Source organism: Noviherbaspirillum suwonense, assembly GCF_900182955.1.
Classification (GTDB): Bacteria; Pseudomonadota; Gammaproteobacteria; order Burkholderiales; family Burkholderiaceae_D; genus Noviherbaspirillum_A; species Noviherbaspirillum_A suwonense.
The window spans coordinates 57,150-172,492 of record NZ_FXUL01000013.1 but is presented as its reverse complement, the minus strand read 5'-3'; the positions used below and the strand labels follow the sequence as shown (position 1 = coordinate 172,492).

Sequence of the window (115,343 nt, the reverse complement as noted above, 5' to 3'; positions counted from 1 at the left end):
ATTGCCGGCATTGTTGAAGCCGAAGTCGCGCGCCGGCGGCAGCAGGATGTCGAGCACCCGGTCTTCCGCCGCCTCTTCGGCGCGGGTCATCATCTTGCGCTTTTCATGTTCGCGCGTCTGCTTGATGCCGATGTCGATCAGGTCGCGAATGATGGTGTCGACGTCGCGCCCGACATAGCCGACCTCGGTGAACTTGGTCGCCTCGACCTTGATGAAGGGCGCGTCGGCCAGCTTGGCCAGGCGGCGCGCGATCTCGGTCTTGCCGACGCCGGTCGGTCCGATCATCAGGATGTTCTTGGGCGTAATCTCGTGGCGCAGCGGCTCCTGCACCTGCTGGCGCCGCCAACGGTTGCGCAGCGCAATGGCCACCGCGCGCTTGGCGCGGCCCTGGCCGACCACGTGTTTGTCGAGTTCGGAGACGATCTCCGGAGGCGTCATATTCATGTTGTTTCCCGGTGTGAGTGCGTCTTGAACGCTTAATCCAGCGTTTCGATGATGTGCGACAGATTCGTGTAGATGCACAGCTCGCCGGCAATGGTCAGCGAGCGCTTGACGATCTCTTCCGGCGACAGGTCGGTGTTTTCCTGCAGCGCCTTGGCGGCCGACTGCGCATAGACCCCGCCGGAGCCGATCGCGCCGATGCCGTCGGTCGGCTCCAGCACGTCGCCGTTGCCGGTGATGATCAGCGTCGTCTCGCGGTCGGCGACCAGCAGCATGGCTTCGAGCCGGCGCAGCATGCGGTCGGTGCGCCAGTCCTTGGCCAGTTCCACCGACGAGCGCATCAGGTTGCCCTGGTGCTTGTCGAGCTTGGACTCGAAGCGTTCCAGCAGCGTGAACGCGTCCGCGGTGCCGCCGGCGAAGCCTGCCAGCACCTTGCCCTGGTGCAGCTTGCGGACCTTGCGCGCGGTGCCCTTGACGACGATATTACCCAGCGTGACCTGGCCGTCTCCGCCCAGCGCCACGATGTTGCCGCGGCGCACGGACAGGATGGTGGTTCCGTGAAATTGTTCCATGCTTGCCTCTGAATTGAAACGGCCGGCCGCATCGCAACCCCTGGCGGCGCCGGTCCGAAAAAGAAAAATGGGGTCGGGCAGATTAATTACAAGTCAGGCAATGGCCGTGCGGCATGCGCCTGGTGCTGGCTCAGTGCCGGCGCGGGACGATGCGTGCGATGTCGGCCAGGCCGATCATCGAGAATAAGGCGACGATCAGCCGGCTTACGTCGTGCATCTCGATGGTCTTTCCGCTGCGCGCCAGCGGCGCCAGGCCCATCATCAGCTGGCCGGCGGCGCTGAAGTCCACCCGGTCCAGCCGCGAGCAGTCCAGCACCAGCGGGTCGTGCAGCAGGGCATGGCCGTCGATGGCTGCCAGCAACTGCTCGGTCCGGTTGTCAACGACGGCCGGCATCAGGAACGCACTGCCGCTGGCGGCGCTTTCCGGCTCCCCCGGCTGCGCGCCGCTGCGGTGCACCGGCGCGACGAAGGGCGGCGGCGACACTTCGAACGTGATGCAGTAGTCGATGCTGGTTTCCTCGAACTCGTGCTCGCGGTTCTGCAGGCGCAGGATTTCCAGCAGCAGCAGCCAGGGCGCCTCGGTCTCGTCGCGCCGGCCGATTTCGATGATGGCGCGGATGCGGGCGGCCAGGTCGTTGGCGCCGGTGATCGAGACATCGTGATTCTGCAGTTTTTTCAGAAGCCGCAGCAGCAGGCCGCAGCCGACCGGCGCGACCTCGGTGACGCGGCCGAATTCGAGGCGCAGCGCCTGGTGCTCGTCGGCGATCTTCTGCACCCGTTCCACCAGCTTGATGATGCCGGCGTCGAGCTTGCCGGCGAACGCGACCGACGGCAGCGTGCGGCCGCCGGCGGCGACGGCCGCGGTCTTGCGCCAGGCCGGCGGCGAGGTTTCGAAACGGCGGGCGTAATCGATCGAAAGATGCTCGAAATCGGTCTGCCTGGCGGTTGCCTGGTACAGGTCGAACAACATCAGCCAGGCTTCCGCGCCGCCGTCGGCACTATTGGCATTGTCGGCAATGGCCATGCGCAGCATCTGCTCGGCCACCGCGTCCTGCTCGTTGGCAAACAGGATGGCCGCTTCCTCCAGCACCGGCGCCGCCTGCGACGCATTGACTTCGAGGCCGGCGCCGCGCAGGTCGGCGCCGAGCAGCATGTCGGTGGAATTGGCGAGGTCGGGCAGCGCGTTCCCGGGCTGGCCGGGCTCCGGCGCCGCCTGGCTGTTGCCGGTCAGGAGGTGCGTGGGGACGAATTCGGACGACATCTCGGACTCGATGGCGTCGATCTTCCTGGCGGTGTCGGTGGCGCGGTGGTTGCGCTGGCGCTGCTGCTCGGTGTCGGGAGGCGGGGAGGCGGGCGAACGGGGACGCGGCGCCTGCTTGTCGCCCGGCGGGTTTTGCGCATCCTTTTTTCCGAACAGGCCGAAGAGTCCCACGTTGTGCCGCCGCCTTTGCTGGATTTGACAGGCGCGGCGGGAAGGCTGGCTCCGGGCCGGCCTGCCGCGCGCGTTGAACGGCAAGCATACCATGCAGCGTATCGGCGCCTGCCGCCGGCGCGGGGCGGGTTTGCGCAGGGACGAATCCTGCCCGCGCTGCCCGCCCTGCGATCTCCGCCGGCCGCCGCTACCCGTGCCCGCTCAGATCCAGGATTCCCGCACCAGCGGATCGTCCTGGCTGCTGCGCTCCATGCGCATCAGGCCGGGCGGAAGCTTGGAGCGGACCTCGTTGAGGGTGGCGCCCACGACGTATTCGCCGGTGTCGACGTAGCTGCGATACAGGCGCGCCACGTACTGGTTGGGAAAGGAAGGCGGTTCTTCGAAGACGATCCAGATGGACGTGTCGTCGTCGTCGCCGCTGGATGACGGCTGGCTCATGCTGTTCCCCCGGTCAGGTTGGCTGCGGCCTCGCTGGGCTGCACATAGCTTGCAAGGAAGGTCTTGTTCTCGTGGCCGTCGCCGAAGGTGATGGTCACCATGTCGCCGGCGATGGCGATGACTTCGCCCTCGTCATGGCGCGGCACCCGGACCCTGCTGCCCACGGCGAACAGGGGCGCCGGCTGCGCGATGGCCGGCGCGGCCGCGGGCACGGCTTCCACCGGCGCCGGGAAGCTGTCTTCCAGCGTCACGGTGCGCAGGCAGCTGTCGCAGGCGCCGCAGGCGCTGGGCGTTTCCTCGGCTTCGTTGAAATACTGCAGCAGCAGCTTCCACCGGCAATAGCCGCTCTGCGCATAGGAAACCATCTGCTCCAGCGCTTCCCGGTCGCGCTCGGCCTTGTCCGCATAGGCGCCGGCGAGCCGGTCGAAGGTGGTGGCGTCGGCAGCCTTGCGGCCGCCGCGGATGCGCAGCTGCTTGTCCTGGGCCAGCAGGCCGTCGTCCTTGAGCAGCTTCAGCGCAACCCGGATCCGCTGCGCCGACATCGTCGGCAGCGCGGCGCACAGGTCGGCGAACGGCGTCGGCCCGCGGTCGGCCAGCGTGGCGGCCGCGGCGTAGACATGGCGCACGTCGTCGCCGTCCGGGTAATCGCGCGCCAGGAAAAACTGCTGCACCCGCTTGTCCTTGAACTGGAACAGCAGGATGCAGTTGGCTGTCTCGCCGTCGCGCCCGGCGCGGCCGGACTCCTGGTAATACGCCTCCAGGTTGGCGGGCATCTGGAAATGGATGATGAAGCGGATGTCGGCCTTGTCGATGCCCATGCCGAATGCATTGGTGGCGACCATCAGCCGCGCCTCGCCTTCCATGAAGCGGTCCTGGTTGTGCTGGCGTTCCCTGGCGCCGAGCCGGCCGTGGTACAGGGTGACGCTTTCCCCCTGTTCCGTCAGCGCCGCATGCAGCTGCTCCACCGCGGCCACGGTGGCCGCATACACGATGCCCGAGCCCTGGTGCCGCGCGGCCAGCGCCAGCATCTGGTCGAGCTTCTCGCGGTCGCTGGTGACCTGGACCACGCTGTACTGGAGGTTGGTCCGGTAGATGCCGGTGTTGATGATGCGCGGCCGCGACAGGCCGAGCTGCTTGACGATGTCGGCGATCGCATCGTCGGTCGCGGTGGCCGTCAGCGCCAGCACCGGCGGCTTGCCGAGCGCGCGGATGGCGCCGGCAAGGTCGAGATAGGCTGGCCGGAAGTCATGGCCCCACTGCGACACGCAGTGCGCCTCGTCGACCACGAACAGCGCGGTCTTCTGGGTCTGCAGCAGCTCGATGAATTCGCGCTGGGCCAGCCGTTCGGGCGTGGCGAAGACGATGCGGCAGCGGGCATTCGCAATCGCCTCCAGCGCCGAGGCTTCCTCGTCGCGCTTGAGCGAACTGTTGACCTGCACCGCGGGGATGGCCATCTCTTCCAGCTTGGTCAGCTGGTCCCGCATCAGCGAGATCAGCGGCGAGACGACCAGCACCAGGCCGGGCAGCTTCATGGCCGGAAGCTGGTAGCACAGCGACTTTCCGGCGCCCGTGGGCATCAGCGCAAACGTGTCCGCGCCCGACAGCACGCTGTCGATCACATCGCGCTGGCCGGGGCGGAGGCGGCGTATGCCGAAGGTATTGCGGAGCAGGGAATCGAAAGCGTCGGTAGCGCGGCGACGCGGCTTGCCGGTGGCGGCGGAGGAGCCTGGACGGGAGCTTGCAATGCGTGCATTCATCTGGTCGACGACCTATTATGGTTGGACGGACCGTCTTATTGTGCTCAGGTTGGCGCTCCCGGCCGTTGCGTGAAATCACTGGCATATTGAATATTGCCGGATCGGATACATATGCCAGCTTTAACCGGTTAAGGGTGCGTCATGGCTGCTGCAATGAAAATCGATTTCGTGTCCGACATCTCTTGTCCATGGTGTGCGGTGGGCCTCAATTCCCTGGAGCTGGCGCTGACCGAAGTGCGCGGCGAAATCAGCGCCGACCTGCATTTCCAGCCCTTCGAACTCAACCCGCAGATGCCTGTGGAAGGCCAGGACATCGACGAGCACATCTCGCAGAAATACGGCGCCACGCCCGAGCAGATGGCCTCGAACCGCGAGCACATACGGCAGCGCGGCGAGGAAGTCGGCTTCACGTTCGGCGCGGGCAAGCGCAGCCGCATCTACAACACCTTCGACGCCCACCGCCTGCTGCACTGGGCCGAGGAGGAGGGCAGCCAGCGCGAACTCAAGCATGCGCTGTTCGAGGCCTATTTCACGCGGGGCGAGAACCCCAGCGACCATGGGGTGCTGATGGACGTGGCGGAATCGGTCGGGCTGGACCGCAGCCGCGCCGCCGCGATCCTGGGTTCGGACGAGTATGCCGACCAGGTGCGCGAACGCGAGCGGATGTACCTCGACGCCGGCATCCACTCGGTGCCCGCGGTGATCATCAACGACCGCCACCTGATTTCCGGCGGCCAGCCGGCGCACGTGTTCGCGCAGGCGCTCCGGCAGATCGCCGCCGGCGAGTGAAAACCCGTCCCGGGCCTTAAAACGCCATGAAAAACCGCAGGGTGTAATAAGCGCCAGCGCATTACGCCATTGGTTGCGAACGGGCGACGGCAGTTGATTGGCGAATGGTGTGGTGCGCTGCGCTTATTACATCCTACGGATTGGCGACCGGCACCGCGTCGTCGACGCTGATGGAGCCGTCCGGCCGGGTGTAGGTGCCGACCAGGCAGCCGCTGGCGAACGCATGGCTGCGCACTGCTTCAAGCACTTCCTCGCGGCCCGGCGTTTCGCTGAAGCCGGGGTCGGCGTCCAGCGCGAAAAGCTGGAACACATAGCGATGGACCCCATGGCCCGGCGGCGGGTCGGGCGGAAGCCAGGCTGCCTGCAGGTAGGAATTGCGGCCGGCGTGGTAACCCGCGCCGTCGTTGCCGCCGCCCTTCAGCGCGCCTTCCGGCAGCGCGCCATCCTGCGGCAACAGGTCGACCACGATTGCATGCACCAGCGGATGCGGCGTCGGGGCATCCGCATCCTCGACGATCAGCAGCAGCGCCGCGGCCTGCGGCGGCACGCCGCTCCAGTCGAGCGGCGGCGAGATGCCGTCGCCGTCGGCCGTGTACAGCGCCGGCATCGGCGCATGGTCGGCGAAGGACAGGCTGCCGAGCTTCAGGGACGCGGTCCCGTGGCCCAGGCCGACCTGGTTGAAGACGACCTGGTCGAGGCCGGCGCGCTGGTTGCGCAGCGCGTGGCCAACCGCGTCGGGCAGTTTTTCGAGCATGTGCTTACTCCGCTTGATATGGTTGTCGGTATAGGCATGGCGGGGCGCAACGGCGCCCCGTGGCCCATCCGGGCCAGCGCCGGATCAGGCGCCCTTGATGAAGGCCACCAGGTCGCGGCTGAGCTCTTCGTGATGGGTCACAAACAGGCCGTGCGGCGCGCCTTCGTAGACCTTGTACTGCGCGCCCGGCATCATCTTGGCGGTGCGCGCGCCGCTGACCTTGATCGGCACGGTGTTGTCGGCGTCGCCATGCACGATCAGCGCCGGCACCGTGATCGACTTCAGGTCTTCCCGGAAATCGGTGCCGGCGAATGCGCGCACGCAGTCCACCGTAGCCTTGGGCGACGCGGTGAACGCGAGGCTGCGGGTCCATTCGAGCGTCGCGTCGCTGACCGGGTGGCGCAGCAGGCCGACATTGAAGAACTGCTTGCCGAAGGTGGTCAGGAAGTCCGGGCGGTCCTTTTTCAGGCCGTCTATCATCCCGGCGAACACGCCTTCGTCGACGCCGTCCGGGTTGTCGGCGGTTTTCTGGAGGAAGGGCGTGACAGCGCTGATGAAGGCGACCTTCTTGACCCGCGCGCCGCCATGCCGGGACATGTAGCGCGCCACCTCGCCGCCGCCCATCGAGAAGCCGACCAGCACCACGTCTTCCAGGTCCAGCGCGTCGAGCAGCGCCTTGAGGTCGTCGGCAAAGGTGTCGTAGTCATAGCCTTCCCACGGCTTGGACGAAGCGCCGAAGCCGCGCCTGTCATAGGCGATGACGCGCAGCCCGTGTGCCGGCAGGGCCAGCAGCTGGTGCTCCCACATCGCGTGATCCAGCGGCCAGCCATGGATCAGCACAACGGGCTGTCCCTTGCCGATGTCCTGGAAAAAAAGCTGAACGGGCTGGTTTTCATCCCCCCTGCCAACGTCGATCGTACTCATGCGCTACACTCCTGCGCGACAACGCGCTGATGTTTTCTGTTACGAAATAGAGCCGCGCGAAGGGCCGAAGTTCACCGGCCGATTTGACTGCACACAATTGCACGTTCACTATCTTTCGCCGGCATCGGGTCTGTTTGCACAACGCACAGGATTTCCTAAAAACTCATTTATCCACCACCATGCAATTAAAACGCCTTTTCCATCCCGCTCTTCAGTCACTGGCGCTCACAGTGCCGCTGGCCCTGATTCCCGCCTCTGCGCATGCCGGCGCCTGGTCCACCGTCCAGGACTGGGGCAATGAAGCGGTCGACGGCTTCAGGCTGATCCGGGACCAGGGCACACCCGAACTCTACCTGTCCGGCTATGCGCGGCACGGCCGCAGCACCTATACGAAGGAACGGCTGGACGAGCTGAACGAAAAGGCATGGGGCCTGGGCGGCGGCTGGCGGCTGCGCAATGCGCGTGGCAACGACGATATCGTCTATGCGCTGGGCATCTCCGACTCGCATTTCAAGCCGCAGCTGATGGTGGGCTATGCGCACGAGTGGATCTACCCGATGGGCGGAAGCGGCCTGGAGCTGGGCCTCGGCTACACCGCGATCCTGATGAGCCGGCGGGACTACTTTGGCGGATTTCCGTTTCCGGTCGCGTTGCCGCTGGCGTCGATCGGCAGCCGGGACATCAAGCTGCGCGCCTCGTACGTGCCTCGGCTGTCGCAGCACAAGGGCAACGGAGACGTGCTGCTGCTGTTCGTCAGCATGGGGATTTAAGCAGCCGGCAAGTCCGCGTCACAGCCTGCCGGGCGCAACGGCCGGAACGCATTGCTTGTGTTGCCGATCGCCGAAAAGGGCGGCATACCGGCATGGCGTCCATGCACCGCCGTTCGCCGCATCCTGCGCAATAATGCATGCCCATTGCCGCAGACGCATCAGCGCTGGCCGTAATACACCGGCGGCGCCGGCGAGAGATTCCTGGCCTGGCGTTTCAGGTCGCCGAAACCGTTCAGCTGTTCGGCAGTCGATTTTCTGTGCAAGCCCCCGCCGCTCTCCCTGTTCATTGCCCCCACCGCCTCCTTCAGCTGCGCGGCGAACGCCTGCTTCTGCTCCGGCGAGCGAAAGCATCCGCCGCTCTTGACCACCAGCGTAACGGTGTCGCCGCCGTCCGTCGCCACCTCGCAGCCGGCATGGGAATACCAGCATGGCAACAGGAGCAGGAGGGCGGCTGCGGGGCGATACATCGTGTCATGCTCCATGGAATCGGACGCCATCTGAGAGGACGGGCGTAACCGGGCACAGAATTTTAAGACACAATCTTTCTCTTGGGAAAGTTTTTGAATGGACAAGCAGAATTGGGTGGGATTTGTAGGCGACTGACAACAGGCTGGCGGGGGGGCAGCCGGAATTTGTTACATGACGGCGCCGAGCAGCATCGGCAGGTCGCTGAAGTGGTAACGGTTCTTGCCGGCGCGCTTGGCGTCGTACAAAGCCTTGTCCGCGTGGGAAATCAGCGCTTCGACATCCTGGCCATCGCCGGGGTAGAACGCGATGCCGATGCTGGCGCTGACCTTGACCGCCAGCTCGTCGATGTCGAATGGCGAGGACAGGAAGCGCAGCACCTTGGACGCCGGCCGGATCACGTCGTCGACATGCGCGATGTCGGACAGCACGGCGATGAATTCATCGCCGCCGATGCGGGCAACCGTGTCTTCCTTGCGGATCGCGCGCAGCAGCCGGTCTGACACCATCTTCAGCAGCTCGTCGCCGGCATGGTGGCCGTGCGTGTCGTTGACCGCCTTGAATCCGTCGAGGTCCAGGTACATCACCGCCATCATGTTGTGGCCGCGGCTGGCATGCTGCATGGCCTTTTCGATACGATCGACCAGCAGCCGGCGGTTCGGCAAGCCGGTCAGCGCATCGTGCAGGGCCATTTCCTTTTGCATGCGCCCCTGCTCGGCCACGGTCTTGTACAGCAGGCGCACCTCGAGCATGTTGCGCACCCGCATCTGGAACTCGGTCATGTCGTACGGCTTGGTCAGGAAATCCCGGGCGCCTGCTTCCAGCGCGGCAATCTTGAAGCCGCGGTCACCGGTAATCGCCAGTACTGGCAGGTAAGAATCCTTCTCGACCTCGCGCAGCCGCGCCATGACTTCCAGGCCGTTGATGCCCGGCATGTGCATGTCGAGCAGGATCAGGTCGTAGGCATTCTTGATGTGCAGATCCAGCACTTCATTGGAGTCCGAGCACGAGGAAATCTGGCTGTAGCCCGCCATCTTGAGGATTTCGATCTGCATGAATAAATTATCCTCGCAGTCGTCCACGACAAGAATTTTCGCCTGATGGATTTCTTCTGAAGGGATCATGCTGTCTTCTTTACGAAAGTAAATAATCGTGATGACGGGAAAGCCAGAATTTTGTCTCCTTTGTGCACGCCGGGACGGTGCGTTAGCCCGCATATAAATGCAAGCGGATCAATAGGACTTATTTCCGTAGAAAAAGTTCTGGGTTTCTTTTTATCACCATTGATGACAATCAACGCCGGGTGGCAGCCCCGCTCGGCCACGGGAAATAGTTGCCATTCGCTGCCTGCCGGTTCGCCGCGCGGCGGGCTTCCATCATTTCGGCAATCACCTGTTCCCGGGACTTTGTGCCGACGAATTCGACGATGGGCACCTCGCTGCTGCCCACCTGGCGCGGCGCTTGCGCGGTCAGCGTCTCGGACTGCCGACGCGGCGTGCGGCGCACCCGCTTCGCCGGCGCTGCCGCCTGCGCCTGTGTTGCCGCGCCGGCCTGAGCGGCCACGCCTGCCAGGCCGGCCGCGCCGACAGCCGCGCCCGCACCCGCCAGCGCCGCGTCCTCGCCGATGCCGCTGCTCTGCGGTGTCGACGGAGAAGGCGCCGGCTCGATTGCCGGCTCGGGCGTACTGCCGGCAGGCAGCGCGGCTGGGCCCGCATCGACCGCATTGACGACCCTGCCGGTCGTCGGCGTGGCCGGCGCGGCCGACGGCAGGCTGGTCATCGTCGTTGCGGGACGCCCGGGGACGCCGGCATCGGCATGGGTCCTGGACGGCAGCCAGCCCAGCATGGCGGCCACCGCGGTCAGGCTGGCGACGATCACGGCGCCGGCCGCGCACAGCACCAGCGGATGTGCGCTGGCATGGGCGGGGGTCGCCGCGGCATGGCGGCTGGGCAAGGTGGGCAGTGCAGGCAGCGGCGCGGGCGCGGCGTCGTCCGATGCGCTGACCAGGGTGAACACCGGTGCGGCGACCGGCTGCCGTTCCGGCTGCGGCGCGGGGATGGGCGCCTCCGCCTGCGCCTGCCCGCCCTGCAGCGGCAGCGCGCCGATCAGCGCGGCGGGACTGGAAAACACCCGGTTGGCGACGTCGCCGAGTTCGGTATTCGCATCGTCCTCGCCGATGGCAGTCCAGACCGGGACCGGCATGCGGCTGACCTGCCCGGGAATCAGGCCGTTCGACTCCGCAATGCCCAGCGCTTCCGGCCGGCCTTCGAGCAGCAGCACGATGTCATAGGGATCGGTCGCGTGGCGCTGGCGGATCTGCTCGAATGCGCTGATCAGGCTGACGCTGGCCGCGCCATTGAATCCCGCGGCGAAATGGTCGCAGTTGAGCGACCGCGGCCCGCGCTGCGCCAGCCGCTGCCGCAGCAGCGCCAGCCCCGGCGCATCGTCGGGCGCAATGACGGCAAGCCGCTGCAATTGCGTCGGCATCGGCATTGCGCGGTTGGCATACCAGTTGTCCAGGGTTCCGGTATCCAGATTCTCCATGGTTATCCTCTTGTTCGTAGTTCGCGCGGTCTGGAAACCGGCTGTTTGCGTATTTTCCAGCAATTCATGCAGGTGGATCGCATACCGGTCCGGTAAATTTCCTGCAGGCGGTCAAGTCATGCCCATTGTAGAAGCACCATATCGCCAAAGTTTGTTGCCAGTCAGTACTTTTACACAAAAAACAACTATTTCGAAGTTGAAACGTTGTCATTACAGAAATTAATTTTGCGCGGGATCGTGCGCCGGCGTCATGAGCCGATCAGTATCCTCCTACAGCCGTAAGGGAAAGCGTCCTATACAAGGGATGGCCGGGGCTACCTATGCTGACTTGGCGTCTGAGGGGAAGTTCTTGCCCTTTCAGTTCCACCCCGAACCATGACTGGAGATCGAAATGTTTGCTCATAACAAGCGTTTGCAATATACCGTCCGGGTTAGTGAGACCAATCCTGGCCTGGCGAACCTGATGCTGGAACAGTTCGGCGGGCCGCAAGGCGAACTCGCTGCTGCGATGCGTTATTTCACCCAGGCCGTCAGCGAGGACGATCCAGGGCGCAAGGACATGCTGTTCGACATAGCAACGGAAGAGCTGAGCCACCTGGAAGTCATCGGCACCATCGTCGCCATGCTGAACAAGGGCGCCAAGGGCCGGCTGGCCGAAGGCGTGGAGTCGGAAGCCGATATCTATCGCTCGATTACCGGCGCCGGCAATGACAGCCACCTGACCCAGGTGCTGTATGGCGGCGGTCCGCCGCTCGTCAATTCGGCCGGCGTGCCATGGACGGCTGCCTATATCGACACGATAGGCGAACCGACGGCCGACCTGCGTTCGAATATCGCTGCCGAAGCGCGCGCCAAGATCGTCTATGAACGATTGATCAACCTGACCGACGACCCGGGCGTCAAGGAAGCGCTGGGATTCCTGATGACACGCGAGATCGCGCACCAGAAGTCCTTTGAAAAGGCGCTGTACGCGATCGAACCGAACTTCCCACCGGGCAAACTGCCGGGCGACAGCCGCTTCACCAATGTGTATTTCAACATGTCGCATGGCGAGCCCGAGAAACGCGGTTCCTGGAACCAGGGCGAACAATGGCAGTTCGTCTCCGACCGCGAACAGCAAATGGCGGTGGACGGCGGAAGCGGCCTGGGCAGCGTGCAGTTGAGCACGCCGGAAGCGGCAATGGTCGAAAAAATGGCGATGCGCACGATGTCCGACCCGAGTAGCGATCCTGTCACCGGCGCCGAACTGAACCCCGGCAAGCAGGGCGGCAGCGGCACCGTGGCCGACGGCGCAGCGACACCGAAGCCGGGCTCCTGATGCCGTATCGCCTGACGCCGGCCGCTGCTGCATGACGCCGCCGCCGCCGGTCGACAGCGCCACCGTAGGCCCGGGTCTGCCTCCGATGCAGGCAGACCCGGGCCGGCTTGCGCCCGGACGCTGGCTGCGCCGGCTGCTCGGCTTCATGGGCCCGGGCTACCTGATCGCGGTCGGTTACATGGACCCCGGCAACTGGGCCACCGACCTGGCGGCCGGCTCCGGCTTCGGATACTCGCTGCTGTGGGTCATCATGCTGTCGAACCTGATGGCCATCCTGCTGCAGGTGCTGGCGATACGGCTGGGCGTGGCGACCGGCATGCACCTGGCGCAGGCCTGCCGCGCCAACTCGTCGCGGCCGTCCGCGCTGCTCCAGTGGATCGCCTGCGAGATCGCCATCTGCGCCTGCGACCTGGCCGAAGTGATCGGCAGCGCCATCGCGCTGAACCTGCTGTTCCATATACCGCTGCCGTGGGGCGTGGCCCTGACCGCGCTCGACGTGCTGCTGGTGTTCTGGCTGCAGGGACGCGGCATGCGCTACCTGGAAGCGATGATCATTGCGCTGCTGACGCTGATCTTCTGCTGCTTCGCCATCACCCTGTTCATGGCCAGCCCCGACTGGCTCGAGGTTGCCGGCGGCATGGTGCCGGCGCCGCAGGCGCTGGCCAACCCGGAGATGCTGTACCTGGCCATCGGCATCATCGGCGCGACCGTGATGCCGCATAACCTCTACCTGCATTCCTCGATCGTCCAGCATCGCAAGGCCGCGCCCGGCGACGCCGGCAAGCGCGAAGCCATCAAGTTCGCCACCGCCGACATCATCATCGCGCTGTTCCTCGCCTTTCTCGTCAACGCGGCCATCCTGATCGTCTCCAGCGCGGTATTCCACGAGGGCGGCGAGCGGCAGGTGGCCGAGATCCAGGACGCGCACCGGCTGCTGTCGCCGATGCTGGGAAGCGCCATCGCCAGCACCCTGTTCGCGCTGGCGCTGCTGGCCTCGGGCCAGAGTTCGACCATCACGGCCACGATGGCCGGGCAGATCGTGTTGGAAGGTTTCCTGCAGTGGAAGATGAAGCCGTGGCTGCGGCGCATGGTGACCCGCACCGCGGCCATCGTGCCGGCGCTGCTGGTGGCCGGCCTCTACGGCGAGTCCGGCGTGGCCCGCCTGCTGGTGCTGAGCCAGGTGATCCTCAGCCTGCAGCTGCCGTTCGCCATCGTGCCGCTGATACGCTATACCAGCCAGCGCAGCCAGATGGGCGCGTTCGTCAACCCGCGCTGGATGACGCTCGCCGCGTCCCTGATCGCCTGCCTGATCATCGCGCTCAATCTCACCATGCTGTTCAATCTCGGCCGCAGCCTGCTGGCTTCCTGAGGCTGCGCCGGCCCCGGCTTTCCGGTTTGGCGCAACGCAATCCGGTTCGCAGGCGGTGGCCCGGACAAATCCCGGTTGGCGTAAAGTTTTGCCAATGTTGTGGTTATCCACACTTGTTCGGCATGCGCTAAATGGTCACAATTGCGCCCTTACTTAAACGCAAGTTTTTCCGACGGCCCAAGCGCTGAACGAATCCTCCTTCCTCGGATGCAAACCTCATGACCCGCAAACCGTTTTACCGTTCCCTCTATGTCCAGGTGCTGGCCGCCATTCTGATCGGCGTGCTGCTCGGTCATTTCTATCCCGAAAGCGGCGCCGCGATGAAGCCGCTGGGCGACGGCTTCATCAAGCTGATCAAGATGATCATTGCGCCCATCATCTTCTGCACCGTGGTGGTGGGCATCGCCGGCATGGAAGACATGAAGAAGGTCGGCAAGACCGGCGGCATCGCGCTGCTGTACTTCGAAATTGTCAGTTCGATCGCGCTGGTGGTCGGCCTGGTCATCGTCAACCTGGTCAAGCCGGGCGTGGGCATGAACATCGACCCGGCCTCGCTCGACACCAAGGGCATCGCCGCCTATACCGGCCCGGGCAAGATGCAGACGACGACCGACTTCATCCTCAATATCATTCCCAATACCGTGGTCGACGCCTTCGCCAAGGGTGAAATCCTGCAGGTGCTGATGATCGCCGTGCTGTTCGGCTTTGCGCTGCACCGCTTCGGCGGCCGCGGCACGCTGGTGTTCGACTTCATTGAAAAGACGTCGCACGTGCTGTTCGTCATCGTCGGCTACATCATGAAGCTGGCGCCGATCGGCGCATTCGGCGCGATGGCCTTCACCATCGGCAAGTATGGCGTCGGCTCGCTGCTGTCGCTGGGCAAGCTGATGGGCACCTTCTACGCGACCTGCCTGATCTTCATCTTCGTGGTGCTGGGCATCATCGCCCGCCTCAACGGCTTCTCGATATGGAAGTTCATCAAGTACATCAAGGAAGAGCTGCTGATCGTGCTGGGCACCTCGTCGTCCGAGTCGGTGCTGCCGCGCATGATGGCCAAGATGGAAAACCTGGGCGTGAAGAAATCGGTGGTCGGCCTGGTCATCCCGACCGGCTACTCGTTCAATCTCGACGGCACCTCGATCTACCTGACGATGGCGGCGGTGTTCATCGCGCAGGCCACCAACACGCCGATGACGCTGGGCCAGCAGATCACGCTGCTGGCGGTGCTGCTGCTGACGTCGAAGGGCGCGGCCGGCGTGACCGGCAGCGGCTTCATCGTGCTGGCGGCGACGCTGTCGGCGGTGGGCGGCGTGCCGGTGGCCGGCCTGGCGCTGATCCTGGGCATCGACCGCTTCATGTCGGAAGCGCGGGCGCTGACCAACCTGATCGGCAATGGCGTGGCGACGGTGGTCGTCGGCAGGCTGACCGGCGACCTCGACACCGCCCGTCTCCAGCGCCAGCTCAACAATGAAACCGACGAGGACGCCGAGGCGCCGGAAGCGGTGCTGGATCGCACCGAAGCGCACATGGCGCCCCGCGCCTGACGGCTTCCGGGAGCCGCATGCAGTGAAACGCCGGAGCCGTCATGGCCCCGGCGGCGTTTTGGGCCGCGCGTCCGGGACGCGCAGACGGTGCACGAAATTTAATGCTTAAAGTTAATATTTCTGTATTGCATCATTTCACAGAAGAAATAATATGGTGGCTCGTCTGTTTCAGGAGTCATCGTGAGCCAGCATTATCTCGACACCGTTGTCCACTCCAGCCGTTCTGGCCTGCAGCATGCCGGACTCCGGGAGCAAGCCCTGCCATTCACCGTGCGCGTGGTGCGTGATGAAGCCGAATTGATGAAGGCGGTGCAGATACGCCAGGCCGCCTACGGCCGGCACCTGCCTGAATTTGCGCAGACTCTCAAGCTGCCTGAGGAACTGGACATGCGGCCAGGCGTCGCGGTGCTGCTGGCGGAGGCCAAGCTCGATGGCGCGCCGCTGGGCACGATGCGGATCCAGACCAATGCCCACCAGCCGCTGGCGCTGGAACAGTCGCTGGCGCTGCCGCCGGCGCTGCGCGCCTGTTCGCTGGCCGAAGCCACCCGGCTGGGCGTGACCGGCCAGCAGGTGGGCCGCATGGTGAAGACGCTGCTGTTCAAGGCCTATTACGAGTACTGCGTGCTCAATGACATCGAATGGCTGGTGATCGCCGGACGGTCGCCGATCGACCGCCAGTACGACCGCCTGATGTTTTCCGACGTGTATCCCGGCATGGGCGCGGTGCCGCTGCAGCATGCCGGCAATATTCCGCACCGGGTGATGTCGTTCGAGGTCGCCAGCGCGGAACGGCGCTGGCGCGAGGCTGCGCATCCGCTGTACGACCTGGTTTTCCGCACCAGGCATGCCGACATCGACCTCGGCCCGGCCCGTCCTCCCGCCATTCCCGTCGTTCCCGCCCGCCAGCGGCATAAAAACGTGCGCCAGGACAAGATCGCTGCTTGACAGGGACATGAAGGCCGGAAATTTCGGCTAACGTGCTACCTTGAGCAAGGCGACAGGAGGTTGTGCGCCGCACACGCTCCCTGCCGCAGAAACGGCGCAACATGCCCGTCCCACTTCTGCAGGTCGAAAACAACACCGGTTCGGGCCGCAACAGGCTCGGGCTCCTGCTATACCTGCTGTCGGTCTACCTGGTGCCGGCGCTGATCCTCGGCGCCACGCTGGCCGCGCTTCTGTCCTGGGACAGCAGTTTCCATAGCGGTCGGCCGCAGACGCTGCCGCTGCGCGCGCTGTCCGACGCCGGCGGCACGTCCACGCCGGCGCAGGCGCTGGCGCAGCTGCGGCTGCAGGCGCCGGTGAGCCGCCTCGAAACCCGCCTTGCCGAAACCCCTTTCTGGATCGTCTTCAACGTTGCCCCGTCGGCGAGCACGCAGCAGCCGGCCATGGTCGAATTCCCGTCCCGCCATGCGGTCGACATCAGCTGCTGGGACGCGCTGAGCCTGGCGCCGCTGGGCAGCGGCGAACGCAGCGGCGGAAACGGCGGCATTTCGCGCATCAAGGCCGGCTTTGCCCTGTCGCTCGAAGACACGGCGTCCTCCGAGGTGCTGTGCCGGATGCGTTTCGTCGGCCCGGCGCGGCTGTCGGTGCTGCAATGGCCGGCCGACCAGCTGCAGCTGTCCGCCTACGAATTCCATCGCAACGCCGGCCTGCTCGACGGCGGGCTGCTGGTGCTGGCCGCCTTCGTGCTGGTCACCGCCATCATCCTGCGCTCGGGCACCTACGTGCTGTTCGCCGCATGGCTGGTCGTCAACCTGCGCATGGCCGCGCTGTCGGCCGGCTGGGATACCCAGTGGCTCGGGCGCAACGTGCCGCAGGAATGGCTGCTGCAGACGCGGCTGCTGACCACCGCGCTGTATTTCACCCTGACCATCATGCTGTTCTCCACGCTGTTCCGCGACGACCTCCCCAAGGTCGGCCACGGCTGGCTGCTGAAGCTGGCGCAATGGACCTGCCTGCCGCTGCTGGTGCTGTCGGTGGCCCTGCCTTTCCGGGTTTTCCTGCCGTTCATCTGGGTCGCGACCGGCGTCTGCATCGCGGTGCTGGTGTTTTTCATGGCGCGCATCGTCAAGCTCACGCCGTCCCGCAGCGCCTTCTGGTACAGCGGCTCGATCGCGGTCACGCTCATGGCCAGCCTGTATGAAGTGCTGGCGGCCGCGCTGGGCTTCGAGGCGCTGATCGGCACCGTCAACAGCGTCACCGCGGCGCTGTCGTCGAGCCTGCTGGCCGCGCTGGCGATCGCCGAGCAGATCCGCGCCGAACAGCAGCAGCGCCTGGCCGCGCAGGCCGAACTCGAGCATACCTATGAAGCGATGCCGATCGGCCTGTTCACGCTCGACCTGCAGGGGCGCTTCCTGTCGGCCAACCCGGCGCTGACGGCGATGCTGGAAGCCGACGTGCTGGCGCCGGGGAACAACCTCTGGTCCGGCTATTTCGGCGAGGAAGGATGGAGCCGGCTGCACCGGCTGGTGCACCAGCAGGCGCAGGGCGAGCTGGCGCTGGACGGCGCGGGCGGCCCCGGCCCCGCCGCGCGCCGCTTCATGGCCAGGGCCGCGCTCGCGCGCGGCAAGATCGAGGGCTCGCTCCAGGACGTGACGACGCAGTGGCGCGCCACCGAGGAACTGCGGTTCCTCGCGCTGAACGACTCGCTGACCAAGGTCAGCAACCGGCGCGGCATCGAGCTGATGCTGACCGCCGCCATCGCCGAGGTGACCGAGGCCAGGCCGCTGACGCTGGCCTATCTCGACCTCGACCGCTTCAAGCTGATCAATGACCTGTATGGCCACGCGGCCGGCGACGAGATCCTGCGCGAGGTCTGCGTGCGCATCACCGGCATGCTGCAGGGCGCGCAGCAGATCGGCCGGGTCGGCGGCGACGAGTTCGTGATCGTGATGCCCGACACGGCCATCGCGCCGGCGGCCTGGGCCTGCCGCGGCATCATCGACCGCATCGGCACCGAACCTTACCGGATCGGCGACAAGGCGTTCCAGGTGCGCGGCTCGATCGGGCTGATCGAGATCGATCCCGGCGCCAGCATCCGCGACGTGATGGCCAATGCCGACCGGGCCTGCCGCGCCGCCAAGAAGAACGCCAGCAACGGCCTCGTGGTGTACGAGCGCGATTCCTCGGTGTTCCGCGAACGGCAGGCCGAGATGGTGCTGGTCGAACAGCTCTCCGCCGCCGACGCCACCGACTTCCTGTACCTGGAAATGCAGCCCATCATGTCGCTGTCCGCGCCGTACGGCTCGCTCAATTTCGAAGTGCTGCTGCGCATGCGCGGGCGCGACGGTGCCGTCCTCCAGGCCGGGGAAGTGATCCCGGCGGCGGAAAGCAGCGGGCGCATCGGCATGATAGACCGCTGGGTGCTGTCGACGACGCTGGCCTGGCTCGCGGCCAGCCGCGGGCGCCTGCGCGCCACCCAGTTCGTCTGCATGAACCTGTCCGGCGCATCGCTCAACGACGAGCGCTTCGTGCAGGACGCGCTGGCGATGCTGGCCGCCAGCCCGGCAGAGGCCGGCAGGCTGTGCATGGAGATCACCGAGAGCGTGGCGCTGCACGACCTCGACAATACCCGCCGTTTCATCGACCAGGTGCGCAGCTGCGGCGTGAAGATCGCGCTCGACGACTTCGGCGCCGGCTATACCTCGTTCTCCTACCTGAAGGAACTGCCGGCCGACGTGATGAAGATCGACGGCAGCTTCATCGTCGACATGAACGCCAACCCGGCCAACATCACCATCGTCGAAGCCATCGTCGCCCTCGCTGCCAGCCTGGGCATGCGCACCATCGCCGAATGGGCCGAAGACCAGGCCACCGTGCAGACCCTGGTGGAACTGGGCGTCGATTATGTCCAGGGCTACGCGGTGGCGCGGCCGCAGTCGCCCGACATGCTGCTGACGCACACGTCGGCGGCCGGCTTCATCCAGGACCCGTCGGTGCGCGTCTACGTCCAGACGCTGGGCCTGGAAGGGAACGGGCCGGGGCCGGACCTGCTGGACCTGATGCGCTTCAACCGCGGCAGCTGACCGTTCCCGCCCGCATCCTGCAGGAAAGCCCGGCTCCCGCGATGCAGCTGGCCTGCGCGCCGGGAGCAGCGCGGCGCCGGCGGCGGAAGCCGTCCCGGCAGGCGTATCCGCCATCTTTAGCCGTTCCCGCCATGGCCTGAACGCGCCCGGCAGCCGTCCCGTTCCGGCCGCCATCTGAACGCTGCACTCCCCGGGGTTACCCACAAGAAGGTCGTTGATCGCACATTGTGGCGCTACAACAGCGACGGCCTGCCATCCCGGGAACCCTGCCATGATCAAAGCCATCCTGTTTCTGCTGCTGACGTCCGCGCTGCATGCCGGCCTCGCCCGTGCGCAAACGCCTGCCGCCGAGGCTGCGCGCCAGGCCGACGTGCTGCAGCGGCAGAACGAGGAGCGCATGCGCCGCGATATCGAGCAGGCGCTGCCGCAGCGGCCGGCGGCGGCGCCCGGCATCGCGATCCCGCCCCCGGCCGTGGATGCATCGGCAGCCGGCCCGTCCTGCCACCGGATCGACGACATCGTCATCAGCGGCGCGCCGCACCTGGCCCCGGCCAGGCGCGCCGCAATCGTCGGCCGCCATGCCGGCGCCTGCCTGGGCGTGGCGCAGATCGAGCAGATTCTGGCCGCGATCACAGGCGACTACATCGAGCGCGGCTACATCACGACCCGCGCCTACCTGCCGGCGCAGGACCTGTCGGGCGGACGCCTGGAGATCCTGGTGATCGAAGGCCGGGTCGGCCCGGTCGAACTGGACGACGGCGGCAGGCGCAGCATCAACCCGGCGCTGGTGTTCCCCGCCGAGGGCGCGCTGTTCAACCTGCGGGACTTCGAGCAGGGCATCGAGCAGGTGAACCGGCTCTCGTCCAACAATGCCGGGCTCGACATCCAGCCCGGCGACACGCCGGGCGCGAGCCGGGTGGTCATCCGCAATGCGCCGGCCTTTCCGCTGCATGCGTTCCTGAGCGCGGACGACCATGGCTCGGACGCCACCGGCCGCAACCAGCTCGCGGTCGGCCTGACCGCGGACCGGCTGCTGGGCCTGAACGAGCTGATGATCTATGCGCACCGGCGCGCGCAGCCTTACGACGACGCGCGCCGGGCGTCGTCCAGCGACAGCTACACCTTCATTCTGCCGCTGTCCTACTGGACTTTTTCCGCGGCTGCCAGCCAGTCCGGCTATACCACCGGCATCGTCCTTCCCAGCGGCACGCCGCTGCGCTTCCGGGGCGACAGCGACAGCGTCAGCCTCAAGCTGAGCCGCGCGGTGCTGCGCGGCCAGTCCGGCCGGGCCACGCTGGGCGTCGGCCTGCTGCGCAAGGCCACCCGCAATTACCTCGAAGGCGAACTGCTCGGCGTGAGCAGCCGCAGCCTGTCGATACTCGACCTCGAGGCCAACGCCAGCACGCACCTGGCGGGCGGGGCGCTGACGCTGGGGCTGGACTACGAACGCGGCCTGTCCGCGTTCGGCGCGCTGCGTGACGACGGCGGCTTGCCGGCCGATGCGCCGCGTGCGCAGTTCGGCAAGCTGCGCTACCAGGCCGGCTATTTTTTCCCGTTCCGGGCAGCCGGCATCGATGCCGAATTTTCCGCCCGCATCGAAGGGCAGCGGGCGCAGGACACGCTCTACGGGTCCGAGCAGATCCTGATCGGCGGCATCTACAGCGTGCGCGGCTTCCATGCGGCCAGCTTGTCCGGCGACCACGGCTGGTTCAGCCGCAACGAGCTTGCGCTGCGGCCCGCGCTGTCGCTGGCCGGGCAGCCGCTGCCGCTGCGCATCTATGCCGGCCTCGATTTCGGCGCGGTCAGCAACCGGGCCGCCGGCATGCCGTCCGGGCGGCTGGCGGGCATCGCCGCCGGCGTGTCCGGGGCCTGGAACAGGCTGTCCTTCGATATTTTCTATGCCCGGCCAATTTCCCGGCCCGACTTCCTGCCGGCCGAAGGCGGCCGGACGTGGCTGCGCATGACCCTTTCCATCTGACCCGACAAGACCTCCGCCATGAAACGACATGCCAGCATGAACCGCGCATTCCGACTGATCTGGAGCGCAGCGCGCGGCGCCTGCATCGTGGCGCCCGAAACCGCGCGCGGCCGCGGCCGCGCCGCCTGTTCCACCGCCGCCGCCATCACCGGCGCCCATGCCGCCGCGGGCCTGTGCGCGGCGCTGGCCCTGGCAGGGCCGGCCGGCGCCCAGAGTCCGCCGGCCACCGTGCTGCCCGTGCAGGGGCCGGCCAGCGCGGCGACCGCGCCGAACGGCGTGCCGGTGGTGAACATCAACAACCCGAACGGCGCCGGGCTGTCCCGCAACCAGTACACGCGCTATGACGTCGACCAGCGCGGCCTGGTGCTGAACAACAGCCTTTTGCCCGGATTGCGCCAGTCCCAGCTCGCCGGCGCGCTGGAAGGCAACCCGAACCTGGGTTCCGAGGCGCGCGTGATACTCAACGAGGTGGTGTCGGCCAGGCGCAGCACGCTGGCCGGCTTCACCGAGGTGCTGGGCGGGAAGGCCGACGTGATCGTGGCCAATCCCTACGGCATCACCTGCGGCGGCTGCGGCTTCATCAACAGCGACCGCGTGACGCTCACCAGCGGCGTGCCGGTGTTCGGCGCCGACGGCGGCATCGCCGGTTTCAATGTCTCGCGCGGCGACGTGCTGATCAACGGCAGCGGCCTGAACGCCAGCGCGCAGCAGATCCTCGACATCGTCACCCGCGCCGTGCGCATTGACGGGCAGGTCAATACCGCCGCCGGCGGCAGCCTCGGCATCGTCACCGGCAATAACCAGTGGCGCTATGCGGGCCGGGACATCGGCGGCGCGACGACGCCGGACGGCCCGGCGCCGGCGCTGGCGATCGACTCGACCGCGCTGGGCGGCATGTACGCCGGGCGCATCCGCCTGATCGCCACCGAGGCGGGCGTCGGCGTGCGCATGCTGGGCGAGGCCGCCGCCAGCATCGACGACTTCCGGCTCGACGGCGCGGGCCGGGTCGCATTGCACGGCAGGATGTCGGCCGCCCGCGACCTGCAGGTGCGCCAGGCCGGCGATGCCGGCGCGGCATCGCTCGAACTGTCCGGCGCCGCCGCCGCGCTCAGCGCCGGGCGCGACCTGGTCCTGTCGTCGGAAGGCGGCGCAACGCTCGAGGAAGCCGCGCTGCGGGCCGGCGCCGCGCTGTCGCTGCAGGCGAAGAGCCTGGCCGACCGTTCCGCCAGCGGCGCCAGCCGCAGCGCCGGCACGACGCTGGACGCGCAGATCGCCGGCCATGCCGAGATCGACGGCAGCCGCTGGGGAGCGGGCGCGACGCTGGCGCTGCGGGCCGGCTCGCTGTCGGTCGGCGCGCTGGGCAGCGGCTTCTACAGCGGCGAGGACGGCGCCGCCGCCGCGCGCGGCATGCGCATCGCCAGCAGCGGCGACCTGACGCTGGCCCGGGCCACGCTGGTCAGCGGCGCGGACCTGGCGCTGGCTGCGCAGGGCGGCGCGCTGACGGCCGGCGCCGGCGTCGACGCCGAATCCGCGGCCGGCATGGCGCTGACGGCACGGACCGCGCTGAACAATGACGGCCGGCTGCTGTCGGCGCAGGCCCTGGCGATCGACGCCGCCGACCCGGCCGCCGTGCTCGCCATCGCCAACCGCGGCCTGCTGCAGGCCGGGACGACGCTGGCAATCGGCGCCGGCGGCAAGCCGCTCACATTGGCCAACGCCGCGACCGGCCGCATGCTGGCGGGCAGCGCGGTCTTCAATGGCCTGGCGCTGGACAATGCCGGCCTGATCCAGGGCACAAGCAGCCTGGCGGTGCGCACCTCCGGCGCCGTCGTCAATCGCCCGGGCGGCGCGCTGCTCGTCACGGGCAAGGGCGGCAGCCTCGGTATCGACGCTGGCAGCCTGGACAACGCCGGCGTGCTGCAGTCCGCCGGCGACATGCGCCTGGCGGTCGGCGCGGCGCTCGGCAACAGCGGCGTCATCGAGACGACCGCGGCGGCCGACGGCGGGAGCGACGGCCGGCTGGCGCTGGGCGCCGGCAGCCTGGGCAACAGCGGCACGATCGCATCCGCCGGCGCCGCCGCCGTGAAGGTCGCGGACCGGCTCGACAACAGCGGCCTGCTGCAGGCGCAAGCGATGTCGGTCGAGGCGGCGGCGATCGACAATCGCGGCGCCGCCAGCCGCATGCTGGCGGGCGGCGACCTGAGCATCGCGGGCGGCGCGGCCGCTGCGGCCAGCCTGACCAATGCCGGCCTGATCCAGGCCGGCGGCGCGCTGCGCGTCGGGCAGGAAGGCGCGCGGCTGGGCGATGTGCTGAACGCCGGCGGCGCGGACATGCTGGGCGGCAGCGTGTCGCTGGCCGCGCGCAACCTGGACAATGCCGGCTTGATCCAGGGCACAAGCGGCGTCGACCTGCAGGTCGGCGGCCAGCTGGCCAACCGCGCCGGCGCCCGCCTGCTGCAGGCCGGCGCGCAGGCCGCGCTGCGGCTGCGGGCGGCGAGCCTGGTCAACGGCGGCGGCATGCAATCGGCCGGCTCGCTGCTGGCGCGGGCCGCGGCCGGCATCGACAACAGCGGCCTGATGCAGTCGGCCGGCACGCTGGACATCGGCGCCGGCGCGGCGCTGCGCAACCAGGGCCCGGATGGCCGCATGCTCTCCACCGGCGGCGACCTGCTGGCCGCCGCCGCGTCGCTGGACAATCAGGGCCGGATGCAGGCGGCGCGCAGCCTGTCGGCCGGCGTCGGCGGCACGCTGTTCAACAGCGGCATCCTCCTGACCGACAGCGCCGCCGGCCTGCTCGCGCTCGACGCCGGCGCGCTGGACAACCGCGGCGTCATCCAGGCCGACGGCGCGGCGCGGCTCGTGGCCAGCGCCGGCAAGCTGCAGAACAGCGGCGAGATCGCCGCCGGCGGCACGCTGGACCTGGCCGCGGCCGGCGGCCTGGAGAACAATGGCGCCGCGAGCCGCCTGCTTGCAGCCGGCGCGCTGACGATCGCGGGCGGCGCCGACATCGGCAACCAGGGCCGCGTGCAGTCCGGCGCGGCGCTGGCCATCGGCGCTCCTTCCCGCCGCAGCGGCAGGCTGACGAACGGCGCGGGCGGCATGCTGCTGGGCGACAGCCTGTCGCTGTATGCCGGCAGCGTGGCCAACAGCGGCAGCATCGGCGCGCGTCAAGCCGCGCTGATCGACGCCGGCGCGCTCGACAACCTGGGCAAGGATGCGGCCATCGTCGCCGGCAATGCGCGGATCGTCCTGGCCGGCAAGCTGCTCAACCAGGGCGTCATGCATGGCGCCGATGCCCTTGCCGTGCAGGCCGCCGGCATCGTCAACACCGGCACCGCAGGCATGTCGTCCGCCGGCAGCCTGTCGCTGACCGCGCGCAGCGACGGCATCCGGAACGATGGCGCGCTGTACGCAGGCAAGACGCTGTCCCTGACGGCGCCGAAACAGGCGGTCGGCAATGGCGACGATGCCAGCATGGACGCCAGCGACATCCGCCTCGACGCCGGCACGTTCGCCAATAGCGGCACCGTGGAAGCGAAACGGAACATCGACATCCGCACCACGGAGTCCTTCAGCAATCTTCCCGTGGGACCGGCGCCCGAGATCAGGACCAGCACGCCCGGCGAACAGGTGGTCGCCCTGAGCAGGCTCGTCGAGCCCTGCATCGATTTTTTCAGCTGCAAGCCCGGCACCACCCGGGTGACCACGCTGTACGAGGCGAACCAGAGCGTGACCGAGCGGCTCAGCGCGCCGTTCCCGACGCGCAAGGGCCAGATCGTCGCGGGCGCCGTACTGGACATCGACTACGGCCTCAAGGGCGCCAACACCGCCGCGCTGCTGTCGGCGCCGACCGTGAAAATCCACAGCAGCGACGGCGGCGCGCAGGCGTTCGTGAACCAGGACCTGCACCTCGACCGCTACGGGTTTTCCTGGCAATGGAAGGAAATCGTCACGGTGGACGCCAGCGGCCTGGTGCCCTCGGTCAGCATCACCTATGCGTATCCGGCAAGCGCCGCCGATTACCTGAAGCCCAACGGCGAGGGCTTCTCGACGACCAGCAGCAACAGCGGCGACGTGCAGGACCATGTCTACCGGCGCGCGCTTCCCCGCACCCTGCTGCAGGCCTTTGACGCCGGCATCTTCGCCGACACGCTCGATGTCCAGGGCGGCACGCTGATCAATCGCGGCTCGCCGTCGGACCCGACCATCCATCCCATCGGCGGCACGCAGCCCGGCCGCGAAGCGATCGTGCTGCGCCCGGGCAGCGACGGCGCAGCGCTCGACCCGGTGACCGGATTGAAGATCAAACCGGTCGGCCCGGCCGCGGCGGCGCAACCGTTCCAGGGCCTGAACCTGGCCCTGCCGGCCAATCCGAACGGCTTCTTCGTGCCGGCCAGGGACCCGGCGGCGCGCTACCTGGTCGAGACCAATCCGCTGTTCGTCAACGGCCCGGCTGCCGGGTCGCCCGGTTCGGATGCGCTGGCGCGGGAACTGGGCATCGATCCCGAACTGTTCCAGAAACGGCTCGGCGACGCTTCCTACGAGGCGCGGCTGATCCGCGACCAGGTCGTGGCCCAGACCGGCCGCCAGTTCCTGCAGGGACAGGCGAGCGAGGCAGCGCAGTTCCAGGCGCTGATGCAGCAGGCCGCGGGCCAGGCCGCGCCGCTCGGCCTGAGGTTCGGCAAGGGCCTGACGCCGGAGCAGATTGCGCGCCTCGAGCAGGACCTGGTGTGGATGGTGGAGGAAGACGTCGGCGGCACGCCGGTGCTGGTGCCGGTGGTCTACCTGGCGCGCTCCACCCGGCAGGCCGTCATTTCCGGCGCGGTCATCGAGGCCTTCGACCTGCGCATCAGGACCGCCGCGCTGGAGAACGCCGGCGGCACGATACGCGGCGGCAAGGTGGAGATCGCAACGGCCGGCGACGTGCGCAACCTGAGCGGCAGCATCGAGGGCCGCAGCGTGGCCGTGGCGTCCACCGCCGGCAGCGTGGTCAATGAGACCCAGGCCGACACCAGCGCGCTGGGCACGGTCGATGGCGGGATGGGCCGCCGCGCCGCCATCGCCAGCCGGGGCGACCTGTCGGTATCGGCCGCGAAGGACGTGACGGTGCGCGGCGCGACGCTGGCCGCGGGCGGCGACGCCGCCGTCGACGCCGGCCGCAGCGTCGAGCTGACCACGGCCAGCAAGCTCCTGGCCGGCACCCGGAGCGTCGACGGCGGCACCGTGGAAAGCCGCAACGATTCCCAGCTGCGTTCCACGCTGGCGGCCGGCGGCGCGCTTGCGCTCAGGAGCGGCGCCGACCTGGTGGTGCAGGGTTCCAGCGTGCAGTCGGGCGCGGACATGGTCCTGGAGGCTGGCCGCGACCTTTCCATCGCCGCGGCCCAGGACCGGACGTCGGTGCAGGGCAGCGCGACGGTCAGCGGCGCCGGTGTCGGCGGCGGGCAGTACGGCACCAGCACCACCAGGGCCGGGGTGGTGGCCGAGCGCAATGTCGCGGCCTCGGTCGCCAGCGGCGGCAGGCTCGACGCCAGCGCCGACAGGCAGTTGCTGGTGCGCGGCTCCAGTCTGAAGGCGCAGGTCGATGTGCAGCTCGACGCGGACGCCGTGCGCATCGAGGCCGGCAGGAACACCGACGCCAGCGCCGTCCGCACCGACACCAGCACCTACCTGAAGCAGTCGTCCGAGGGCGCGACCGCCGCCACGGCGAATGCGAAGGCGGCATCGGAAAGCGCCAGCCAGACCAGCGACAAGCGCAGCACCCAAGTCGACGGCCGGGAGGTCGCCAGCACCAGCGCGACGTCGACCCGCAGCGCCAGCGCGTCGGCTGAAGTCGACGCCGGCAAGGCCCTGACGCCGGACCCGAAACGCAAGGCCGCGGACACGGACGTGGCGACTTCCGCCAGCGGTCAGCAGCGCGGCGCCGTCGTCGACGACCGCGGCAACCGCGTTGTCAGCGCGGTGGACACGCAGGCTGCCGGCAGCAGCAGGACGCGCGATGACGGCGCGCTGAACCGCAGCGCATCGTCGACCGCGCTCAGCCGGGAAGACAGCGTCGTCACCAGCGGCAAGCCCGCAAGCGGCAACGGCGGCGCCGGCGGCATTGCCACCGGCAGCGCCAACAACGACCTGGCGGCCAAGGGATCGGCTGCGGCCTCGGCTTCCGCGGGCGCGGCGGCCGAGGCGAACGGCAAGGCCGGGCTGGCGCTGATGGAGAACGCCAGCGTCGCGGAGCAGCGCACGGCGCAGCGGGCAGTGGCCTCGGAGATTGCCAGCGGCGGCGTGCTGACGGTCGGCGGGCGCAGGCAGGTCACGCTGGAAGGCGCGAAACTGAAAGCGGCCGGCGACGTCGCGATCACCGGCGACAGGGTCGACATACTCGCAGCGCAGGACATCACGACCGCCAGCACCACCAGCCGCACCGCGTCGGCGGGTTTCCTGATCGACTCGAAGAACAAGGCCGAAGCCGCCGCATCCGGCAAGGCCAGCGCGGAAGGCAGCGGCAAGCTGGCGACTGCCGGCAATCCCGGCGCCGCCACGCCCGACAAGGTCGCCGCCGGGGTGAAGGGCAGCGCCGCCGCCAGCGGCGACGCCAGGGCGGAAGCCGGCTCCCGGAACAACATCGACATGGTGCGCGACCTGCAGGCCGCCACCAGCAGCAGGGAAGTGAACAACCGGGGCAGCGCCGTCGAGGCCGGCGCCGACCTCCGCATCACCGCCGGCGCCACGCTGAAGGCCGAGGGCGCGGACCTGCAGGGAGAACGGCAGGTGGCGCTGAAGGCGCAAAACATGACGTTCGCCGCGGCGCAGGACATTAAGGAAAGCAGCAGCACCAGCACCAGGACCAGCGGCGGACTGTATGCGGACGGCGGCGCCAAGGCCCAGGCCAAGGGATCCGCCGCGGTCAAGGGCGAAGTGCGCGCCAGCCTCGGCGACCATGGCGCGCTGAACCAGGACTCGGCCCATGCCGGCGCCTCCGCCAGCCTGGACGCGAAAGGCAGCGCGACTGCCGAGGCCAAGGGCGGCGCGGGCCTGCAGTTCAAGCGCGAGGCCGCCGAGGAGCAGCAATCGGCCGGCACCGCCAGGGTGACGACGATCCGTTCGGGATCGGGCGACATCAGCCGCAGCGCCGGGAACCGCATCGCCGATGTCGGCACCAGCATCGACGCGGCCGGCAACTTCAGCCAGGAAGCGAAGACCATAGACAGCCAGGCCGCCAGCAACACCAGTTCCAGCAGTTCGAAGACGCAGAGCGACATCGGCAAGCTCGGCGCGTACGGCAAGGCCGATGCCGAGGCGTCGGGCAGCCTGCAGGTCTCGGGCGGCGTCGGCGCGGGCTATACCGGCAACACGCTGGACAAGAAAAAGCAGAGCAAGACCGTGCTGGAGGCCAATGCCGGCGCCGGCATCGAGGCCGAGTATGCGCACAAGGACGCCGGCAAGTCTGCCAGCGCCAGCACCGCGGTCGTGTCCAGCATCACCGCGGGCGGCAAGCTCGCCAGCAGGTCCGCCGACGCCACGGTGCTGGAAGGCGCGCGGATGGCCGGCAGGGACGTCGACCTCCAGGCCGGCTCGCTGGACATGAAAGCCGCGCGCAACGCCAGCCAGTCGTCCGAGCAGAAAACCGAAGGCGGCGGCAAGATCAGCGGCGGCGTGAGCGCCGGCACCGGCAGCCCGGTGACGGGCGGCCTGTCCGGGAATTTCGACCGGACCACCACGTCCGCCGAGGCGTCGGACGCGGTGGCGGGCAGCATCCAGGCCGGGCGGGACGTGGCGATCCGGACCAGGGACGATGCCCGGATCGAAGGCGCCGGCATCCAGGCCGGCGGCAACGCCAGCATGGAGTTCGGCGGCAAGCTCGATGTCGCCGCCGCGCAGAGCACCCGTTCGACGTCGGAGGAAAAGATCCACGGCGCCCTCGCGCTGTCGGCGACCAGGTCCGATAGCGGCAGCGACAAGGGCATGGCGCTGGAAGGCGAGTACTCGAAAAAGGCCGAAGCAGGCAGTAAGGCGGCGGTGGCCGACATCGCCGCGGGCGGCGACCTGGCGCTATCGACCGGCGGCGACGCGCGGCTGGAAGGCAGCCGGCTCAAGGCGGGCGGCAATGCCGATGTCGATGTGAAGGGCAAGCTGGCGTTCGACGCCGCGCGCGACACCAGCCGCAGCGAGGCGCTGGGCGCCGAAGGCAGCCTGAAGCTGGGCGCATCGACCGAAAGGGACCTGGAAAAGGAAAAGCAGACCGACGCCGGCAAGTTCGGTTTCAGCGCAAAGGGGCAGTATGAAAAGAGCGCCAGCGACAAGGCGCTCACCGGCGGCGTCAGCGCCGGCGGCAATATGCGGGTGCGCGCCGGCGGCGATGCGGCGCTGGAAGGGACCGAGCTGCGCGCTGGCAATGCGGCGTCCGTATCGGCCGGGCGCGACCTGACGCTGAAGGCTGCCACGGACAGCGCCGAAACGATGAAATTCGCCGGCGAGCTTGCCCTCGGCGCCGGCAGCAAGACGGTTTCGTCGCTGGGAAAGGACGGCGCCGCCACGCCCGACAACACCGCCGGCTCGCGCAGCGGCGCGCTCGATCTTTCCGGCGACTATGCGAAGAGCGACAGCAGGCGCGGCGCCACGGAGCAGGCCGGCGCCGGCGGCGCGCAGTTTGCCGCCGGCCGCGACCTGACCATGCAGGGCGGCAGCGTGAAATCGGCGGGCGATGCGGCGCTGACGGCAACCGGCGACCTGCGCCTGGAGACGGCGACGAGCACGGCCAACGCCATAGGCGGCTCGCTCGGCGCGGCGCAAGCCACCACCCGCAATACGGTGAGCACCGACAAGGACGCTTCCGAGGGCAAGAAAGGCGCCGGCGTGCGCGGCAGTACCGAGGAGCACAACCAGGGCACGGCCATCAACAGCGGCGGCCAGGTGACGCTGAAGTCGGGTGACGCCGCCAGCCTGACCAATACGGAGACGTCGGCCGCCCGGGGCGTCGTGACCGAAGCAGGGAAGGGCGTCAGCACCGCCACCGTCAAGGACCGCAGCGACGTGCTGAACCTGGGCGTGTCGTCGAAGAACAGCAGCACGGGCGCGCCGCTGCCGAAGGAGAAGGCGCCGGCATGGACGCCGGCGACGCCGGCCCAGTCGGCTCAGCCCGGTCGCAGCAGTGCGGCCAGGCCGTCCGACGCCGGGAGCGGCAAGCCGCCGGGGCCGGTCATCGGCGCGGCAAGGGAGGTCGCGAAGGAACAGGGACCGGTCATCGGAAGCGCGCGGACCAAGGCCGGCACGGCGGCGGCCCAGAAGGCGGCGCCCAAGGCGGCGAGGAAAACGGCCAGGCATCCCAGGCCGGTGACCGGGGAAGCCCGCAAGGCGGCCGCGCCATCCAGGGCCGTTGCGCCGCTGCCGTGACGGCGCGGCGCCGGCCCGTCAGAACTTCGGTATGCGCAGCGTCTTGCTGATCATTAGCGTGCCGGACAGCACGAACAGCAGCGCCAGCGGGTGGAACTGCCACGGTCCGATCGCCCAGACGCCCCAGTACAGGTCGTCGCCGATGCGTCCCTGCCAGGCCGCATACGCCAGCACGGCGGTCAGCAGCACGCTGGTCGGAATCGGCGTGCCTTCGAAGTAGGCCACCTTGTCGGCGCCTTCGGACAGGGTTTCCGCGGTGACGTTGTAGCGCGCCAGGCGGCTCACGCCGCAGCAGACGAAGTAAGCCAGCGCCACCGCGTCGAGGCCGCCGCGCATGCCGGCGGCGAAGGCCAGCGCGGCCGGCGCCACGCCGAAGGAGATGATGTCGGCCAGCGAGTCGAGTTCGCGCCCGAGCGATGAATGCTGGCTGCGCCAGCGGGCGATGCGGCCGTCCAGCACGTCGAAGATCAGCGCCGCCGGCGCCATCGCGGCCGCCGCGTAGAAATGCGTCATCGACGCGCTGCCCATGTAGAGCATCGCCAGGAACACCGCGGCGACGCCGCATGCGGCATTTCCCAGGGTAAAGAAATCCGCGAGGTGGAAACCGCGCAGCATCGAGAAGTGCTTGGGTGGGGTGCCGGGTGTGCGCATGGATGCAGGCCTGTTGTTGTAAGGGAAAGCCGGCTCAGTTTAGCAGCGCTGCCAGTTTGGCAATAACGATGCCGTCAAGGACAGGCGCCGGCTCATTTCGGCGGCATCGGCGATTCCGGCTGCGCCGAAAACAGGTCCCAGCAGGCGATGAACAGCGCCGCCACCGCCGGTCCGATCACGAAACCGTTCAGGCCGAACAGGGCCATGCCGCCGAGGGTGGAGATCAGCACCACGTAGTCGGGCATCTGGGTGTCCTTGCCGACCAGGATAGGGCGCAGCACATTGTCGACCAGGCCGATCACCAGCACGCCGAAGGCGATCAGCGCCACGCCCTGCCAGATCGCGCCGGTCACCAGGAAATAAATCGCCACCGGCAGCCAGACCACGGCCGCGCCGATCGCCGGCAGCAGCGACAGGAAAGCCATCAGCACCGCCCACAGCAGCGCGCCCTGGATGTCGAGGAACCAGAAGGCCAGGCCGCCGAGCGCGCCCTGCACCGCGGCCACCGCGACGTTGCCCTTGACGGTGGCGCGGATCACGGTGGTGAACTTCTTGAACAGGTGCCGCTTGTGGCCGGCGCTCAGCGGGATCGCGTCGCGGATGCGCGTGGTGAGCGCGGCGCCGTCGCGCAGCAGGAAAAAAAGCAGGTAGAGCATGATGAAGAAGCTCACCATGAAGTCGAAGGTGTTCTGGGTGATGTTGATCGCCTGGGTCGCCACGTACTGGCTGCCCTGCACCGCGCCGGACGACAGCCGCTGCTGGATCGAGTTGATGTCGAGCAGGTCCATCCGGTCGAGCAGGCGGGTGAGCCATTGCGGCAATGCGGCGACGATCTGCTGGAAGTAGGTGCCGAAGTTGATCTGGCCCGAGCGGATCTTTTCATAGACCAGCACGCCTTCCTGCAGCATCGCCATCGTGATCAGGGTCAGCGGCAGGATCACCAGCACCAGGCAGATCGCCAGCGTCGCCAGCGCCGCCATGTTGGGCTTCTGCTTCATCCGCGCCATCAGCCGCCGGTAGAATGGCGCGAACAGGATGGCCAGCACCGCGCCCCAGAACACCGCGCCGTAGAACGGCAGCAGTATCCAGCCGAAGGCGATGGTCACAAGGACCAGCAGGATCAGGAATGTTTTTTGTTGCAGCTCTGGATGGTTCATCGACGGTCTGTTTAGTGGGCGGCGCGTTAGTGTAGACGGGTCCTGCCGCCGCGCGGCGCGCGGCAAGCTCAACTGGTGATCAGGCGCATGGCCGGGCGCAGGCCATTGCCCGCGGCTTGTGCCGGCGCATTGCGTTGCCGGCCGCGGCCGGCGGCCTTACTGCGCGCAGGGCTCCTCGCACAGCTGCGCCGGCGTGCGCGCCTGGTACTGGACGATGAAGTCGTCGAAGCTGCCGGTCTGGCTGCGCTCCATCCGCGCCTGCTCGTCCAGCGAGTCCTGCGCCATCGTCTCGAACGCCTGGCGCTGCGCGGCGTCCAGCGGCCGCGAGCGGAAGTCTTCCGCGTGCAGCCGGCTCTGGGCCAGGCCGAAGGCGGTGAACGAGCCATGCTCGCGGATCGCTTCCAGCGCGCGCGCCGAGGGCAGCAGCGTTGCGTCGCGCAGCTTCGCGCGCTGGGCGGCGAGCGCATCGGCATGCTCGGTGCCTTGGTGCTGCGCATCGAGCAGCGCGGCGACCGGCGCCATCCGCTCCAGCAGTTCCATGCCCCAGTCCACGAGGCTGACGGCCGCGCCGCCGCGGCGCAGCTCCAGGCCCGGGCGGCGGCCCTGGTTGACGGCCAGCGCAAAGTTGGCGCTGTTCTCGGCGCCGTCGGCCAGGCTGGTCGGCGGGCTTTCCTGCAGCGCGCTGTAGAGCAGGTAGACGTCGAGGAAGCGCGCGGTCTGCAGGCTGATGCCGACCGGCGAGAACGGGTCCACGTCCATGCAGCGCACCTCGATGTACTGGACGCCGCGCGCGCACAGCGCCTCCAGCGGCCGCTCGCCCGAGCTGATCACCCGCTTCGGGCGGATGGTCGCGTAGAACTCGTTCTCGATCTGCAGCACGTTGGTGTTGATCTGCACCCATTCGCCGTTCTGGCGCGTGCCCATCGCCACGTAGGGCGGATGCGGCTGGCGCACCGCGCGCGCCAGGCTCTTCATGTAGTCGGCCAGCGTGTTGTACGGCGGCACCAGGCCGGCCTGCACATTGTTCTGGTAGCCGAGGTCGCTCATGCGCAGGCTGGTCGCATAGGGCAGGTAGAGCGTGTCCTCGGACAGCTGTTCGAGCTGGTGCGGGCGGCCGCGCAGGAAGGCGCGGTCCAGCGCCGGCGACGCGCCGAACAGCACCATCAGCAGCCAGTTGGTGCGCTTGAAGTTGCGGATCAGCGCGACATAGCTCTCGGACTGGTAGTCGCGCAGCGAGCCGGACTTGCCCTCGTCGGCCTGCAGCAGCGGCCACAGCCCTTCGGCCAGCGAATAGTTGTAATGGATGCCGGCGATGCATTGCATCGCCCGGCCGTAGCGCAGCGCCAGGCCGCGCCGGTAGACATGCTTGATCATGCCGATATGCGAGGTGCCGTACCAGGCGATCGGGATCTCGCTCTCGGCCGGCAGCGGGCCGGGCATCGACTGGCTCCACAGCAGTTCGCCGCCCAGCTTGTCGGTGGCCAGCCGGTGCACGGCGTCGAGCTCGTCCAGCGCGGTGGCGATGTCCCGCTCGGCCGGCGTGATGAACTCCAGCAGCGATTCGGAATAGTCGGTGGTGATCTGGGGGTGGGTCAGCGCCGAGCCGAGCGCCGCCGGATGCGGCGTCGTCGCCAGCTGGCCGGTCGGCGTCACCCGCAGGGTCTCGCGTTCGATGCCGCGCAAGCCCTGGCCGAGCAGGGGACGCGCCGGCGCGGCAGCGAGCAGCGCGAGGCGGCGGTCGAGCAGATTGGTCATGGGAGTTCCTCTTCTTTTCCGGATGCGCCCGCCCACATGCCACATGCACGCAAATGTGTCATGTGTAAGCAGATGCATCATTCATTGAATGCATTTTTTACACCAGTATATTGGGCCGCATCATCGCACAGATGGCGGTTTTCATCCGGCCGCCAGGCCCGCCCCATGCCTATCCCCGTTACCGTCCTGTTTACGCTAGACCAGAACAAGCTGCTGGCCGCGCTGCCCGCCAGCGACCGGGAGCGCCTGGCCGAGCACCTGGAGCCCGTCCTGCTGCATGCCGGCGACGTCCTGTGCGACGCCGGCGTCATCCCTTCGCACATCTATTTCCCGGCCAACGCGGTGCTGTCCATCCTGCACCTGATGGAGGACGGCGCCTCGTCCGAGCTGGTGGCGGTCGGCAACGAGGGCATGGTCGGCATATCGCTGTTCATGGGCGGCGCGGCGACCGCCGCGCGCACCGTGGTGCAGACCGGCGGCCATTGCCTGCGGCTGCGGGCCGACCTGATGCGGGCGGAGTTCGAGCGCGGCGGGCCGGCGATGGACCTGCTGCTGCGCTATACCCAGGCCTTCATGGCCCAGATGGCCCAGAACGCGATCTGCAACCGCTATCACAAGATAGAGCAGCACCTGTGCCGCTGGCTGCTCCAGAACCTGGACCGCGCCGGCGGCGACGAAGTCGACATCACCCACAGCATGCTGGCCGGGATCCTGGGCGTGCGGCGCGAAGGCGTCTCGGAAGCGGCGGCGCGGCTGCAGCTCGCCGGCGGCATCAGCTACCGGCGCGGCCATGTCAAGGTGCTCGACCGCGCCATCCTGGAGTCGCAGGCCTGCGACTGCTACCGGACCATGCAGGTCGAATTCTCACGGCTGCTGCCGCCTCCCGGAAAGTCGCGGCCCGCGGTCAGCTGCCGCTGACGCGGGCGGCCGGGCATCGCCGCGGCCGTGCATTCATACGCATCAATGCGCATTCCCCACTTCGCAGACGCTGCAGATGGTCTCGATCAGCGTCTGCGCCGACAGCGGCTTGGCGACATGGGCGTCGAAGCCGGCCAGCGACGACGCCCGCTGGTCGCGGGTCATCGCGAACGCCGTCAGCGCAATGGCGGGCGTCATCGCGCCCTTGTCGCGGGTGCGCTTGCGGATGGCGCGGATCAGCTCGTGGCCATCCATGCCGGGCATGCCGATATCGCAAAGCAGCAGGTCGAAGCTCTGGCGGTCCAGCAGCTGCAGGGTCTCGCTGCCCGACGCCGACACCGTGACCGTCGCGCCGAAGCTGGCCAGCAGCGACTGCGTGGCCAGCCTCGCGTCTTCCTCGTCGTCGGTGACCAGGATGCGCAGCCGGGCCAGCGGCGTCATCGGGAATTGCTGCAGCAGCTGCTCGGTGCCGGCGCTGACGGCGCCGTCGGCTGCCCCGGCCAGGGCCGGCAGCCTGATCGTGAAGCGCGATCCCTGTCCCAGCCCGTCGCTATGGGCCTCGATGGCGCCGCCATGCAGCCTGACCAGGCTGGCGGCGATCGCCAGGCCCAGCCCGAGGCCGCCGCGCTTGCCCGGCGCCGCGGCGTCCTGGCGGAAACCCTCGAACGCATGCGGCAGCGATTGCGGCGCAATGCCGCAGCCGGTGTCGCTCACGCTGATCAGCAGCGACTCGCCTTCCAGCCTGGCGTCCAGCGTGACCTGGCCGCCCGCGTCGGTGTACTTGATGGCGTTCGACACCAGGTTGGTGACGGCCTGGTTGATGCGGCGCGGGTCGCCGGCGATCTGCACCGGGCCGGCGGCGCTGCACGCGAAGCGCACCTGCTTGCGCTCGGCCGCGGGCTTCTGCGACAGCGCGACGTCGGCCAGCAGCGCGGCGACGTCGAACGGCCGGGAGTCGAGCGCCACCTTGCCGGCGATGATGGCGCTGGTGTCCTGCAGGTCGTTGAGCAGGGCCGCCTGCAGCTGCACATTGCGGTTGATGACATCGGCCGCGCGCGCCGCGGTCTCGGCGTCGCCGCCCTGCCGCGCCAGCAGCTCCGCCCAGCCCGCGATGGCATTGAGCGGCGTGCGCAGTTCATGCGACAGCGTCGTCAGGAATTCATCGGCCATCAGCGTCGCCCGCTCGGCTTCGGCGCGGGTCCGGCGCTCCCTCTCCAGCGCCTGGCCGGTGCGCTCGGCCTGCAGCATCGTCTCATGCACGTCGGTCAGCGTGCCGACCCAGCGGCTGATCTCGCGCCCGTCGGCCCGCAGCGCGCGGCCGTGAAGGCGGAACCAGACGAATGCACCGTCCCGGCCGGTGCGCAGCCGCAGCACGCAGTCGAGGTCGGCGCCGCCGATGCGGCTGGCGCTCCAGGCATCCACGAACGCCAGCAGGTCGCTCTGGTGCGCCAGCGACGCGAGCTGGTCGATGCGGTGGATCGCCGTCCGTCCGAACGCCGCCTGCCACTGCGCATTGCAATATTCGATCATCCCCCGCGCATCGGCTTGCCAGACGGCATGCGGCAGCGATTCGGCCAGCGCGGCGAAGTCCCGGTCGGCGGGCGGCGCCTGGCTGCCGGCCGTCAGCCGCTCGAGCATGTCGCCGATCGGGATGCTCTCGCCGCTGCGGCGCCGGAAGGCCGGCATCGCGGAGCCGGCGAGGGCCTCGGGCGCAGGCTTTTCAGGCCATTGGGACAGGCCGTGCAGGCGCCTGGCGGCGAACCATGCGATGGCGGCGGCAGCCAGGCCCAGCCCGAGCGCGCCGGCAAAGAAATTGCGCTGGAGCGCCGCCACCGGGCCGAATGCCGTCTTGACCGGCAGGCGCGCCACGACCTTCAGGCTCAGGCCCTGGAAATAGCCGCGCGGCATGGTCGGGCTCATCACGGTCAGGTAGTCCGCGCCGTCGTTCCAGCGGATGCTCCTGGCGGCGACGCCCGGCGGCCGCTGCAGGAGCCGGTCGAGGGTGCTGCCGGCAGGCACGCTGCTCGGCGCAAGCACGACCCGGTTGCTGCTGTCGACGACCAGCAGCTCGATGCCGCGCCTTTCCATGACCGGGCCGAGCACGCTGTTGCGCAGGCTGTCCGCCCAGCGCCAGTTGACATGCGCAACCAGCACGCGGATCGTCTCGCCGCGCTCGTTGCGCACCGGCGCGGCGGCGCCGAAAAATCGCACCGGCTCGCCGACCGCGTCCCGCGGCAGCCGTTCGGCCAGCCGCGCAGCGTCCTGCACGTCGCCCACGAATATGCCTTTCGCGCCGTTCTCCAGCACCGACCGGTCGAGCATGCTGCCTTCGAACTGGCCGCCGCTGCCGGCCAGCACCATGCCCGAGCGGGCGTCGGCCAGCGCGATGAATGCATACTCGGCGCGGCTGGCCGCGAACTGGTCGAGCGCGGCGCGCATGTCGGCCGAGGCGGTTGACGCGCCGCGGAAAACCTCGCGGCCGGCCTGGGCCTGCACGTCCTGCGCGAATGCGTCGATGGCGGCCGACAGTTCCCGGGCCATCTGCTGGCTCGTGCTGTCGAGATTGGCGGCCGCCAGGCTGGCGACTTCCCGCTTGGCCGTTTCGCCCAGCGCGCCGGCCAGGACCACGGCCAGCAAGAGGATGAGGGCGCTCAGGGCGGCGCCCAGGCAGGCATGGAAACTGATGCGTCTCTGAAACATCATCATCGCAGGTCGAGTAGGATCGCCCGTCGTCTACTGGCAGCGGGTGCCGTATCGTCACTGAATATCGCAGGTGGGTCAAGACAGTTAGGAAGGGCGGCCAGACTGCGTCAAGGCCGGGCCTGCGCTGCGGGCCGCCATCGGCTTCGGGGCGGCGCCGCGCACACCGATTGCCCGGCATATTGTTGCAGCGCAAAAGGAGCGCTTGCGGCAGATGGAACCGGTGCGGGCCGGTGTTCTCTAATCGCCTGAAAGCTTCGGGCATGCGTCATGCCGGGCGCGCGCATGCCGGACGGTTTCATCGATCTTCCATCCCCGATCATCACCTTACACCGCGCCTGCCGGCGCGGCAGGAGCTTGCCATGTCAACCATGAATCCCCATATCACCGAACGGCGGCGCAACCCAGAACGGCGCTCCGGCGCAGACCAGTCGATCGCGCGCCGCATCGGCGCCTTCGACTGGCTGGCCATGGTGCTGATGATCATCGGCGGCATCAACTGGGGCCTGGTGGGCCTGATGAACATCGACCTGGTGGCTGCCGTTTTCGGCGACGGCACGACGGCGGCGCGGGCGGTCTATGCGCTGGTCGGCCTGGCGGCGCTGTACTCGATCTACACCATGTCGAAGATGGCGAGCGACGGCCAGCGTTGACGGGTTTGCCCGGCTGCGGAACATTTCCGGTGGCGCGCGCATCGAACCTTGCCCAATAACAGAGCGGAGAGGGCAAGGCAATCATGGACGCTACCTGGATCGTTTCGGCAAACGCAAGCCGCGCACGGATCTTCTCGCAGGCCGGTTCCTCGGCAGGCCTGGAGGAAATAGAAAGCATGGTCAATGCAGGCGCCCGCCTGCGCACGTCCGAAAGCGAGTCGGACAAGATCGGCCCGACCTCGGCGGGCAAGAGCATTCATAACACCGGCAATGCCACGCCGAACAAGGCGTTCGAGCCGCACCAGACGCCGGTGGAGCACCAGAGCGAGCTGTTTGCCAGGAGTGTCGCGGAGGCGCTGCTCAAGGGCCAGCAGCAGGGCCGCTTCCGCGAACTGTGCATCGTCGCGTCGCCGGAGTTCCTGGGCGTGCTGCGCCAGCAGCTCAATCCCAACGTGGCGTCGGCGGTCCGGCTGGAGATCAACAAGGATTACACGCAGGCCAGCCCGGCGGAGCTGCAGGAACATATCAAGGCGCACCAGGCCAAGGGCTGAACGCGCCGCCAGGCGGCAGCCGTCCCGCATCGACGGCCCAGCCAGCCAGCGCACGCGCGGGCCGCGTGGGCTGCGTCCTTCCTTCCTCCCGCCGGACCGTATAATCATCCGCCGCCGCAATGGCGGTGGAACCGGGCGGTGCGGGCCATGCAGGCATTCACCGGCATTGCCCGGCGCTACCGTACATCGCCGTGCATCGCATGGCGGCAGGGCGGCAGCTTTCCCGGCGCCGCGCTTCTTCCCCGGACATGCTGTTCCCGCTGGCGTCGGCCGGCGGGAACAGCAGCATGTTCGCTCAATCAGCCCTCAAAGAATTTCAATGCGCAATCTTCTCACCTGGATCCTCGCCGGCCTGTCCATGACAGGCGCGCTGGCGATCGACATGTACCTGCCGTCCTTCCATGGCATCGGCGCCAGCTTCGCGGCCAGCCCGGCGCTGGTGCAGCAAACCCTCAGCGCTTTCCTGTTCGCGTTCGCTTTCATGATGCTTTTCAGCGGCACGCTGTCGGACTCCTTCGGCCGCAGGCCCATCATCCTCGGTTCGCTCGTGCTGTATGCCGCCGCGTCCTTCGGCGCCGCCGCCGCGCCCAGCCTGGGCTGGCTGCTGGTCTGCCGGGTATTGCAGGGCCTGGCCGCCGGCGCATCGACCGTGGTGAGCCGGGCGGTGATCCAGGACCGGCTGTCGGGCGCCGACGCCCAGCGCATGATGGCCAGCGTGATGATGGTGTTCGGGCTGGCGCCGGCCATTGCGCCCATCCTCGGCGGCTGGCTGCATGCCGCATTCGGCTGGCGTTCGGTGTTCGTGGCGCTGGGCGGCTTCGGCGCGCTGCTGCTGCTGGTCTGCTGGCGCAGCCTGCCGGAAAGCCTGCCGCGGGAGCAGCGGCATGCCTTCCATCCCGGCGTCATCGCAAGGGCCTACTGCGAGGTGCTGCGCGACCGCCGCTTCCTGCTGCTGGCGCTGGCCTTCGCGCTGTCGTTCGCCGGCATCGCGATTTATATCGGCTCGGCCGCGAGCTTCGTGGTGGGCATCCTGCACCAGGCGGAAACCGGCTTCGGCTGGATGTTCATCCCGCTGATCGGCGGCATGGTCTGCGGCTCGGCGGCGGCGGGCAGGCTGGCCGCGCGCGTTTCGCAGCCGCGGCAGATCCTCGCCGGCTATGGCGTGATGGGCATCGCGGCGCTGGCCAACGTGGCCTACAACGCGCTGTTCCCGGCGGCGCTGCCCTGGGCGGTGCTGCCGCTGTTCTTCTACGCGTTCGGCCTGGCGCTGGCGATGCCGGCGCTGACGCTGGCCGGCCTGGCGCTCTTCCCCGAGCGCAGCGGCCTGGCCGCGTCGCTGCAGGGCTTCGTGCAGATGGTGGTGTTCGCGCTGGTCTCGGGACTGGTGTCGCCGCTGCTGTTCGACAGCGCGCTGAAGCTGGCCGGCGGCGTGCTGGCCGTGGTCGCCGCCAGCGCGCTGTGCTGGCTGCGGGCCGGCGGCAGCCGGCCGGAGACGGCGCCGGCAGCGGCAGCCGCAGTCCGCAGTCTCTAGGCAGCCTTCCTGAACGCCTGGTAGCCGCGCGCCCGCAGTTCGCATGCCGGGCAGCGGCCGCAGCCGTAGCCCCAGTCGTGCAGCGCGCCGCGCTCGCCCAGGTAGCAGGTATGGGTCTCGATGCGCACGCATTCAACCAGCGCGTCGCCGCCCAGCTGCTGCGCCAGTTCCCAGGTGGCGGCCTTGTCCAGCCACATCAGCGGCGTCTGGATCGACAGCGCGGTCGCCATGCCCAGGTTCAGCGTGCGCTCCAGCGACTCCATCGTGTCATTGCGGCAGTCCGGGTAGCCGGAATAATCGGTCTCGCACATGCCGCCGACCAGCACGTCGAGGCCGCGCCGGTAGGCCAGGGTCGCGGCCACCATCATGAACATCAGGTTGCGGCCCGGCACGAAGCTGTTGGGAAGGCCGTTGGCCTGCATCGTGATCTCGACGTCGCGGGTCAGCGAGGTGTCGGAGATCTTGCCGAGGATGCCTAGGTCGATCATGTGGTCCTCGCCCAGCCGCGCGTCCCATTCGGGCGAGATGCGGCGCAGCGACTGCAGCACCGCCGGCCGCACCGCGAGTTCGATCGCATGGCGCTGGCCGTAATCGAAGCCTATGGTCTCGACCCGTTGGTAGCGGTCCAGCGCCCAGGCGGCGCAGGTGGTGGAATCCTGGCCGCCCGAAAACAGCACCAGCGCGCCTTTTGCATTGCTCATTCTTGTCCTCTTCTAAACATGAAACACGGTGTATTCATTTGGGCCGCACCTGGCGCAGCGTCTGTTCGATGAAGTCGCCGCCGCCCTCGGTGAAGCGCAGCTTGACCGGATACCAGTGCAGCGAGGGCGCCAGCCAGATGTCGAGCTGCTGTTCCTCCGAGCCCGGCGGCGGATTGCGCGTGACATGCCAGGCCATCACGTCGCCGTCCGGGCCGGGCACCTTTTCCTGGGCGCCGACCTTGAAGGTCCACGGGTCGGCGTCGCGCTGGCCGACAACGAAGAAATTCCAGGCCGACCCGCTCCTGAATTTCGCCGGCGCCGCCCGCGCCGCCGCGCTCAACTGCCAGATGACGCTGGCGCGGTCCTGCTCGCCGCCGCGGATCGGGTAGCTGCGCTCGGAGGCGCTGAAGCTGATCAGCTTCGCCTCGCGGTTGAAGGTGACGCTGGTCTCGCCCTTCCGGAAGCGCTTCTCGGTATAGCTCGCCGGCGCCAGGCCCCAGGCGTCGATCGCGCCCTCGCTTTTCTCGTCGAGGATCTTCCCGACCAGCATTGCGCGGGTCTCTATCGTCAGCGTGTAGCGCTTGCCGGCGGGCAGCCAGTGCATCTCGGACTCGCCGCTGATGCTGAGGCCGCCCTGGCGCGCGCGGATCGCGTAGCTCAGTTCGGCCGCGGGCGGCGCGCTGGTCGGGTAGGCCGGCTTGGCGGGCGCCGGCGGCGCGGCGACGGCCGCGAGGGACAGCATCAGCGCCGGCAGGAATATCAGCGGGTATCTCACGTTCTAGCGTTCTCCATTGGATTGCATTGCATCAGATCGGGGTCAGCGACTGCACCGACGTCACCGCCATGTCCAGGTATTCGCCATTGGTTTCGGTGAAGCGCAGCCGCACCGGGTACCACCAGTGCTGCGGCGCGAGCCAGATGTCGAGCTTCTGCTCGTAGGAGCCCGGCCGCGGCACGCGCACCACGTGCCAGGCTTCGGTGGGGCCGGCCGGCGTCTCGGTCTGTTCCAGTCCGATCACCTGGATCACCCAGGGTTCCGCATCGCGCACGCCGGCCACGAACAGTTCGAGCGCGGCGCCCGGCGCGTAGCGCCCGGGGTCGCCGAGGCCGATGGCGGCCAGTTGCCAGACGACGCTGGCGCGGTCCTGCGCGCCGCCGGTGCGCGGGAAGGACGCCTCCGACGCCGAAAAGCGGATGACATTGCTGCCGCGCTCGAAGCGGGTCACGTTCTCGGGCCGGCGAAAGCGCTTTTCCGAATACAGTTCGGGCGCGACGCCCGATTCGTCGATCGCGCCGACGCTCTGGAAATTGAGCACGGTGAAGAACAGCACGCTGGCTTCGCCGTCGACCTGGTAGCGCCCGCCGTCGGCGCGCCAGGCGATCTTGCCGCCGCCGTAGACCACCTTGCCGTCCCGCAGCGCCTGCACGTCGTATTTCAGCTGGGCCGACGGCGGCATGCGGAAGCGGTAGGACGGCGCTTCGGCCGGTGCGGCCGGCGCTTCGGCGGGCCCGGGCGCAGCGGCTTCCACGGGCGCTTCCGCGGCCGGGGCCGCGGCCACCGCCACCGCCGCTTCCGGCGGCGCGTCCACGGCAGCGGGTTCCGGCGCGGCCGCCGTTGGCGCCGTCGCTGCCGGCGCCGGCGCGGACGCCACCGGCGGCGGACGCTTGCGCGGACGCGGGCGTGGCGGCTGCGGAGGCCGGGGCGTCGCCACGGCGACCGGCGGCGGGGCCAGCGCAGGCGGCGGCGCCGGCGGCGGGCGCAGCTGCACCGTGACCGGCGGCGCATCGGCGCTGGCCGGCGGCGTCTGCCCGATATGCCGGCCCGCCCATTGCAGCGCCGCCCAGTGCAGCAGCAGCGACAGCGCGAGCACGCCCAGCCCGCGCACGAGCAGCGGGGTCCAGCGGCGGAGGAAAGACGTTTCGACGGGCATCCCGCTAGTGTAGCCGCTGCCGGCGGGCCGCTTCCAGACGCATGCTGCGCTGCGGCGAAGCACGTAGAATGGCCGCTTTTCGAAAACAGGGGGTATTCCATGCGCAAGCCGCTGCTCGCAACACTGCTGATGACGTTCGCCGCCGCTGCCGTCACCGCCGCCACGGCGGCCGCAGCCGCCGACGTGGCCACGGCCGGCCCCGCGCCGGGCGAGCCCATCCGCATCGGGATGGTGGAGGGCATGTCCGGCTCCTTCGCCAATGCCGGCGAAGCCGTCGCCCGCAACCTGCGGCTGGCCATCGAAAACGTGAATGCCCGCGGCGGCGTCAGACTGCCCGACGGCCGCCATCCGCTGGCGCTATCTATCTTCGACAACAAGCAGGGCGTGGAAGAGTCGCTGATCGAGTTTCGCCGCCTGTCCGACCAGCGGATAAGCTTCATGGTGCAGGGCAACAGTTCGGCGGTGGCCCTGGCGCTGGTCGATGCCGTCAACCGCCACAACGAGCGGATGCCGCAGCAGCGCATGCTGTTCCTGAACTACTCGGCGGTCGACCCGGCGCTGACCAATGAAAAATGCAGCTTCTGGCATTTCCGCTTCGACGCCAGCGCCGACATGCGCATGCACGCGCTGACCGAGGTGATCCGCCAGGACGGCCATGCGAAAAAGGTCTACCTGATCGGCCAGGACTACAGCTTCGGCCGCCAGACCGCGAAGGCGGCGCGCGGCATGCTGACGGCCAAGCGGCCCGACATCGCCATCGTCGGCGACGAGCTGCACCCGATCGGCAAGGTCAAGGACTTTTCGCCCTACGTCGCCAAGATCCGCGCCAGCGGCGCCGACACCATCGTCACCGGCAACTGGGGCAACGACCTGACGCTGCTGGTCAAGGCGGTGCGGGACGCCGGCCTCGAGGTCAAGTTCTACACCTTCTACGGCAACGGCCTGGGCGCGCCCGCCGCGATCGGCGACGCCGGCGTCGGCCGCGTGCGCGCGGTCGCCGAATGGCATCCGAATGCCGGCGGCGAAGGCAGCGATGCGTTCTACCAGGCCTTCGGCAAGCGCTATCCGGCGCCGGAGGACGACTACGTCCACATGCGCATGCACCTGATGATCGCGATGCTGGCCGGCGCCATCGAGAAGGCCGGCAGCACCGAGGCCGGCGCGGTGGCGCGGGCGCTCGAGGGCGCGCAGTTCAGGAACGGCTTCCACCATGCGACCATGCGGGCCGCCGACCACCAGCTGCTGCAGCCGCTGTACGTGTCGGTGATGCAGAAGAAAGGCGAGGGCGTGCGATTCGATAACGAAGGCAGCGGCTACGGCTTTCGCACCGAGCGCTACCTGTCGGAACCGGAGACCGCGTTGCCGACGTCCTGCAACATGGTCCGTCCCGCGCATTAGCCGCGCGCTCCGGCCGCGAGCGATCGCAAGCAATCGCGGCCGGAGCGGGTTCTTTCATGATGCTTTTCTGCTAACCTAGTCGCACATAACTCATGGAGACCAGCATGGCAGAATCGAACATGTCCGGCATACCCGGCGTCGGCGCAATGACCGACACCCTGGAATTCGTCAAGAACCTGTGGGGCGGCATGAAGATACCGGGCATGGCGATGCCGTCGCTGTCGGTCGACGAGGTCAACAAGCAGATCACCGACCTGAAGGCGGTCGAGTCCTGGCTCAATGTCAACATGAGCATGCTGCGCAGCACGATACAGGCGCTGGAAGTGCAGAGCGCCACGCTGGCGGCGCTGCAGACCATGAGCACCAGCATGAACTCGCTGGCCCAGGCCGGCATGTCGCATGCGGCAGCCGCGGCCCCGGCTGCCAGGCCGGCCGCCGCTCCGCCCCCGGCCCCGGCGGCGCAGCCCGCACCGGCCCCGGCCGCTCCGTCCTTCTCCTTCGATCCGCCGGTGGCCGACAAGCCGGCCACGCCGGGCGGCGCGCCGTCGGCGTCCGCGGCAGGCAGGCCGGCCGAGGGGCCGCAGGCCAATGCCGACATGTCCAACGCCACCGCCTTCGCCAACCCGGCCGCATGGTGGAACCTGCTGCAGGACCAGTTCAAGCAGGCAGTCAGCACCGCGGTCGCCAGCGAACCCGAGGAGAAGCAGAAGCCGGCGCCGGAAGCGGCGAAGCCGCGCGCCAGGAAGGCCGCGGCGCCGGCGAAGAAGAGCGCCAGGAAGCGCTGACCGGCACGGTTGCGGGGAAAGCAGGGAAAGCCGGGCCGGGCGCTGCCTGGCCCGAATGCCGGCGCATGATGCCGATGGCGTCCCGCGCAGCGCAGCGCGCGTTTCGCTGCCGCGTGCTTACCCGTTCATCCGCCAATCCGATTGCCCGGCTGCCCGGCAGCCGCCACGCTACTCGGCGCGCGCCGTCTGGCTGAGCTGCGCGAGCAGCGTGCTCAGCCGGTCTATCTCGACCGGCTTGACCAGGTGGTAATCGAACCCGGCCTGCTCCGAACGCCTGCGGTCCTGCTCCTGGCCATAGCCGGTCAGCGCGATCAGCACCGCGTCGCTGGTGGCCGGCTGCTCGCGCAGCCGTTTCGCCAGCTGGTAGCCATCCATGTCGGGCAGGCCGATATCGAGCAGGAAGATGCCGGGCGCGCCGTTGGCCGCGCGGTCCAGCGCGTCCTGCGCCCGGTAGGCGACCGACACGACATAGCCCTGCAGCTCCAGCAGCATGGCCAGGGTATTGGCGGCGTCGACATTGTCGTCCACCAGCATCAGGTGCAGCTGGGTCGCCGGCGCGGCCTGTCCCGCCGACAGCGGATCCGACCGCATCGCAGCGGGGTCCGCGTGCAGCGCCGGCAGCGGCAGGCGCACGGTGAAGTCGCTGCCGCGGCCGGCGCCGCCGCTTTCGGCGTTCACGCTGCCGCCATGCAGCTCGACCAGGCTTTTCACCAGCGCCAGTCCCAGCCCCAGTCCGCCCTGGGCGCGGTCGGGCGAGCGCTCGCCCTGGGTGAACAGGTCGAACACCTGCGGCAGCAGGTCGGCGGCGATGCCGATGCCGTTGTCGCGCACCAGCAGCGCCAGCGCGCCGTCCTCGACCCGCGCCCGCAGCAGCAGCTCGCCGCCGGGCGGCGTGTACTTGGCCGCATTGTTGAGCAGGTTGGTGCAGATCTGGACCAGGCGGGTGCGGTCTCCCAGCAGCGGCGGGATGTCGGGCGCGATGTCCACCGTCAGCTGGTGGCGCCGCGACTCCACCAGCGGGCGCACCTGCTCGACGGTGTTGGCGATCACCTGGTCCAGCAGCACGATGTCCTTTTCCAGCGTCACGAGGCCGCGGGTCACGCGCGAGACGTCCAGCAGGTCGTCGATCAGGCTGGTCATGTGCTCGACCTGGCGGCTGATGATTTCGCTGGTCCTGGCGATGCGCGGCTCGCTGACCTGCGCCAGCTTCAGCAATTCCGCGGCGGTGCTGATCGGCGCCAGCGGATTGCGCAGCTCGTGCGCAAGCATCGCCAGGAATTCGTCCTTCCTCCGGTCGGCGGTGCGCAGCGCTTCCTCGGCCCGCTTGCGCTCGGTGATGTCGATCGAGATGCCGCGCATGACCAGCGGCATGCCGGCGGCGTCGCACAGCACCTTGCCGCGCACCTCGACCCAGATGACTTCGCCGTTGTCGGGGCGGATCATGCGCAGCGTCGATTCATAGCCGTCGCGCGCATCGATCGCCTTCTGCGCGGCCGCGATGGCCACCGGCAGGTCGTCCGGATGCACCGCGCCCCAGTTCGGCGGCGCGTCCGCGGGCCCGTGGCCGAACACATCCATCGCATTGAACGAGTAGCTGACCTCGTTGCTCTTCAGGTCCCAGTCCCAGACCACCATGCGCCCGGCCTGCAGGCCCTCGCGCAGCCGTTCCTCGCTGTCGCGCACCGCATCGGCCGCCAGCCTGCGGTCGGTGACGTCGTAGCCCTCGATGAAGATGCCGGAGACCGAGCCGTCGACTTCCAGCACCGGCTGGTAAATGAAATCGATGAAGCGCTCGGTGGCCGGTTCGTCCGGCGCCGGCTGCAGCACCAGCAGCGCCTCGTGGCCGAAGAACGGCTTGCCGTTCGCATAGACTTGGTCGAGCAGCGCGAAAAAGCCCTGCGGCGCCAGTTCGGGCAGCGCATCGGCAATGCGCATGCCGACCAGCTTGCGCCGGTTCACCAGGCGCAGGAAGGCGGCATTGGCCAGCTCGAACACGTGTTGCGGGCCGCGCAGCACCGCCATGAATCCCGGCGCCTGTTCGAACAGGCCGCGCAGCCGGTCGCCTTCGGCCGCCAGCTGGCGCGACAGCGCCGCTTCCGCCCGGCGCCGGCTCGTTTCGGCATGGGAGCGCTCGACCGCCGACCAGATGCGCTCGGCAATGTCCTCGGCCAGCGCCACGTCGTCGTCGCGCCAGCGGCGCGGGGCGGCCTGGGTCAGCACCAGCAGGCTCTGGCCGCGGGCCGAAGCCCGCAGCGGCACCGCCAGCAGGGCCCGCGCCGCCAGCCGGGAATAGGCCGCCGCCTGGGACGCGGTGCGGCTGTCGGTCTCGACATCGGCAACCCAGAACGGGCCGCCGCGCTGCACGCCCTCCATCATCGCGTCGCCCAGCTGCGCAAACGAAAAGCGCGCGCCGGCGATGCCGTCCACGCTGCCGTCGTTCCATTCGCTGTCGACCCTTAGCGCCTGCTGGGACAGGTCGAGCTCGGCGTAGACGACCCGCGTCAGCTTCAGGTGCTGGCCCAGCAGCGCGGAGGCGGCGGTGATGATGCGGTCCGGCTCGGACAGCCCGCGCAGCTGGTCCGCCACTTCCAGCTGGAAACGCTGGCGCCGCTCGCCCAGGATCTGCCGGGTGGTCTCGGTGCAGGCGCAGAACATGCCGGCCACGCTGCCCGACTCGTCATGGATGGGACTGTACGAAAAGGTGAAGTAGGTTTCCTCGGGGAAGCCGTTGCGGTCCATCATCAGCAGCAGGTTGTCGGCGAAGATCGACTCCCCGGACAGCGCGGTTTCCACCAGCGGCCTGATTTCGGCCCAGATGTCCGACCAGAGCGTCGCGAACGGCATGCCCAGCGCATCCGCCTGCTTGTTGCCGAGGATGGGGATGTAGGCATCGTTGAACAGCATGTTCAGGTCCGGCCCCCAGGCCACGAACATCGGATAGCTGGAGTTGAGCAGGATGCCGACCGCGGTGCGCAGCGACGATGGCCAGGTTTCAGGCCGTCCCAGCGGCGAACCGGACCAGTCGTGGGAGCGCATCCGCGCGCGGACCTCCCCGCTGCCGCTCAGCAGGTCGAACCGGCTGTACGACTGCATCGGAGAGCCTGCCGTCAGGGCCAAGGCGCAGGCGAGACGTCGACGAACTGCGCGCCGCCTTCGGACGGCGAAAGCGCTTCGCCCGACGGATGCAGGAAGCGCTGCGAGATCGCCTTGACTGCTTTTTCCACGTCCCCGAAATCGGCCAGCGACACCGGATGCTCGCTATCGGGCCAGGTTGTCACCGCCCATTGCATCACGTCCTTGAAACGCTGTTCGAGATCGGCGGCAAACTGCTCTTTGTCATTCTGGTCGCTCATCGTAATCCTCGTCTGGTTTCGATTCGTCGAAGGATTCTACTGGAAACGGCGACGTCGGCCTCCGGGTTGGGACAAGCTTTCCGGGGATGCATAATCAGCGTATTCCTACGCTGTGCCGGCCGTCTATCCGACATCCGAACCGGCGCAGCGCGATTATCATCGACGCCTCAGCAGCCGACATAACAAGAGGAAACGAATATGACCAACGACACCAGCAAGCCGGACGAAAAGAACAAGGCAGGCAAGGGCCATCCCCAGGATGGCAGCCTGGTGCAGACCGTGGTCGACGAGCAGCTTTTCGTGGAAACCGCCAAGGACGACCAGTTCAGCGAAATGCCCGGCGACCCGCGTTCGCAGGCGCCCAAGCCGCGGCCGCGCCAGGCGCCTGCGCAGGGCGCAGCACCCGCGTCGGACATCGAACCACCTGAAAATGCACGCGAAACCAGCGGGCCGGAGAAGGCGCCCGAAGACCCGGTGGAAGGGCTGGTGCTCGGCAATTCCGGTTTTCCCGCACGCGGCAACTAGGCGGCCTGCGCGCCGCCGTCCGCGTTGCCGTGCAGCATGGCTGCGTGACCGGGCGGCGTAAAGTTGCGTGCCGGGGAATACGCTGCATCTTTTCCTGCCTGCCAGCACGTTAACCTTTAGAATTTCAGGCTTTCCACCAAAGCAGGGCCGCTTTCCGGCCCCGTGCCTGAAACTGAATGACTGTCACCATTGGCCTGAACCCGGATACCACGAGGAAACGCATTCGCGACAGCGCATGCCTCTCCATGCTGTCCGGTACGGAAGATGCCTGGCCACCGGTGCTGTCGACCGCGGTGGACATCCTCAGTCATACGCCGCTCCCGATGCTGCTGCTGTGGGGCAGCGACCATGTCATCGTCTACAACCAGGCTTTCGCGCTGCTGGCGGGCGAACGCGACGCCAGGGTGTTCGGCAAGCCGGCCCGTCAGGTATGGCCGCAGCTCTGGCCATGGGCGGACGACGCGCCGCCCGCCGGCGCGACCCTGCCGGCCGTGCATGTCGCCGGCGCCGCGCCGTTCGCGCTGTATTTCACGCCGCTCCATGCCGGCGGCGCGACCGTAGGCTTCCTGGCGACCGCCATCGAAGCGCCGCGCGCGGCCGCGCCCGCGTTCGATGACGACGAGCGCCTGGTGCGCAGGCTGCATGAAGCCATTGCGACAGAACGGATGGCGGCCGACGCCGAGCGCCATGCGCGCGCCGACGAAAGCGATTTCCTGCGCAGCCTGTTCGAGCAGGCGCCCGGCTTCACCGCGGTGCTGCGCGGCCCGCAGCACATCTTCACCGTCGCCAATGCGCCCTACCGGGACCTGATCGGGCGCGACGACATCATCGGCAAGCCGGTGCGGGAAGTGCTGCCGGAAGTGGTCGAACAGGGATTCATCACGCTGCTCGACGAGGTCTACGCCAGCGGCGAGCCTTACGTCGGCAAGGAAATCGAGGTGCGCCTGCGCCGCCGCGACAATGGCGCCGAGCGCTCGGTGCTGCTCGATTTCCTTTACCAGCCCATACGCGGCAGGTCGGGCGCGGTGGCCGGCATCTTCGTGCAGGGCGTCGATGTCACCGAGCACACCGCCAACAGCGAACGGCTGCGCATCGCGCAGGAAGCCGGCGGCATCGGCAGCTTCGAATGGTTTCCCGAGGCCGACAGGATGGTCTGCTCGGACACCTACCGGCGGCTGTGGGGGCTGCCGGACGACGTTCCCGTCACCGGCAGCATGCTGGTGGCGATGGTGGACCCGGCGCACCGGCACGAGGTCGGTCCGCTCAAGCTCGGCGTGCAGGACAATCCGCTCGAATATGCCGAATACCAGATCACCCGCGCCGACAACGGCGAGAAACGCTGGCTGGCGCGCCGCGGCAAGGTGGTCGAGCGCAACGGCGAGAAGCGTTACCTCGGCGTGGCCTTCGACATCACCCACCGCAAGCAGATCGACCAGGCGCTGCGCGACAGCGAGGCGCGCATCCAGCAAAGCAATGAATTCATCCGCCTGCTGCTCGACTCGACCGAGGAAGGCTTTTACTCGATCGACCGCGAAGGCGTGACCACGCTGTGCAACCGGGCCTTCATGCGGATGCTGGGTTTCAGCCAGGCCTCGCAGGTGATCGGCCACAGGCTGCATGACCTGATCCACCATACCCACCCGGACGGCACGTTCTACCGCCACCATGACTGCCCGATCCTGCGCACCGCGCGCACCGGCGAGTCGGCGCTGGTCGAGGACGAGGTGTTCTTCCGCGTCGACGGCAGCAGCTTCCCGGTCGAATACCGCGCCCATCCGGTGCGGCGCAACGGCGTGCTCGAGGGCGCGCTCTGCACGTTCACCGACATCAGCACCCGGCGCCAGCACATGGCCACGCTGCGCGAACTCAATGAAACGCTGGAGCAGCGCGTGGTCGACGAAATCGGCCGCCGGGCCGATGCCGAGAACGCATTGCGCCAGGCGCAGAAGATGGAAGCGATCGGACAGCTCACGGGCGGCGTCGCCCACGATTTCAACAACGTGCTGCAGGTCATCGGCGGCAACCTGCAGCTGCTGCAGAGCCAGCTGGCCGGCAATCAGGCCGCGCAGAAGCGGCTCGACACCGCGGTGGCGGCGGTGCTGCGCGGCGCCAAGCTGTCCTCGCAGCTGCTGGCGTTCGCGCGCCGGCAGCCGCTGCAGCCGGTGGTGATCAACCTGGGCGAGCTGGTGCGCAACACCGACGACCTGCTGCGCCGCACGCTGGGCGAGGCCATCATCGTCAGGACCGCGGTCGCGCCCGACCTGTGGAACACGCTGGCCGACCCCGGCCAGATCGAGAACGTGATCCTGAACCTGGCCATCAATGCGCGCGACGCGATGCAGGGCGAAGGACGGCTCACCATCGAGCTGGCCAATGCGACGCTGGACGGAAGCGCGCCGGGTGAGGTCGACGCGGTCGCCGCCGGCGACTACGTGATGCTGGCCGTCAGCGACACCGGCTCCGGCATGTCGCAGGCCGTGATGGAGAAGGCGTTCGAGCCGTTTTTCACCACCAAGCCGGAAGGCGAGGGCACCGGCCTCGGCCTGTCCATGGCCTATGGCTTCGTCAGGCAGAGCGGCGGCACGATCCGGATCTACAGCGAGGTCGGCGTCGGCACCACGATACGCATCTACCTGCCGCGCTCGCTGCAGGCCCGCGAAGCGCTGCCGGACATGCTGACCGGGCCGGTGCATGGCGGCAACGAGACCATCCTGGTGGCCGAGGACGACCCGGACGTGCAGTCCACCGTGGTCGACATCCTGAGCACGCTGGGCTACCGGGTGCTGAAGGCGGACGACGGCGAAGGCGCGCTGGTGATCCTGCGCAGCGGCATGCATATCGACCTGCTGTTTACCGACGTCGTCATGCCGGGCCCGGTGCGCAGCGTCGAGCTGGCGCGCCAGGCGCGGCTGCTGGTGCCGGACATCGCGGTGCTGTTCACCTCGGGCTATCCGCAGAACGCGATCGTCCACGGCGGCCGGCTCGACGAAGGCGTCGAGCTGCTGTCCAAGCCCTACCGCCGCACCGACCTGGCGCGCAAGATCCGCCATATCTTCGCCAACCGGCAGCAGGCCCGCGGCCGCATCGCGCCGCCGCCGGCGCAGCCGACATCAACATCAACATCAACGCCAACATCAACATCAACATCAATGCCCATATCTACGCCGCAAGCTACGTCCGGCAGCGAACAGGGGATGCGGCCGGACGACGACCTGCTGCGCATCCTGGTGGTCGAGGATAACGAGGACTCGCGCATCCTGGTCTGCGAACTGCTCAATACGCTGGGGCACACGGTGACCGGCGTGGGCAGCGCAGAGGAGGCGCTGGAGGCGCTCGGCAACGGCCGCTTCGACACGCTGTTTACCGACGTCAGCCTGCCCGGCATCTCCGGCGTCGAGCTGGCCAGGAAAGCGGCTGTCATGGCGCCCGGCATCGCCATCGTGTTTGCTTCGGGTTATGGCGCCTCGATCAGCGCCCATCTCGACATTCCTTCGCGTTCGCTCGCCAAGCCGTACGATATCCACCAGCTGCGGGCAGTGCTGGCCGCGGTGGCGGCGGACGCGAGCGCGGCGTGAACGGGGTCGGCGAACTGGACGAGGCGGCGGCGCTGCCGGCATATGCCGGCCTGTCGGTGGCGCAGGTGACCGTGGTCGCCAGCAGCGCCGCGGCCGCGGCTGCCCGCGCCGTCCTCGAGGCGGCCGACGCGCTGGGCTTCGACACCGAGTCGCGTCCCACCTTCACCCGCGGCCAGGTGTCCAGCGGGCCGCACCTGGTGCAGCTTGCGACCGACAGCCACTGCTTCCTCTACCAGGTCGACCATCTCCACGCGCTCGATGCACTCGGCGACCTGGAAGCGCTGCTGGCGTCGCCGCAGCTGGTCAAGGCCGGCTTCGGCCTGGGCGACGACCTGCGGCGGCTGACGTCGAAATGCGGCATCGCCTGCGCCGGCACGGTCGACCTGGCGCAGCGGCTGCGCACCGGGCGCAACGCGGTGGGCGTCAAGAGCGCGGTGGCCGACCTGCTCGGCCAGCAGCTGCAGAAGTCGAAGAAGGTCGCCACCACCAACTGGGCCAGCCGGGTGCTCAGCGAGCGCCAGATCCTGTACGCGGCCAATGACGCCCATGCAGCGCTGCGCGTTTACCGGGCCTGGATGGCGCGCGGCGCGCCGGAGCGCTGATGCCGGAATCCCAACTGATGGAAGCGAGCCTGGAACGGAAGGCGCCGCGCACGTCGCGGCTGACGTGGCTGCTGCCGCTGATCGTGCTGGTGCTGGGCCTGGCCATGACGATCGCGGCCTGGCGCGAGGCGCGGCTGGTCTCCAGCCAGGAGATCCAGCGCGACTTCGATTACCAGGTGCGGCGCATCACCAACCTGCTGCAGCAGCGGATGGCGACCTATGAACAGGTGATGCGCGGCGCCCAGGGCTTCATGCGCGGCAGCACCGGCGTCGACCGCGGCGACTTCGCCGGCTATGTCGCCACGCTGCGGCTGGCCGAAAGCTTTCCGGGCATCCAGGGCATCGCGATCGCCGAACTGGTGCCGCCGGCCCGGCTCGACGCGCGGGTGGCCGCGGTGCGCGCCGAAGGCTATCCGGAATTCAAGGTGCGGCCCGAGGGCGAGCGCCCTTTCTATTCGGCCATCGTGCAGATCGAGCCGGCCAACCAGATGAACCTGCGGGCGCTCGGCTATGACATGCTGACCGAGCCGGTGCGGCGCGCCGCGATGGAGCAGGCGCGCGACAGCGGCCTGGCGGCGCTGTCGGGCAAGCTGCGGCTGGTCCAGGAGCAGGAGCCGCACGTGCAGAACGGCGTCATCGTCTACCTGCCCGTCTACGGCCGCGGCATGCCGGTGTCCACGATCAGCGAGCGGCGCGCCAGCCTGGTGGCCTGGGTCGGCGCGCCGTTCCGGATGAACGACCTGATGCGCGGCCTGCTGGGCGAGCGCGCCGAAGACCTGCGGCTGCGGATCTTCGACGGCGCGGCCAAGAGCGAGGACGGGCAGCTGTACGATTCGGGCAATGACGACACCCTGCCGGGCCAGGCGATGCTGGACGCCACCCGCCGCTTCCGCATCGCCGACCGCGAGTGGACGCTGTCGATCGCGTCCACGCCCGCCTTCGAGGCGCGCTTCGACCATTCGAAGCCGCTCTTCATCGCCGGCGCCGGCGCCGGCATCAGCCTGCTGCTGGCCACGCTGGTCTGGCTGCTCGCCAGCGGCCGCAGCCGCGCGCTGGCGCTGGCCGGCAGCATGACGCGGGCGCTGCGCGCCAGCCAGCTGCGCTGGCAGTACGCGCTCGAAGGCGCGGGCGACGGCGTCTGGGACTGGAACAACCATACCGGCGAAATCGTGCTGTCGCGCCGCTGGAAGGAAATGCTGGGGTATGCCGAATCCGAACTGAGCGTCACGCCCGCCACCTGGGGCGACCTGATCCACCCGGACGACAGGCAGGGAGCGGAGCAGGCGCTGGCCGATTACATCGCCGGCCGCACGTCCGCCTACTCCTGGGAAATGCGGCTGCGCTGCCGCGACGGCAGCTGGAAATGGATACTGACCCGCGGCGCCATCGTCAGCCGCGACGCCGGCGGCCGGCCGATGCGCACCATCGGCACCCATACCGACATCAGCAGGCTGAAGGAAAACGAGGAAGCGCTGCGCGCGTCCTACAGCCGGATCGCCGCCGAGCAGCGCCGCATCCGCGTGATCCTGGAAAACTCGCATGACGCGTTCATCGCGGTCGGGCCGGACGAGCGCATCACCGACTGGAACACCCAGGCCGAACGCACGTTCGGCTGGTCGGCGCAGCAGGCGATCGGCCAGAGCCTGGCCGGACTGGTGATCCCGCCGGCGGGCCGCGCCGCCTATCTGGCCAGCTTCGCCAGCTTCGTGCAAAGCGGCGGCAGCGACTTCGTGGGCCGGCGGGAAATCACCGCGCTGCACCGCGACGGCCAGGAAATCCCGGTGGAGATCGCGCTGGCGGCCGTCCCGCACGAAGGCGGCTATGCGGCCGCCGCATCGGTGCGCGACATCAGCGACCGCCGCCGCGCCGAGGAAATGCGGGCCGCGCACGAGCGCTCGCTGGAGGAAACCCGGGCGGCGCTGCATCATGCGCAAAAGCTGGAGGCGGTCGGCAAGCTGACCGGCGGCATCGCCCACGACTTCAACAACGTGCTGCAGATCATCAGCGGCTACCTGCAGCTGATCCAGCGCGACGCCGGTCCCGGCAGCCTGCTGCAGAAACAGCTGCAACGGGCGCTGGACGCGGTGGACCGCGGCGCCCGGCTGTCGTCGCGGCTGCTGGCCTTCGCCCGGCGCCAGCCGCTGCAGCCGGTGGTCGTCAACCTGGGCCGGCTGGTCAACGGCATGCAGGACCTGCTGCATGGCGCGCTCGGCGAGTCGGTCAGCCTGTCGGTGACCGTGGCAGACCCGCTGTGGAACACGCTGGTCGATCGCGACCAGCTGCAAAACGTCATCCTCAACCTGGTCATCAATGCGCGCGACGCGATGGACGGCGCGGGCAGCCTGGACATCGCGCTGGACAACGCCAGCCTGGCCGCCGGCGGCGAGCGTCCGCGGCCCGATCTGCCGGCCGGGGAATATGTGCTGCTGACCCTGCGCGACAGCGGCGCCGGCATGACGCCGGAAGTCCGCGAACGCGCGTTCGAACCCTTCTTCACGACCAAGGCCGAAGGCGTCGGCACCGGCCTCGGCCTGTCGATGGCCTACGGCTTCATCGCCCAGAGCGGCGGCCATATCGACATCGGCAGCGCGCCGGGCGAGGGCACCACGGTGCGCATCTTCCTGCCGCGCGTCGACCTGCCGGAAGCCGGCCTGGCCACGCCGGCCAGCCGGACCGCGAGCGGCGGCACGGAAGACATCCTGGTGGTGGAAGACGACGAATCGGTGCGGGCCAGCGTCTGCGCAATGCTGGAGGGGCTGGGCTACCGGGTCCGCAGCGCCGGCGACGCCGGGCAGGCGCTGCAGCTGCTGCAGACCGGCGTGCCGGCCGACCTGCTGTTTACCGATGTCGTCATGCCGGGCGCGCTGCGGGCGCCCGACATGGTGCGCGAAGCGCTGGCGCTGCGGCCGGGACTCGCGGTCCTGTACACCTCCGGCTACACCCGCGACGCGGTGCTGCATGCCGGCGCGGGCCGCGAGGCGCTGCTGCTGAAGAAGCCGTACCGGCGCGAGCAGCTCGCGCTGAAGGTCCGCGAAGCGCTGGAAGCCGCGGGGCGGCAGCCGCCGCCGGACGGCGGTCCGGCGCGGGTGCTGGTCGTCGAAAGCCAGGAAGATTCGCGCCAGATCGCCTGCGAGATGCTGTCGGTGCTGGGCCATGCGGCGCGCGGCGTCGCCAGCCTGGCGGAGGCGGAACAGGCGCTCGCCGCGGAACGGTACGAGTTCCTGCTGGTGGCGGAAGATACGGCGGACCGCGGCCAGGCGCAGCGCCTGGCCGAGCAGGGCAACGCGCGGCTGGTGCTGGTGCGCGATGCGGGGCCGATGGCTGGCGACGACGACGGCGCCGTCGTCATCCGCAAACCGTACAGCATGGAAAAGCTGCGCGCCGCCACGGCGCAGGATGCGTCGTCGGTAATGTAAAGGATGGGAGCGAAGGGAAGGGTGCGGCGGGCGGCGGTCACCGCACTCTCGCGCCGCCGCGCGGCGATGACGGCGCTGCGATCCGCCGAAGGGATGACGCAGCGCCGCGCATGGCTTCCTGCGGATGCCGGCCGTGCCGACCGGCGGTGAATCGCGGTGAATAGCGGCGGCCCGCCGCCGCGTCCTATTTCCTTGGCCGGCCGGCCTTGACCGGCGTCAGCCCGTCCAGCGCCTGTTGCAGTTCGGGCATGTCCATCTTGCGCAGCAAGGACACCGCGACGCGCAGCAGTTCGCTTTTCTTGACCGGCTTGCCGGCCTTGATGCAGGCTTTCTTCATCTCGCCCAGCGCCGCGTATTCCGCCTCGGGCATCGTGAAGCTGTCGCGCACCAGCTTCGGCTTGCCGGCCCGGTCCTTGTCCTTGTGCTTGTCCTTTTTCTTTTCCGCCGGCTCGGCCGGGTGCATCGCCGCCTCGACCTGATCGAGCGCGACGACCGGCAGCATGACCTCGGGCGACGCCACGGTCGGCGACAGCGCCGCGAGGACTTTCTTCTGCCGCGGCGCGGCGGGTTTCTTTGCTGCGACGGTCGGTCCCGTGGTAACTGTCCTGGCCATGGCCACACTCCTTTGAATTAATTGTATAAACAATATACATGCTGCGCCCAGGGCGGGCAACGCGGCCTCCTGGGTTCACGCGCTGCCAGGATCGCAACATGCGCGGATGACCGCGTCATGACATCAGGCCGGCTGCGGCATCCGGCGCAATGCCTTCCAGCGGCGGCACATTTTCTCCAGCGCCCGCGGCTCCCGCTCCGCCTGCACGCCGATGACGAAGCCGGCGGCCAGCCCCTGCGCAGGCTGCTGCAGCGCCAGTTCGCGCAGCGACTTGCGGGTGACCGCGGCATCGTTCAGCTGGCCCAGCGTGTCCTGCAGCGAACTCAGCGCGCGGACGAAGGGCCGGACCTCGCGCGCCGGATAGAGCGAGGCAAAGAACTCGGTCGCGTAGCGCATGCGCTTGGCGGCGATGCGCAGCCTGTGGCGCGCCGGCGCATCAGCCGCGGCCAGCTTGCGGGCGCGCCGCGCGAGCCGCCGCTTGCCGGCTTTCAGCACCTGCCGGGCAAAGTTTTTCACCGGCGCGGCCAGCGCCTGCTGCTGTTCGGGCGCCGCGTCCTGCCGCCAGCGCGCGCCGTGCAGCCAGGCGATCAGGCGCAGCATCAGCCGGGCATAGCGCACCGAGTCCAGCGCCTGGCCGGCCTTCGCGCGCCTGGCCCGGGCCTCGCCCAGCGCCGCCTGCTGCAGCGGCAGCAGCACGGACTCGTCGGGATACGCGTGCATCAGCTGCGACAGCGTGTCTTCCGCCAGCACTTCCCAGTCGCGCGCGGCGCCCAGTTCGTCGCCCAGCCAGCGCAGTTCCTGGTCCATGCCGTCTGGCAACGGCGCGACATCCTCGAACATCTTGAACAGCGAGCGCAGCCGCCGCAACCCGACGCGCATCTGGTGCAGGTGTTCCGGGTCGCCGCCCTGCCTGACCCCGGCCTCGTTGCCCTGGATCTGCGCGATGCAATTGTCGGCAATGGCTTTCAGCGCATCCTCGGCGCGCATCGCCCGCTTCAGCTGCACCGGCTCCGCCCTGCACAGCGGCGGCGGCGCCGGGTGCATCATCGCGTAGCCGCGCGCGCTCTTGCTCGCATTGCCCAGGCGCAGCGGGATGTCCTGCTGCAGGCCCAGCGCGAAGTCGAACAGCGGCGCGGCGTCGCCCGATTTCAGTTCCAGCTCGATCTCGCTGATCGGCTCGCGCACCGCGCCGCGCTGCAGCTCGCCCTGGTCCAGCACCAGTTCGGCCCGCTGGCCGTCGGGAAATTGCAGCATCCACGCGGTGCGGTCGATGCGGCTGGAAAACACCGGCGCGATCTGCTGCTGCAGCGCCTCGTCGGCCAGCCGCTCGAACCACGGCGAAGCCGCGCCCGCCAGTTCGCGCATCGCCGCCAGGTCGGGCACCCCTTCATCGACTTCCGCTTCCCATTCGTTGCGGCTGTGCAGCCCGCCCTGCACCTGGTTGCCGTCCTTCAATGTCTGCACCCAGCCATCTCCGTCCTGCCTGACCCGCAGCGCCGCACGGCGCCGGCTGAAATACAGGTCGGGGGTATCGAAATAGGTCGTCGTCATCTGGTGGCGCACCGGTGCGCCGGCGGCATATTTCTTCAGGAGTTCATGGTTGCGCAGCGCCTCGGCGTGTGCAGGGTCGATCAGCAGTTTCAGTTCGATTTCCATCGTATGGGCGCGGCAGGGGGAAACGGCCAGTATAGCCAGATGGCGCCAGCGCCTGTTGGGGTGGGTCAAGGCGGCCGGCCAGCGGCAAATGCATCATCCGCTCCATGTCATACGGCTGTCACAGAGCTTCGCTACAGTGCCGGCTGTCTCGTACTGTCACCATCCAGGGAATCCAAATGATTACAGCAATCAAGAAATCCGTTGCAGTCGCCGTCGGCGCACTGGCCTTCATCAGCGCTGCGCATGCCGCCGACCTGACCGGCGCCGGCGCCACCTTCCCGTATCCGATCTATGCGAAATGGGCGGAAGCCTACAAGAAGGCGACCGGCACGGGCCTGAATTACCAGTCCATCGGCTCCGGCGGCGGCATCAAGCAGATCAAGGCCAGGACCGTGGACTTCGGCGCGTCCGACATGCCGCTGGCGGCGGACGAACTGAGCAAGGAAGGCCTGCTGCAATTCCCCGCCATCATGGGCGGCGTGGTGCCGGTGGTGAACCTCGAAGGCATCGCACCCGGCCAGCTGAAGCTGACCGGCCCGGTGCTGGCCGACATCTATCTCGGCAAGATCGTCAAGTGGAATGCGCCCGAGATCGTCGCGCTGAACCCCGGCGTGAAGCTGCCTGACACCGAGATCACCGTGGTCCACCGCGCGGACGGCTCCGGCACCTCGTTCCTGTGGACCGATTACCTGTCCAAGACCAACCCGAACTTCAAGAGCACCGTCGGCGCCGGCACCGCGGTCAAGTGGCCGGTGGGCGTGGGCGGCAAGGGCAACGAAGGCGTGGCCGCCAACGTGCAGCGGATGAAAGGCGCGATCGGCTATGTCGAATATGCGTATGCCAAGAAAAACAAGATCGCCCATGCGCAGCTGAAGAACCGCGACGGCGAGTTCGTGCAGCCCGATGACGAGACCTTCAAGGCCGCCGCCGCCGGCGCCGACTGGAACAAGACCCCGGGCATGGCCGTGGTGCTGACCGACCAGGCAGGCAAGAATTCATGGCCGATCACCGGCGCTTCCTTCATCCTGATGCACCGCAGCCAGGCCGACTCGGCCAAGGGCCGCGAAGTCCTGAAGTTCTTCGACTGGGCATACAAGGAAGGCGGCGCAATGGCGACCGAACTGGATTACGTCGCGATGCCGCCGGCCGTGGTCAAGCAGGTCGCCGAGCTGTGGAAAGGCGAAGTCAAGGACGCATCGGGCAAGGCAGTCTGGTAAGGCAGCCTGCACCGGCCTGACCGGCGCACGGCGCGTGCAATGCGCGCCGTGGAAACCGCCGGTCCGGCTCAGCGCGCGAGCGCTTTCTCGACCGCCGCCACCAGCTTTCCGTCCAGCGGCGTAACGCGGCTCGGGAAGCTGGCGACCAGCTTCCCATCCCTTCCCACCAGGTACTTGTGGAAATTCCATTCCGGCGCCTGCCCGCTGGCGCTGGCCAGCTGCGCATGCAGCGGGTTCGCATTCTTCCCGGTCACGACCGACTTCGCAAACATCGGAAATTTCACGCCGTAGGTATTGAAGCAGAGTTCGGCAATCTGCTTGCTGCCGCCCGGCTCCTGGCCGCCGAAGTCATTCGACGGAAAGCCCAGCACGACCAGGCCGCGCTCGCGGTACTTCGCATACAGGGCCTCCAGCCCCTCGTATTGGCTGGTGTAACCGCAATAACTGGCGGTATTGACCACCAGCGCCACCTTGCCGGCGTACTGGCACAGGTTCTGCGGCGCATCGTCCTGCAGGCGCTTGAACTGCTGGTTCAGCAGGGCCGGGCAGGCGGAAGCCGGCGCTGCAGCGGCCTGTGGTGCTGCCTGCGGTGCGGCCTGTGCCGCGGCGCCCGCGCAAATGGCGGCGCAATTCAGGAACAGCAGGCTGGACAGAAAATGCCGGCGCATGGCGGTCTCCTCGATGGTGGACAGGTATTGTCCGGTAGATATTGCATGGTAAACGGGATCCGGCATTGACGCAGTTGGCGGCAGCATTCGCCGTCCCGCAATACAGTCGAACAAACCTTCGGAAATTCAAACATCGCTTGACACTTTTGCAAAGGCGCTTGCGCAAATGCTACGAATAATGAGGCTAGGGTGCGTTCGGGCGGGTTTTATTGGTAGAATCAAAGGCTTAACTCAACCTACTAAGGCGCCTAATGTTGTACCCAGAACTGTTTAAATCGCTCGAGCAAGTTCGCTGGAGCATGGATAAGGACATTCCGTGGGATCAATTCGACGGTAGCAAGCTGACGGACGAGCAGGCTCAAACCATCAAGATGAATGCGATCACCGAATGGTCCGCTCTGCCTGCGACAGAAATGTTCTTGCGTGACAACCGTGGCGACAGCGACTTTTGCGCATTCATGTCGGTCTGGTTTTTTGAGGAACAGAAGCATTCGCTGGTGCTGATGGAGTACCTGCGCCGTTTTCGCCCGGAACTGGTGCCGACCGAGGAAGAGTTGCACAACGTGCGCTTCGAGTTCGACCCGGCGCCGCCGCTGGAAACGCTGATGATGCACTTCTGCGGCGAAATTCGCCTCAACCACTGGTATCGGTGCGCATCCGACTGGCACACCGAGCCGGTGATCAAGAATATCTACAAGATCATCAGCCAGGACGAAGCCCGCCATGGCGGCGCCTACCTGCGTTACATGAAGAAGGCGCTGACCGAGCAGGGCGATAGCGCCCGTGCCGCGTTCGCCAAGATCGGCGTGCTGATGGCGTCGGCGCGCCGCACCGAAAAGCCGCTGCATCCGACCAACCTGCACGTCAACCAGGCGCTGTTCCCCAACGACACCGTCCAGAGCCGCCTGCCGGACCCGGAGTGGCTGGAAGCGTGGCTGGACAACCAGATCCGTTTCGACACCGGCTGGGAAAAGAAGGTGGTGGACCGCATCCTGCACAATGTCTCGCTGCTGTTCGACCGGACATTTGCCACGGTCCAGGAACTGAACCGCTATCGCAAGGAAGTGGTGAACCGCCTGGCGGTTGCCCCGGCGCCGCAGGGCGTCTGATGTCCGCCCAGCCCGGGCCGGCTGTTTCCGCCGGCCCCGAATTCGAGCGCAAGCTGTGCGGCCGGGACGACCTGGCCGCGCGGGTCGCGGCGCTGCCGCGGCCGGTGGTGCTGACCAATGGCGCGTTCGATATATTGCACCGCGGCCATGTCACCTATCTGGCACAGGCCAGGCAGCTGGGCGCGTCGCTGGTGGTGATGGTCAATACGAATGCGTCGGTGAAGCGGCTGGGCAAGGGAGACGACCGCCCGATCAACGACTGCGAAGACCGGATGGCCGTGCTGGCCGCGCTGGAATCGGTGGCGCTGGTCGCGCCGTTCGAGGAAGACACCGCACTGGAAAGCGTGCTGCTGGCGCGCCCGGACATCTACGTCAAGGGCGGCGACTACGACATGAAGGCGATACCCGAAGGCCAGGCGGTGCTGGCATATGGCGGGCAGGCGGTGGCGATCGATTTCAGGCACGACCGCTCGACCACCAGGCTGCTCGACAAGGTAAGGCGCCGGTAATACCAATCTCAACGCATGGCGTACCGATGAGGGCGACGGTTCAGATTCTTAGGGTGTAATAAGCGCAGCGCATTACACCACTGGCAATCGATCACCTTAGCCCGTTTGCAACGAATGGTGTATATGCGCTTGCGCTTATTACACCCTACGGAGTTTCATGGCGCCTTGCGAACCCGGACTGGTCTAAGTCCGGTTCCGGCTTGCCAGGCGCGCATCGGCGCCAAGCCGGCGCTGCCGTCAACCGCGACGGCAGCCGTTCAAACCCGAATCAGGCCTGTGGCGGAATGCGCAGCATCTGGCCGGGATAGATCTTGTCCGGGCTGGTCAGCATCGGCTTGTTGGCTTCGAAAATGGCGTTGTACTTGTTCGCATCGCCATACATCTGCTTGGAGATCTTCGACAGCGTGTCGCCGCTGACCACGGTGTAGTACTTCGCTTCCGGCGCCGACGTGGCCACCGTCATCTGGTCGTTCACATGCTCGACCGAATGGATGTTGCCGCAGCAGAGAACGACTTTTTCCCTGGTTGCCTGGTCCTGCGCCTGGCCGCTGACGGTTGCGGTGGCAGTAGCGCCATCGAACGTCACCTGCAGGTTGTCGACCGGCAGATTCTGGGTCTTGATGTAATTGAGGATGGCCTTGCCTGCAGTGTCGTTCAGCGCAGCGACATCGGCCTGGGTCGGCGCTGCCGATGCCGTGGCGGCCGGCGTGGCTGCTGCCGCATCCTTGCTGCCGAGGTTGAACAGCTTCTGGCCTGCGTCCTTCACGAACGATAAAAGTCCCATATTTTTCTCCTTGCTGGATGAATGGCTTTCCCTGTGCAGGGATAGGTCAGCGCACAGGGTAACCGGCTGCCGGCGCATTCATCTGTGCGATGACGCACATTGAAACCTATTGGCAAGTCGATCGGGATAGCCTGTTGGGCCAGGCTATTGGGAAGGCGGCCGGGAAGGCTGTTCGGAAGGCTTGCCAAACAGCGTCGTGTAGGTTGGATAGAACGAGCAGTACATCACCACGGTCAGCACGATGGACAGCGGCAGCAGCACCATCATCATCAGCGCCGGCGACCCGGTCAGCTGGCCCAGCAGGGTGCTGATCAGCAGCGGCAGCACGACGCCGATGGCGGCCCAGCCCAGTCCGTACAGCATGAAGGCGCGTCCTGCGCGCTTGACCGCGTAGAAGCTGAAGAACAGCGCCTTGCCCATGCTCATGTTCTGCCAGGCGATCAGCGGGGCGGCGAACCAGAACGCCATCGCCGCCGGCGTATAGAGCACCGCGGCCATCAGCATGGCCAGCGTGATGCCGGAACCCTGCACCGTCTTCGCGTCCACCCTGGCGCTGCCCGTCATCACGGTCCAGAACAGGCCGCCGTCGATCAGCGCGGACGCGCCTATCGCCACGGTCGCCGCCAGCACGTACAGCAGGCCCAGCCTGAACAGCGTGCGGAATGCCGGCGAGCGAAAGCCCGTCAGCAGCAGGTTCGGGTAGACCCGCTGGCCTTTCTCGACCTGGACGCAGGCCTGCATGAACGCCATCGAAAAGACCGGGATCAGCACCAGCGGCAGCAGCTGGCCCACCAGCGGGATGATGGTGATGACCATCATCAGGAACATGTAGCTCAGGAAGAGCGTGGACAGCTCGGCCGGCTGCTTGCGAAACAGCGAGAAGCCCTGCTTGATCCATTGCCACCCGGTGGCTGCCGGCAGCTTTTCCATCAGAGCGGCGGCACCGGCTTGGCGATGCGTTCGCGCAGGATGCGCTCGAAGTGGCCGGGGTCGTGCGGCGTCAGCATCTGGGCGTCGCGCGGCAGGTGGAAGTCGTACAGCCGCGACAGCCAGAAGCGCAGCGCGCCGGCGCGCAGCATCGGCCGCCAGGATGCGCTTTCGTCGTCGGTGAACGGGCGCACCGCATGGTAGGCGCCGACCAGCGCGCGCACCCGCGCCGGGTCGAGCGCGCCGCTGGTCTCGTCGATGCACCAGTCGTTGACGGTGACGGCGACATCGAACAGCCAGGTGTCGACGCCGGCGAAGTAGAAGTCGAAGAAGCCGGTCAGGCGCTTGCCGTCGAACATCACGTTATTGCGGAACAGGTCGGCATGGATAGGGCCGCGCGGCAGCCGGTGGTAGGCCTCGGACGTGGCGAACGCTTCCTGGAAATGCATCTCGGCGCGCAGCAGGTGCTGTCCGGCGTCGGGCAGGTAGGGCAGCACCACCGGCGTGGTTTCGTTCCACCAGTCCAGCCCGCGCAGGTTGGGCTGTCGGATCGGAAAGTCGGCGGCCGCCAGGTGCAGCCTGGCCAGCATGGCGCCGACTTCGGCGCAATGCGCCGGGTGCGGCGCCATCTGGCAGGCGCCTTCCAGCCGGGTGACGACGCAGGCCGGCTTGCCGTGCAGCGTCGCCAGCAGTTCGCCGTCGCGGTTGGCCAGCGGCAGCGGCGCGGCCACGCCGCGCTCGGCGACATGGCGCATCAGCTTCAGGTAGAAAGGCAGCTGGTCGAAGCCGAGCTTCTCGAATATCGTCAGCACGTATTCGCCGCGCTCGGCGCTGAGGAAGAAATTGCTGTTCTCGATGCCGGACGAAATGCCTTTCAGCGCGAGCACCCGGCCGATGTCGTACTGGGTTGCCCACTGGGCGATGTCGTCTAGGGTGACCGGGGTGAAAACAGCCATGGAATCAGTGTGTGCGTGTCAGGTTGCAGGGCAGGCCCGCGTGCGGGCCCGGGCTGGGCATTACTTTGCAGGCGGCGGTGCGGCCGGCGCTTGCGGCGCCGCCGGCTGGGGCTGCGGCTTCAGGTCCTCGGGCTTGCTGAGGTCGAATTCCTTGACCTTGAACTGCGCGGCGCGATTGGTGTTGGCCTGGGTATCGCCGGGCAGCGCGCTGCCGGCCGGGTTGAGCGGCTTGACCGTATAGGTGCTGCGGCCGGTGCGCACCTCGACTTCGGTGACCCGTCCCTGCTCGCGCTTCTCGGTGATGGACCGTTCCGGCTGGCCGCCGCCGGGGATGGTCACCGCCGGCGCCTCGCCTTCCTCCAGCCGTTCGAGCTGCGGCGGCGGCGGCGCATCGGCGCGGCCGCGCGGCTGCTGCGCGGAAGCAGGCATCGACGCGGCAAAAATCAGGGAAAAGGCAGTCAGCAGGAGAGGGGTGCGCATGGGAAGTTCGCCGGTCGGGTTGGTGTGCGTGCAAGGCCGCATTGTAGCAAACCCGGTGCGGCTTTCCGGGGCGATCCGCAGGGGGGCGCATCGGTTCGCCTGTCCGGGGAAGGGGCCTGCCGGGTCCTTAAACTCTGCGATAATCGCAAACATTTGCCGCGACCCGCTGCCTTGCCGCGCGCCGCGTGCCCGTCATCCGCTGCCTATTTTCCTGTCTGCCCCTCTATGAACAAAACCCTGTTGCTGGTCGATGGATCGAGTTACCTGTACCGGGCCTTCCATGCCTTGCCCGACCTGCGCAATGCGCAGGGCGCGCCCACCGGCGCCATCTACGGCATCATCAACATGCTGCGGCGCCTGCGCAACGATTACCCGGCCGCGTATATCGCCTGCATTTTCGACGCCAAGGGCAAGACCTTCCGCGACGACCTGTACCCGGAATACAAGGCCAACCGGTCGTCGATGCCGGAAGACCTGGGCCGCCAGATCGAGCCGATCCACGAGGCGGTGCGGGCAATGGGCTGGCCCATCCTGATGATAGAAGGCATCGAGGCCGACGACGTGATCGGCACGTTGGCGGTGGATGCAGTGAAGCATGACATGAAGGTGGTGGTGTCGACCGGCGACAAGGACCTGGCGCAGCTGGTCAACGAGCATGTGACGCTGATCAACACGATGAGCAACGAGACGCTGGACCGCGACGCGGTGATCGCCAAGTTCGGCGTGCCGCCGGAGCGCATCGTCGACTACCTGTCGCTGGTCGGCGACACGGTCGACAACGTGCCCGGCGTCTCCAAGGTCGGCCCCAAGACCGCGGCCAAGTGGATCGCGCAGTACGGTTCGCTCGACGGCGTGATCGAAAATGCCGACAAGGTCGGCGGCGCGGTCGGCGAGAACCTGCGCGCGGCGCTGGACTGGCTGCCGCAGGCGCGGGTGCTGGTGACGGTGAAGACCGATTGCGACCTGGTCGAGCAGCTGGTGAAGTTCCCGGACGATTTGGGCCAGAAGCCGGAAGACAAGGCGGCGCTGCTGGACTTCTTCCAGCGCTATGGATTCAAGAGCTGGCTGCGCGAGCTGAGCGCCGAACTCGGCGCCGGCGCCGGCACGGCGGCCGTCGAAGGGCAGGGCGGCCTGTTCGACACGCCGGATGCGGCGGCTGCCGCCGCGGCGACCAGCCGGACGCCGGCGGCGCCGGTCAAGACCAGCTACGAGACCGTGCTGACCGACGAACAGCTCGACAAGTGGCTCGACATCATCGACGCCGCGCCGCTGACCTCGCTCGACACGGAAACCACGTCGCTGGAGCCGATGCGGGCGCAGATGGTCGGCATCTCGCTGTGCTGCGAGCCCGGCGTGGCCGCCTATATCCCGCTGGCGCACAACTACCAGGATGCGCCGGCGCAGCTGGGCCGCGACCATGTGCTGGAACGGATGCGCGGCTGGCTGGAGGACCCGGCGAAGCCCAAGCTGGGCCAGAACATGAAGTACGACAGCCATATCTTCGCCAACCACGGCATCCGCCTGGCCGGCGTCGCCCATGACACGCTGCTGCAGTCCTATGTGTTCGAGTCGCACCGCAGCCATGACATGGACAGCCTGGCGCTGCGCCACCTGGAGCGCAAGACCATCACCTTCACCGACGTCTGCGGCAAGGGCGCGTCCCAGATCTGCTTCGACCAGGTCGCGCTGGACCGGGCCACCGAATACGCGGCCGAGGACGCCGACGTCACGCTGCAGCTGCACCGGACGATGTGGCCGCACGTGGCCGAGAGCGAGCAGCTGACTTATATCTACGAAAAGATCGAGCTGCCGACCGCCACCGTGCTGCAGCAGGTCGAGCGCAACGGCGTGCTGATCGACGCCGACCTGCTGGCGACCCAGTCGAACGAACTCGGCCGGCGCATGCTGGAGATCGAGCGCCAGGCGTATGAGCTGGCCGGGCAGCCGTTCAACCTGAACTCGCCGAAGCAGATCGGCGAAATCTTTTTCGAGAAGCTGAAGCTGCCGGTGGTGAAGAAGACGCCGTCCGGCACGCCGTCGACCGACGAGGAAGTGCTGCAGAAGCTGGCCGAGGATTACCCGCTGCCCAAGGTGCTGCTGGACTACCGCAGCCTGTCCAAGCTGAAGTCCACCTATACCGACAAGCTGCCGCGCATGGTCAACCCGGACACCGGCCGCGTGCATACCAATTATGCGCAGGCGGTGGCGGTGACGGGCCGGCTGTCGTCCACCGAGCCCAACCTGCAGAACATCCCGATCCGCACCGCCGAGGGACGCCGGATACGCGAGGCCTTCATCGCAGCGCCCGGCAACGTGATCATCTCGGCCGACTATTCGCAGATCGAGCTGCGCATCATGGCCCACCTGTCGGAAGACCCGGCGATGCTGCGCGCCTTTGCCGAAGGCGAGGACATCCACCGCGCCACCGCCGCCGAGATCTTCGCGCTGCAGCCGGCCGAGGTCGGCAGCGAACAGCGCCGCTACGCCAAGATCATCAATTTCGGCCTGATCTACGGCATGAGCGCCTTCGGCCTGGCCGGCAACCTCGGCATCGAGCGGGCCGCCGCGCAGATGTATATCGACAAGTACTTCCAGCGCTTCGTCGGCGTCAGGAATTTCATGGAAGAGACGCGGGTGCGGGCCAAGCGCGACGGCTATGTGGAAACGGTGTTCGGCCGCCGCCTCTGGCTGCCCGAGATCAATTCGCCGAACGGCCCGCGCCGCCAGGGCGCGGAACGGGCCGCGATCAATGCGCCGATGCAGGGCACCGCGGCCGATCTGATCAAGCTGTCGATGATCGCGGTGCAGGACTGGCTGGACGCGGAAAAACTGTCGTCGATGATGATCATGCAGGTGCATGACGAACTGGTGCTGGAAGTGCCGGAGGCCGAACTCGACCTGGTGAAAACCCGGCTGCCGGAGCTGATGGCAGGGGTCGCCACGCTGCGGGTGCCGCTGCAGGCCGAGGTCGGCGTCGGACCCAACTGGGAGCAGGCCCACTGATCGATCGACGTCCTGGTTTGCCCAAACCGGGACGGTTGTGCTTTAATTCCGCTCCTTTCGCGCCGAGGTTCAAAATCAATCCCACGCTGCTTTCGATACTGCTTGCCACCACCATCGCTGGTGTCATCAGCATTACGGCGGCGGCGGTGTTTTCCTTCACGCTGCTTTCCAAGGTGGTCGACCGCATGGTCAGCCTGTCGGTTGGCATCCTGCTGTCGACCTCGCTGCTGCATGCGCTGCCGGAAGCCTTCGAGTCCAAGGCCGACACGCATACGCTCTTCGCCACGCTGCTGGCCGGCCTGCTGGGATTTTTCCTGCTGGAGAAGATGGCGATACTGCGCCATTCCCATCATTACGAAGGCGACGGCCACGGCCATGCGCATGGCCATGACGCGCATGAAGCCGGGCGCGCCGGCTGGATGATCCTGGTCGGCGACGGCCTGCACAACTTCACCGACGGCATCCTGATCGCGGCGGCCTTCCTGGCCGACCCGAAGCTGGGCCTGGTCACCGGCCTGGCCATCATCGCCCATGAAATCCCGCAGGAGATCGGCGACTTCATCGTGCTGCTCAACGCCGGCTTTTCGCGCACGCGCGCCTATGTGTACAACCTGCTGTGCAGCCTGATGGCCATCGTCGGCGGGCTGGTCGGCTACCTGACGCTGGGGCGCGGCATGGAGGCGATACCGTATGTGCTGGTGTTCGCCTCGTCAGGCTTCATCTATATCGCGGTCAGCGACCTGATGCCGCAGATGCAGCGCCGCGCCACCGTGCGCGAGACCATACCGCAGGTGCTGCTGATCGCGCTGGGCGTCGTGCTGGTGCTGTTCCTGACCAGCCAGACGCAGACGCACGGGCATTGACGGGTAGCCCGGCCGGAATGCGCATCGCGCGTTCCGGGGCGGGACCGGCATCTACCGTCAAGGAGATGAGCGAATAAACCGGCTGCCGTGCTACGCGCCGGTGGCCACCGGGCGCGACGGGTCGGAGCACCATTCGCTCCAGGAACCCGGATACAGCGCCGCACCGGGCAGGCCCGCCACTTCCAGCGCCAGCAAGTTATGGCATGCCGTCACGCCGGAGCCGCACTGCATTACCGCCGACGCCGGCTCGGCCACCAGCGCGGCCAGTTCCGAACGCAGCTGTGCAGCCGGCTTGAAGCGGCCGTCCGGCAGCAGGTTGTCCTTGAAGAAGCGGTTCACCGCGCCCGGGATATGCCCGCCCACCGGGTCCAGCGTTTCATTCTCGCCCCGGAAACGGTCGGGCGCGCGCGCGTCGAGCACCTTCAATTCCGGCTGCGCCAGGATGTCGGCCGCGCCCACCGTGCGCACCAGCGATGGCCGCCGCGTCGCATTGCCGGGCGCGGCGACGGGAATATCGGTCGCCAGCGGCAGGCCCAGCGCGGTCCAGGCCGGCATGCCGCCGTCCAGCACCGCGACCGCTTCATGGCCGGCCCAGCGCAGCATCCACCACAGCCGCGCGGCGAACATGCCGCCGTGCGCATCGTAGGCGACGACCTGGGTGTCGTCGTTCACGCCCCAGCGGCGCAGCGTGGCGATGAAGTCGTCGATCGCCGGCAGCGGGTGGCGGCCGCGGAATGGGCCGTCGGCCGGCTGCGCATGGTCGCTCAGGTCGTCGTCGAGCGCGGCGAACAGCGCGCCCGGGATATGCCCGGCGTCATAGGCCGCGCGCCCGGCCTGCGGGTTGGCGAGGTCGTGCCGGCAGTCGAGCAGGACCCAGCCGGGCTGGCGCTGCTGCGCCAGGTCGGATGCGGAAATCAGCGTGGTGCAAGGCGTGGTCATGGTCATAGCGCAATCTTCGATCGGTACCATTCGTGGAAATGCTGCATGCCATCCTCCATCGGCGACTGGTAAGGGCCGGCGTCGCTGACGCCGCGCTCCATCAGGATGCGGCGGCCGGCGTCCATGCGCTGCGCGATCTCGTCATCCTCGACGCAGGTTTCCATGTAGGCGGCGCGTTCGGCATCGATGAATTCGCGCTCGAACAGCACGATCTCTTCCGGATAGTAGAACTCGACGATATTGGTGGTTTTCTGCGGGCCGTTGGGCCAGACGGTGGACACCACCAGCACGTGCGGATACCACTCGACCATGATGTTCGGATAGAGCGTCAGCCAGATCGCCCCATGCTTGGGCGCCTCGCCGTTGCGAAACTTCAACAGCTGCTCCTGCCACTTGCGGTAGGCCGGCGTGCCCGACTTCTTCAGCGCATGATGCACGCCGACGGTCTGCACGCTGTAGCCGTCGCCGAATTCCCATTCGAGGTCGGAACAGCTGACGAAGCTGCCCAGCCCGGGATGGAAGGGCTCCACATGGTAGTCCTCGAGGTAGACCTCGATGAAGGACTTCCAGTTGTAGTCGCATTCGTGGACTTCGACCTTGTCGAGCATGTAGCCGCTGAAGTCCAGGTCCCTGGTCACGGACAGGTTCTTCATCAGCGCGGCGACGTTGACGCCGCCTTCCTCGAACAGCAGGCCGTTCCAGTTCTGCAGCCGCGTCTGCGGCAGGTTCAGGCAGGGCGTTTCGCCGAAATGCGGCGCGCCGACCAGCGTGCCTTTCAGGTCATAGGTCCAGCGGTGGAGCGGGCAGACGATGTTTTTCGCATTGCCGCGGCCATCCAGCATCTTGGCCTGGCGATGCCGGCAGACGTTGGACAGCAGCTCGATGCCATTGGCGTTGCGCACCAGCATCCTGCCCTCGTTTTCCCATGCAAGCGTCGCATAGTCGCCCACTTCGGGCACCATGAGTTCATGACCGGCATAGCGCGGCCCCTGACGGAACAGGTTCGATATTTCTTTTTTCAGCAGTACTTCGTCGAAATAGACGTGGACTGGAAGTTGCGCGTCGGAACGCGTGAGCTTGGCGAGATTAGCCAGATCGGACATCCCTACCCCCCAAATTAATTTGCACCAACCTAAGAGAGAAAGAATCCGCAAAAACCTATGTTCAAACGAGATGAAGAGGGAATTTTTGGACAGAACCAATGATTATACCTTACCCCGGATTTCCGGCGCGAACCTGTGCCTGCGCATGCCCGGCGGGGATCGATCGATCGCTTTCTTGACGGCAATCTTAACCGCGTGGCCGCGATTGTTCTAAAATACCCGGTCGTGAATCTTCCGCAACCTCAGCGCGGGCCTGGCGTGCATACTGACCAGCCCGCCTCAAAACCAATACCTTATGGCAAGTAAAACTCCTCCCGCAGCGCAAGCCGCTTCCTTCGAAGACGCGATGGCCGAGCTGGAACAACTGGTCGCTCGCATGGAGGCTGGCGAACTGCCGCTGGAAGCATCCGTGGCCGCCTACCGGCGCGGGTCCGAACTGGTCAAGTTCTGCGCCGGCCAGCTCGACAAGGTGGACAGCCAGGTCAAGGTGCTGGAAGGCGACATGCTCAAGCCCTTCGCCAGCGACGTGGACACCGAGGCAGGCGAATGAATCGGGCGCCATTCGACGAATGGATGCGCGACGTGCAGGCCGGCATGGAAGATGCGCTGGCGACGCTGCTGCCGCCGGTTTCGGCGGCGCCCGCGCGGCTGCACGAGGCGATGCGCTACGCGGTGCTGGACGGCGGCAAGCGCGTGCGGCCGCTGCTGGTGCATGCGGCCGGCGAGCTGCATGGCGCCGACCGCGCCGTGCTGGCGCGGGCCGCCGCCGCGGTGGAAATGATTCACGCCTATTCGCTGGTGCATGACGACATGCCCTGCATGGACGACGATGCGCTGCGGCGCGGCAAGCCGACCGTGCACGTGAAATACGACGAAGCCACCGCGCTGCTGGTCGGCGACGCGCTGCAGTCGCAGGCTTTCCTGGTGCTGGCCGAGGCCGGCGGCGACCCGTCCCGCGCCGTGCAGATGCTGCGCGTGCTGGCCGCCGCCTCCGGCTCCGCCGGCATGTGCGGCGGCCAGGCGATCGACCTGGCCAGCGTCGGCATCACGCTGTCGCTGGCCGAGCTGGAACAGATGCACCGGCTGAAAACCGGCGCGCTGCTGCGCGCCTCGGTCATGCTGGGCGCGCTGTGCGGCCAGATGCCGGATGCGCAGGAAACCGCCGCGCTGGACGCCTATGCGGCGGCGGTCGGCCTGGCGTTCCAGGTGGTGGACGACGTGCTCGACGCCACCGCCGACACGCATACGCTGGGCAAGACCGCGGGCAAGGATGCGGTGGACCACAAGCCCACCTATGTCTCCATCCTCGGGCTGGAAGCGTCGCGTGCGCTGGCGCAGAAATTGAGGGAGGACGCCCACCGGGCGCTGCTCCCGTTCGGAGACAACGCACAACGGCTGCGCGAGCTTGCCGACCTCATCGTGCAGCGGAAGGCATAGTATGGATCTACTCAAAAAAATCGATGCACCCAGCGACCTGCGGCGCCTCAGCCGCAGCCAGCTGAAACCCCTGGCCGACGAACTGCGCGCTTTCCTGCTCGATTCCGTCTCCCAGACCGGCGGCCACCTGTCGTCCAACCTGGGCACGGTCGAGCTGACCATCGCGCTGCACTACGTGTTCAACACGCCGGACGACCGCATCGTCTGGGACGTTGGCCACCAGACCTATCCGCACAAGATACTAACCGGCCGCCGCGACCGCATGGACACGCTGCGCCAGCGCGACGGCATCTCGGGCTTTCCGCGCCGCGACGAAAGCCCGTTCGACACCTTCGGCACCGCGCATTCGTCGACCTCGATCTCGGCCGCGCTGGGCATGGCGCTCGCGGCCAGGACGCTGGGCGAGAACCGCCATGCCGTTGCCGTGATCGGCGACGGCGCGATGACTGCCGGCATGGCCTTCGAGGCGCTCAACAATGCCGGCGTGCACGAGGACATGAACCTGCTGGTCATCCTCAACGACAACGACATGTCGATATCGCCGCCGGTCGGCGCGCTCAACCGCTACCTCGCGCGCCTGATGTCCGGCCGCTTCTATGCGGCCGCGCGCAACGTCGGCAAGTCGGTGCTGCCGGGGCCGATGCTGGAACTGGCCAAGCGGCTGGAAGAGCATGCAAAGGGCATGGTGCTGCCCGCCACCATGTTCGAGGAATTCGGCTTCAACTACATCGGCCCGATCGACGGCCATGACCTCGATTCGCTGGTGCCGACGCTGCAGAACCTGAAGCAGCTGAAAGGCCCGCAGTTCCTGCACGTGGTGACCAAGAAAGGCCAGGGCTACAAGCTGGCCGAGGCCGACCCGGTGCTGTACCACGGCCCCGGCAAGTTCAACCCCGCCGAAGGCATCAAGCCGTCGGCCCCGGGCAAGAAAACCTACACCCAGGTATTCGGCCAATGGCTGTGCGACATGGCCCAGAATGACAAGCGCCTGGTCGGCATCACGCCGGCAATGCGCGAAGGTTCGGGCATGGTCGAGTTCGAGCAGCGCTTCCCGGACCGCTATTACGACGTCGGCATCGCCGAGCAGCATGCGGTGACCTTCGCCGCCGGCATGGCATGCGAGGGCCTGAAGCCGGTGGTCGCGATTTATTCGACCTTCCTGCAGCGCGGCTACGACCAGCTGATCCACGACGTGGCGCTGCAGAACCTGGACGTGACGTTCGCGCTCGACCGCGCCGGCCTGGTCGGCGCCGACGGCGCGACCCATGCCGGCAACTACGACATGGCCTTCCTGCGCTGCATTCCCAACATGGTGGTAATGGCGGCGTCGGACGAAAACGAATGCCGTCAGATGCTGTCGACCGCGTACCAGTATCCCGGCCCGGCCGCGGTGCGCTACCCGCGCGGCGCAGGCGTCGGGGCTGCGGTCGGCACGGACCTGGACACCATCCCGATGGGCAAGGGCGAGCTGCGCCGCAGCGGCAAGCGGGTCGCCATCCTGGCCTTCGGGACCATGCTCGCGCCGGCGCTGAAGGCGGCCGAGGAGCTCAATGCGACGGTGGCCAACATGCGTTTCGTGAAGCCGCTGGATACGGGGCTGGTGCTGGAGCTGGCTGCCAGCCACGACCTGCTGGTGACGGTGGAGGAGGGCTGCATCATGGGCGGGGCCGGTTCTGCGGTGGCCGAGGCGCTGGCCGCGGCGGGCGTGGTGATGCCGCTGATGCAGCTGGGGCTGCCGGACAGGTTTGTCGATCATGGCGACGCGCCGCAGTTGCTGGCGTCCTGCGGGCTGGATGCGGCGGGTATTGCTGCGTCGGTCAGGCAGCGGCTGGGCAAGACCGAGCCGCGGTTAGTGGTCAGCAACGTTTGAGGGAGTTGTGGGGAGCGGCGGTTGCGGTTGCCGTTCCGCGCAGCGACCGTTGCGGTTAGCCCCGCGCAGCGACCTTTGCAGTGGCCGTTGCATTTCCGCGTAGCGACTGTTGCGGTTGATGTTGCCCGCGCAGCGACCGTTGCAGTGGCTGTTGCCGTTGCCGTTGCCTGTGCAGTGGCCGTTGCAGTGAATCCCCGTCGATGGCGACACGTCGCCAGCACCGAAATCGGATAAAGAAGCGTCCGCTGTCTGAGCGAAGCGAGTTTCGGACGCTTCCCGATTTCGGTGCTGGCGGCGTGTGCACCCCGCGCAGCGGGGCGCCATCATCGGGGTCGCCTTCTCTTGCCTACTTCTCTTGGCGAAGCAAGAGAAGTAGGTCGGCTGCCGGGCCGAAACCCGGCTAGGTCGTCCGGCAGGCTAGCCGGTATTGCTTCATCCGCCAGCAGGCGTACCGTCGCGAAGCCGCATCTGCAGTTTGCGACGGCTGCACGTTACGAGAACGCGTCACAGCGCAAGGCGACGATGCTGTGTCTGCTGACGGGTGAAACGTTGAGGCTTCACTGCCGTGGGGAGTAGCCGGGAGTCCGTCCCGGCGGCCGGGTCACTTCTTTTGCTTCGCCAAAAGAAGTAACCAAGAAAAGGCGACCCCTACGATGGCGGTCCGCTGCGCGGACTGCACGCGCCGCCAGCACCTGAAACGGGAAGCGTCCGAAACTCGCTTCGCTCAGACAGCGGACGCTTCTTTATCCGTTTCAGGCACTGGCGACGCGTCGCCATCTAACGGGGATTCACTGCAACGGCAACGGCAACCGCAACGGCAACCGCAACGGTCGCTGCGCGGGCAACATCAACCGCAACAGTCGCTACGCGGAAATGCAACGGCAACTGCAACTGCAAAGGTCGCTGCGCGGGGCTAACCGCAACGGTCGCTACGCGGAACGGCAACCGCAACGCCAGCGCGTTGCACCCCGCACGCCAGCGCCCACTTATCCCCTAGCTCCGCTCGCGCCCCTTCTCCCACAACACATCCCCCCCGCCGGCATGGCGGTTCAGCACCCGCGCCAGCACGAACATCAGGTCCGACAGCCGGTTCATATACTGCCGCGGATAATCGTTGAGCGTTTCCGCCTTGCCCAGCGTGACGATGGCCCGCTCAGCCCGGCGGCACACGGTCCGGCACACATGCGCCTGCGCCGCCGCGCGCGACCCGGCCGGCAGGATGAAGTCCGCCAGCGGCGGCAGGTCGGCGTTGTATTTCGCCAGCAGCGCGTCGAGCCGCGCCACGTGCTCCAGCTTGATCAGCGTGTAGCCGGGGATGCAGAGCTCGCCGCCGAGGTCGAACAGGTCGTGCTGTATGGTGCCGAGTTCCTCGCGCAGGCCGTCCGGCATGTCCTCGACCAGCAGCAGGCCCAGGTGGGAATTCATTTCATCGACGTCGCCCATGGCCTGCACGCGCAGGCTGTCCTTGTCGACGCGGCTGCCGTCGCCGAGGCCGGTGGTGCCGTTGTCCCCGGTGCGGGTGGCGATTTTCGAGAGTCGGTTGCCCATGGCGGTGTGATCGGTCGGTTTGGAAGGGTTCGAGAATACGGCAATTTTTTCGCCGGCGCAGCGGCGCATGCCGTGAAATCCGTGCGCGGAGTAAAATCACGAACCCCACGGAGGCCCAGATGAATCATCCAGCACAGCTTGCGGCGCTGAAAAAACCGCTCCCCGAATCCCTGCTTGCCGCGCTGAAGTCCCTGTTCGGCGAGCGCTGCTCGACCAGCGAGGCGATGCGCCAGCACCACGGCCGCGACGAATCCTCATACGACCCGATGCTGCCCGACGCCGTCGTGTTCGCCCAGTCCACCGAGGAAGTGTCCGACGCCGTCAAGCTGTGCGCCGCGCATGACGTGCCCGTCATTCCGTACGGCGCCGGCACCTCGCTCGAAGGCCATATCCTGGCGCTGCGCGGCGGCGTGTCGATCGACCTGTCGCAGATGAACAGCATCATCGCCGTGCATCCGGAAGACCTGACCGTGACCGTCCAGCCGGGCGTGACCCGCAAGCAGCTCAATACCGAGATCCGCGACACCGGCCTGTTCTTCCCGATCGACCCCGGCGCCGACGCGTCGCTGGGCGGCATGGCCGCCACCCGCGCTTCGGGCACCAATGCGGTCCGTTACGGCACCATGCGCGAGAACACGCTGGCGCTGACCGTCGTGATGGCGGACGGCCGCGTCATCCGCACCGGCACCCGCGCCCGCAAGTCGTCCGCCGGCTACGACCTGACCCGCGTGTTCGTCGGCAGCGAAGGCACGCTGGGCATCATCACCGAGGTTACCGTCCGCCTTTACCCGCAGCCGGAAGCGGTGTCGGCCGCGGTCTGCTCGTTCCCGACGCCGGGCGACGCGGTGCGCGCGGTGATCCAGACCATACAGATGGGCGTGCCGATCGCCCGCGTCGAATTCCTGGACGAGCAGGGCGTCAAGGCGATCAATGCGTACGACAAGCTGACCCTGCCCGAACAGCCGCTGCTGCTGTTCGAGTTCCACGGCACCGAGCATGGCGTGCAGGAGCAGGCCGAGACCGTGCAGGAGATCGTCGCCGAGCATAACGCCACCGGCTTCGAATGGGCGACCCGTCCCGAAGACCGGAGCCGGCTCTGGGGCGCGCGCCACAATGCGTATTTCGCGCTGCTGCAGCTGCGCCCGGGCGCCCGCGCGATCTCGACCGACTGCTGCGTGCCGATCTCGCGGCTGGCCGAATGCATCCTCGACACCAAGGCCGACTGCGAGCATCACGACATGGTGTACTCCATCATCGGCCACGTCGGCGACGGCAACTTCCACGTGCAGATGCTGGTCGACCCGAACGACCCGGCCGACATCGCCAAGGCCGAAGGCGTGAACGCGCGGATGGTGACGCGGGCGCTGGCGATGGACGGCACCTGCACCGGCGAGCACGGCGTCGGCATGCACAAGATGGACTTCCTGGTCCAGGAGCATGGCGACGGCGCAATCGAGGCGATGCGCGCGTTGAAGCATGCGTTCGACCCGCGCAATATCCTCAACCCCGGCAAGATCGTGCAGTGGTAAGCCCGGCAGGCCCGCGTTCGGCGAGGCCGGCGCCGGCCTCGCGCCTGCCGCCGGTCCATGCGCTGTCGGCATTCGAGGCGGCGGCGCGGCTGAATTCATTCGCGCTGGCGGCGGACGAGCTGTGCATTACGCCGTCGGCGCTGTCGCACCGGATACGGCTGCTGGAAGACTTCGTCGGCGAGCGGCTGTTCATCCGCGACGGCCGCTCGTTCGCGCTGTCCGAATTCGGCCGCCGCTATCTCGACGTGGTGCGCAGCGCGCTGCGCACGCTGACCGACTTCCCGATGCCGCACCGCAGCGCGCCGGCGCAGCCGCGGGTCAAGGTCGCGCTGCCGCCGACCTTTGCCCGCTACCTGTTCGTGCCGCGGCTGGCCGAGTTCACCCGGCTGCATCCCGGCATCGTGGTCGAGGTCTTCCTGTCGGTGCCGCTGTATGACCTGAGCCTGTCGGAGAGCGATGTCGAAGTGCGTTTCGGCGCGGGAAACTATCCCGACATCATCACCGAGAAGCTGTTCGAGGAGCCGGCCTTCGCCGTCGCCAGCCCGGCCTACCTGGCGCAGGTCGGGCCGATCGACACGCCGGCCGACCTGCGCCGCGCCACGCTGCTGCGTTCCGCGCTGGAGCCGTGGCAGCCGTGGTTCGAGGCTGCCGGCCTGGACTGGCCGGAGCCCAGCGCCGGGCTGCGGGTCGACGACCTGGGCCTGCTGCTCGAGGCGATACGCCACGGCTACGGCATCGGCCTGACGCGCCTGCATTTCGCCGAATCGGCGCTGGCCAGCGGCGAACTGGTGCGCCTGTTCGATGTCGAACTGGCGTCGCCGCCGCATGCGTATTACCTGGTCTACGAGAAACCGGCGCCGGAACGCGCCGAAGTCACGCTGTTCATCGAATGGATGAAAGCCACGTTCAGCAACGGCCAGCGCTGAGCGCGGCGCCGGCGCAAAAAATTTCACCGGTCGGGCAAAAGCTTTTCAGGCAAACACCGCCGGCAATGCCTGATTCCGGCGTCAACTTTCGTTACACTGTGGATCTTGGCTTGCAGGCGCCCAGCCGTTTTGCCGGACGCCTGCCGCCAGTCCCGCGCTCTCACCGCCTGTCAGGATCCATGCCATGAATGCTCCAGAAACTGCGCAGTTTGCCGTTGCGCGCCAGCGTGAAGTCGTCGAAGCGCTGCGCGCCGCCCTGCCCAAGGGCGCGGTGCTGTTCAACGAGGAAGACACCCGGCCGTATGAATGCGACGGCCTGGCGGCCTACCGCCAGTTGCCCATGGTCGTGGTGCTGCCAGCCGACGAGGCGCAGGTGATCGCCGCCATCAACGTCTGCCGCCGGCTGCGCGTGCCCATCGTGCCGCGCGGCGCCGGCACCGGCCTGTCCGGCGGCGCGATGCCGATTGCCGACGGCGTCGTCATTTCCACCGCGCGCCTGAGCCGCATCGTCAAGCTCGACGCCTATTCCCGGACCGCCGTCGTGCAGCCGGGCGTGCGCAACCTCGCCATTTCCGAAGCCGCCGGCGCGCATGGCCTGTATTACGCGCCGGACCCGTCGTCGCAGATCGCCTGCACCATCGGCGGCAACGTCGCCGAGAACTCGGGCGGCGTGCATTGCCTGAAATACGGCCTGACCGTGCACAACGTGCTGCGGGTGCGCATGGTGACCATCGACGGCGAAGTGGCCGAACTCGGCGGCGAGGCGCTCGACGCGCCCGGGCTGGACCTGCTGGCGCTGTTCATCGGCTCCGAGGGCATGCTGGGCGTGGTCACCGAAGTGACCGTCAGGCTCATTCCCAAGCCGCAGCAGGCGCGGGTCATCATGGCGTCGTTCGACGACGTGGTGAAGGGCGGCAATGCGGTGGCCAGCGTGATTGCCGCCGGCATCATCCCGGCCGGGCTGGAAATGATGGACAAGACCAGCTCGCGCATGGTCGAGCCCTTCGTCCATGCCGGCTACGACACTGACGCCGAAGCCATATTGCTGTGCGAGTCCGACGGCTTGCCGGACGAGGTCGACGAGGAAATCGCGCGGATGGAAGCGGTGTTCCGCGAGGCCGGCGCCACCGCGCTGGCGGTGTCGCAGACCGAGGCCGAGCGCCTGAAGTTCTGGTCGGGACGCAAGAATGCCTTCCCGGCCGCCGGCCGCATCTCGCCCGACTACTACTGCATGGACGGCACCATCCCGCGCAAGAACCTGGCGCAGGTGCTGCTGGGCATCGCCGACATGGAGATCAAGTACGGGTTGCGCTGCGCCAACGTGTTCCATGCGGGCGACGGCAACCTGCATCCGCTGATCCTGTTCGACGCCAACCAGCCCGGCGAATTCGACCGCGCCGAGCATTTCGGCGCCGAGATCCTGGAGCTGTGCGTGGCGGTCGGCGGCACCATCACCGGCGAGCATGGCGTCGGGATCGAGAAGATCAACTCGATGTGCGTGCAGTTCTCGCAGGCCGAGCTCGACGCCTTCCGCGCGGTCAAGCAGGCCTTCGACACCGCGCTGCTGCTCAACCCGGACAAGGCGATACCGTCGCTGCGCCGCTGCGCCGAATACGGCCGCATGCACGTGCGCGCCGGCAAGCTGCCGTTCGCGGACCTGCCGCGATTCTGAAGAAAGACGGGAAGCACATGGAACAGGCATTGCAGGAATTCAAGGATCGTATCGCCGCCGCCAGTACCGAGCGGCCGCTGCGCATCGCCGGCAGCGGCAGCAAGGACTGGTATGGCGGCCCGCTGCGCGGCGACCTGCTCGACACCCGGGCGTACCGCGGCATCGTCGCCTACGACCCGACCGAGCTGGTGATCACCGTGCGCAGCGGCACGCCGCTGGCCGAGGTCGACGCCGCGCTCGCGGAAAAAAACCAGATGCTGGCCTTCGAGCCGCCGCATTTCGGCGCTGGCGCCACGGTGGGCGGCATGGTGGCATGCGGGCTGTCCGGCCCGCGCCGCGCCAGCGTCGGCGCGCTGCGCGACTTCGTGCTGGGCGTGGTGCTGATGAACTATCGCGGCGAAGTGCTGCATTTCGGCGGCCAGGTGATGAAGAACGTCGCCGGCTACGACGTGTCGCGGGTGCTGGCCGGCTCGCTCGGCACGCTGGGCCTGATGCTGGAAGTGTCGCTGAAGGTGCTGCCGCGCCCGTTCGAGGAAACCACGCTGCGTTTCGACATGGACCAGGCCACCGCGCTGCGCGCTTTGAACCAGTGGGGCGGCCAGCCGCTGCCGATCTCGGGCAGCGCCTGGCTCGACGGCGTGCTGGCCGTGCGCCTGTCGGGCGCGGCTGCCGCGCTGAAAGGCGCAAGGACGCGCCTCGGCGGCGAGGAAGTGGTCGACGCCAGCGACTTCTGGCAGGGCCTGCGCGAGCAGACCCACCCGTTTTTCAATGCGGCGCAGGACGCCGCCCTATGGCGGCTTTCGGTGCCGTCGGTGGCGCCGCCGCTGGACCTGCCGGGCAGCCAGCTGGTCGAGTGGGGCGGCGCGCAGCGCTGGCTGCACAGCGCCGCGCCCGCCGACGCCATCCGCGCGACCGCGGCGGCGGCCGGCGGCCATGCGACGCTCTTCCGCGCCGGCGCCACGCCGGATGCGCGCACTGCGGTCTTCCATCCGCTGACGCCGGCCGTCGCCGGCATACAGCGCCGCCTGAAACAGGCTTTCGATCCGGCCGGGATCTTCAATCCGGGCCGACTGGGACCAGACCTCTGACATGCAAACGAATCTCGCTGATTTCATCAAGGACACGCCCGAGGGCAAGGAAGCCGACGCCATCCTGCGCGCCTGCGTGCACTGCGGCTTCTGCACCGCGACCTGCCCGACCTACCAGCTGCTGGGCGACGAGCTCGACGGCCCCCGCGGCCGCATCTACCTGATGAAGCAGGTGCTGGAAGGCAAGCCGGCAACCGCCAAGACCCAGCTGCACCTGGACCGCTGCCTGACCTGCCGCAACTGCGAAACCACCTGCCCGTCGGGCGTGCAATACGGCCGCCTGGTCGACATCGGCCGCAAGATCGTCGAGGACCAGGTGCCACGCTCGCCCGCCGACCGCGCCTTGCGCACCGCGCTGAAGGAAGGCTTGCCGCGGCAGTGGGTGTTCGGCCCGGCGATGAAGGCGGGGCAGCTGGTACGGGGCTTCTTGCCGGCGGCGCTCAAGAACAAGGTGCCGAAGCGACAGGCCGCCGGCATCTGGCCGCGGCGCGAGCATGCGCGCAAGATGCTGCTGCTGGATGGCTGCGTGCAGCCGACGATGTCGCCCAACATCAACGCCGCCACCGCCCGCGTGCTCGACGCGCTGGGCGTGCAGCTGATCGTCGCGCCGCGTGCCGGCTGCTGCGGCGCGATCCGCCATCACCTGAACGACCACGACGCAGCGCGCGACGACATGCGCCGCAACATCGACGCATGGTGGCCGCATGTCGAGGCAGGTGCGGAGGCGATTGTCATGACCGCCTCCGGCTGCGGTGCGACCGTGAAGGAATACGGCCATCTGCTGGAGCAGGATGCGGCCTATGCGGCGAAGGCCAGGCGCATTTCGGAACTGACGCTGGACCTGTCCGAAGTGATGCCGGCCTTTGAAGCCGAGCTGCTCGACAAGCTGCGCGGCAAGGCGGTGGACAAGCGCGTGGCATGGCATCCGCCCTGCACGCTGCAGCATGGACAGAAAATACGCGGCAACGTTGAAGGCCTGCTGCGCGCCATCGGTGTGGATGTGCAGCTATGCGCGGACAGCCACCTGTGCTGCGGCTCGGCGGGGACGTATTCGGTGCTGCAGCCGGCGCTGTCGTATGCGCTGCGCGACCAGAAGCTGGCGAACCTGAATGCAACCGATGCGGAGATGATCGTGTCGGCGAATATTGGGTGCATCACGCATCTGCAGTCGGGGACGGCGACGCCGGTTGGGCATTGGATCGAGCTGGTGGACCAGGCGTTGGGGTGAGTCAGGGGAGTTGATGGCGGGCTGCGGCAGCTGGCAGCTGGCGCTGAACTCAATGTTTCCTCGTGTTTGCGGCATGGTCGGCCAGCAGCCTGGCAATCTCGACATGGCCCTGGTCCTCTGCGTGGTCATAGGCGGTATCTTTCTCGCGACCCTGTAATTGCGTATTCGCGCCATGGACCAGTAGCAGCGCGACGATGGGCAGATAGCCGTTATGGGACGCAAGCATCAGTGCTGTCACGCGTGATTTGCTGTCCTGAGTGTCGATCTTCGCGCCTGCGTTGATTAGTGCTTCCACCGCCGGCTCGTTTCCACATGCGGCGGCCCGCTTTAAAGGTGTAAGGCCCTTATGCCCGGGCTGGTTCAGGTGTGCGCCCTTCTCGATCAGAAGTTCGATGACCTGCCTGCTTCCATTGCGTGCAGCCAAATGAAGCGCAGCATCGCCTCGTTGGTTTCTATGGTTCAGATTCGCGCCCAATTCGCTTATCAACTGCACGGCCGCGATTTGTTCTCGTTGAACTGCGATCATCAGCGCAGTTGTCCCGATGTGATCGCAGGACTCCTCCGCATTGGCCCCAAGGCCGATGAAATCAATGACATCTTTCCAGTCGGATAAATGAACTGCTGATACCAGCGCAGAATAGGATTCAAACTTGTAAAAAGACTTGGAATTGTAAGCGTTCAGGGTGGCGCCTGCGCTGACCAGAAGATCAATGAAGTAATTAAGATTCATGTGCCTACTGTAAAAAAGTGCCGACTCTAGCAGTGTGGTGTGCAGTAGAAAATGGTGTGTATCGTCGGTCTCGCGTAGCACCAATGGAAACCATGCAGTCAATATCTTCTTCATATTTTTTTGACTCCCGATTAAAGCGGCGAGGTAGTTTTCGAGGCCCTCGTAATTTGGCACCGAAGTTATATCCATCAGCGAACTTAAATGCATGGCGCAGGAGGAGCTGGATTCATTTGCCAGGCTTCGTGATCTACCCAAGTGGCTCGCAAAGTTGCGTAGAAATTTACGTTCCGTCTTCACATCAGCTAACCGGTCGGCCAGTTTCTTCCTGTATTCGGCGATGGCCTCGGCAGACCAGCGATCATCGAATTTGATTTTCACGCTGGCCCCGCTGCGTTTCAACGCGGCCCTGGCTTCGGTATGTTTCATTTCCTCGGCAAACCAGAGCGCAGTACGTCCCCCATACCCTGCTTTATCGACCGTGGCGCCATTGCCGATCAGCATCGTGATCATTTCGGCATGGCCGAGATACGCGGCAGCCATTAGGGGCGTGAAGGTATTGGCTGCGTCGGGTCCGTCGAACCCTGGTAACGGGCCGGCGCGGTCAAGCCGCACATCGACGTCCTGGCTGGTCTGCGTCAACCTGTAGAGTAGACTACGCAAGGTTTTTCGGTCGTTATCTGCAATTGCCTGGAGCAGTGCCGAAAGTGACGGCCGTTTCATAGGCTGCTTGTTCGTCAGCGGCTTTGCGGGCGTCGCGGTAACTGTTGTTGCTGTCGTTGCTGCTGCCGTAGACGTGGTCGTCGTCAGCGCAGTCGTGTTTAACGTCGTCGCCGTCGTCGTCGTCTTGTTCACAGTCGCCGCCGCCGGAATACTGCCGACAGTGCTGGCCGTGGTGCTGGTGGCAGTGGTCCAGGTCGTTTTCGCCGTCCTTGTCGTCTCCCGGATTGCTTGCCTGGTCGTGGCCCCATCTGACTCGTTGTCGCCTGCCAGGTAGACAGGATGCGAACTTGCCCGCCGTGACAACATGTTCGCCAGTTTTCGATGACCCGCAGCGGCCGCAATCTCGGCCGCGCTCAGTCCCTCGTCGTTACGGCGCGTGGTATCGGCGCCGGCATCGCTCAACGCCCGCGCCGCGGAAAACTGGCCGGCCTCGGCGGCGATCATCAGCGCGGTCCGGTTGTTGCACGCCACGCATTCCATGTCGCACCCCTCGGCCAGCAGCGTCGCCATCGTATCGACATGGCCGCCTTGCGCTGCACGCATCAGCGCGGTCCAGCCGAAGGACGTGGCATGGTCAATCGGCGCGCCGGCTTCCAGCAGCATGGACACGATCGCCGTGGCGCCGCACCAGGCCGCCAGAATCAGGCTGTTGAGGCCGGTATCGCTGGCATGGTCGGCACGCGATCCGGCCTGCAGCAGCGTCTGCACCATGGCTTCATCACCGGCCGCACAAGCCAGCATCAGGCTGGTGGTGCCATCGGCTCGGCGCTGGTCGGCCGGCGCCCCGCACCGCAGCAGCATGCGCACGAAGCTTGCCTGGCCGTGTTCGGTCGCGACGAGCAGCGCACATTCGCCTGTGCCAGGATCGACTGCGCCCGGCATGACGAGACCGCTTTCCAGTAGTTGCCGGCCAGCGTCGCAGTCGCCTTGCCGCGCCATGTCGAACAAGGCGGCGCGCAAGGTCTCGGGCCTGGCGGCGGGGTTCAAAGTCCGCAATGCCGGTACGGACGTGACACCGCCATACGACGGCTGCTGCGCGGGTGTATTGGCTTGGGTTGGCGGGGATGACGAGGAAGGCGATGGCGCGGTGGCCGGGATGGACAGGCTCATGATCGCAGCAGGAATGGTGGCTGTTGGCAAGCGGGTCGACGCTCCCGGCAAGAACGACAGGCTATTAACAGTAATGATGCCCTGCTGGTGGAGCTTTGCTTTGTCGACGCGCGCATCATGGTCCACGCTCATGCTTCCTGTGGGATTGTCGCAGTAGATGAGCGGCATGCTTATTGCGTTTTTTAGAGCAGGCGGATGGCCAAACCCATTTATTTCTAAACTTTCCGAATCACCCATTGAGTCTGAATCCGTACTTTGTTGAAAGCTCGTTGCCTTCTCAGGCCGATTAGTTGAATGAGTGATGGCCATGCGCTTATCCTTTTATCGAAAATGTTGGTTGCAGCCAAAGCGCCGGGGTGCGCCATGCGCCGCGAATCTGGGTGTGGTCGTTGCAACCGCAATTGGCGCTTGCAACGAATAACTCGGTACACCAGTCGTGGCGCATGCCTTGTGAACGTGCGGTTGGCGGATAACACCGACCGGTAATCTGGATGAGAGCGGCCTAGGTAACGCGTGGAAAGATGCTGTTCCGCAATGGTGCGGTGCACTACATTATTGAGTCCCTTGGCTGTGCAGGTCGGTCGAGCACTTCTCCCGACGCTGGCTTCTTGTCATCACAGACATACGCCAAGCTCAAAAATAAAAATGAACTTATTTAAGTTGCAAGTCGCTAAGGCAGCCATTCACCATCAGGAGCCTTGCACATGGACAAACTTGCACATCCCGTCTCAACGCATACGGCCTTCACAACCCCCGCCTCCGGGCTCGATCAGGTGCCGCAAGATGTGCTGCAGCACATCCTCCATTACCTGCCCATCAAGGGCGCCCGTAATGTGTTCAGGCTGCTTTCCCGGGGTTATCTGGCAAGCACCGACTATTTGCGCGTTGCCGGGTTGGTAAGGGCGCGGATCAGGAGCATGGCTGCAGAGCGAACGCAGGCTCAGGCCTTGCAACGCTTTACCGTTCTGGTCCATGACTGCATGGATCAGAGGCTGCCGCCAAGTACGACAACCTCGCTGTTCATCGAACTGGTCGACCTGTTGCCTGCGCTGCCCATTGCCGATCTTCCGGTGGCCATGCGTTTGGTCCTGGCTTCCAGCAAGATGCTGGGGGAGAAGGCAGACCATGAAGTCAGGGAACAATGCATGGAACGATGCATTACGACTTACCAGCACCGCAGTACGACAGCAGCGCAGTTGCCGGGCTTCGAGCCGGCGGACGACGAGGAAGCGGCGCTGGCCGCCAAGCACTTCAACTACGGCCTCGATCGCACTGTCGCTTCGACCGAACAGATGCTGAGCCACATGGAAAACCTGTGTTCCGCCCTGGGCTGGGCGGAAAAAGTCGCCGACGCCGACGAACGCACCCGTCTGCTGAGCCGGATGTGCCGTCATGGCATGAACACATTCATCATGTTCAACCTGATGGACGAGGAGTTCCGCCAGCGCGGTGCCCTCCAACGGTCGCAAGTCTTGCGCAGCAATATGGCGCAAACCGCCATGCGGATGTTGCCGGCGCAGCCGATCCAGGCGCAGGCTGCGCTGCTCTCGCTTGCGCTGGAAGTGTCGGCGAAGGACCGTGACGCGTATCGCCTCGCGGTGAGGACCGCTTGCCGCCTGATCCGGCAAACGCCGGATGACACATTGCTTGCCCACTGGAAGACGATCAGCAAGGCGCTGTATCGCGCCGGTGTGGTGAAGGCGCTTACCCAACGGGCTTGCGCATCGCCCGATCTGCAATGCAGGGCCACCATGCTGAGCCAGCTTGCCAGCGCTGCTTATGACAAGGGCGATTTCGAGGAGATGAACCGCCTGTGCGCCTTGGTCAGTGCGCTGCTTCCACCCAGCGTCGACACGGTACGCGGCCTCTTGAACCAGCATGCCGATACTGTTGGCCCGGCGCGCGTTGAATTTATCGTGCGGGAACTCGTTCCTTCATTGATCGCACTGCCAACAACCGAACGAGAAAGGTTTTCCTTGGTCCTGATGACCTCGCGCTACCTATTCGATTATGCGGAATCCGATACCGGTTCCATCGGTGAACCACAGTCACGTGCAGAACTGAGCAACTGCCTCGCTTCTTACAAGAAACTGATTGCAGCGACGTTCGGCACGTCGATGCCCGGCGACGAGCCTGTGCGCCGCCGGATGATGGATCTCGCCCAGGAATTGCTGGACCTTGCGTGCAAATTCCCTTCCGGTACGCCGTTCAGCGCTCGTGCGGCGATGAAGTTTGAACTCATTGCGTTGCTGGAGCCAATCGTTCGTCGATTTCATTCAATGGAATCGAGCGTCGAAGCCAGGAACGACATTTCCAGCCTGACCTGCAGCGTTGCAGCCCCCGCCGCCCTGGAGCAGTTGCCTGGCGAGTTACTGCACTCAATCCTCCATCACCTGCCGGTGAAAACGACGCGCAATGCATTCAAGCTAATCAACCGCAACTATCTCGCCGGCACCGATTACCTGCGCATTGCCGGCATGGTGCAAACCCGGATCAGGAACAAGGTAACGGCCACGTCCTCGGAGCAGGTTGAACGCCATTTGACGAGCCTGATCAACGACTGCATGAATAGGGCTTTTCCAGCCGCACTGAAGCATTCGCTGCTCATGGAGCTGATCGGCACATTGTCGCAACTGCCGGCGGCAATGCACGCCGATGCGATGCAGTTCGTGCTGGCACAATGCAACGCGATCGGCGAACAGTGCGGGCCAGCCACCAGGCAGGCGTGCATGACGCTGTGCATTCATGCTTACCAGAACAGGTCGGAATGCGAGCCGCAACTGGAGAAGTTCTGGCCCGTCACCGACGAAGAAATACGCATTGCCGCCCATTATTTTGCCGAAGATATCGACCCGGCCTCGGTTCCATTCCCACAGCTTTTGAACCACTTGGACAGCCTGCTTGCTGCGATGGATAGCGCAAATGGCATGCAGGACAGCGAAGCCGGCGACCGTGCATTGACCATGTTGTGCAATCACTGCACCGACACCTTTTCCGTGATCGACGGTGGTACGGAAGTGCTGCGAAAACATGCCGGATGGGAGCAGGTCGCCAACCTCAAGGCCGCGTTCGCAAGAAAGGCCTTATTACTCTTCCCGGACAAATCGGTGACTTGCCAGGCCGCGCTTCTTTCCATCACGCTTGCCTTTGCCGGTAAAGATTCGGCGATGCACAAGCAGGCAGAGATAGATGGCCGGGATCTGATCATGGCGATTCCGGACGCGCTACTGGCGCTTGACCTGGCGCCCCTTGCGACGAGCCTGTTCCGGACGGACGTCGTCAAACTTTTGATCGAGCGCGTGGAAGGCTGGACCGAACCACTCGAAAGACTGGCCATGCTCAGGCAATTGGCTACTGCAGCCTGGGAGAGGGGTGAGATGTCGCATATGGAGCAACTGTGCGTCAGCATTTCCAGGATGGACCCGCCGGATGCAGTGGCCTTGCAGGCGCTCATGCAGGCCAACATGCAGTTGCGCTCTGCCGAGCGCCTCGAGTTTGCTACGCGGGATGTCATTCCCTACCTGTTATGCGTTCCAAGCGGACTGACGAGGGTCGCTGCGCTCGACACTCTTGGCCGGATGATGGCAATCGTGCCGGACACTGGACAAGGAATGAAAGCGAAACAGCGTTGGACAGCGCTCCGGCTTTATTCGCTCAACGCTCACGGAAGATTGATCAGCACGTATTACAGCAGCAACGAACGCGAGCTTGAGCGCATGGCTGATGCCGCCAGGTTGCCCGTTGGTGCGGCTTCGCTACCGACGCACCCGGCGATCAACGCGCTATTGGATGCAGCAATGCGGGTGCTTGCGCAACCCCGATCAACGAACGCAAAGCCAGGTTCGAATCCTGACGCTTAGTAGCTCAGTAGCTTAGTAGCTTAGTAGCTTGGTAGCTTGGTAGCTCAGTAGCTCAGTAGCTCAGTAGCTTGGTAGAGTAGCTTAGTAGCTCAGGCGCTTATAGATGTAGTGCCTCGGTCGCATAGCTGCAGCCCAGTCTTCGCTGGCCTGCATCTTGACCTGCCCGTGCGGCATCGGATCGGGTTCGATGCCGCACCGGCCAGCGGCGAACCTGGCTGGCGCCGTTCAGTCTTCCGCTTCGTGCCCGCCACAGCATCGCCGGGCAACACCATGCGCCGCGCTCAGCATGGTATGCGCAAGCACCTCCAGCTCACGCCGGGCGATAAAGCCCGCCGCACCTATCATTGCGAAAGGCGGCACTACGTAGCCTACCCAGCGCATCCAGGCGACCGGCGACTTTACTACCTCGGCGGCCATCTGCGCAGTGGCCAGGCCGGGTAGCTGCGACAGGCCCTTGCCGATGAAGCTCGCGGCGGTGTAAAGCCTTTTGCCCGGCACCTCGGGGTCGATGCCGATCGCCTCGCGCTTGGGCTGCAGCATTGCGCTCCATTCATAGCCTATGGAGCTGAGCATGGCGGACTTGGCGACAGCCTTCCTGTGCCATAGCGTGAAAGAGCGATGCAGCATCGCGTAGCCCTGTTTCTGCTGCGGCGTCAGGTCCGCGGCGTTGCGCCTGGCGTCGATATCGTCCAGCACCAGGCGGACGACAGCTGCTTCCTTCTGCCACAGGGCGGTGGTCTTGGTGACGGTTTCCCTGCCGCCGGTCTTGTCGAGCTGCGATGCCCTGAGCAGCTGCACGCATTCCTGCAAGGCGGCGCCGGTCAGCACGCCGGCGCCGGTGCGAAAGCCCATGCGCATCCACCGGGCGGTGTCGACGCTGCCGAACAGCGCCGCCGGCGCGAATTCGGGCAGGCTGTTGGTGGCGCCATAGGCAAGGGTATAGAGGTAGCACGGCACATCGTCGGTCAGATGCTTGCCGCTCCATAAGGTCAGCCAGCTGGTGCGCGACAGCCAGTCGGCCGCATTGAGCCATTCGGTCTTGCCGCTGTCCGCGTTGGTCCATGCAAATTTGCGGTTGCGTTCAAGGCCGGCGGTGCCGTCCAGCGCTTCCCTCGCCGCGCGTGCCTGCAGCCGCTGCCTGACCATGTAAAGGTCGAGGTAAGGGTTGGTGCAGGTCGTCGCGCGCAGCATGCTGACCAGCGGTTCGACAAAGGTCCAGAGCAGGGTGTTGACCGGCAAGCCTAGCCACGGGTTGCCGGTTGCGGTGCTCACGATGCCGCCGATGCCGAACGCGATGGCGTTGCCGGCGCCGCCGGCGGCAAGGTTCCATGCATGCTTGGCGGATCCGGCCCGCACCGCGGCCTCGAATTCGCCAAGTTCCTTGAAGTAGGCGGCCCGCGCCCGGATCGTGGCCGGGCTCATCACGTCATCGAGCAGCTGGGCCGGGTCGGCGATCGAGACGAAGTTGCTCAGCTCCTCGATGAGCCGGTTCAGGTTGGTCGTGAGCTGCGCGACGTTGCCGCCGGCGGCATGCACCTGGTTCAGCCTGAAACTGGCCAGCTCCAGCTTGCGCCGGCTGCGGACCAGCTTGCTTTCCATGGTTGCGTCGTAGGCAAGGCCGGGACCATTCCGGCCTGCCGCCCGCGCGCGGGCCGGCACGGCGCGCATGGACTGCAGTTCGATGCTGTCGTCCTGCCGGTTGTCCTCGATCATGATGCCGACGTCCGCTGCGCTGTCGCCGGGCTTTGAGCCGCGATGGTTTTGCAGGATGGGCGTCGTGCTGCTGGAGCGGGTGCGGGTTGGACTGTACATCGCCGCTTCAGGCCAGGTCGACCATCGATGCGTTGCGGCCGGCCGCCATGCCGGCTGCCCTGAGCGTGCCCGTACCGGGTTCGTCCGGCGCGTCGTCGGCCAGCAGCGCGCGCAGGCTGTTGGTCTGGGTTGCATAGACCTGGAAGGCCTCGGCCAGCTGCGCTGCGTCCAGCGTTTCGGGATTCATGAAATGGACGACGAAAATGGCGTTGCCGCTGGCCGGGTCGAGCGAGTAGACGCCGTTGGTCTTGGCGCCGGACAGCAGGTTCATGGTGAGCAGCTGTCCGTATATTTCCATCCGCGAGCCTTCGGCCACCGGGCCCATGTCGACATAGCAGAACAGCATGTCGGGGTTGACCAGTTCGTCGAAGAACAGCGCGATGTCGACCCCGTCGATCTCGACGCGGCCATGTGCGCCCAGCGCGTCGGCGTCGGGCAGTTGGAGTGCGACGCAGACCCTGTGGCACAGGCGCCTGAATTCGGTTTCTTTCATGAGTTTCTCCGGAGGTCATCGGCGCTTCGGGAGTGCCGATGGGTGAACGGTCGGACGACATGTCGGGGCGCCGCGGCGCTGCGGAATGACGGCGTTGCGGAATGACGATGCGGCGGCGCCCCGGTCCTTCGACCATGACGCGGCTGAGTAACGAGACCTTCAGCGGGGTTCAGCGCAATGCCGGCCTCCTGCGGCGCTGGACGTTCAGCTTTCGGCGCGCGGCGCGTCGGCAGCCAGCCAGAGCACGCCATCGCCATCGCCATCGCCATCGTCGTCACTATCGCCATCGCTGTTCGTGCCATTCGGCGCGCTGGCGCCGCCGTCCGGCTCGATGTCGACCGCGCGGCCGCTGCCGGCATCGCTGTCGGCCGGCATCCCGGGCGCTTCCTCGCCATCGCTGTCGTCGCTGGCGAAGCCGGCATCGTCGTCTGCATCGTCGCCGTTGCAGCAGCAGCCGGCCCGCATCGCGCTGGCAACGCCCTTGCAGGCGCCGAACAGCGAGCGGTACCAGTCCTGCAGTTCGGTGCGCATCGCGAAACCGGGCCAGGTGACGAGGCTGAACGGCACGACCAGGTGCGCGATCATGCGTGTCATCCGGTCCGGCGACTTCCCGAACGGCTGGCACAGGTAGGTGGCGCCCAGGCTGGGCAGCAAGGTAGTGGTCTTGCCCAGCATGTTGCAGAAGGTGTCGAGCCGCTTTCCGGGGGTGTCCGGGTCGGTGTTGGACGCCAGCCGCTTGGCCTGGAACATGACGCTGTATTCATATCCGATCGACCCGGCCAGCGTCGACTTCGCGCTGGCTTTGACGAGTTCGGTTTCCACCTCGCGCAGCTTGGCGCGCAGCAGCCGGGCGTCGTCCTCGGGCACGCTGCCGGTCGCCAGCATGTCCTTGATATCCTCGGCATAGGACTTCAGGTACGTCGCCTGCAGGTGCCAGTCGTGCACCCTTTTCGTGACGACCTGGACGCCGCCGGTGCTGGTGGCGATCAGCCGGCGTATCAGCTGCCCCAGCAGCATGGACGTGGCGCCGCAGATGAACCCGTCGCTGAACTGCGCCAGCAGGTCGTTGCGCATGCCCTCGGGCGTGGTGCGGTCGAACAGCGCCGGCCCATAGATATCGCCCAGCACGTTCTTGGCCGAGTAGAGCATCGAAAAGATGAAGAACGGCAGGTCGTCCGAGACCATCTTGTGCAGCCACAGCCACAGTTCCTGGTTGGTCGCCAGCGCCTGCGCGGCGGTGAGCAGCACGCGCTTGCCGCTGACGGGGTCGATCCACAGCATCTTGGTCTTGGGCGGCACATTGGCCAGATAGCGCCAGGCGTCGCCGTTGGCGCGGGCGCGGGCGCGCTGGCGGCCGGTATAGGCTTCCGAGGCCGGATTGGTCCAGGTGGTGGCGCGCACCATGCTCCACAGGGGTTCGGCCAGCGTGTGCAGCGGGCCGGCCAGCAGCACGAGGTAAGGCCGTTCCAGGCCGCGCGCCAGCATGGTGCCGGTGCCGAACGGGATGCCGTAGGCGATGCCGCCCGACAGGATGGTCCACAGGTACTTGCTCCAGCTCGCCTTCTGGGTGCGCTGGTAGTCTTCCCAGACCCGGAAGGCGGTCTGTTCGAGGTCGGCCGTCGCAGGACTCTTGGCGCGCTCCATCACGGTGCCGCTGAGGTTCGGGTCCAGCATGCGCATGCAGTCCTTCAGCTGGATCGTCAGCTGCCGCTGCCGGAGGCGCAGCGCGGCGATGCGGGCGCCGTTACCCTTGCCTTCGGGCCGGTTGGCCAGGTTGCTCAGGGATACGATCTTGCGGGTATTGCTTTCCAGCTCATTGCACAGTTGCTGCATCTGGCGCTCGACCCGCGGGTTTTCGCTCAACGCGCCGATGTTTTCCGGACGTCCATGGCGGCGCGTCTGCGAACGCTGGAAGCTGCCGATGGAGACGGTGGCCTCCGCCGCGTCCGAACTGGCCGGCGCATCCGGCCCGTCATCCGTATGCCGCAGCGGCGCCGAGTCGCTGGCGTCCGTATCCGGTCGGGTGCGGCGGCGTGCCGAAGCGCCGGTGCTTGAAGTGGAGCTGTCCATGCCTGTTGTCCCCTTTTTCTGCTGCGGTTTTTGGGCCGCGGGAAGCATGTCGCAGAAAAGCCTGTTCCATGGGGTGGGCATGCCCGTCCTGCGACGGGCATGCAGGGGCTGCGCCGGCTGCCATTGACGGCCGGAGACACGCTTTCCCGCAAGCTCCGCAGCTTGGGGCCGGGTTGGACGCGGGCTTTTGAGACTGCACAAACGCAGCATTGAGCGGCGTCACAGTTGGCGGATTGCCGTGGACGATGCAGTAGAAGTGGGGCGGTAATGCTGAAGTGGTGCGTTTATCAAGCTGCCAGTTGCCTGGCAGCCGATGATGCTGCGGCGCCGCCGCGTATCAGACGATGCCGAGGTGGCCGGTGCCGGCCGTCAGGTCGCGGTCCTTCGCTTCCTTGCCGTTGAGCTTGATCGACAGCCGCAGGTCGTTGACCGAATCGGCGTTGCGCAGCGCATCTTCGTAGGAAATCCGGCCGCCTTCGTACAGGTCGAACAGCGCCTGGTCGAAGGTCTGCATGCCGATCTCGCGCGACTTCTTCATGATCTCCTTGATCTCGTGGACATTGCCCTTGAAGATCAGGTCGGACACCAGCGGCGAGTTCAGCATGATCTCGACCGCGGCGCAGCGTCCCTTGGTGTCCTTCAGCGGCACCAGGCGCTGCGAGATCATCGCTTTCAGGTTCAGCGACAGGTCCATCAGCAGCTGCTGGCGGCGTTCTTCGGGAAAGAAGTTGATGATGCGGTCCAGCGCCTGGTTCGCGCTGTTCGCATGCATGGTCGCCAGGCACAGGTGGCCGGTCTCGGCGAAGGCGACCGCGTAGTCCATCGACTCGCGGTCGCGGATCTCGCCGATCAGGATCACGTCGGGCGCCTGGCGCAGGGTGTTCTTCAGCGCGGTGCCCCAGTCGGCGGTGTCGACGCCGATCTCGCGCTGGGTCACGATGCAGTTCTTGTGCGGATGGATGTACTCGACCGGGTCCTCCACCGTGATGATGTGGCCGTAGCTGTTCTCGTTGCGGTGGCCGACCATGGCCGCCAGCGTGGTCGACTTGCCGGAGCCGGTGGCGCCCACCATGATGACCAGGCCGCGCTTGGTCATCACCACGTCCTTCAGCGTCGGCGGCAGGCCGAGATCATCCATCTTCGGGATCGCGGTGGTGATCACGCGCAGCACCATGCCGACCTTGCCCTGCTGGATGAAGGCCGACACGCGGAAGCGCCCGAGGTTGGCCGGGCTGATGGCGAAATTGCATTCCTTGCTTGCCTCGAACTCGGCCGCCTGCTTGTCGCTCATGATGGCCCGCGCCAGTTCCAGCGTGTGGCCCGCCGTCAGCGGCTGGTTCGACACCGGCGTCATCTTGCCGTCGATTTTGAAGGCGGGCGGGAAGTCGGTGGTGATGAACAGGTCGGACCCGTTCTTGCTGAGCATGAGCTTCAGCAGGTCGTGCATGAACCTGGTGGCCTGTTCGCGTTCCATTCTGGATCCTTGGTATGTGCTGAGTGCCGGGCGGGCTGCGGGATGCGCCTAGCCGGGGAAATTGTCCGGCGTCTTGGCGGCGGCGCGCGCGGCGCCGACCGAGATCACGTTGCGGCGCACCAGGTCGGCCAGGCAGCTGTCCAGCGTCTGCATGCCGAGGTTGGCGCCGGTCTGTATCGCCGAATACATCTGCGCGATCTTGGCTTCGCGGATCAGGTTGCGGATGGCCGGCGTGCCTAGCATGATTTCATGCGCGGCCACGCGGCCGTTGCCGTCCTTGGTCTTCAGCAGCGTCTGCGAGATCACCGCCTGCAGCGACTCCGACAGCATCGCCCGCACCATTTCCTTTTCGTCGCCCGGGAACACGTCGACGATACGGTCGATGGTCTTGGCGGCCGACGAGGTGTGCAGCGTGCCGAACACCAGGTGGCCGGTCTCGGCCGCCGACAGCGCCAGGCGTATGGTCTCCAGGTCGCGCAGCTCGCCGACCAGCACCACGTCCGGGTCTTCGCGCAGCGCCGAGCGCAGCGCCGCCGAGAACGAGTGGGTGTGGACGCCGACCTCGCGCTGGTTGATCAGGCACTTGCGCGATTCATGCACGAATTCGATCGGGTCCTCGATGGTCAGGATGTGCGCATACTCGTTTTCATTGACATGGTTGACCATGGCCGCCAGCGTGGTCGACTTGCCGGAACCGGTCGGGCCGGTGACCAGCACCAGGCCGCGCGGCTTCAGCGCGAGGTCGGCGAATATCTTCGGCGCATTCAGCTGTTCGAGGCTGAGGATGGTCGACGGGATGGTCCGCATCACGGCCGCGGCGCCGCGGTCCTGGTTGAACGCATTGACGCGGAAGCGGGCCAGGCCGGGGATCGCGAACGAGAAATCGATCTCCAGGTGCTCCTCGTAGGCCTTGCGCTGGCCGTCGTTCATGATGTCGTAGATCATGCCGTGCACATCCTTGTGCTCCAGCGGCGGCAGGTTGATCCGGCGCACGTCGCCGTGCACCCGGATCATCGGCGGCAGGCCAGCGGACAGGTGCAGGTCGGAAGCCTTGTTCTTGACGGAGAAGGCGAGTAGTTCGGAGATGTCCATTTATAATCCCTGGCCCGCACACGATGGAAAATCCGGAACCTGCGGAGTGCGCCGGCCCGGAGCCGCATCATGACGATGTCGTGAAAAGCGTTGAATAAACCAAAATGTTTCCGTAAGTCATTAAATTATGTCCCACATAGCGGAAAAGCTGCAAGCGGTAACTTCACAGATTGTTGCTGCAGCGCGAAATGCCGGCCGTAACACTTCGGAGATCGCACTTTTAGCCGTATCCAAGACAATTTCGCCGGACGTGCTGATGCAGGCCTATGCCGCGGGCCAGCGCGCGTTCGGTGAAAACTACCTGCAGGAAGCCCTGGACAAGATCGCCGCGCTGAAGGATTGCGCGCCCGGCATCGAATGGCATTTCATCGGCCCGATACAAAGCAACAAGACGCGGCCGATCGCCGAAAATTTCGACTGGGTGCATTCGGTCGACCGCCTGAAGATCGCGCAGCGTCTGTCGGAGCAGCGCCCGGCGGACATGCCGCCGCTGAATATATGCATCCAGGTCAATGTCAGCGGCGAAGCCAGCAAGAGCGGCTGTTCGCCGCAGGAGCTGCCGGCGCTGGCGCACGCGGTGGCGGGCCTGCCGGGCCTCAGGCTGCGCGGCCTGATGACGATTCCCGAACCCGCGTCGACGGATGACGAACAGCGCCGGCCGCTGCGCGCATTGCGCGAGCTGGCCGACCGGCTGCGCGCGGACGGCCTGGCGCTAGACACGCTGTCGATGGGCATGTCGGCCGACCTCGACGCGGCAGTCGCCGAGGGCGCCACCATGGTCCGCATCGGCACCGCCATTTTTGGAGAACGACACTATGCAAAATGATTTGAAGATCAGCTTTATCGGCGGCGGCAACATGGCGTCGGCCCTGCTGGGCGGCCTGGCGGGCAAGCTGACCGCCGGCGCGAATATCCATGTGGTCGACATCAATGCCGACGCGCTGGCGCGGCTGCGGCAGCAGTTCGGCATTACGGCCGCGCCGCAGATCGATGACGCAGTGGCGGCCAGCGACGTCATCGTGCTGGCGGTCAAGCCGCAGCAGATGCGCGAGGTCGCCGCGCAGCTGCGGCCATTCATCAGGCGGCAGCTGGTGCTGTCGATCGCCGCCGGCATCCGCGGGGCGGACCTGTCGCGCTGGCTGGGCGGTCATGGCGCCATCGTGCGCACCATGCCGAATACGCCGGCCCTGATCGGCCAGGGCATTACCGGCATGGCGGCGCTGCCCGGCGTGTCGGCCAGCCAGCGCGAGGCGGCCGACGCCATCATGCGCGCGGTCGGGGCGACGGTCTGGCTGGAGGACGAAAGCCTGATCGACCCGGTGACGGCGGTGTCCGGCAGCGGGCCGGCCTATGTGTTTTATTTCATCGAGGCGATGCAGCAGGCGGCGCTGGAAATGGGCCTGACCGTCGAGCAGGGAACGCAGCTGGCGATCGCCACCTTCACCGGCGCGGCGCAGCTGGCCGCGCAATCGCCGGACCCGGTGTCGGTGCTGCGGGAGCGGGTGACGTCCAAGGGTGGAACGACGCATGCGGCGCTGACCAGCATGGAAGCGTCCGGCGTGAAGGATGCCATCGTGCGGGCGCTGCGCGCGGCGGCGGAGCGGGGCAGGGAGCTGGGCGAGGAGTTCGGCAAGGACTGAACGACAGGCGGCGCGGTGACTGCCGCCGCCTAGCGCCTAATACCAATCCCAATCCATAACGTGCCGGATGAAATCGATGGATTTTTTCGTCTGGCAAGGCGCAGGAGGAGTGAATAGCAGGCTATTCACGACGAGTGCAACGCGGCCAGGCGGAAAAAGACGCGATTTCATGGCGCGTTTATGGGTTGGGATTGGTATAAGCCAGCCGAGGCGAACACACTGCTAGAGCAAGTTCGTTCTGACTTGCCCCAGCCGGCCTGTAAGCGATATTTCTTCCTCCGCGCAGCGACAGTTGCCGTTGCCCGCGCAGCGACCGGTGCCGTTGCTTTTAAATTGGCCGTTGCCGTTGCCGCTGCGGTTGCCGTTGCCGTTGCAGTGAACCCCGTTAGAGGGCGACGCGTCGCCAGTGCCTGAAACGGATAAAGAAGCGTCCGCTGTCTGAGCGCCAGCGAGTTTCGGACGCTTCCCGTTTCAGGTGCTGGTGGCGCGTGTAGTCCGCGCAGCGGACCGCCCTCGTAGGGGTCGCCTTTTTTGCCCACTTTTTTGGCGAAGCAAAAAAGCGGGGCGGCTGCCGGGCCGAACACCCGGCTACTCCCCACGGCAGTGAAGCCTCAACGTTTCACCCGTCAGCAGACGCAGCATCGGCGCCTTGCGCTGTGGCGCGTTCTCCTGACGTGCAGCCGTCGCAAACTGCAGAAGCGGCTTCGCGACGGTACGCCGGCGGGCGGGTGAAGCGATACGTGTGTCCTGCCGGACGACCTAGCCGGGTTTCGGCCCGGCAGCCGACCTACTTCTCTTGCTTCGCCAAGAGAAGTAGGCAAGAGAAGGCGACCCCGGAGATGCCGCCCCGCTGCGCGGGGTGCCCACGCCGCTGGCACCGAAATCGGGAAGCGTCCGAAACTCGCTGGCGCTCAGACAGCGGACGCTTCTTTATCCGATTTCGGCACCAGCGACGTGGCGTCATCAACGGGGATTCACTGCAACGGCAACGGCCACTTCACAAGCAACTGCAACTGCAACGACAACCGTCGCTGCGCGGGCAACTGCAAAAACAACCACAACCGCAACTGCAACGACAACCGTCGCTGCGCGGGCAACTGCAAAAACAACCACAACCACAACCACAACCACAACCGCAACCGCAACCGCAACCGCAACCGCAACCGCAACCGCAACCGCAACCGCAACCGCAACCGCAACTGCAACTGCAACTGCAACTGCAACTGCAACTGCAACTGCAACTGCAACTGCAACTGCAACTGCAACTGCAACTGCAACTGCGCGGAACGTCAACCGCAACTGTCGCTGCGCAGAAGCGGCGCTTCTGGTTCAAGCCAGCATGAAAATGCTCTAGCGCATCGCGTAATCCAGTGCGATGCCGGCAAAGACCGCCGCGCCCAGCCAGTTGTTATGCCTGAAGGCGGCGAAGCACGGCATGCGTTCGCGGTGGCGGATCAGCGTGTAATGATAGGCGGCCATGCCGGCGGCGACCAGCATGCCGGCGACGAACCAGGCGCCCAGGCCGGCGTCGAGGCCGACCGCGGTGACCATGCCGAGGCTGACCGCGTAGCACAGCATGACCGCCAGAACGTCATGGCGGCCGAACGTGATCGCGCTGGTGCGTATGCCTATTTTCAGGTCGTCGTCGCGGTCGACCATTGCGTACTCGGTGTCGTAGGCCAGCGCCCAGAAGATATTCGCCAGCAGCAGCAGCCAGGCCTGCGCGGGAACCGTGCCGAGCACCGCCGCATAGGCCATCGGGATGCCGAAACCGAAGGCGATGCCGAGATAGGCCTGCGGCAGCGCGAAAAAACGCTTGAAATACGGGTAGCTGGCGGCAATCGCCACGGCGGCCACCGACAGCAGCTTGGTCAGGGTGTTGAGCGGCATGATCAGCACGAAGGCGACGACCGCCAGCAGCGCCGCCACCAGCACCGCTTCCCAGGCGGCGATGCGGCCCGAGGTCAGCGGCCGTTCCGCGGTGCGCTTGACGTGGCGGTCGATGTCCCGGTCCGCGTAATCGTTGATGGCGCAGCCCGCCGAACGCATCAGCACCGTGCCCAGCGTGAAGATCGCGACCACATGAAACGGCGGATGTCCGGCGGACGCCAGCCAGAGCGCGGAGAGCGTCGGCCACAGCAGCAGCAGGATGCCTATGGGCTTGTCGAGGCGAACAAGGCGAATATAGAGTTGAAATCGCGACATTGCTTTAAAATAAGCCGGCATTCGCCCAGGTTGTACAAAAGGCAAATTATAATCGCTGCCGTTGTCAGGACCGGAACCGCAAGCCGGTAACAGTCCTGTCATGCAAGGCAGCTACCATTCGGCAATTTCAGGAGACCCCTACATGCAACACCGCATCCGCGCCATTACCGTCGCCACCGTCCTGCTGTGCGCAGGCGCTTCCGCCCAGGCAGCCACCGAGATCACCTGGTGGCATTCGATGACCGGCGCACTCGGCGAGCGCGTCGCCGCGCTGGCCGACCAGTTCAACAAGAGCCAGTCCGACTACAAGGTCAACGCGGTCTACAAGGGCGCGTATGACGAATCGATGTCGGCAGCGATCGCGGCCTACCGCGCCGGCAATGCGCCGAACATCCTGCAGGTGTTCGAAGTCGGCACCGCGACCATGATGTACTCGAAGGGCGCGATCATGCCGATCAGCCAGGTGATGAAGGAAGCCGGCGAGAAGTTCGACCCGTCGGTCTACGTGCCCGCAGTCGCCGGCTACTACACCGCGCCGAACGGCGACATGCTGTCCTTCCCGTTCAACAGCTCGACCACGGTCTTCTACTACAACAAGGACAAGTTCGCGAAAGCCGGCCTGGACCCGGAGAAGGCGCCGGTGACCTGGCAGGAAGTCGTGTCGGCGGCCGCCAAGCTCAAGGCCAGCGGCGAGAAATGCCCGTACACCACCGGCTGGCAGTCGTGGGTGCAGCTGGAAAGCTTCTCGGCCTGGCATAACGTCGAGTTCGCCAGCAAGGGCAACGGCTTCGGCGGCCTGGATACGCGCCTGAAGTTCAACAGCCCGCTGCACGTCAAGCACATCACCAACCTGTCGAACTGGGCCAAGCAGGGCTATTTCGTCTACAACGGCCGCAAGAACGAGCCGGAAGCCTCGTTCTATTCCGGCGACTGCGCGATGGTGACCTCGTCCAGCGGCGCCTATGCGAACATCTCCAAGAACGCCAAGTTCAAGTACGGCGTGGCGCCCCTGCCTTACTACAACGACGTGGCCGGCGCGCCGCAGAATACCGTGATCGGCGGCGCTTCGCTGTGGGCGATGGGCGGCAAGAAGCCGGATGAGTACAAGGCCGCAGCCAAGTTCTTCAAGTTCCTGTCGCAGCCGGAAATCCAGGCCAAGTGGCACCAGGAAACCGGCTACCTGCCGATCACCAAGGCAGCCTACGACCTGACCCGCCAGTCCGGTTTCTATGAAAAGAACCCGGGCACCGACGTCGCGGTCAAGCAGATGATCGTCAAGACCACCGAAAAGTCGCGCGGCATCCGCCTCGGCAATTTCGTGCAGATCCGCACCGTGGTCGACGAGGAACTGGAAAACGTCTGGGCCGGCAAGAAGACGCCGCAGGAAGCGCTGGACGCGGCAGTCAAGCGCGGCGACGAATTGCTGGTGCGCTTCGAGCGCGCCAACAAGGGCAACCAGTAAGCTTCAGCGCAGGGACGGCCGCCTGGCCGGCCCTGCATCCGGATTCGCAGCGCGGGAAGGCGCGATACGCCTTCGGCAGCCGCCTGCGAACCGGCGCTTTTCCCCCTCTCAGCCTTCTTCCACCGGCGCGTCGTTCAGCAGCGTCACCCCATGCAGGTCGCATGACATCATCGCCTCCCGAACCGCCTCGATCGCCGCACGGCGGGTAAAGCTCTTGCGCCAGGCGATCACGACCCGGCGGGTCGGCACCGGCTCTTCGAACGGCACGTAACGCAGCAGGCCGTCGTGCGCCTGCATGTCCGGCACCGACGCCTTGGGCAGCACGGTGATGCCGATCCCCGACGCCACCATGTGCCGTATGGTTTCCAGCGACGAGCCTTCGAAGGTGCGGGCAATGCCGTCGCCGGTAGTCGAGAAGCGCGCCATCTCCGGGCACACTTCCAGCACCTGGTCGCGGAAGCAGTGGCCATTCCCCAGCAGCAGCATGGTCTGGTTCTTCAGGTCGGCCGCATTGATGCGCTTGCGGTCCGACCACGGGTGGCTGGCGGGCATCGCCACCACGAAGGGTTCGTCGTAAAGCGGCTGCACCAGGAGGCCCTGCTGCGGGAACGGCTGCGCCATGATGGCGGCGTCGAGTTCGCCCTGGCGCAGCATCTCCACCAGCTTGGCGGTGAAATTTTCCTGCAGCACCAGCGGCATCTGCGGCACGCGCTCGATCATGCTGCGCACCAGCTGCGGCAGCAGGTAGGGCGCGACCGTGTAGATCACGCCCAGGCGCAGCTGGCCGGTCAGCGGGTCCTTGTTCTGCTTGGCGATCTCGCGGATCGCCGCGGTCTGCTCCAGCACCCGCTCGGCCTGCGCCACGATCTGCACGCCCAGCGGCGTCATCGAGATCTCGGAACCGCCGCGCTCGAAGATGGTGACGCCCAGCTCGTCCTCGAGCTTCTTGATTGCGACCGACAGGGTAGGCTGCGCGACAAAACAGGCTTCGGCGGCATGGCCGAAATGTTTTTCACGGGCGACGGCAACGATATATTTGAGTTCAGTAAGTGTCATGGGGACAATATTCGCATAGGTAGCTGTCAGTCTGCAGCCTGGTTGCCGTCAAACCCGCAAGTAATCTTCCTTGGACCCCAGCCAGCGCGCCAGGTGCGCGGCGACCGTCGCCAGGTCTTCGCGCAGCAGGCGCTGGGCCTGGTTGCGGGCTTCCTCCACCAGCCACTGGTCGGTTTCCAGGTCGGCGAAGCGCAGCAGCGCCTGGCCGGACTGGCGGGCGCCGAGGAATTCGCCGGGACCGCGGATCTCGAGGTCGCGCCGCGCGATCTCGAAGCCGTCGGTGGTCTCGCGCATCGTGCCCAGCCGCTGCCGCGCCACCTGGCCCAGCGGGCTCTGGTACAGCAGCACGCAGACGCTGGCGGCCGAGCCGCGGCCGACCCGCCCGCGCAGCTGGTGCAGCTGCGACAGGCCGAAACGCTCGGCATGCTCGATCACCATCAGCGACGCATTGGGCACGTCGACGCCGACCTCGATCACCGTGGTGGCCACCAGAACCTGCGTGTCGGCGCGGATGAAGGACTCCATCACCGCCTGCTTTTCCGCCGGCTTCATGCGGCCGTGGACCAGGCCGACGTTCAGGTCGGGCAGGGCCTCGGTCAGCGTCGCATGGGTGTCGGTCGCGGTCTGCAGCTGCAGCGCCTCCGATTCCTCGATCAGCGGGCACACCCAGTAGACCTGCCGGCCTTCGAGCGCCGCCGCATGGACCCGCGCAATCACCTCGTCGCGCCGGTTCTGGTCGATCACGCGGGTGACGATGGGCGTGCGGCCCGGCGGCAGCTCGTCGATGACCGACACTTCGAGGTCGGCGTAGTAGGTCATCGCCAGCGTGCGCGGAATCGGCGTGGCCGACATCATCAGCTGGTGCGGCACGGTGGCGTCGTCGACGCTGCCGTCCTTGCCCTTGTTGCGCAGCGCCAGGCGCTGGCCGACGCCGAAACGGTGCTGCTCGTCGACGATCACCAGCCCCAGCCGCGAGAACTGCACCGCGTCCTGGATCAGCGCATGGGTGCCGATGACGAGCTGGGCTTCCCCGGACTCGATCAGCGCCTGCGCTTCCTGCTTTTCCTTTTTCTTCAGGCTGCCGGTCAGCCATGCGACCTTCACGCCCAGCGGCTCCATCCAGGCGGCGATCTTGCGGAAATGCTGCTCGGCCAGGATCTCGGTCGGCGCCATCAGCGCGGCCTGGTAGCCGCTGTCCATCGCCTGCGTTGCCGCCAGCGCGGCGACCACGGTCTTGCCGCTGCCGACATCGCCCTGCAGCAGCCGCTGCATCGGGTAGGACGCGCGCAGGTCGGCGCGGATCTCGTCCAGCACCCGCTGCTGCGCGCCGGTCAGCTTGAACGGCAGGCCGGCGAGGAAGGCGTCCGACAGCCTGCCCATCACGGTCAGCGGCACCGCGCCCTTGGCCCGGCGCGCATCCTGCGCCCGCTTCAGCGACAGCTGCTGCGCCAGCAGCTCGTCGAATTTCATCCTCAGCCAGGCCGGGTGCGAACGGTCTTCCAGCGCGCTTTCGTCGATGTCGGGCGGCGGATTGTGCAGCAGGCGCACCGCCTGCTCGAACGGCATCAGCTGCAGCGATTCCAGCATGGCCGGCGGCAGCGTGTCCTGCCAGTCCAGCCGCGCCATCGCCTCGGCGATCGCGCGCCGCAATGACGTCTGCGACACGCCCTCGCCGGCCGGGTAGACCGGCGTCAGCACGTCCGGCAGCGGCGCGCCCTCGGTCACGACCTTGTAGTTCGGATGGACCATCTCGGGGCCGAAGAAGCCGTGCCGCACTTCGCCGCGCGCGCGTATCCGGTTGCCGACGGTAAACTGCTTGGTCTGGCTGCCGTAGAAATTCAGGAAACGCATCATCAGCGGGCCGGACGCGTCTTCCATCGTCACGACGAGCTGCCGGCGCGGCCGGTACTGCACGTCGCACGCGGTGACGACGCCCTCGACCTGCGCCGGGCTGCCGCTCATGAAGCCGGCCTGGCGGATTTCGACGACTTCGGTCTCGTCCTCGTAGCGCATGGGCAGGTGCAGCACCAGGTCCATGTCGGACTTCAGGCCCAGGCGGGCGAGCCTGTCCTCGAGCCGGCTGGCGGCTTTGGCCGGCTTGGCCGGCTTGCTGGACTTGGCTGGGACTTGCTTGGTGGCTGGCATTGGGGAGAAAGCGCGACACAGCGTAAAATAGCGGGTTTTCGCTTTGGCGTACGCCTCTGCCGCCTGTTTTGCAAACCTGTAACCATAGCAGTTCCAGGCCCGCTCCGATACCCACCGCACCGCATGTATTCACTGTCCGATTTCGATTTCGATTTGCCCCAGGAACTGGTCGCCCAGCTTCCGCTGTCCGAGCGCAGCGCGTCGCGCCTGCTGCAGGTGGCGCCCGACGGCGCGCTCGCCGACCGCGCCTTCACCGACATCGTCGACCTGCTGGCCCCCGGCGACCTGCTGGTATTCAACAATACCCGGGTGCTCAAGGCCCGCTTTTTCGGCGTCAAGGAAAGCGGCGGCAAGGTGGAAGTGCTGGTCGAGCGGGTGCTCGATAACCGCACCGTTCATGCCCAGCTGCGCGCGTCCAAGTCGCCGCCTCCTGGCGTGCGTATCCGGCTGGCCGACGCCTTCGACGTCATCGTCGGCGAACGCGCCGGCGAGTTCTACACGCTGCATTTCCCCGACGACGTCTTCAGCCTGATCGACGCCCACGGCCGGCTGCCGCTGCCGCCGTATATCGAGCATGCGGCCGACAGCCATGACGAGCAGCGTTACCAGACCGTCTATGCCAAGGAACCCGGCGCGGTCGCCGCGCCGACCGCCGGCCTGCATTTCGACCTGCCGCTGCTGGAGCGCCTGCAGCAGAAGGGCGTGCGCCTGGCCTATATCACGCTGCATGTCGGCGCCGGCACCTTCCAGCCGGTCCGCGTCGAAAACCTCGACCAGCACCAGATGCACAGCGAGTGGTACACGATCGTCCAGGAGACCGTCAACGCGGTGCGCGAAACCCGCGCGGCCGGCCGCAACGTGGTCGCCGTCGGCACCACCAGCCTGCGTGCGCTGGAGTCAGCCTCGCAGGGCGGCGAACTGGCCGCGGGCAGCGCCGACACCCGGCTCTTCATCACGCCCGGCTACGCCTTCCGCACGGTCACCCGCCTGATCACGAACTTCCACCTGCCCAAGTCGACGCTGCTGATGCTGGTTTCCGCCTTCGCCGGCTACGACACGATGCGCGCCGCCTACCGGCATGCGATAGAACAGCGCTACCGATTCTTCAGCTATGGCGACGCCATGCTCCTGACCTGCACAAGCCATGCTTAATTTCAAACTCAAAAAAACCGACGGCAACGCCCGCCGCGGCAGCATCACGCTGAACCACGGCGAAGTCGAAACGCCGATCTTCATGCCGGTCGGCACCTACGGCACCGTGAAGGCGATGTCGCCGCTGGAACTGAAGGAAATCGGCGCCCAGATCATCCTCGGCAACACGTTCCACCTGTGGCTGCGGCCCGGCACCGGCACTTTCGACCGCTTCGGCGGCCTGCACCGATTCATGGGCTGGGACAAGCCCATCCTGACCGACTCCGGCGGCTTCCAGGTGTTTTCGCTGGGTGCGATGCGCAAGATCACCGAGGAGGGCGTGAAGTTCGCGTCGCCGATCAACGGCGACAAGCTTTTCCTGTCGCCGGAAATCTCGATGCAGATCCAGCGCTCGCTGAACTCCGACATCGTGATGCAGTTCGACGAATGCACGCCGTACGAGATAGACGGCCGCGCCGCCACCAGCGAGGAAGCCGCGCAGTCGATGCGGATGTCGCTGCGCTGGGCGCGGCGCTCGCGCAATGAATTCGACGGCCTGGAGAACCCGAATGCGCTGTTCGGCATCGTCCAGGGCGGCATGTACGAAGACCTGCGCGACGAATCGCTGGCCGGCCTGAACGACATCGGCTTCGACGGCATCGCCATCGGCGGGCTGTCGGTCGGCGAGCCCAAGGAAGACATGATGCGGGTGCTGCAGCACATCGGCCCCCGCCTGCCGGCGGACAAGCCGCATTACCTGATGGGCGTGGGCACGCCGGAAGACCTGGTCGAGGGCGTCAACAACGGCGTCGACATGTTCGACTGCGTGATGCCCACGCGCAATGCGCGCAACGGCTGGCTGTTTACCCGCTTCGGCGACGTGAAGATCAAGAATGCCCGCTACAAGGACGAGGATGGTCCGCTGGACGAAACCTGCGGCTGCTATGCCTGCCGCAATTTCTCGCGCTCCTACCTGCATCACCTGCACCGGGCCGGCGAGATCCTCGGCGCGCGGCTCAACACCGTGCATAACCTGTATTACTACCTCGACCTGATGCGCCAGGTGCGCGACGCCATCGACGCCGGCGAATTCCAGGCGTTCCGGCTGCGCTTTCACGCGGAGCGGGCGCGCGGCGCGTGAACGGCGGGGCTGTCGCAGCGCGGCGGCCGTAACGCAGGCCGCTTTCACCGGGGCCGCAGCCCGGCGAGCGCAGGAAAAGCCGAAATTCAATGCCGGTTTGTACTGCGCGGGAAACCTTTCCAGCGGTGCTAAAATGCCGGGTCTTTTAAAACTACAAGGTGGAGTGGTACAAATGTTCATATCGAATGCATACGCCCAGGCGGCGGCCGGTGCGGGCGGGCTCGAAAGCAGCCTGACCAGCTTCCTCCCCATCATCCTGATGTTCGTGGTGCTGTATTTCCTGATGATCCGCCCGCAGATGCGGCGCCAGAAGGAACAGAAGTCCATGATGGAAGCGCTGGCCAAGGGCGACGAAGTCGTCACCGTCGGCGGCATGCTGGGCCGGATCACCAAGGTGGCGGACGGCTACGTCACGCTGGAAATCGCCAACGGCACCGAAGTCGTCGTGCAGAAAGTGGCCGTCGCCACGCTGCTCCCGAAGGGCACCATCAAGTCGCTGTAAAAACCAGCGCAGCGGGGCGCGGCCGGCGCCCTGCGGCGGCATCCCCACCGCAGCAAGCCTTACCTGAACGCTCCATGCCATGAACCGCTATCCCGTCTGGAAATACATCGTCATCGTTATTGCGCTGCTGTTCGGCGTGATCTACACCCTCCCCAATTTCTTCGGCGAGTCGCCGGCACTGCAGATCAGCAGCGCCAAGGCCACCGTCAAGGTCGACAACAGCGTGACCGGCCTGGTGGAGGATGCGCTGAAAAAAGCCGGCGTGCCGGCGCAGGGCATCGTCTATGAAACCATAGGCAACCTCGGTTCGGTGCGCGTGCGCTTCGCCGACACGGACACCCAGTTCAAGGCCAAGGGCCTGCTGGAGAAGGAACTCAACCGCGACCCGGCCGACCCGACCTACCTGGTCGCGTTCAACCTGCTGCCCAACACGCCGCGCTGGCTGCAGAGCCTGCATGCATTCCCGATGTACCTGGGCCTGGACCTGCGCGGCGGCGTCCACTTCCTGATGCAGGTCGACACCAAGGCCGTGATGAACAAGCGGCTGCAGGGCCTGCAGACCAGCGTGCGCAGCATCCTGGTCGACAAGAAGGTGCGCTATGCCGGCATCAACCGCCGCGGCGACGCGGTGGAAGTGCGTTTCCGCGACGAAGCCACCCGCAACACCGCCCGCGAGGCGCTGGCCTCGCAGCTGTCCGAACTGGTGCTGACCGACGCCGGCAGCGGCGCCGACCTGTCGCTGGTCGGCACGCTGCGCCCGGAAGCGCTGAAGAACACGGTGGAAGACGCGGTCCAGCAGAACATCACCACGCTGTCCAAGCGGGTCAATGAGCTGGGCGTGGCCGAGCCGCTGATCCAGCGCCAGGGCGCGGACCGCATCGTGGTCCAGCTGCCAGGCGTGCAGGACGTGGCCCGCGCCAAGGACATCATCGGCCGCACCGCCACGCTGGAAGTGCGGCTGGTCGACGAGTCCGTCAGCCGCGGCACCGAGGAAACCGCCGCCATCCCGTTCGGCTCGGAACTGTTCAAGGTCGGCCGCGGCGCGCCGGTGGTGCTGTACAAGGAGCCGATCATCACCGGCGACTACATCTCCAACGCCACCGCCAGCTTCGACCAGAACCAGCAGGCCGCGGTCGGCGTCGACCTGAACGGCGACGGCGGGCGCCGGATGCGCGAAGGCACCCGCAACAAGATCGGCAAGCTGATGGCCATCGTGCTGTTCGAGAAGAACAAGGGCGAGGTGCTGACGGTCGCCACGATCCGCGACGAACTCGGCGCGCGCTTCCAGATCACCGGCATGGGCTCGGCCGAAGCATCGACCGAACTCGCGCTGCTGCTGCGCGCCGGCTCGCTGGCCGCGCCGATGGAAATCATCGAGGAACGCACGATCGGCCCGCAGCTCGGCGCTGAAAACATCGCCAAGGGTTTCAATTCGACGCTGTACGGCTTTGCGGCGATCGCCGTCTTCATGGTGATCTATTACATGCTGTTCGGTTTCTTCAGCGTCTTTGCGCTGGCGGTCAACCTGCTGCTGCTGATCTCGCTGCTGTCGCTGATGCAGGCCACGCTGACGCTGCCCGGCATTGCCGCTATCGCGTTCACGCTGGGCATGGCGATCGACGCCAACGTGCTGATCAACGAGCGCATCCGCGAGGAGCTGCGCAACGGCAGTTCGCCGCAGGCGGCGATCGCCACCGGCTTCGACCGCGCCTGGGCCACGATTCTCGACTCCAACGTCACCACGCTGATCGCCGGCCTGGCGCTGCTGATCTTCGGCTCGGGCCCGATCCGCGGCTTCGCGGTGGTGCACTGCCTGGGTATCGCGACCTCGATCTTCTCGTCGGTGTTCATTTCGCGCGGCGTTGCCAACCTCTGGTATGGACGGCGCAAGAAGCTCACCAGCATTTCGATCGGCCAGATCTGGAAGCCCGGCACCTGAGCCCGGCTGGCATCCACATCGACATCAGAGGATAGCAATGGAACTGTTCCGCATTAAAAAAGATATACCGTTCATGCGCCACGCGTTGATCTTCAACGTGATCTCGGCGCTGACCTTCGTGGCCGCGGTGTTTTTCCTGTTTCACAAGGGATTGCACCTGTCGATCGAATTCACCGGCGGCACCGTGATGGAGGTCGCCTATCCGCAGACCGCCAACATCGAGAATATCCGCACCTCGGTGGTCGGGATGGGCTTCACCGACAGCCAGGTGCAGAGCTTCGGCACCGCGCATGACGTGCTGATCCGCCTGCCGACGCAGAAGGGCCTGAACTCGACGCAGGTCAGCGAGAAGGTGCTGGGCGGCCTGAAGGCGCAGGACCCGACGGTGGAACTGCGCCGGGTCGAATTCGTCGGCCCGCAGGTCGGCGAGGAACTGACGCACGACGGCCTGATGGCGCTCGGCATGGTGGTGCTGGGCATCATGATCTACCTGGCCTTCCGCTTCGAATGGAAGTTCGCGGTGGCGGCCATCATCGCCAACTTGCATGACATCGTGATCATCCTGGGCTTCTTCGCCTTCTTCCAGTGGGAGTTTTCGCTCACCGTGCTGGCGGCGGTGCTGGCGGTGCTGGGCTACTCGGTCAACGAGTCGGTCGTGGTGTTCGACCGGGTGCGCGAGACCTTCCGCGACCGCCGCTACGGCAAGCTGAGCACTGCCGACGTGATGAACCACGCCATTACCAGCACGATCTCCCGCACCGTCATCACCCACGGCTCGACCGAGGTGATGGTGCTGTCCATGCTGCTGTTCGGCGGCCCGACGCTGCATTATTTCGCGGTGGCGCTGACCATCGGCATCCTGTTCGGCATTTATTCGTCGGTATTCGTCGCCGCCGCGGTCGCCATGTGGCTGGGCGTCAAGCGCGAGGACCTGCTGAAGCCGACCAAGGAAAAAGACACTACCGGCGGCGCGGTGGTCTGATCCTTTTGCCGCGGGCTGCAACGGCCCGCGGCCTTGGCCTGCCGCAAAAGGCAGGCGCCCGGTATGCCTGCTGTTTGAATCTTTCCCGTGATCGTGTCACCAAGGCCAGCCTGCGCCCGGCTGTGGCCAGGCTCGACTCGATCAATCACGGTAAGGATATATCTGTATGTCAACCAGCGTGCAGGGCCAATCGCCCCGTCGGGGCAAAGTCCCGAAAGAGGGCCAGTCGGCGGTGAAGGGAAAATCCTCCGGCCGCAGCCCGGGGGCGGAAAATATCGATGGCACCGAGATGGAAACCTCGGAATTCAGCGCATCCGGCTCGAAGCCGAGAGTGCCAAGTTCGCATTCTCCGCGCAGCCCGGTTGCGCCAAAGATGCGCAGCAGGGACAGCGCTGCTGAACTCAGCCCGCTCGCCAGCGCTTCCACGTCGACCACCGCCGCCTTGTCCACGGCCGCCTCGAGCACTGCCACCACTGCCACTGCAAGCACGGCAACCTCGACTGCCGTCACCAGGCCGGCTCCCGACCTCCCGCCCGCCAGCCCTGGGAGCCGGCAGACTTCTCCCAATCCGAGGCGGCACTCGATGCCGCCGGTCCCGACCAAACCGGAACGCGATCGCGGCACGCCGCCCCCGTCCACCAAGCCAAGCTTTGCCGCCGACAAGTCCAGGGTGCCGTCCCCGCCGACGAACAGTCCGCCCGCCAGTCCGCGGCGCGGCGTCCCCGGCGCCGTTCCGCCGCTGGGGACGCCGCGTGTGACATTCGTTGCCGAAGACACGCCGCGCGCCGAGCCTGAAGATGTCGTCGAGCGCAATATCCTGGCAGCCCGGGCCATGGCCAGGAAAATTCTGTCGAAAAAAGGCGGAACGACCCGCCTGGACGATTTCAGGTCAGTGCTTTCCCAGGCGGCGGCGATAGCGCCAGCCGCGCGCGGCGACGTGCTGTCGGACCTGCCGAAGTCACTGTACAGTCTGCCGGAAGACGCCAAGGGCGCCTGCCTGGCCGAACTCCGTGAACTGGCTGGCGACATGCCGACGGAATTCCGGAAGAAATTCCTGCAAAGACTGCTGGAGCATCTTGTCAGCAATCGCGACAGCGAATCGGATGCGTCTTCAAGCGCGGAACCGGCGTCCGATGCAACGCAGTTTCAGGCGCAGCATGCCAGCATCGAGTCGCGCAGGCTGGCCGTCAACAAGCTGATGCAGTCACGGCCCGACGATACGGCGCTGCAGGCGCTCAAAAAGCCGCTGGCAAAAACCGCATCGCTGGCCGCCGACCTCGGCGTGATCGAGGCTGTCATCGTCAAGCTCGACAGCCTGGATCCGCGGGAACAGGACAAGGTCATCGCGCTGTTCGACGATGCCGGCATCTCGTGGACAAACCTGCTGGGTGCGCTGATGCATTCCCCCTACATGGAAGAAATCGGCAAACTGGCAAAGAATACTGGCCTCCCGCTGTCGGCCCGCTACCTGGGCACGTTGACGGGAGACCGCGTCGCCATGGAGAAGCTGTTGCTTACCCTGGGCAAGACGGCGCTGCCGGCGTCCCTGCATGTCCATCTGGCCGGGAAAATCGGCATGCTGCGACGGACGGCCAGCCCGGCGCCGACGCTGGCCCGGGCCGGCCGCGACCTGCTCCTGGAGATCATCTCCCTGTCCGGCATGTCCGAATCCAAGCATTGCCATCTGATGTATGCGGTGTCGGAGATCGATGCGGACGTCCTCCTTGCGGCGCTGGTGGAAGGCGACATGAATGAACATAACGACTACTGGATTTATGCGCACCAGGTCATGGCCGACGCCATCGACATCGGCGCCTGCTATGCACTGGTCAATGACAACGATGACGACGCCGACCTTGCCAGCTATGCAGTGCGCGCCAGGAACCTGATGAAGGACGACTCGGTAAAAACCATTGTCAGCCAGGCAAAATGCGCATGGAACGCGGCTCGCCTGCGCGCGCTGATACTGGGGAAGCCCGACCCGAAGGAAGTAAAACGGGCGGTTTTCAACGTGATCAATTCCAACCTGTCCTACACCGCGAAACTGGCCCTGCTGAAATGCGAAATCGACCCGGTCGGGCCAAGCGTCGAAGCCCATGTCAAAAAGGCGCAATACCAGGCCGCGCTGGAGCATTACAGGAAATCTCTGAACGGAAGCCCATTCGACAACAGCCTCGCCTACGAGGTGGTCGAGGATGACCTGAAAAAGCATGCGAAGGCTTACAGGACACTGACCAAAAAGCTGGACCCGGACGCAATCGATGATATCCGCGCGAAGGCGAACATGGCGATGGTCGCCGCGCAGCACAGCCGGCTTCCGGCGATGCACGTGGCGGCCAGGCTGTGCAGAGCCGATATTGTTCGCGTCTATATGGAAACGGTCGCGGGTTTCGCCGGCGTGATGAACGAGGACGAAATTACCGGCTTCCTTGAACTTTCCAGTAATGGAATATCCCTGTTTCATAACGCCATGATCAACGGCACGCCGGACGTCGTCACTGCCTGCATGTCGGTGATTCTGGCCTCGGAACTCAAGCCGGCGACCAAGCTGTTGCTGCTCGAGGCCAGGAGGAAGCCCGACCGCATCGGCGCCTTTTACCTCGCCATGTCCTGCGGCCTGGAGGACACGGCGCTCGAGTTCGTGCAGGGAATATTGACTGCCGGCCAGATCGAGGACAAGGCGAAAGTCCAGCTGCTCAAATGCGCCAAACGCGCGCCTTACAAGAAGGTGGCGCCCGATTCCAGGACCGGCGCCGTGCTGGCGCAGGCGGCCAGCACGGCGCGTGCCGAGGCCGAGCGAAACAATCATGATCGGCTGGCCGAAAATTTTGGCTTTGAAGTAGAGCGGTCCCCGCTCAGTTTCGCCGACAGGCAGGACTTGCAGGTCGGCTGAAGCCAGCCAGGCCGTGCGGCCGGCGCCGGGCTACGACATGGCGCCCGGCGTCCGCGCAGTTCAGATGTCCCGCGCCAGCTTTTCGGCGATGCCGATGTAGTTGGCCGGCGTCATTGCCAGCAGCTGGTCCCTGGCCTGCTGCGGTATCGCCAGGCCCTGGACGAAGGTTTGCAGCGCTTCCCGCGAAATGCCCTTGCCGCGGGTCAGTTCCTTCAGCTGCTCGTACGGATTTTCAATGCCGTAGCGCCGCATCACCGTCTGCACCGGCTCGGCCAGCACTTCCCAGGTCGCGTCCAGGTCCTCGGCCATGCGGGACGGGTTGACTTCGAGCTTGTTGAGGCCGCGCAGGCAGCTGTCGTAGGCCAGCAGCGCGTAGCCCAGGCCGACGCCGATGTTGCGCAGCACGGTGGAGTCGGTCAGGTCGCGCTGCCAGCGCGACACCGGCAGTTTTTCCGCCATGTGCTTCAGCACCGCGTTGGCCATGCCGAGGTTGCCTTCCGAATTCTCGAAGTCGATCGGGTTGACCTTGTGCGGCATCGTCGACGAGCCGATTTCCCCGGCCTTGGTGCGCTGCTTGAAATAGCCCAGCGAGATATAGCCCCAGATGTCGCGGTTCAGGTCCAGCAGGATGGTGTTGGCGCGGGCGACCGCGTCGAACAGTTCGGCCATGTAGTCATGCGGCTCGATCTGTATGGTGTACGGGTTGAAAACCAGGCCCAGGCGTTCCTCGATCACCTTCTTCGAGAAAACCGCCCAGTCGATTTCCGGATAGGCCGACAGGTGGGCGTTGTAGTTGCCGACCGCGCCGTTCATCTTGGCGAGGATCTCGACGGACGCGATGCGTTCGGCGGCGCGGCGCAGGCGGGCGACCACGTTGGCCATTTCCTTGCCCAGCGTGGTCGGGCTGGCCGGCTGGCCGTGGGTGCGCGACATCATCGGCACGGCCGCATGCTCGTGCGCCAGGTCGGCCAGGCGGTCGATCACCGCCTGTAGCGCCGGCAGCAGCACGGTGTCGCGGGCTGCTTTCAGCATCATGCCGTGCGACGTGTTGTTGATGTCTTCCGATGTGCAGGCGAAGTGGATGAACTCGCTGGCTGCCACCAGCTCCGGCACGTCCTTCACCTGTTCCTTCAGCCAGTATTCGACCGCCTTCACGTCATGGTTGGTGACAGCCTCGATCTCCTTGATGCGCGCGGCGTCGGCTTCGGTGAAGTCGGCGGCAATGCGGTCGAGCAGCGCGCCGGCATCGGCGGAAAAGGGCTTGATCTCGTCCAGCCCGGCGCGCGCCAATGCCTGCAGCCAGGCGATTTCCACCTTTACCCGATGGTGCATGAAACCGGCTTCGGACAGGATGGGGCGCAGTTTGTCGGTCTTGGCGGCATAACGGCCGTCTAGGGGAGAAAGGGCTGTCAGGGTAGTAAGGGACATGGCGGCGACGTAAAGGGGAGGAAGTGCGCTGCGGGCGGCGTGGCCCGGACTGGCAATGGAATGGCGGAAAAAAGCGCCATTCTATCATCCGCCGGAATGCGCAAAATCCTTGTTCCTGCGCGCTGGCGCGTGGTTTTTGCCCGTATTTTCGAAATTTTCGGGTGCTATAATCGGCCTGACCTATTCTAAAGATTGTCTATGAAACTACTCGGTTCGCTTGCCAGCCCTTATGTGCGTAAGGTGCGCATCGTGATGGCGGAGAAAAAGCTCGATTACTCGCTGGTGCTCGACAATGTCTGGGCGCCCGAAACGACGGTGCCCCAGTTCAATCCGCTTGGCAAGGTTCCCTGCCTGATCATGGAAGACGGCGCTGCGATGTTCGACTCGCGCGTCATCGTCGAATATCTCGATACCCTGACCCCGGTCGGCAAGCTGATCCCGGCGCAGAGCCGCGAGCGCGCCGCCGTCAAGTGCTGGGAAGCGCTGGCCGACGGCCTGCTCGACGCCGCGGTGCTGGTGCGGCTGGAAAAGACCCTGCGGCCGGCCGAGCAGCAAAGCCAGATCTGGATCGACCGGCAAATGGACAAGGTTCACGCCGGCCTGAAAACCATGGCGGCCGACCTG

Annotated in this window: 84 protein-coding genes (2 of these 84 cut by a window edge); 44 read left to right on the top strand and 40 right to left on the bottom strand. The window is 66.7% G+C overall.

Features of this window, described 5'->3' with window-relative positions:
* From hslU to QOL82_RS16900, 5 genes are all read right to left on the bottom strand, one after another.
* Positions 1-444 carry the 5' end (the start) of an ATP-dependent protease ATPase subunit HslU gene (gene hslU, locus QOL82_RS16920; protein WP_283443480.1) on the bottom strand. 891 nt of this gene lie to the left of the window's left edge, so only the first 444 of its 1,335 coding nucleotides appear in the window; its start codon is at positions 442-444; the stop codon falls past the left edge of the window.
* Positions 445-476: 32 nt separating this feature from the next.
* Entirely contained in the window at positions 477-1,013 is a 537-nt protein-coding gene (gene hslV / locus QOL82_RS16915) for an ATP-dependent protease subunit HslV (protein ID WP_283443479.1), read from the bottom strand.
* A 130-nt stretch (positions 1,014-1,143) separates the two neighbouring features.
* Positions 1,144-2,445, bottom strand: a complete 1,302-nt coding sequence (locus QOL82_RS16910) for an STAS domain-containing protein (RefSeq protein ID WP_283443478.1) — start codon at positions 2,443-2,445, stop codon at positions 1,144-1,146.
* A gap of 201 nt (positions 2,446-2,646) precedes the next feature.
* Positions 2,647-2,883 (bottom strand): hypothetical protein, encoded by a 237-nt coding sequence (locus QOL82_RS16905; protein WP_283443477.1) that lies wholly within the window; start codon positions 2,881-2,883, stop codon positions 2,647-2,649.
* A complete protein-coding gene (locus tag QOL82_RS16900) occupies positions 2,880-4,640 on the bottom strand; it encodes a RecQ family ATP-dependent DNA helicase (protein ID WP_283443476.1) in 1,761 nt (586 codons plus the stop codon). Before QOL82_RS16900 ends, QOL82_RS16905 begins: the two co-directional genes overlap by 4 nt.
* A 141-nt stretch (positions 4,641-4,781) precedes the next feature.
* Here QOL82_RS16900 and QOL82_RS16895 point away from each other — a divergent pair, with 141 nt between their 5' ends.
* Positions 4,782-5,429: a DsbA family oxidoreductase gene (locus QOL82_RS16895; RefSeq protein WP_283443475.1), complete on the top strand. Its 648-nt coding sequence runs from the start codon at positions 4,782-4,784 to the stop codon at positions 5,427-5,429.
* 133 nt (positions 5,430-5,562) lie between these two features.
* On the opposite strand, the gene QOL82_RS16890 is transcribed toward QOL82_RS16895, so the two are convergent.
* Positions 5,563-6,183 (bottom strand): YbhB/YbcL family Raf kinase inhibitor-like protein, encoded by a 621-nt coding sequence (locus QOL82_RS16890; protein ID WP_283443474.1) that lies wholly within the window; start codon positions 6,181-6,183, stop codon positions 5,563-5,565.
* 84 nt (positions 6,184-6,267) lie between these two features.
* The gene (locus tag QOL82_RS16885; protein ID WP_283443473.1) at positions 6,268-7,107 is read right to left on the bottom strand and encodes an alpha/beta fold hydrolase; all 840 of its coding nucleotides are present in this window, start codon (positions 7,105-7,107) and stop codon (positions 6,268-6,270) included.
* Positions 7,108-7,337: 230 nt separating this feature from the next.
* On the opposite strand from QOL82_RS16885, the gene QOL82_RS16880 reads away from it, so the two are divergent.
* Complete coding sequence (locus QOL82_RS16880; RefSeq protein WP_283443472.1) at positions 7,338-7,877, top strand: hypothetical protein; 540 nt, start codon at positions 7,338-7,340, stop codon at positions 7,875-7,877.
* A gap of 158 nt (positions 7,878-8,035) precedes the next feature.
* Here the strand turns inward: QOL82_RS16880 and QOL82_RS16875 are convergent, their stop codons facing one another.
* The 3 genes from QOL82_RS16875 to QOL82_RS16865 form a co-directional block, all read right to left on the bottom strand.
* The gene (locus tag QOL82_RS16875; protein ID WP_283443471.1) at positions 8,036-8,344 is read right to left on the bottom strand and encodes a hypothetical protein; all 309 of its coding nucleotides are present in this window, start codon (positions 8,342-8,344) and stop codon (positions 8,036-8,038) included.
* A gap of 168 nt (positions 8,345-8,512) precedes the next feature.
* Positions 8,513-9,466: a GGDEF domain-containing response regulator gene (locus QOL82_RS16870; RefSeq protein ID WP_283443470.1), complete on the bottom strand. Its 954-nt coding sequence runs from the start codon at positions 9,464-9,466 to the stop codon at positions 8,513-8,515.
* Positions 9,467-9,635: 169 nt separating this feature from the next.
* A complete protein-coding gene (locus tag QOL82_RS16865; RefSeq protein ID WP_283443469.1) occupies positions 9,636-10,886 on the bottom strand; it encodes a hypothetical protein in 1,251 nt (416 codons plus the stop codon).
* A gap of 391 nt (positions 10,887-11,277) precedes the next feature.
* Here QOL82_RS16865 and QOL82_RS16860 point away from each other — a divergent pair, with 391 nt between their 5' ends.
* The 7 genes from QOL82_RS16860 (at position 11,278) to QOL82_RS16830 (ending at position 30,507) form a co-directional block, all read left to right on the top strand.
* Positions 11,278-12,204, top strand: coding sequence for a manganese catalase family protein (locus QOL82_RS16860; RefSeq protein ID WP_283443468.1), 927 nt, complete (start codon positions 11,278-11,280; stop codon positions 12,202-12,204).
* 31 nt (positions 12,205-12,235) lie between these two features.
* The gene (locus tag QOL82_RS16855) at positions 12,236-13,573 is read left to right on the top strand and encodes an Nramp family divalent metal transporter (RefSeq protein ID WP_283443467.1); all 1,338 of its coding nucleotides are present in this window, start codon (positions 12,236-12,238) and stop codon (positions 13,571-13,573) included.
* Positions 13,574-13,791: 218 nt separating this feature from the next.
* Positions 13,792-15,117: a dicarboxylate/amino acid:cation symporter gene (locus tag QOL82_RS16850; RefSeq protein ID WP_283443466.1), complete on the top strand. Its 1,326-nt coding sequence runs from the start codon at positions 13,792-13,794 to the stop codon at positions 15,115-15,117.
* 180 nt (positions 15,118-15,297) lie between these two features.
* On the top strand, positions 15,298-16,062 hold the full coding sequence (locus tag QOL82_RS16845) for a hypothetical protein (protein WP_283443465.1): 765 nt from the start codon (positions 15,298-15,300) through the stop codon (positions 16,060-16,062).
* A 101-nt stretch (positions 16,063-16,163) separates the two neighbouring features.
* Entirely contained in the window at positions 16,164-19,142 is a 2,979-nt protein-coding gene (locus QOL82_RS16840) for an EAL domain-containing protein (protein ID WP_283443464.1), read from the top strand.
* Positions 19,143-19,413: 271 nt separating this feature from the next.
* Positions 19,414-21,120, top strand: coding sequence for a ShlB/FhaC/HecB family hemolysin secretion/activation protein (locus QOL82_RS16835; RefSeq protein ID WP_283443463.1), 1,707 nt, complete (start codon positions 19,414-19,416; stop codon positions 21,118-21,120).
* Between the two features lie 36 nt (positions 21,121-21,156).
* Positions 21,157-30,507, top strand: coding sequence for a two-partner secretion domain-containing protein (locus QOL82_RS16830; protein WP_283443462.1), 9,351 nt, complete (start codon positions 21,157-21,159; stop codon positions 30,505-30,507).
* Between the two features lie 18 nt (positions 30,508-30,525).
* On the opposite strand, the gene QOL82_RS16825 is transcribed toward QOL82_RS16830, so the two are convergent.
* The 3 genes from QOL82_RS16825 to gshA all read right to left on the bottom strand — a co-directional run bounded on the left by QOL82_RS16825 (position 30,526) and on the right by gshA (position 34,070).
* Positions 30,526-31,158, bottom strand: a complete 633-nt coding sequence (locus QOL82_RS16825; RefSeq protein ID WP_283443461.1) for a CDP-alcohol phosphatidyltransferase family protein — start codon at positions 31,156-31,158, stop codon at positions 30,526-30,528.
* 92 nt (positions 31,159-31,250) lie between these two features.
* The gene (locus QOL82_RS16820) at positions 31,251-32,315 is read right to left on the bottom strand and encodes an AI-2E family transporter (RefSeq protein WP_283443460.1); all 1,065 of its coding nucleotides are present in this window, start codon (positions 32,313-32,315) and stop codon (positions 31,251-31,253) included.
* A 156-nt stretch (positions 32,316-32,471) separates the two neighbouring features.
* Complete coding sequence (gene gshA / locus QOL82_RS16815; RefSeq protein ID WP_283443459.1) at positions 32,472-34,070, bottom strand: glutamate--cysteine ligase; 1,599 nt, start codon at positions 34,068-34,070, stop codon at positions 32,472-32,474.
* Positions 34,071-34,235: 165 nt separating this feature from the next.
* Here gshA and QOL82_RS16810 point away from each other — a divergent pair, with 165 nt between their 5' ends.
* Complete coding sequence (locus tag QOL82_RS16810) at positions 34,236-34,988, top strand: Crp/Fnr family transcriptional regulator (RefSeq protein WP_283443458.1); 753 nt, start codon at positions 34,236-34,238, stop codon at positions 34,986-34,988.
* Between the two features lie 42 nt (positions 34,989-35,030).
* Here the strand turns inward: QOL82_RS16810 and QOL82_RS16805 are convergent, their stop codons facing one another.
* The gene (locus QOL82_RS16805; RefSeq protein ID WP_283443457.1) at positions 35,031-37,688 is read right to left on the bottom strand and encodes a hybrid sensor histidine kinase/response regulator; all 2,658 of its coding nucleotides are present in this window, start codon (positions 37,686-37,688) and stop codon (positions 35,031-35,033) included.
* A 362-nt stretch (positions 37,689-38,050) separates the two neighbouring features.
* On the opposite strand from QOL82_RS16805, the gene QOL82_RS16800 reads away from it, so the two are divergent.
* The 3 genes from QOL82_RS16800 (at position 38,051) to QOL82_RS16790 (ending at position 40,423) form a co-directional block, all read left to right on the top strand.
* Positions 38,051-38,341 (top strand): DUF378 domain-containing protein, encoded by a 291-nt coding sequence (locus tag QOL82_RS16800; RefSeq protein ID WP_283443456.1) that lies wholly within the window; start codon positions 38,051-38,053, stop codon positions 38,339-38,341.
* An 83-nt stretch (positions 38,342-38,424) separates the two neighbouring features.
* A complete protein-coding gene (locus tag QOL82_RS16795; RefSeq protein WP_283443455.1) occupies positions 38,425-38,892 on the top strand; it encodes a host attachment protein in 468 nt (155 codons plus the stop codon).
* 319 nt (positions 38,893-39,211) lie between these two features.
* Positions 39,212-40,423, top strand: a complete 1,212-nt coding sequence (locus tag QOL82_RS16790) for a multidrug effflux MFS transporter (RefSeq protein WP_283443454.1) — start codon at positions 39,212-39,214, stop codon at positions 40,421-40,423.
* Here the strand turns inward: QOL82_RS16790 and queC are convergent.
* From queC to QOL82_RS16775, 3 genes are read right to left on the bottom strand one after another with little or no spacing between them, the layout of a single operon-like run.
* The gene (queC, locus tag QOL82_RS16785; RefSeq protein ID WP_283443453.1) at positions 40,420-41,124 is read right to left on the bottom strand and encodes a 7-cyano-7-deazaguanine synthase QueC; all 705 of its coding nucleotides are present in this window, start codon (positions 41,122-41,124) and stop codon (positions 40,420-40,422) included. The genes QOL82_RS16790 and queC overlap by 4 nt on opposite strands.
* A 34-nt stretch (positions 41,125-41,158) precedes the next feature.
* Complete coding sequence (locus tag QOL82_RS16780) at positions 41,159-41,899, bottom strand: DUF3108 domain-containing protein (protein ID WP_283443452.1); 741 nt, start codon at positions 41,897-41,899, stop codon at positions 41,159-41,161.
* A 31-nt stretch (positions 41,900-41,930) separates the two neighbouring features.
* A complete protein-coding gene (locus QOL82_RS16775; protein WP_283443451.1) occupies positions 41,931-43,055 on the bottom strand; it encodes a DUF3108 domain-containing protein in 1,125 nt (374 codons plus the stop codon).
* A gap of 99 nt (positions 43,056-43,154) precedes the next feature.
* Here QOL82_RS16775 and QOL82_RS16770 point away from each other — a divergent pair, with 99 nt between their 5' ends.
* Positions 43,155-44,453, top strand: coding sequence for a branched-chain amino acid ABC transporter substrate-binding protein (locus QOL82_RS16770; RefSeq protein ID WP_283443450.1), 1,299 nt, complete (start codon positions 43,155-43,157; stop codon positions 44,451-44,453).
* Between the two features lie 104 nt (positions 44,454-44,557).
* Positions 44,558-45,238, top strand: a complete 681-nt coding sequence (locus tag QOL82_RS16765; RefSeq protein ID WP_283443449.1) for a PhaM family polyhydroxyalkanoate granule multifunctional regulatory protein — start codon at positions 44,558-44,560, stop codon at positions 45,236-45,238.
* Between the two features lie 168 nt (positions 45,239-45,406).
* Here QOL82_RS16765 and QOL82_RS16760 read toward each other — a convergent pair whose 3' ends face one another.
* Together QOL82_RS16760 and QOL82_RS16755 are read right to left on the bottom strand one after the other, a co-directional pair.
* Complete coding sequence (locus tag QOL82_RS16760; protein WP_283443448.1) at positions 45,407-48,331, bottom strand: ATP-binding protein; 2,925 nt, start codon at positions 48,329-48,331, stop codon at positions 45,407-45,409.
* A 14-nt stretch (positions 48,332-48,345) separates the two neighbouring features.
* Positions 48,346-48,591 carry a hypothetical protein gene (locus QOL82_RS16755; RefSeq protein ID WP_283443447.1) on the bottom strand — a complete coding sequence of 82 codons (246 nt, stop codon included), beginning with the start codon at positions 48,589-48,591 and terminating at the stop codon, positions 48,346-48,348.
* A 198-nt stretch (positions 48,592-48,789) separates the two neighbouring features.
* On the opposite strand from QOL82_RS16755, the gene QOL82_RS16750 reads away from it, so the two are divergent.
* From QOL82_RS16750 to QOL82_RS16735, 4 genes are all read left to right on the top strand, one after another.
* Positions 48,790-49,116: a hypothetical protein gene (locus tag QOL82_RS16750; protein ID WP_283443446.1), complete on the top strand. Its 327-nt coding sequence runs from the start codon at positions 48,790-48,792 to the stop codon at positions 49,114-49,116.
* A gap of 176 nt (positions 49,117-49,292) precedes the next feature.
* Positions 49,293-52,691, top strand: coding sequence for a hybrid sensor histidine kinase/response regulator (locus tag QOL82_RS16745; RefSeq protein ID WP_283443445.1), 3,399 nt, complete (start codon positions 49,293-49,295; stop codon positions 52,689-52,691).
* The gene (locus QOL82_RS16740; protein ID WP_283443444.1) at positions 52,688-53,293 is read left to right on the top strand and encodes a 3'-5' exonuclease; all 606 of its coding nucleotides are present in this window, start codon (positions 52,688-52,690) and stop codon (positions 53,291-53,293) included. The genes QOL82_RS16745 and QOL82_RS16740 overlap by 4 nt, the downstream gene beginning before the upstream one ends.
* Complete coding sequence (locus tag QOL82_RS16735; RefSeq protein ID WP_283443443.1) at positions 53,293-56,709, top strand: CHASE domain-containing protein; 3,417 nt, start codon at positions 53,293-53,295, stop codon at positions 56,707-56,709. Before QOL82_RS16740 ends, QOL82_RS16735 begins: the two co-directional genes overlap by 1 nt.
* 184 nt (positions 56,710-56,893) lie before the next feature.
* Here the strand turns inward: QOL82_RS16735 and QOL82_RS16730 are convergent, their stop codons facing one another.
* Entirely contained in the window at positions 56,894-57,322 is a 429-nt protein-coding gene (locus tag QOL82_RS16730) for a hypothetical protein (protein ID WP_283443442.1), read from the bottom strand.
* A 123-nt stretch (positions 57,323-57,445) separates the two neighbouring features.
* Positions 57,446-58,978, bottom strand: a complete 1,533-nt coding sequence (locus tag QOL82_RS16725; RefSeq protein ID WP_283443441.1) for a CYTH and CHAD domain-containing protein — start codon at positions 58,976-58,978, stop codon at positions 57,446-57,448.
* A 176-nt stretch (positions 58,979-59,154) separates the two neighbouring features.
* Here QOL82_RS16725 and pstS point away from each other — a divergent pair, with 176 nt between their 5' ends.
* Positions 59,155-60,195 (top strand): phosphate ABC transporter substrate-binding protein PstS, encoded by a 1,041-nt coding sequence (gene pstS / locus QOL82_RS16720; protein WP_283443440.1) that lies wholly within the window; start codon positions 59,155-59,157, stop codon positions 60,193-60,195.
* Between the two features lie 68 nt (positions 60,196-60,263).
* Here the strand turns inward: pstS and QOL82_RS16715 are convergent, their stop codons facing one another.
* The gene (locus tag QOL82_RS16715; protein WP_283443439.1) at positions 60,264-60,863 is read right to left on the bottom strand and encodes a glutathione peroxidase; all 600 of its coding nucleotides are present in this window, start codon (positions 60,861-60,863) and stop codon (positions 60,264-60,266) included.
* Between the two features lie 251 nt (positions 60,864-61,114).
* On the opposite strand from QOL82_RS16715, the gene QOL82_RS16710 reads away from it, so the two are divergent.
* Entirely contained in the window at positions 61,115-61,972 is an 858-nt protein-coding gene (locus QOL82_RS16710) for a ferritin family protein (RefSeq protein WP_283443438.1), read from the top strand.
* Positions 61,972-62,481: an adenylyltransferase/cytidyltransferase family protein gene (locus QOL82_RS16705; RefSeq protein WP_283443437.1), complete on the top strand. Its 510-nt coding sequence runs from the start codon at positions 61,972-61,974 to the stop codon at positions 62,479-62,481. The genes QOL82_RS16710 and QOL82_RS16705 overlap by 1 nt, the downstream gene beginning before the upstream one ends.
* A 268-nt stretch (positions 62,482-62,749) precedes the next feature.
* Here QOL82_RS16705 and lysM read toward each other — a convergent pair whose 3' ends face one another.
* The 4 genes from lysM to QOL82_RS16685 form a co-directional block, all read right to left on the bottom strand.
* Positions 62,750-63,265 (bottom strand): peptidoglycan-binding protein LysM, encoded by a 516-nt coding sequence (gene lysM / locus QOL82_RS16700; protein WP_283443436.1) that lies wholly within the window; start codon positions 63,263-63,265, stop codon positions 62,750-62,752.
* A 144-nt stretch (positions 63,266-63,409) separates the two neighbouring features.
* Positions 63,410-64,195 carry a BPSS1780 family membrane protein gene (locus QOL82_RS16695; protein WP_283443435.1) on the bottom strand — a complete coding sequence of 262 codons (786 nt, stop codon included), beginning with the start codon at positions 64,193-64,195 and terminating at the stop codon, positions 63,410-63,412.
* On the bottom strand, positions 64,195-65,148 hold the full coding sequence (locus tag QOL82_RS16690; protein WP_283443434.1) for a homoserine kinase: 954 nt from the start codon (positions 65,146-65,148) through the stop codon (positions 64,195-64,197). Before QOL82_RS16690 ends, QOL82_RS16695 begins: the two co-directional genes overlap by 1 nt.
* A gap of 60 nt (positions 65,149-65,208) precedes the next feature.
* The gene (locus tag QOL82_RS16685) at positions 65,209-65,628 is read right to left on the bottom strand and encodes a DUF2782 domain-containing protein (RefSeq protein WP_283443433.1); all 420 of its coding nucleotides are present in this window, start codon (positions 65,626-65,628) and stop codon (positions 65,209-65,211) included.
* A 225-nt stretch (positions 65,629-65,853) separates the two neighbouring features.
* On the opposite strand from QOL82_RS16685, the gene polA reads away from it, so the two are divergent.
* Both polA and QOL82_RS16675 read left to right on the top strand, forming a co-directional pair.
* Complete coding sequence (gene polA, locus QOL82_RS16680; RefSeq protein WP_283443432.1) at positions 65,854-68,631, top strand: DNA polymerase I; 2,778 nt, start codon at positions 65,854-65,856, stop codon at positions 68,629-68,631.
* A 146-nt stretch (positions 68,632-68,777) separates the two neighbouring features.
* Positions 68,778-69,494 carry a ZIP family metal transporter gene (locus QOL82_RS16675; protein WP_283443431.1) on the top strand — a complete coding sequence of 239 codons (717 nt, stop codon included), beginning with the start codon at positions 68,778-68,780 and terminating at the stop codon, positions 69,492-69,494.
* Positions 69,495-69,584: 90 nt separating this feature from the next.
* Here the strand turns inward: QOL82_RS16675 and QOL82_RS16670 are convergent, their stop codons facing one another.
* Together QOL82_RS16670 and QOL82_RS16665 are read right to left on the bottom strand one after the other, a co-directional pair.
* Positions 69,585-70,439 carry a sulfurtransferase gene (locus QOL82_RS16670; protein ID WP_430438499.1) on the bottom strand — a complete coding sequence of 285 codons (855 nt, stop codon included), beginning with the start codon at positions 70,437-70,439 and terminating at the stop codon, positions 69,585-69,587.
* Positions 70,436-71,536, bottom strand: a complete 1,101-nt coding sequence (locus QOL82_RS16665) for an aromatic ring-hydroxylating oxygenase subunit alpha (protein ID WP_283443429.1) — start codon at positions 71,534-71,536, stop codon at positions 70,436-70,438. The genes QOL82_RS16670 and QOL82_RS16665 overlap by 4 nt, the downstream gene beginning before the upstream one ends.
* A 295-nt stretch (positions 71,537-71,831) precedes the next feature.
* Between QOL82_RS16665 and QOL82_RS16660 the strand changes: the two genes are divergently transcribed.
* Genes QOL82_RS16660 through dxs form a run of 3 tightly spaced genes read left to right on the top strand, consistent with a single transcriptional unit; the run spans position 71,832 to position 74,843 of the window.
* Positions 71,832-72,086: an exodeoxyribonuclease VII small subunit gene (locus QOL82_RS16660; RefSeq protein ID WP_283443428.1), complete on the top strand. Its 255-nt coding sequence runs from the start codon at positions 71,832-71,834 to the stop codon at positions 72,084-72,086.
* Positions 72,083-72,973, top strand: a complete 891-nt coding sequence (locus tag QOL82_RS16655; RefSeq protein WP_283443427.1) for a polyprenyl synthetase family protein — start codon at positions 72,083-72,085, stop codon at positions 72,971-72,973. Before QOL82_RS16660 ends, QOL82_RS16655 begins: the two co-directional genes overlap by 4 nt.
* 1 nt (position 72,974) lies before the next feature.
* Positions 72,975-74,843 (top strand): 1-deoxy-D-xylulose-5-phosphate synthase, encoded by a 1,869-nt coding sequence (gene dxs, locus QOL82_RS16650; RefSeq protein ID WP_283443426.1) that lies wholly within the window; start codon positions 72,975-72,977, stop codon positions 74,841-74,843.
* A 993-nt stretch (positions 74,844-75,836) separates the two neighbouring features.
* On the opposite strand, the gene QOL82_RS16645 is transcribed toward dxs, so the two are convergent.
* Entirely contained in the window at positions 75,837-76,391 is a 555-nt protein-coding gene (locus tag QOL82_RS16645) for a cob(I)yrinic acid a,c-diamide adenosyltransferase (RefSeq protein ID WP_283443425.1), read from the bottom strand.
* A gap of 119 nt (positions 76,392-76,510) precedes the next feature.
* Between QOL82_RS16645 and QOL82_RS16640 the strand changes: the two genes are divergently transcribed.
* From QOL82_RS16640 to glcF, 5 genes are all read left to right on the top strand, one after another.
* The gene (locus QOL82_RS16640) at positions 76,511-77,920 is read left to right on the top strand and encodes an FAD-binding oxidoreductase (protein ID WP_283443424.1); all 1,410 of its coding nucleotides are present in this window, start codon (positions 76,511-76,513) and stop codon (positions 77,918-77,920) included.
* Positions 77,914-78,846, top strand: coding sequence for a LysR substrate-binding domain-containing protein (locus QOL82_RS16635; RefSeq protein WP_283443423.1), 933 nt, complete (start codon positions 77,914-77,916; stop codon positions 78,844-78,846). The genes QOL82_RS16640 and QOL82_RS16635 overlap by 7 nt, the downstream gene beginning before the upstream one ends.
* Before the next feature lie 184 nt (positions 78,847-79,030).
* Positions 79,031-80,518 (top strand): FAD-linked oxidase C-terminal domain-containing protein, encoded by a 1,488-nt coding sequence (locus QOL82_RS16630; RefSeq protein WP_283443422.1) that lies wholly within the window; start codon positions 79,031-79,033, stop codon positions 80,516-80,518.
* A gap of 17 nt (positions 80,519-80,535) precedes the next feature.
* Entirely contained in the window at positions 80,536-81,606 is a 1,071-nt protein-coding gene (gene glcE / locus QOL82_RS16625) for a glycolate oxidase subunit GlcE (protein WP_283443421.1), read from the top strand.
* A gap of 1 nt (position 81,607) precedes the next feature.
* Positions 81,608-82,834 (top strand): glycolate oxidase subunit GlcF, encoded by a 1,227-nt coding sequence (gene glcF / locus QOL82_RS16620; RefSeq protein WP_283443420.1) that lies wholly within the window; start codon positions 81,608-81,610, stop codon positions 82,832-82,834.
* Positions 82,835-82,883: 49 nt separating this feature from the next.
* On the opposite strand, the gene QOL82_RS16615 is transcribed toward glcF, so the two are convergent.
* Entirely contained in the window at positions 82,884-85,703 is a 2,820-nt protein-coding gene (locus QOL82_RS16615; protein ID WP_283443419.1) for an ankyrin repeat domain-containing protein, read from the bottom strand.
* Between the two features lie 395 nt (positions 85,704-86,098).
* Here QOL82_RS16615 and QOL82_RS16610 point away from each other — a divergent pair, with 395 nt between their 5' ends.
* The gene (locus QOL82_RS16610) at positions 86,099-89,254 is read left to right on the top strand and encodes a hypothetical protein (protein ID WP_283443418.1); all 3,156 of its coding nucleotides are present in this window, start codon (positions 86,099-86,101) and stop codon (positions 89,252-89,254) included.
* A gap of 225 nt (positions 89,255-89,479) precedes the next feature.
* Here QOL82_RS16610 and QOL82_RS16605 read toward each other — a convergent pair whose 3' ends face one another.
* From QOL82_RS16605 to QOL82_RS16585, 5 genes are all read right to left on the bottom strand, one after another.
* The gene (locus tag QOL82_RS16605) at positions 89,480-91,066 is read right to left on the bottom strand and encodes a hypothetical protein (RefSeq protein ID WP_283443417.1); all 1,587 of its coding nucleotides are present in this window, start codon (positions 91,064-91,066) and stop codon (positions 89,480-89,482) included.
* A gap of 7 nt (positions 91,067-91,073) precedes the next feature.
* Positions 91,074-91,559: a type III secretion system chaperone family protein gene (locus QOL82_RS16600; protein ID WP_283443416.1), complete on the bottom strand. Its 486-nt coding sequence runs from the start codon at positions 91,557-91,559 to the stop codon at positions 91,074-91,076.
* Between the two features lie 204 nt (positions 91,560-91,763).
* Positions 91,764-93,629, bottom strand: a complete 1,866-nt coding sequence (locus tag QOL82_RS16595) for a hypothetical protein (RefSeq protein WP_283443415.1) — start codon at positions 93,627-93,629, stop codon at positions 91,764-91,766.
* A 337-nt stretch (positions 93,630-93,966) separates the two neighbouring features.
* On the bottom strand, positions 93,967-95,103 hold the full coding sequence (locus QOL82_RS16590) for a PilT/PilU family type 4a pilus ATPase (protein ID WP_283443414.1): 1,137 nt from the start codon (positions 95,101-95,103) through the stop codon (positions 93,967-93,969).
* Between the two features lie 48 nt (positions 95,104-95,151).
* Complete coding sequence (locus QOL82_RS16585) at positions 95,152-96,195, bottom strand: type IV pilus twitching motility protein PilT (RefSeq protein WP_283443413.1); 1,044 nt, start codon at positions 96,193-96,195, stop codon at positions 95,152-95,154.
* A 127-nt stretch (positions 96,196-96,322) separates the two neighbouring features.
* On the opposite strand from QOL82_RS16585, the gene QOL82_RS16580 reads away from it, so the two are divergent.
* From QOL82_RS16580 to QOL82_RS16570, 3 genes are all read left to right on the top strand, one after another.
* The gene (locus QOL82_RS16580; protein WP_283443412.1) at positions 96,323-97,021 is read left to right on the top strand and encodes a YggS family pyridoxal phosphate-dependent enzyme; all 699 of its coding nucleotides are present in this window, start codon (positions 96,323-96,325) and stop codon (positions 97,019-97,021) included.
* Positions 97,011-97,835, top strand: a complete 825-nt coding sequence (proC, locus tag QOL82_RS16575) for a pyrroline-5-carboxylate reductase (RefSeq protein WP_283443411.1) — start codon at positions 97,011-97,013, stop codon at positions 97,833-97,835. Before QOL82_RS16580 ends, proC begins: the two co-directional genes overlap by 11 nt.
* Before the next feature lie 839 nt (positions 97,836-98,674).
* The gene (locus tag QOL82_RS16570; RefSeq protein ID WP_283443410.1) at positions 98,675-99,178 is read left to right on the top strand and encodes a hypothetical protein; all 504 of its coding nucleotides are present in this window, start codon (positions 98,675-98,677) and stop codon (positions 99,176-99,178) included.
* 7 nt (positions 99,179-99,185) lie between these two features.
* Here QOL82_RS16570 and ubiA read toward each other — a convergent pair whose 3' ends face one another.
* The gene (gene ubiA, locus QOL82_RS16565) at positions 99,186-100,040 is read right to left on the bottom strand and encodes a 4-hydroxybenzoate octaprenyltransferase (RefSeq protein ID WP_283443409.1); all 855 of its coding nucleotides are present in this window, start codon (positions 100,038-100,040) and stop codon (positions 99,186-99,188) included.
* A 142-nt stretch (positions 100,041-100,182) separates the two neighbouring features.
* Here ubiA and ugpB point away from each other — a divergent pair, with 142 nt between their 5' ends.
* Complete coding sequence (gene ugpB, locus QOL82_RS16560) at positions 100,183-101,502, top strand: sn-glycerol-3-phosphate ABC transporter substrate-binding protein UgpB (RefSeq protein WP_283443408.1); 1,320 nt, start codon at positions 100,183-100,185, stop codon at positions 101,500-101,502.
* 108 nt (positions 101,503-101,610) lie between these two features.
* On the opposite strand, the gene QOL82_RS16555 is transcribed toward ugpB, so the two are convergent.
* Together QOL82_RS16555 and recG are read right to left on the bottom strand one after the other, a co-directional pair.
* The gene (locus QOL82_RS16555; protein WP_283443407.1) at positions 101,611-102,558 is read right to left on the bottom strand and encodes a hydrogen peroxide-inducible genes activator; all 948 of its coding nucleotides are present in this window, start codon (positions 102,556-102,558) and stop codon (positions 101,611-101,613) included.
* Positions 102,559-102,606: 48 nt separating this feature from the next.
* The gene (gene recG / locus QOL82_RS16550; RefSeq protein ID WP_283443406.1) at positions 102,607-104,703 is read right to left on the bottom strand and encodes an ATP-dependent DNA helicase RecG; all 2,097 of its coding nucleotides are present in this window, start codon (positions 104,701-104,703) and stop codon (positions 102,607-102,609) included.
* 123 nt (positions 104,704-104,826) lie between these two features.
* On the opposite strand from recG, the gene queA reads away from it, so the two are divergent.
* The 5 genes from queA to secF all read left to right on the top strand — a co-directional run bounded on the left by queA (position 104,827) and on the right by secF (position 110,398).
* Positions 104,827-105,855 (top strand): tRNA preQ1(34) S-adenosylmethionine ribosyltransferase-isomerase QueA, encoded by a 1,029-nt coding sequence (gene queA, locus QOL82_RS16545; protein WP_283443405.1) that lies wholly within the window; start codon positions 104,827-104,829, stop codon positions 105,853-105,855.
* Positions 105,848-106,975, top strand: a complete 1,128-nt coding sequence (gene tgt, locus QOL82_RS16540; protein ID WP_283443404.1) for a tRNA guanosine(34) transglycosylase Tgt — start codon at positions 105,848-105,850, stop codon at positions 106,973-106,975. The genes queA and tgt overlap by 8 nt, the downstream gene beginning before the upstream one ends.
* A 172-nt stretch (positions 106,976-107,147) precedes the next feature.
* Positions 107,148-107,477, top strand: coding sequence for a preprotein translocase subunit YajC (gene yajC / locus QOL82_RS16535; protein WP_283443403.1), 330 nt, complete (start codon positions 107,148-107,150; stop codon positions 107,475-107,477).
* Between the two features lie 79 nt (positions 107,478-107,556).
* Entirely contained in the window at positions 107,557-109,416 is a 1,860-nt protein-coding gene (gene secD, locus QOL82_RS16530; protein WP_283443402.1) for a protein translocase subunit SecD, read from the top strand.
* A gap of 37 nt (positions 109,417-109,453) precedes the next feature.
* The gene (gene secF / locus QOL82_RS16525; protein WP_283443401.1) at positions 109,454-110,398 is read left to right on the top strand and encodes a protein translocase subunit SecF; all 945 of its coding nucleotides are present in this window, start codon (positions 109,454-109,456) and stop codon (positions 110,396-110,398) included.
* A gap of 141 nt (positions 110,399-110,539) precedes the next feature.
* Here secF and QOL82_RS16520 read toward each other — a convergent pair whose 3' ends face one another.
* On the bottom strand, positions 110,540-110,908 hold the full coding sequence (locus QOL82_RS16520) for a hypothetical protein (protein ID WP_283443400.1): 369 nt from the start codon (positions 110,906-110,908) through the stop codon (positions 110,540-110,542).
* 73 nt (positions 110,909-110,981) lie between these two features.
* Between QOL82_RS16520 and QOL82_RS16515 the strand changes: the two genes are divergently transcribed.
* Positions 110,982-113,291, top strand: a complete 2,310-nt coding sequence (locus QOL82_RS16515; protein ID WP_283443399.1) for a hypothetical protein — start codon at positions 110,982-110,984, stop codon at positions 113,289-113,291.
* Between the two features lie 60 nt (positions 113,292-113,351).
* Here QOL82_RS16515 and purB read toward each other — a convergent pair whose 3' ends face one another.
* Entirely contained in the window at positions 113,352-114,719 is a 1,368-nt protein-coding gene (purB, locus tag QOL82_RS16510; protein ID WP_283443398.1) for an adenylosuccinate lyase, read from the bottom strand.
* Between the two features lie 198 nt (positions 114,720-114,917).
* On the opposite strand from purB, the gene QOL82_RS16505 reads away from it, so the two are divergent.
* Positions 114,918-115,343 carry the 5' portion of a glutathione S-transferase C-terminal domain-containing protein gene (locus QOL82_RS16505; protein WP_283443397.1) on the top strand. Its footprint extends 183 nt past the window's final position, so 426 of the gene's 609 nt are visible here — the first part of the coding sequence; its start codon is at positions 114,918-114,920; its stop codon lies beyond the right edge, outside the window.

Coding starts and splice junctions, on each gene's coding strand:
- QOL82_RS16630 (WP_283443422.1), top strand. CDS start 79,031: ATGAATGCTCCAGAAACTGCGCAGTTTGCCGTTGCGCGCCAGCGTGAA.
- purB (WP_283443398.1), bottom strand. CDS start 114,719: ATGTCCCTTACTACCCTGACAGCCCTTTCTCCCCTAGACGGCCGTTAT.
- QOL82_RS16850 (WP_283443466.1), top strand. CDS start 13,792: ATGACCCGCAAACCGTTTTACCGTTCCCTCTATGTCCAGGTGCTGGCC.
- polA (WP_283443432.1), top strand. CDS start 65,854: ATGAACAAAACCCTGTTGCTGGTCGATGGATCGAGTTACCTGTACCGG.
- QOL82_RS16865 (WP_283443469.1), bottom strand. CDS start 10,886: ATGGAGAATCTGGATACCGGAACCCTGGACAACTGGTATGCCAACCGC.
- glcE (WP_283443421.1), top strand. CDS start 80,536: ATGGAACAGGCATTGCAGGAATTCAAGGATCGTATCGCCGCCGCCAGT.
- QOL82_RS16615 (WP_283443419.1), bottom strand. CDS start 85,703: ATGGCCATCACTCATTCAACTAATCGGCCTGAGAAGGCAACGAGCTTT.
- QOL82_RS16805 (WP_283443457.1), bottom strand. CDS start 37,688: ATGTTTCAGAGACGCATCAGTTTCCATGCCTGCCTGGGCGCCGCCCTG.
- recG (WP_283443406.1), bottom strand. CDS start 104,703: ATGCCAGCCACCAAGCAAGTCCCAGCCAAGTCCAGCAAGCCGGCCAAG.
- proC (WP_283443411.1), top strand. CDS start 97,011: ATGCAAAATGATTTGAAGATCAGCTTTATCGGCGGCGGCAACATGGCG.
- QOL82_RS16745 (WP_283443445.1), top strand. CDS start 49,293: ATGACTGTCACCATTGGCCTGAACCCGGATACCACGAGGAAACGCATT.
- QOL82_RS16725 (WP_283443441.1), bottom strand. CDS start 58,978: ATGGAAATCGAACTGAAACTGCTGATCGACCCTGCACACGCCGAGGCG.
- QOL82_RS16890 (WP_283443474.1), bottom strand. CDS start 6,183: ATGCTCGAAAAACTGCCCGACGCGGTTGGCCACGCGCTGCGCAACCAG.
- QOL82_RS16580 (WP_283443412.1), top strand. CDS start 96,323: ATGTCCCACATAGCGGAAAAGCTGCAAGCGGTAACTTCACAGATTGTT.
- yajC (WP_283443403.1), top strand. CDS start 107,148: ATGTTCATATCGAATGCATACGCCCAGGCGGCGGCCGGTGCGGGCGGG.
- queA (WP_283443405.1), top strand. CDS start 104,827: ATGTATTCACTGTCCGATTTCGATTTCGATTTGCCCCAGGAACTGGTC.
- QOL82_RS16830 (WP_283443462.1), top strand. CDS start 21,157: ATGAACCGCGCATTCCGACTGATCTGGAGCGCAGCGCGCGGCGCCTGC.
- QOL82_RS16710 (WP_283443438.1), top strand. CDS start 61,115: ATGTTGTACCCAGAACTGTTTAAATCGCTCGAGCAAGTTCGCTGGAGC.
- ubiA (WP_283443409.1), bottom strand. CDS start 100,040: ATGTCGCGATTTCAACTCTATATTCGCCTTGTTCGCCTCGACAAGCCC.
- QOL82_RS16905 (WP_283443477.1), bottom strand. CDS start 2,883: ATGAGCCAGCCGTCATCCAGCGGCGACGACGACGACACGTCCATCTGG.
- gshA (WP_283443459.1), bottom strand. CDS start 34,070: ATGACCAATCTGCTCGACCGCCGCCTCGCGCTGCTCGCTGCCGCGCCG.
- QOL82_RS16515 (WP_283443399.1), top strand. CDS start 110,982: ATGCCGCCGGTCCCGACCAAACCGGAACGCGATCGCGGCACGCCGCCC.
- ugpB (WP_283443408.1), top strand. CDS start 100,183: ATGCAACACCGCATCCGCGCCATTACCGTCGCCACCGTCCTGCTGTGC.
- pstS (WP_283443440.1), top strand. CDS start 59,155: ATGATTACAGCAATCAAGAAATCCGTTGCAGTCGCCGTCGGCGCACTG.
- QOL82_RS16585 (WP_283443413.1), bottom strand. CDS start 96,195: ATGGACATCTCCGAACTACTCGCCTTCTCCGTCAAGAACAAGGCTTCC.
- QOL82_RS16670 (WP_430438499.1), bottom strand. CDS start 70,439: ATGACCATGACCACGCCTTGCACCACGCTGATTTCCGCATCCGACCTG.
- lysM (WP_283443436.1), bottom strand. CDS start 63,265: ATGGGACTTTTATCGTTCGTGAAGGACGCAGGCCAGAAGCTGTTCAAC.
- QOL82_RS16820 (WP_283443460.1), bottom strand. CDS start 32,315: ATGAACCATCCAGAGCTGCAACAAAAAACATTCCTGATCCTGCTGGTC.
- dxs (WP_283443426.1), top strand. CDS start 72,975: ATGGATCTACTCAAAAAAATCGATGCACCCAGCGACCTGCGGCGCCTC.
- QOL82_RS16765 (WP_283443449.1), top strand. CDS start 44,558: ATGGCAGAATCGAACATGTCCGGCATACCCGGCGTCGGCGCAATGACC.
- tgt (WP_283443404.1), top strand. CDS start 105,848: ATGCTTAATTTCAAACTCAAAAAAACCGACGGCAACGCCCGCCGCGGC.
- QOL82_RS16555 (WP_283443407.1), bottom strand. CDS start 102,558: ATGACACTTACTGAACTCAAATATATCGTTGCCGTCGCCCGTGAAAAA.
- QOL82_RS16855 (WP_283443467.1), top strand. CDS start 12,236: ATGACGCCGCCGCCGCCGGTCGACAGCGCCACCGTAGGCCCGGGTCTG.
- QOL82_RS16655 (WP_283443427.1), top strand. CDS start 72,083: ATGAATCGGGCGCCATTCGACGAATGGATGCGCGACGTGCAGGCCGGC.
- QOL82_RS16730 (WP_283443442.1), bottom strand. CDS start 57,322: ATGGCCAGGACAGTTACCACGGGACCGACCGTCGCAGCAAAGAAACCC.
- QOL82_RS16795 (WP_283443455.1), top strand. CDS start 38,425: ATGGACGCTACCTGGATCGTTTCGGCAAACGCAAGCCGCGCACGGATC.
- QOL82_RS16775 (WP_283443451.1), bottom strand. CDS start 43,055: ATGCCCGTCGAAACGTCTTTCCTCCGCCGCTGGACCCCGCTGCTCGTG.
- QOL82_RS16600 (WP_283443416.1), bottom strand. CDS start 91,559: ATGAAAGAAACCGAATTCAGGCGCCTGTGCCACAGGGTCTGCGTCGCA.
- QOL82_RS16825 (WP_283443461.1), bottom strand. CDS start 31,158: ATGCGCACACCCGGCACCCCACCCAAGCACTTCTCGATGCTGCGCGGT.
- QOL82_RS16800 (WP_283443456.1), top strand. CDS start 38,051: ATGTCAACCATGAATCCCCATATCACCGAACGGCGGCGCAACCCAGAA.
- QOL82_RS16690 (WP_283443434.1), bottom strand. CDS start 65,148: ATGGCTGTTTTCACCCCGGTCACCCTAGACGACATCGCCCAGTGGGCA.
- QOL82_RS16895 (WP_283443475.1), top strand. CDS start 4,782: ATGGCTGCTGCAATGAAAATCGATTTCGTGTCCGACATCTCTTGTCCA.
- QOL82_RS16685 (WP_283443433.1), bottom strand. CDS start 65,628: ATGCGCACCCCTCTCCTGCTGACTGCCTTTTCCCTGATTTTTGCCGCG.
- hslV (WP_283443479.1), bottom strand. CDS start 1,013: ATGGAACAATTTCACGGAACCACCATCCTGTCCGTGCGCCGCGGCAAC.
- QOL82_RS16570 (WP_283443410.1), top strand. CDS start 98,675: ATGCCGCCCCGCTGCGCGGGGTGCCCACGCCGCTGGCACCGAAATCGG.
- QOL82_RS16900 (WP_283443476.1), bottom strand. CDS start 4,640: ATGAATGCACGCATTGCAAGCTCCCGTCCAGGCTCCTCCGCCGCCACC.
- QOL82_RS16755 (WP_283443447.1), bottom strand. CDS start 48,591: ATGAGCGACCAGAATGACAAAGAGCAGTTTGCCGCCGATCTCGAACAG.
- QOL82_RS16660 (WP_283443428.1), top strand. CDS start 71,832: ATGGCAAGTAAAACTCCTCCCGCAGCGCAAGCCGCTTCCTTCGAAGAC.
- glcF (WP_283443420.1), top strand. CDS start 81,608: ATGCAAACGAATCTCGCTGATTTCATCAAGGACACGCCCGAGGGCAAG.
- QOL82_RS16605 (WP_283443417.1), bottom strand. CDS start 91,066: ATGTACAGTCCAACCCGCACCCGCTCCAGCAGCACGACGCCCATCCTG.
- QOL82_RS16875 (WP_283443471.1), bottom strand. CDS start 8,344: ATGTATCGCCCCGCAGCCGCCCTCCTGCTCCTGTTGCCATGCTGGTAT.
- secF (WP_283443401.1), top strand. CDS start 109,454: ATGGAACTGTTCCGCATTAAAAAAGATATACCGTTCATGCGCCACGCG.
- QOL82_RS16860 (WP_283443468.1), top strand. CDS start 11,278: ATGTTTGCTCATAACAAGCGTTTGCAATATACCGTCCGGGTTAGTGAG.
- QOL82_RS16870 (WP_283443470.1), bottom strand. CDS start 9,466: ATGATCCCTTCAGAAGAAATCCATCAGGCGAAAATTCTTGTCGTGGAC.
- QOL82_RS16695 (WP_283443435.1), bottom strand. CDS start 64,195: ATGGAAAAGCTGCCGGCAGCCACCGGGTGGCAATGGATCAAGCAGGGC.
- QOL82_RS16590 (WP_283443414.1), bottom strand. CDS start 95,103: ATGGAACGCGAACAGGCCACCAGGTTCATGCACGACCTGCTGAAGCTC.
- QOL82_RS16610 (WP_283443418.1), top strand. CDS start 86,099: ATGGACAAACTTGCACATCCCGTCTCAACGCATACGGCCTTCACAACC.
- QOL82_RS16665 (WP_283443429.1), bottom strand. CDS start 71,536: ATGTCCGATCTGGCTAATCTCGCCAAGCTCACGCGTTCCGACGCGCAA.
- QOL82_RS16810 (WP_283443458.1), top strand. CDS start 34,236: ATGCCTATCCCCGTTACCGTCCTGTTTACGCTAGACCAGAACAAGCTG.
- QOL82_RS16640 (WP_283443424.1), top strand. CDS start 76,511: ATGAATCATCCAGCACAGCTTGCGGCGCTGAAAAAACCGCTCCCCGAA.
- QOL82_RS16705 (WP_283443437.1), top strand. CDS start 61,972: ATGTCCGCCCAGCCCGGGCCGGCTGTTTCCGCCGGCCCCGAATTCGAG.
- QOL82_RS16645 (WP_283443425.1), bottom strand. CDS start 76,391: ATGGGCAACCGACTCTCGAAAATCGCCACCCGCACCGGGGACAACGGC.
- QOL82_RS16715 (WP_283443439.1), bottom strand. CDS start 60,863: ATGCGCCGGCATTTTCTGTCCAGCCTGCTGTTCCTGAATTGCGCCGCC.
- QOL82_RS16595 (WP_283443415.1), bottom strand. CDS start 93,629: ATGGACAGCTCCACTTCAAGCACCGGCGCTTCGGCACGCCGCCGCACC.
- QOL82_RS16790 (WP_283443454.1), top strand. CDS start 39,212: ATGCGCAATCTTCTCACCTGGATCCTCGCCGGCCTGTCCATGACAGGC.
- QOL82_RS16735 (WP_283443443.1), top strand. CDS start 53,293: ATGCCGGAATCCCAACTGATGGAAGCGAGCCTGGAACGGAAGGCGCCG.
- QOL82_RS16750 (WP_283443446.1), top strand. CDS start 48,790: ATGACCAACGACACCAGCAAGCCGGACGAAAAGAACAAGGCAGGCAAG.
- queC (WP_283443453.1), bottom strand. CDS start 41,124: ATGAGCAATGCAAAAGGCGCGCTGGTGCTGTTTTCGGGCGGCCAGGAT.
- QOL82_RS16835 (WP_283443463.1), top strand. CDS start 19,414: ATGATCAAAGCCATCCTGTTTCTGCTGCTGACGTCCGCGCTGCATGCC.
- QOL82_RS16760 (WP_283443448.1), bottom strand. CDS start 48,331: ATGCAGTCGTACAGCCGGTTCGACCTGCTGAGCGGCAGCGGGGAGGTC.
- secD (WP_283443402.1), top strand. CDS start 107,557: ATGAACCGCTATCCCGTCTGGAAATACATCGTCATCGTTATTGCGCTG.
- QOL82_RS16885 (WP_283443473.1), bottom strand. CDS start 7,107: ATGAGTACGATCGACGTTGGCAGGGGGGATGAAAACCAGCCCGTTCAG.
- QOL82_RS16770 (WP_283443450.1), top strand. CDS start 43,155: ATGCGCAAGCCGCTGCTCGCAACACTGCTGATGACGTTCGCCGCCGCT.
- QOL82_RS16840 (WP_283443464.1), top strand. CDS start 16,164: ATGCCCGTCCCACTTCTGCAGGTCGAAAACAACACCGGTTCGGGCCGC.